Genomic DNA, 114,437 nt, shown 5'->3' with positions numbered 1-114,437 from the left:
GCCACGCCTGAACGCCGCCCGGTGCGGTGAAAGGCTTGATAATCGTAATGCCCTGTTTTTCCAGCTGCTTTACCGGCTCCGGTAAATCATCAGCCTGCGCGTGGAAAGCCGCGAGCAGCGCGCCCGCCATCAGCATCTTTTTCATTTTCTGTCCTTATTCATTGTCTGAGAGGTGGCCGCGCCAGCGTTATCCAGCGCGCTAAGCAGTTCCGTTTTATTGAGCAGCGAGGAGAGCACTTTGCCATCCGGTATAGCAGGGCCGAACACGGCGTTAAACGGAATGCCGCTTGCGCCGTGGCGGCGCAAAAATGCTTCAATTTCCGCAGATGGCTTGCTCCAGTTACCCTGTAACAGCACCACGTCACTCTGATGCAACGCGTCTACGACATCGGGGCGGTGCAGCACCAACACTTCATTGACCTTACAGTTCAGGCACCAGTCGGCGGTGATATCGACAAGCACCCGTTTATGCGCGGCAAGCGCGTTATCGAGCGCCGCCTGGCTGAAGGGCTGCCAGTGAAGCGGCCCTTCGCGGCGGCCGTCCGGTGCAGGTGCCAGAAACGCATATAACCCGGCACCGAACAGCACGCCGAACGCCAGCGTTCGCAGGTTTTCCCGATGGCGCGGCAGTTTTACTGCGCAGCGCCAGAGAAACAGCGCAATCATCAGACCGCCTGCGATAAGAACGTAGCGCGCCCCCCATTCCTTCGCCAGCAGCGACATCAGCCAGAGACTGGAGCCGAGCATCAGCAGCACCAGCACCAGGCGCAGCTTACTCATCCACGGGCCGGGCCGCGGCAGCCAGCGCGCCACGCCGGGCATCAGGCTGACGAGCAGCCACGGCAGGCTCATGCCGGTGCCGAGCGCGAGGAAAATCAACCACAGCTCCGGTAACGGCGCGGCCAGCGCAAAAGCGACGGCAGTGCCGAGAAAAGGCGCGGTGCAGGGCGTCGCCAGCAGCGTCGCGAAGGCGCCTTCCAGAAAACTGCTGCCAACGCCCTGACCGCCCGCCGTGGCGAGCCGGGTAGTGAGCGCGGCGGGCAGCCTGATCTCCATCACGCCCGCGAGGCTAAAACAGAAAGCCCAGGTCACGACCGCCATGGTGGCGATAAATCCGGCATGCTGGAACTGAAATCCCCAGCCCGTCCACGCGCCCGAGAGCCGCAGCGCGCTCATGATGGCCGCCAGCACCAGGAATGAGAAAATCATCCCGGCGCTGGTGGCGAGAAAGCGGATGCGGGTCTGGCGACGGTCCGCCTGCGCCAGCGTCATCAGCGAGGCGAGCTTCATTCCCATCACCGGCAACACGCAGGGCATCAGGTTCAGAATAAGCCCGCCGAGCAGCGCCGCCGCGGCGGCCTGCCAGAACAGCGGCGCGCCGTCCGGTTTTACCGTCATCTGCTGGCTGGTGGCTCCACTACTGAGCACCAGCGAAACCGCCTGAATACGGCTGGCGTCTGTAGGTTCGCCACGTTCGTTGAGGGCGGTGAAATGTGCTGTGAGCGTGTCGCCTGAAGGTTCCAGCACGGGCACCGAAAGCGACACGTTGTCAGGGTTATCGGCAAACAGCGCCGGTTGCGGCCAGCCATCGGGTGAGGTCGCCATCAGGCTGAGCGTTGAACCGTGCGCGGAAACATTCGTCACCGTAATATTACCGGTGTCTGGCGGAACGGTCGCCATTGCCGCGTTCCAGTCATCATCAAAACCAGGCGACGGACCATCGGCCAGATCGACATCCAGCGGGAAGGTGTTCGCCACGCAGAGGTTGCTGCACAGCGAAAGCGTCAGCGTGCCGCGCAGCCGCGCGGTTTCAGTGGTAGTGACTTCCAGCGGGAAGGTCACGCCGTCATGATAGCCGACCGAGCTGAACCCGGCGGCGTCGAAGCGCACCGGCTGCGGCCAGTGCCAGGTGGTCTGCGCTGGCACAGACCAGTCGATAACGGGCCGGAATCCGCCGTCGCCGGGTGTTCGCCAGTAGGTTTTCCAGCCTTTATCGAGCGTGATAGCCAGCAGCAGACGCACTTTGCCATCGGCGGGCGCGTCGCTGCGTACCTGAATATGGGCGTGGGAAGACTGCGCGGGTGGCAGCCAGCCGCTGTCCGCAGCCCAGGCCGCAGACATGCTGAGCGCCAGAAGCCACAGGCTTCTGAAAAGCATTTTCATCTATTTTCTCCATGAATAATTAACTGAACAGGACGAACCCGGTCAGTCATTCACGGAAGACGCAGTTTTTAAGGTGTATTCGTAATAGCGGAGGGCGCGGGATCGCATCCGGCAGGGCGCGGACGTTCACGGTGACCAGCACAGCAAGCAGGATAACCAGCAGGCCGGGCAAGAGAATGATGGTGTCGAAGTGGAGCGGCTGCGCGGCAAGGAGTGAGTGTGCGCTGAGTTCACACGGGGAGAGCGACGGCGTGGTCGCTTCATGACCACTGTTTTGCGTCGCGAGGCCGATCTCAGCCGCTTTGACCTGCATCTGATGCAGAATGCTGGCGCGCTGGGTCAGGCAAATCAGCATCACGCAACAGGCAATGACCAAAAGCAGTGTTGCTTTCAGTTGCCGGTTTTTTGTGTAAGCGGAGCCTGCGGTCGTCATCATCGGCAAAAGAATAGTGAGCGCCCGGTTATCGGGCAAGCGCTGTTTTGTAAAGTAATCATGACAATTCACGCAAAGCCATTCAGCGCGGCAATAAAACCCGCCCGAACGCAAACTCAGCCGCGATCGTCTTTCGGCCCCAGAAAATAGAACGCGAAGGGAAGCGAGATGATAAACGAGAACGGCACGCTGTAAATCAGCACCCACGCGCCCTGCATGATAAACATCGACGCACTCCAGTGCTCCATCGGCATGTTGTACTGTTCTTCCACGCCCTCAAACGTGACGCGGGAGACGACCGTCAGAACGGTGATGAAGACAATCACCAGCGCCGTCAGAAATTTTTTCCCGTCACGGGTACGCAGTTTTTCCAGCATGATCTCTCCGGTTTGTTTTCCCGCGGTATTTTGGCGTTTGTACCTGCTGGCGACGCCATGTAGTTGCATAAACAGCGAGAATGAAAAGTGGCGCAAGTGTATCGTAAATGGCAGACAAATGTTACGGTCTGGAGGCAGATGCCGCGGTGTCGATATCAAATTCCATAGTGCGCGCAATCTATCTTATGTTAAATAATCATATTATGGCCGATAATTTCCGGTTTTCAGTTGCCACTCTTCTCCGTGTCATGCTTACTATAAAACGGTTATCACAAAGCCGGATCCTGGGCTTATCAACAGCGTAAACGACAAAGAGAAAAGCATTTTATGACAGCTCCAGAACTGACGTTTTATGAGGATGATGAAGGAATTTCCGTTGACCTGGTGTTGTCGGCGTTTGGCGAAAACCCTGTCCAGTGCATAAATCTGGATGCTGATACAGTCGATAAAAAATATCAGGCTGATATTCATTTTCTTATTAAGAATCAAAATGCTTTTCTTGAGAAAATCACTGATGAAGCCAGCGAATACTGCCAGCGAGTGTATGGTTGCGCTGCAAAAAATCTTCTCCTGATAAAAATTTATCTTTCTCCTGAGACGGAAAAAAGTTTTGGATTTATGTTTTCTGTCGATGTGGATCCCGAACACGGATTGGGATTGAAATTCAATGGGTTGCAGTTGATGAAAACAGGCAGTAGCGAAGCGGCATTTTTATAGTATTTTAAAGCAATCTGGCATGAACTTATCTTTAACTGTCAAGATAATATCTCTACTGATAGATTGAAAGAGCCAGTCACCCTAACTCAGAGAAGGAAAAGTATGCCGGTTTCCTGTGGAAAAATGATTACAGAAGCGGATATCCAGCGGCTGGAAAAAACATACTGCATCAGCTTGCCTGAAGATTATAAAACGTTCCTTCTGTTAAATAATGGCTTTGTGGTTAAAAGCCCGGATTATTGTAATTTAGCGTATGGCGGTGTCGATGAGGGCGCCATTGCGTTCAATGCCCTGTTTGGGATGCAAACGAAAAACGATTATTATGATGTCATTTATAATAACGATGAGCTATTAAGCGAGCTGGATTTTATCGACAGCAAATTAATCATCGGCGATGATCCGGGCGGGAACTATTATTTGATGCTGAATGGGGAACACCAGAAAGGCCTGTTTTACTGGGACAGAACGCATCTGCATGCTGAAGATATCCTTCAACAGTTTGAGATACCTGAGCAAAATGAGTGCGGCAACCTTTACAGGTTGAGCGATACATTTACGCAATTCTATCAAAGCGTTATCGACAATACGCTTGCTCAGGGAATGCAGGTAACGCGTGATCTGTGATAGCCATTGCTGACGCCGCTTCACCATTTCCCGCGCCAGCGCGCAGCCAGAAATGGTACTATCTTACTCATAACGCCCTGTCCCGGCAGGCATAAACACCACCATCAGGAACGCCCTATGAGTAATGATATTCCTATCAAGTTTTATGACATCGCTGACGAGTACGCGACGGAAACAGAGTTGCCGGTAAGCGATGCGGAGCGCGACCGCCTGGCGCACTACTTCCAGCTGTTAATCACCCGTCTGATGAACAACGAAGAAATCACCGAAGAAGCGCAGCATGAGATGGCGCGCGAAGCGGGGATCCCTGAAGGGCGTATCGATGAAATCGCCAACTTCCTGAATCAGTGGGGCAATGAGTAACGCCTCTGCGCTACACAGCCTTTGCGAAAAAAAACGGCCCCTTTACGGGGCCGTTTTTACATTACCGTTTCTGATTACACAAAGTGGATGTGCTTCTTGCCATGATGGGGTGAAACCTCAATGCGCGCCTCCACCTTGAATACCTCGCGCAGCATCGCCTCCGTCAGCACCTCATCCGGCGTGCCGCTCGCCACCACCTGCCCGCCCTGCATCACAATCAGCGCATCGCAAAACATCGCGGCGTGGTTGAGATCGTGCAACGCCACAATGCTCGTCACCGGCAGCTCGCTGATGAGGCGCATCAGGTGCATCTGATGATGAATATCGAGATGGTTGGTCGGTTCATCCAGCAAAATCTCGCCGGGCGACTGCGCCAGCGCACGGGCGATATGCACGCGCTGCCGCTCGCCGCCGGAAAGATGCTGCCACCCGTCGTCGCGACGGTCGAACATATCCACGCGCTCCAGCGCCTGGCGCACGATCTCGTCATCCTGGTGCGTCCAGGACGAGAGCGGCGAATGGTGCGGAATGCGCCCGAGTTTCACCACGTCGCGCACGCGAATATTGGCATCGGTCATCGCGTGTTGTTCAACGAACGCCACGCGCTGCGCAAGCTTTTTCCTGGACAGCCGCGCGATATCGCCATCGTCCAGCAGCACCCTGCCTGAATCCGGGCGGCGAAGCCCGGCGAGAATGCGCAGCAGCGACGATTTCCCGGAGCCGTTCGGCCCGAGCAGGCCAAGCGTCTGTCCGGTTGGTACGCTCAGCGACACGTTATTCACGATGCGCTTTTTACCCGCCGACCAGCTGATGTTTTCCGCGCGGATGCTCATGAGAATCTCCTTGAGCGATACAGGATCACCGCAAAGAACGGTACGCCGACCAGCGCAGTCACCACGCCCACTGGCAGGCTCTGCGGCGCAATCAGCGTGCGCGAGGCGATGTCCGCCAGCACCATCAGAATAGCGCCCATCATCGCGCAGGCGATCAGCAACCGGCGATGCAGTGGCCCGAAGAAATAGCGCATCACGTGCGGCACCACCAGCCCGACAAAGCCAATTGAGCCCGCCATACTGACGATAGCCGCCGTCATCAGCGCCGTTACCGCAAAGAGGATCAGGCGCACGTAACCGACCGGAATGCCGAGTGAGGCCGCCGCGTCATCGCCAAAGGTAAAGGCGTCCAGCGCTTTGGCGTGCCACAGGCAGACCGCCAGCCCAATGACGACCACCGCCAGCACCAGCTGAAATTCCGGCCAGCGCACGCCGCTGAAGCTGCCGAGCAGCCAGAACATGACGTCGCGCGCCTGCTGGGCGCTGGCGGCGGTACTGATGGTATAGGCAGTGATGGCGTTGAAAAGCTGTGAGGCGGCGACGCCTGCGAGGATCGTGCGCTCATTGCCGCCGCGCGCGCCGTTGGTCAGCAGTGCGACGAACGCGAACGCGGCGAACGCGCCGGTAAACGCGCCCACAGAGAGCGACACCGCCCCGCTGCCGATGCCGAGTACGACGATCGACACCGCGCCGGTCGACGCCCCGGCGGAGACGCCGAGCACGTAAGGTTCCGCCAGCGCGTTTTTCAGCAGACTTTGCAGCACCGCGCCGCAGATGGCGAGGCCCGCGCCGCTGCACGCGGCCACCAGCGCCCGGCTGAGACGGAAATCCCAGATAACCGTTTCATGGATGCGGTTAAGCGGAACGGCGGTCAGCCCGAGCTTGTTAGTCACCGCCGCAAAGGTGGTTTGCAGCGGAATGGAGAGTTCGCCGATGCCCACGCTCAGCGCGATCACCAACGCGAGCACGACGACAGAGAGCGCCAGCAATATGAACGACGGCAGACGCCGGGTGACGGTTAAAGAGACGTCCGCCATTAGTTCAGCCCGAGCTTCTCAAGCTGCGCCGCCACCTGCTCCGCGCCGTAGAGGGTGCGGATGGTCGGGTTCATCGCCTGGCCATCCATCACCACGATATGGCCCTTTTTCACGGCGTCGAGCTGGCTGACCGCCGGATCGCTTTTCAGGAACTGGATTTTGGCGTCGGCGTTATCCAGCGCCCAGCGGTTGCGGTCAAGGCTTGAAACGACGATCACATCCGGGTTGGTGGCGATGATGCTCTCCCAGCTGAGCGTCGGCCACTCGCTTTCTGACGTGACGGCATTGTGGCCGCCGAGCAGATGCGCGATGTAACCCGAAGCGCCGTTTTTGCCGCCAACGTAGGCGTCAGAGGAAGGCGACGCGCTGGAGAACCAGAAGAGATACGAGAGGTTTTTATGGTTTTTGCCGAATTTTTCTTTCAGGGCTGCTTCGCGCGCTTTGAAATCTTTGGTGAGCGCCTCACCGCGTGCCTCAACGTTGAAAATCTTCGCCAGATCGTCGATTTCTTTATAAAGGTACGTCATATCCCACAGCTGGCTGCGGCTGCCGTAGATATCGCCGGTGTTTTTCTTCGTAACGCAGACACCAGGTGACAGATAGCTGTTAATACCCACCGCCGCGAAATCTTCACGCTTCGCCACTTTACTGTCCGGGCCTAACAGCAGCGGGATCTGCGCGGCGACAAAATCGGGGTTCTGCGCGAGGATTGACTCAAGCGTCGGGATCTCAACCGTCAGCAGTTTGACCTTTTCATTTTGCTTCGCGAGCTGCGGCAGCACTTTTGTCGGCCAGAAGGCGCTGGCGGCCATTTTGTCTTCAAGGCCCAGCAGCAGCATGATTTCGGCGGTGTTCTGCCCGAGCGCCACCATGCGCTCCGGTGCTTTGGTGAAGGTGACTTTCATGCCGCAGTTATCAAGGGTGAGCGGGTATTGTGTGGCAAGAACAGGTACCGAAGCGGCGCAGAGCAGGCAGAGCGCCAGCGCGTGTTTTACTAAAGCATTCATCAACATCAACCTTAACGTGTTTTATCGCCGCGTGCCGCACGGGAATGGTTACGGGCCGGACAAATTAGAATTTGTATTATGCAAATGAAAATCATTCTTAAGAGGAGGTCTTATACCGGGGCGCCTGCGGGAAGTCAATATCGGCTCGTTGACGGTTTTCGTCAGGCGAAAGTTGCCAGATATGGCGTAAATATGTTTTAAGAGAGCCCTCACTTTTTCTGAACAGTTATGCGGTTTTCATGTCCACTCATGCACCCCATGCCGCAAGGCATACTTCTCCTTATCTGCTCTCCGCCAGCCAGCTGGTATTTAACATCGGTTTTTACGCGGTGGTGCCGTTCCTGGCGATTTATCTGCGCGATGACATGCTGCTCTCCGGTGGGCTTATCGGCACTATCATCGGGCTGCGCACGTTTTCACAACAGGGCATGTTTCTGCTGGGCGGCGCGCTTTCCGACCGCTACGGCGCGCGCGCCATTATCCTGTGCGGCTGTGTGGTGCGTATTACGGGCTATCTGCTGCTGGCGATGGGCGGATCGCTGTGGGCGGTGGTACTCGGCGCGTGTCTGACGGGCGTTGGCGGCGCGCTGTTTTCGCCGTCGATTGAATCGCTGCTGGCGCAGGCCGGCACGCGCAGCGAAGCGGAAGGCAGGCGCAGCCGCGCCGAGTGGTTCGCGCTCTTTGCCGTCTGCGGCGAGCTGGGCGCGGTGCTCGGCCCGGTACTTGGCTCGCTGATGGCCGGGTTTGGTTTTAAAACGATGGCGCTCGCAGGCGCAGGCGTATTTATTGTCGCGCTGGTGGCGCTGTTTATACTGCTGCCGCGCACGCCGCATCGCGACGGCCCGCTGCAGATTGTTCCCTGGTGGCAGACCTTTCATCAGCCGCGCTTTGTCGCGTTTATCCTCGCCTACAGCGCGTATCTTTACAGTTATAACCAGCTTTATCTGGCGCTGCCGGTGGAGCTGCGCCGCTCCGGCAGCAGCGATGCCGCGCTCGGGCCGCTCTTTATTCTCGCCTCGCTGTTGATTATCACGTTGCAACTGCCGCTCGCGCGGATCTCGCGCCGTTTCGGGGCGGCGCGTATGTTACCGCTCGGTTTCGGGCTGCTGGCGGCCTCGTTTGTCAGCGTGGCGCTGTTTGCCCCGCTCCCGCCTTTCGCGGGCTGGCTGCGGCTGTTGCCTGCAGCATGTATGGTGACGCTCCTGACGCTGGGTCAGATGATTATCGTTCCGGTGGGGATGGATCTGGTTCCGCGTTTCGCGGCGGGCCGTAATCTCGGCGCGCACTACGGCGCGCTGGCCTCGATGGGCGGCGTGGCGGTGCTGACCGGGAATTTTCTGCTGGGCGACGCGCTGGATAACGCGCTGACGGCCGGCCCGCAGGCGGCGGTGCCGTGGCTGCTGCTGGCGGTCTTTCCGTTGTGCAGCGCGTTGGCGATGGCCGTGCTGTGTCGCTTCTACGCGCCGAAAGGCTAAGGCGCAGTCGAGAGAAGGAATATTACCCGCTGAGTGACATTGTCACGTTTTAAGCGGTTCCGTGGGCTGTTAACCCGCTATGGCGGCGGTGAAACCACACAACGGCTGGCTTCTTTAAAAACTATGTGTGCACTATGGTTACGCTTTAGCGGAACAGGTCAAACAGTAACTTATCTTTAACAAAATTAATCTTTCGCTGTACACGCCCGTGTCCAGCGTCGGCTGCCTGAAGAGAACGTTCAGGTGCAAATTATCAGGCCAGTTATCATCCACAAGGCGCGCCGGGATCCCAGGACGTGACTGTTGGCAGTGACGGATCGCAGCGCATAAACACACACCATGCCAGGCGTTGATGCCTGCCGTCTCCCTTTACTTTTTATGAATGGTTAAAAACAGCAGAATAATATTAGAAACGCTTAAGAATTTTCTTGGTTTCTGAAACCGGTCTCATCTTTAAATCCTCACATGTCTTTATTTTTGTGTTTTTTAATCAGACTTACCTTTAGTGATACTTTCCTGACAATATCTCGATGCTTTTTTAAATAAGACGGCAGGATATAACCTTTTCAATAAGTTCTAAAACTGTGTTTTAAATAAAGGGAATAATGGGTGAGGTAATAAAAGCCGTACGTTATTTCACCATGGTGACTAAAGAAGATACAGATAAGTGGATGAAAAAAGGAGATTTAATGAGAGAGCGGAAGCGTCATCAGCCATGATAACGCTTCCGGGAGAGTGTTTAACGGCGCTTGCCGCCGCGTGAAGGCAGCGTACGCGATTTCACCAGAACAGTATGCTTATAAAAAGCATAGCCGATGATGACAACCAAAAAGACGATCAATGCTATGGTCATTTTGACGATAACCTTCCTGATGGTGCGACTATTTTAATAATGACGGTATATCATACATGAATCTATATTACAGATGCATCTTTATTATTTTCATGGCTGTTTAGTCTGCGTTTAATAATATTCTGTGCCGCAATCCATTATCAATAGCACGTTAAACCGGCGCAGGTTTTATCCTGAGGTTATTTGTTATGCACGTCCATGTTGGTGAAAAAAACGCCTGCTGATTTACGCTACCATAACCCCTGCGTTCGGTTGTCATAGCAAAAATGGATGATCCGCTGTTTCCGCCCTTTCTGTTCTCCTCCACGATACCGCCTATGTAGATTACTACTTATTAAAATGTACCTTTGAAAAAGTAGCTTTACCGAAAAGCACGCTTAAGGGGATAATCCTGCTACTTTTTACGAGGCGCAACATCGCGGCTGCGTGCGTTTACGAGGGGATGATGACGGAACTGCCTGACGACAATCTACTGCCTGGCGCTTTTTCAGGTCTCGATCCCCATGCGCTGTCGGTGGGTGACGAGGCGCGGCCCCTCAACCCGGCGATGGCCTATCTTTTAAGCCTGCCTTCCGCCGCGAGCCGCCAGACCATGCGATCCTTCCTGCATATCGTCGCAGGCATGCTCGGTGCTCGCGCGTTGCAGCACTGCCCGTGGGGCAGCCTGCGTCGCCATCATGTGCAAGGACTGCTGGAGATGCTTTCGGCTTCCGGGCGCGCACCTGCCACCATCAATACCTATCTGTCTGCCCTGAAAGGCACCGCGCGCGAGGCATGGATGATGAAGCTGATGGACACCGACAGCTATCAGCAAATCCTTGCCGTGCGGGCGGTACGCGGTAGTCGTCTCACCCGCGGGCGTGCATTAACTCCGGAAGAAGTGCGCGCGCTGTTTTCGCTCTGCGAGCAGGACAAAAGCTGTAAAGGCCCGCGCGACGCGGCGATGCTGGCGGTAATGCTGGGCTGCGGACTGCGCCGTTCGGAAGTGGTCGGGCTGGATTATGCGAGCATTCTTGAGCAGGACCAGGCGCTGCGCGTGCTCGGCAAAGGAAACAAAGAGCGGCTGGCATTTATGCCGGGCACCGTCTGGCAGCGGCTCCGGCACTGGACTGACAGCGTACGCGGCGAACACCCCGGCCCGCTCTTCACCCGCATCCGCGCGGGTGACGATGTCACGTCTGAGCGCCTGACCCCACAGGCGGTGTACCATATTCTGAACGAACGCCGTATGCAGTGCGGCATTGATAACTGCGCACCGCACGATCTTCGCCGCACGTTCGCTTCCATGATGCTCGATAACGGCGAAGATCTGATAACGGTACGCGACGCAATGGGCCATGCCAGCGTCACGACAACACAAAAATATGACCGCCGTGGCGATGCCCGCCTGCGCCGCGCGGCAGGCAAAATTAAGCTTTAAAAAAGCGGTTAACGGCCCATTGCGTGGCCCGGCAAAATGTTACGCTCACCATCATCGTTCAACACTTTCTCAACTTCCAAAACCAGGGACAGGCATGGTTTCAACACTGACATGGATTGACCACGACAGCCGCGCGCGTGAACGCACACTTCGCATCCTCGCACAGTTCCAGGAAAAAGAGAGCCGGGATGAACTCGGCATCGGCACGGTGCGGGATAGCCTCGCGGACTTACTTTTTCCCGGCACCAGCACCATCCAGACACGGCTGCGTTACATGCTCTTCGTTCCCTGGATTTACCGGGCGCTGGAAGACAAAAACGTGTCTGCCGCGCAGTTTGCCGGCGCGGCGGATAAGCACGAAAGAGAACTGGTCAGACGGCTCCAGACGGCCGATGACCATCACGGGATGTTCGGTAAAAATGCCGGTGGAGATATTAAACGTCTGCCCAGCTCCGTTTACTGGGCTGGTCTTGGTGCCTGGCACATTCGGCTTACACCTTTTTCTCAGGGCCAGTATCACCAGCGGATCGATGAGACCTATCGCCAGAAGCGCCGCATTGCACGCCAGCAGCGTCACGCCCGCGATCGCGCGGATGATCCCGATACCGAACCCGGCAACGTGCATAACTGGCATCCGCGGTTACCGGCGACGCCTGCTGACTTTCCTGAAAAGGTGACGTTCCTGCTCACTCGCGATGAGGCTGAGTTCATCCGCGACCGTCTCCAGGCGGCATGTCCGCACAGTCTGCTGGCCTTTCTGGCCTTACAGGACGATAAGCCGACAGGCGCGTATCCCTGGGAGTATGCCAATAGCGGTCGCTTTTCCGCGACACATCAGACGATCCTTCACCACGCGCGGCTTTTCTCGGAAGTCATGCATGGCGCGGCGCTCTCCTATAACTACCAGCTTGCCGAAAAGATCGAGCGTGAGGGGCTGCGTGAGCTTCATGAAGAGAATTTCCAGGAATGGCGCAATGCTCTGCCGCTTGCGGAGATTGCGCGCTGGAACATAAACGAGTTGTGGGCGCTTACTCACCGGGAAGGCCATCAGATAGCTCCGCAGACACGCCATTTTATCGAATCCTGGGTGCGGTATCTTCGCACGACGCCAGACGCGCTTCTGAAGGGCGATGCCAGCGCGCTGATTCAGTATCGTGAACAAAAATTAAAAGGACCGCGCTCGCGGTTCACTAACAAGCGCGCGCAGGAGCAATGGCGCGGTCACTCGGGTACGAGACGGATCAATTATCGCTGGAATACCGTTAAAACGTTGCTCGCTGATTTGCACCAGGGGCTGTGTCAGGAGGCGGTATGCTGAGCCCGGATGCAAGAAGCCTCTATACCGCCGCGCTGACGCCACCGCCGGGTATGCGTTTTGATGAAGCGCTGGCCACGACATTTTCACTGGATCCTACCTGTCTGCTCGAAGCGCCGGTGCATCTTGCACTGATGTCCATGGAAAACCAGGCGGAACAGGACGGCCTTGCCATGCTTGAATCCCTGCGTCGTTATGCCGGACGCATGACGGTCTATGTTCAGCGCGGACGCATTCAGTTGCCTGCCATAGTGCGACCCAATCCGTTATTTAGTCTGCTTGAGCCGATGATTGTCGAAGTGAGCGCGCCCAACGGCGGTGTGTTTCACCCGAAAATCTGGGTGTTGCGTTTTGTCGCTCCCGGTCAGGACACGGTGATGTACCGCCTGTTGGTGCTGACCCGCAATATAACGACCGATCGCTCGTGGGATCTTTCGCTGCAGCTTGAAGGCGTCATGGGGCGCAAAAAAAGGCCGGTTAATAAGCCGCTGGCTTATCTGCTGCGCCTGCTGCCGGGTCTTGCAAGCAGAGGCATTGCAGATGAGAAAACGATGCAGGCGCAGCGAATTGCTGATGAGCTTTATCGCGTTGAATGGGAGTTACCGGCAGGTTTTCAGGAGATCGCGTTTTATCTGCCGGGTATTAAGGCATTTAACTGGATCCCGCCTGCCTCACTGCGCACGGCTGTCATTTCACCGTTTTGTTCCGATGAGGCGCTGAACGCGCTGGTACAAACGACACAGCGTGCCGAGGCGTTGATTTCCCGCCCGGAGGCGCTGGCAGCGTTAAAACCTGCCACGCGGGAGGCGTTCACGCAGTGCTTTCATTTAGACGATGCTGCGGAAACCGACGATGGTGAAGACACAGACGCTGTCGATATGGCGGCATCGCTCGCGACGGGCCTGCACGCCAAAGCGTATCTTTTTGAAACCCAATATTATTCTTTATATACGCACCTCGTAATGGGCTCTGCCAACGCGACTAATGCCGCGCTAAAAGCTGCCAGAAATATTGAGCTGCTGGTCGAGCTAAAGGGGCGCCAGCGCGATATCGGCGGAATTGATACGTTGCTTGGAAAAGAGGGAATGGGCGAATATCTGGTGGATTTTCAGGCAGATGAGTTACCGCCGGTGGATGCAAACGCCCAGGCTGCCGCGCAGGCGCTGGAACACGCCAGAGCACAACTGGCCGCGTTGCCGCTGTCGCTTATCTGCGATCCGGTGGACGATGAGCAGTGGCGGCTCACGCTGGAGGGCGTTTTGCCGAAGTTTAAAGGTGTTGCGACGCTCAAGGCGTGGCCGGTCACGCTCATTGGCGAACATGCGGTTTTATTGCCGACAGAAGGCGCTGACGGCCCTTTCCCCCTCGGGCAGTTTTCGCTGCGGGCTGTCACCGGGCTGACGGCGTTTGAGCTCACTACCCGCGAGCCCGCATTGTGCGTCCGGTTTGTGCTTAATCTGCCCGTGACGGGCATGCCTTCAGAGCGCAACGCGGCTATTCTGCAAAGCGTTATCAGCAACCCTGACGGCTTTCTGCGTTATCTGCTGTTATTGCTGGATCAGGATGACCCCGCACTGCCGCTACAGGAAAAGTACAGAGTCGCTGCCGGGTGGCTGGCCCGTCTTGCCGATGGCGAGGATTTTCCTCTGCTGGAAATGCTGACACGCGCCGCCAGCCGCACGCCAGAACGTTTAAAAGAAATCGCGTCGCTTATCGGTGAGCTGCGCCAGGGAAACCGGAACGCGGTGATCCCGGAGGATTTTCTGGCGCTCTGGACGGTATTTGAAGCCGCCATGGAGGACGCGAATGTCTGATAATCGATTTTCTGCGCAGGCAGCGCTGGCCACGCTGAAAGATTTTCAGCGTGATACGGTCGATTATGTGTTTGAGCGGCTGTTTGGCGAAAACAACACCACGCGGTTTCTTGTCGCCGATGAAGTCGGGCTTGGCAAAACATTGATTGCACGGGGTGTTATCGCCAGAACGCTGGAACATCTGCAGGATAAAAAAGATCGCGTCGATATCATCTATATCTGCTCCAGCGCGGCGATTGCTGGTCAGAATCAAAAACGTCTCAATCTCAGCGGCTCTGAAGGGTTCTCGCTCTCTACCCGGCTGACCTATCTGCCACGGCAGGTCAGCGAGCTGCGCAAAAATAAAGTCAACTTTATCAGCCTGACGTCAGGCACAACCTTCGATCATACCGTAAGCCGTGAAGGCCATGCGGGAGAGCGCGCCATTTTGTACCGGATTTTGTATGACCTCCCGCTGGGCCAGGGCGAGCGACGCGCCCGGCTGCGTACAGGGCTGTTAAATCTTCTACAGGCGCGAATGGGAAAAGCGAGCTGGCGCGCCACCGCGCAGGGCCTGCGGGCTGATGAACTGGATAATGACCTCTGCAGGATGTTCCGACGCGAAGTGCTCGACGATAAACCGCTTTACACGCAGCTTAAGCAGGGTTGCGAGCAGTTTATACGTTACCGTGACAGCAGCCGGATCCCGCCAGACGATACGCAGTTACGGCTTCGGCTTATCATGGCGCTGCGTCAGAAACTGGCTTTCGTTTGTCTGAAGGCCCTGAAGCCCGACCTGGTGATCCTCGATGAGTTTCAGCGGTTTAAGCATCTACTGGACGCTGAAGACGATACCGCGCGGCTCGCCACGGCCCTGTTTGAACAGAAGGAGGCGCGTGTTCTGCTGCTTTCCGCCACGCCTTATAAAATGTTCACGCTGGATAACGAAACCGGGGAAGACGATCATTACCCGGATTTTATCCGCACACTGTCATTTCTGATGCGCGATCCGGCGCAGGTCAACCACGTCAGCGCGCTGCTTTCCGCTCACCGGGCCGCACTGCATGCCGGTATGCCTGAAGGTGAAAAAGCACGTCTTCAGGATGCGCTTTTGCGTGTGATGTGCCGCACCGAAAGGATTTCTGATACCCGCGACCGTAACGCCATGCTCGTTGAAGTTCCCCGCATAGCGCCGCTGCAGGCCACGGATATCCGGCATATTCGTGCCGTTGATGCGGTTGCGGCCTGTGTGGACGCAGGCGATCTGGTGGAGTACTGGAAATCGACGCCCCATTTGCTCAACTTTCTGAAGCGCTATGCGCTGCGTAATAAACTTGATGCGGCTATCGATGCGCCGTCACCTGCGCTCTCTGCGGCGCTGAGAGCGGCCCGCGATGAGTGGCTGACGCCCGGTCAGCTGGATGATTACCAGCCGCTTGAACCCGGCAACGCGCGGATGCGGCTTCTTTTTGAAGACACCATCGATAACGGGCTCTGGCAACTGTTATGGATGCCGCCATCGCTCCCGTATTACACACCAGGCGGCGTCTGGCAGGGGAAAACCCATCTGACCAAGACGCTTATCTTCTCCTGCTGGAATGCGGTGCCGGATGCTATCGCCACGCTCTGCTCTTATGAGGCAGAGCGCCGGATGGTCAGCGGCGCGTCGGTTACGCATCGCGAGCTTTATCAGAAAATCAAACCGCTGTTGCGGTTTGCGAAAGCCAGCGCGGATGACCGTCTGACCGGTATGCCAGTCATGGCATGGCTGATGCCCTCGCCGGTCCTGGCGACGGCGATTGATCCACTCACGATGGCCTGTGCCGGGAATAACGGCCCGCTCCCGCTGGAAACCGTGCTGGAAGCCGCTCGTGACATCTGCGAGACGCTTGTCGCCGCTTTACCCTCCAGCCCGGCGGAGGGCAAAGCCGATCCGCGCTGGTACTGGGCTGCGCCGGTGCTGCTCGATGCGCAGGGCGGGCTACTGGCGTGGTGTAAAGATCCACAAGGCTGGCGGGCGCTGGTGACGCCTGATGCGGATGACAACTCCCACTTCATCGCGCATCTGGAACAGCTGACAGACGCCGCCGAGGGACGCCTTACGCTCGGGCCGAAGCCAGACGATCTGGTGGACGTGCTCGCGCTGTTCGCGCTTGGCGGGCCTGGTACCTGCGCATTGCGTGCGTTACAGAGGCTGGATCCGCAGACGGGGTGCGACAGCATGGCCCTTCTCACCGGTGCGGCGACCATCGCCTCGGGGTTCAGAACCCTGTTCAACATGCCGGAGACCATTGCGATGCTGCGTGGCGCAAGTGAGGAGACCTACTGGCGTTTAACGCTGAAATATGGCGTTGAGGGCAATCTGCAATCCATGCTGGATGAATATGTCCATACGCTACGGGAATCGCCTGGCGTGCAGGGATCTGGCATCGCGGCACAGGTGGCCACCCTGTCCGCGCATATCCAGTCTGTTCTATCGTTGCGTGTCTCCCGGCTGCATCTGGACGCGCTGGAGGCTAACGATGCGGGCTTTGAGCGTGTAGAGTTTTCGACCCGCTGCCGCTTTGCGCTGCGGTTTGGTGATCTCCGGGATGACAATAACGACGCGCTGGTACGGGCAGAAATCGTTCGCGATGCTTTCAATTCGCCGTTTCGCCCGTTTGTGCTGGCCTCCACGTCCATTGGCCAGGAAGGGCTCGATTTTCATACGTGGTGCCATGCGGTGATGCACTGGAATCTTCCCGCAAATCCTGTCGATTTAGAACAACGCGAGGGCCGGGTTCATCGCTACAAAGGGCATGCGGTGCGGAAAAATATCGCGCATGCTTATGGCATTGCGAGCCTTAAGGGCAACAACGCGGGCGACCCGTGGCAAACCCTTTTTGCGCGGGCAGCGCAGGACAGAGCGCCTGGGCAGTCCGAACTTATCCCTTACTGGATCTTTGAGAACGGCCCGGCGCGCGTGGAGCGCCGTATTCCCGTGCTGCCTTACAGCCGGGAAACCGGCAAGCTCAAACGACTGAAGCAGGGGCTCGCGTTGTATCGCCTGGCGTTCGGACAGCCGAGACAGGAGGACTTACTCTCAAGTCTCAGCCATAACGCCCCGATATCTGAAGACGCCCTTGCCGGGGGGCTGATATCACTTAAGCCGCCCGGCCGGTCCGGTAAAGCGTAACGCCGTTTACGGCGCAATCTCCTGCCCGCGATAATCGATAAACCGGCACTGCAGATTATCCAGCGCGGCGTTGATGACGTCTTTCAGCCCTGCCGCGCTCTCCTCCACCGTTAGCGGCGCACGCTCGCCGCCCATATCGGTCTGGACCCAGCCGGGATGCAGCAACAGCACGCTGCGTTTACCCGGCAGCGCCGATGTCACCGCGAATGAACGCGCCAGCGAATTCAGCGCGCTTTTACTGGCGCGATAGAGCGCCATGTCGCCGGTATCGTTATTCGTAAAGCTTGCGGTACTGGAAGACATAAACGCGATGACACCGCCTTCACGGACCTGCGAGAGCATCGTCTCCGCGAGTCGCACCGGCGCGATAGCGTTGGTCAGAAAGAGTGTGGCGATCTCCTGTTCGGTGGCCTGCGATACGCTCTGATGATCGGGGCCAAAAATACCGGCGTTGACGATGAGCGCGTCAAAGGTCACAGCGCTGAGGTGTTCTTTGAGGTGGACTACGCTTGCCGTGTCGGTCATATCGACGATTTGCGTTGTGATACGCGGATGGGTGTCTTTGTGCGTTGCGTCACGCACCGTCGCTATCACGTCGGCGCCCTCCTGCGCGAAAGCATTCGCCAGACCACGGCCAATCCCGCGTGATGCGCCGATAATCAGGATATGTTGTACAGTCATGATTTTTTAACCTGCAATAATAATGAACCCATACTGATGGGCTAAATCACTCCGCAAGGCGGTAGACCCCTGCTCCCCAGTAGCCTTTTTCCGGTTTACGGATTTCACGCCAGCCCTGACGAACAAGGCTGCGGGCAATCAAACGATTCATGATGCCATGCCCCATCAAAAGCACCGGACTTTGCGCGTTACCGGCAAGCGCAGCGAGATTTTGCGCAGCCATTGCCGCGCGTGCTTTTGCGGCATGCAGCGTTTCAGCATTGCCCGATAATCCGCACAGCCATAACATGCGGAAAATGCCACTCCAGGCCAGCGGCGACAAACGCAGCCTGTCAATACTGTGCACCGGCAGTTCTGCCTCCCGGTATAGCGCATCGGTTTGCACTGGATCACAACCCATTGTTTTTAGAGAAGAGAGGGCACGAGGTAAATCGCTGCTGATAACAATGCCCGCTCTGGCTGCTAACGCGCGGCTTGCCTCAGGCGGTAAGTCATTCCCCGTACCGGCCTCGTTATAACGGCTTATCCAGCCTGGCATATCGCGGGAGCCGATCGCGCCTGAATGCGCTATATCAGGGCTGCCGTGACGCATCAGAATAATTTCCATATCTTCCATTCCACGGGTGGTTTACCTGGCGTGAAAAAAATATCCCACCAGCGCCAGTACCACCACAATAACGCCTGAGAAAATCGCTCCGCTGGCCCATGCGAAGGGAGCGATCTCTTCTTCTTTTTTGATATCCGCGTAACGCTTTAGTGCCTGCTCTGCCAGGGGCGCGTCAATCTCTTCGAACTGCTTTTCATAGCCTTTGGCTTTAAGCCGCGAGGCTTTTTCGGTATCGGCTTTATCGAACGCAAACAGCTGAGTGCCTTTCTTATAGAAGACAAATGTGGTCATGGTGGACTCCTGTCGTGGTGACGCGCTATGCCTAACATACCGGAGCGGAATACATTTTGTACATGAATACCTTAAAGCGCTTTTAGCAGAAAAGCAGACCGTCGCTGATACATACAACCATGAATAAGTGTCCATCAGCCGGAATGGAAAAACAGAGGAAGTGGTGGCGGGGAATTATTCGCAGGGCGGTCGGGCATACAGGGAATGATCGGTAATCCGCCTGTAAAAACGCCCGGTACAGGTACCGGGCGTGGCATAAAAAATAACGTTTTTTATCTGCTAATCAGAAGCTCTGCCAGTCGTTATCTGATACCGCGGCGGCGGCGGGCACCGGGCGCAGCGTTTTGATTGGCGTCACCGGCGCGGCGACATGACGCGCCGCGCTTTTCGCATAACTGGCGGCGGCGATGGTAAATGCACCAACCAGCTGGTTCAGGGATGCGGCCTGCTCCATCAGCGACTGCGACGCCGCCGAAGCCTGCTCGACCAGCGCGGCGTTCTGCTGGGTTACATCGTCCATCTGGTTGACGGCCAGATGCACCTGATTGATGCCCTGCGCCTGCTCCTGCGCGGCGACCGAAATCTCATCAACAATATCCGTTACCTGACGCACCGCCTCGGTCATTTTGCCGATATTCTGGCCGACGCCTTCCGCCTGCGCGGAACCGGTTTCGACGTATTGCATTGAGTTCTCAATCAGTTCTTTGATTTCCCGCGCGGAGGAGGACGAACGCTGCGCCAGCGTGCGCACTTCACCGGCCACCACGGCAAACCCTCTGCCCTGCTCGCCCGCACGCGCGGCTTCCACCGCAGCGTTGAGCGCCAGGATGTTGGTCTGGAAGGCAATCCCCTCGATCATCGCGATAATGTCGGTGATTTTCGAGGAACTGTCGCGAATACTGCTCATGGTCGTCAGCATGGTATTAACGCGCGCTTGGCTGTCTTCCGAAATATCGCGCGCGTTTTTCGCAAGCTGGCTCGCAAGCTGGGTATTTTCCGCAGTCTGACGCACGGTTTCGCTCAGCTCTGACATGCTGGCGGCAGTCTGCTCCAGCGAAGCGGCCTGTTCTTCTGTGCGCGACGAGAGATCTTCGTTACCGGCGGAGATCTGCCCGGAGGCCGAGCTGACCGACTGCGCGGACGCTTCGACAGCGGCGAGTGATGAAGCCACATTGGCTGCCAGCGTATTGTACGCTTTGGCCGTCTGGCCTATCTCATCCTTACGGGAATCGTCAGCGCGCAGTGTCAGATCAAGATGCTCGCTCGCCGTTTCCAGCGTCTGGCGCATGCTGTTGAGCTGGTTGCGAATCGAGAAGATGGTCTTCAGCGTGAAAAAGCCGAGAATAAGGATGACCACTGCCGAGCCGCCAATCAGCGTCCAGAGCGTCTGGTAATAGGAGCTATCATTTTCCTTACGCAGCGTTTTGCCGACGTCAATGTTGACCCCCAGCTGTTTCTGATACAGCGCGATCAACTGACGCGCGGCACCGCCGACACCGTTGTCATCACGCAGTGCGGCGAGCGCGACAGCGTTGTTGTGCGCACGCGAGCTCTCTAAAAATGCCGGTAACCGGGACTGAACCGTCTGAATCAGCGTACCGGCGCTTTCAGAAATCTGCCGGTCTTCCTCGCTGGAGATTTCATTTTGCAGGTAAAACTGGTTCTGCGTGGTGATGCGGTTAATGACCGTATCGATCTCTTTTTCAATCTCGGCCTGACCTGATGCGTCAGCGGTATTCTGGTGGCGGTAGAGCCAGATAATCAACGTATTACTACCATCAATCATTTTGCCGATATCAAGCACCGACGGAAGTGTGTTTTCCTGGACGTACTGGAACCTTGCCTGAAAATTGCTGACGACCACCACCGACGTAATCACCATAGCGATCAGTGCGGCAGAAAGTAATGAAAACGTCAGCATAAGACGTTGTGTAATGGACATGGAGTGTTTCCTCGGTGATGCTTATTTTTGCTGTATGGAGCCAGTGCTTAAATCAAACCGGCACAACGAATATCGGCAGCCAGGCATGCAATAATTAGCCTCCGGCAGACGCTTTCTCGTATGCCCATGATTAACAAAACATTAAATTTCTTAAAGTAATGGCCTGGCAATTGTGTGGGAATTCGTTGCGGTGCTTTTTTAGGCTCGCCACGGCGCTTTGCTCTAAGGTTTATGTCAGTAAGCGAAAGCCTGTGCGCCGTTGCACTGGCGTCGCCACACCTCAGGAGGCCTTTGTGATCACACTGTGTAACGCCTGCGGCACGTCATATCAGGTGGACAATGCCCGGCCGCAACGCTGCAAAATTTGCGACGATGAGCGGCAGTTTGTTCCGGTAACGGGGCAGCAATGGGTGGACCATGATGCGCTGCTGGCGACCCATTCCAATAAATGGAAGCAGCATACCCCGGATCTTTTCAGCATCCGGACGGTGCCGGATTTTGCGATTGGCCAGCGTGCGTTTCTGCTGCGTACCCCGCAGGGAAATATTCTCTGGGACTGCGTCGCCACCCTGGATGACGCCACAAAAACCCTGATTGCCGCGCTGGGCGGTCTGATGGCCATTGCCATTTCGCATCCGCACTTTTACACCACCATGCAGGACTGGGCGGCCGCCTTTAACGCGCCGGTGTATCTGCATGCCAGCGACCGCGAATGGATAATGCGCGACAGCCCGTTTATCCGGCTCTGGGAGGGAGATGAACTGACGCTGGCTGAGGATATCCGCGTGATTCGCCTCGGCGGCCATTTTGCCGGTGGCTGCGTACTGCATGACGCGCGCGGCGACGGCCTGCTGCTGACCGGTGATATTTTGCAGGTGACGCCGGGCGCGGACAGCGTCTCATTTATGTGGAGTTACCCGAATATGCTGCCGCTACCGGCCGCCACCGTCAGCGCGATGACAGACCGGCTGCGAGGCGTGTCATTTTCGACGCTATGGGGCGCGTTTGAAGGCCGTGAAATCACTGCCGACGCCAGCGAGCGGGTGCGCCGTTCGGGGGAAAAATATGTGGCGTGTCTCAATCGCGCGGATTAACGCTTTTTTATTTCGTGACGCTCAGGCCCGTTCATACGCAACCCGACCATCAACATAGGTGCGGTATATCGCGCGATCGTCACCCAGCGTCATCATCACGAAAAGCTTATCTAACAGGCTCGCGGAATTGTCATAGCGGAGCTGCTGTAGCGGCGTTGAGGTCGGCTCCAGCACTACAAAATCGGCCTCTTTGCCGGGCATAAAGTTACCAATAAGATGATCAAGCCCCAGCGCTTTCGCGCCGCCGAGCGTGGCAAGATAGAACGCCTCGTCAGCGGATAACGGATAGCCCTGCAACTGCCCGACTTTGTATGCCTCGTTCAGCGTTTGCAGCATGTTGAACGTGGTTCCCGCGCCGATGTCCGTTCCCATTCCGACTTTCACTTTTTTCTGCCACGCTTTTGGCAGATTAAACAAACCGCTGCCGAGATAGAGATTGGAAGTAGGACAGAAAGCGATACTGGAGTCCGTGTCACGCAGGCGATCCCACTCGCGCTCTTCAAGATGAACACAGTGCGCGAAGATGCAGTTGTGCCCGGTCAGGCCATAGTGATGATACACATCCAGATAGTCGTCACGCTCCGGATACAGCGTTTTCACCCACTCGATTTCAGCCTGATGTTCAGACAAATGCGTCTGGAACCAGGTATCCGGATATTCTTCGCGCAGGCGCTGCGCCATTGCCAGTTGTTCCGGTGTCGACGTCGGGGCAAAACGCGGCGTGATGGCATACAGCAGCCGCCCTTTTTTATGCCAGCGTTCAATCAGCGCCTTGCTCTGTTCATAACTGCTTTGCGCATCATCCAGCAGCCAGTCCGGCGCGTTGCGATCCATCATCACCTTGCCGGCGATGAGACGCATATTGATTTGGCTGGCTTCCTCAAACAGCGCGTCCACCGACTGCGGATGCACTGAGCCAAAAACCAGCGCCGTCGTGGTGCCGTTTCGTAATAACTGCTTGATGAAAAAAGCGGACATTTCGCGCGCGTATTCCCGATCTTCATAGCGTCGCTCGGCGGGAAACGTATATTTATTGAGCCAGTCGAGGAGCTGTTCGCCGTACGCGCCGACCATTTCACTCTGTGGGTAATGAATATGCGTATCGATAAAGCCCGGCACCACCAGTTTTCCGCGGTAATCACGCACGCGGACCGTATCCGGAACCTGTTGTTTTCCTTTTTCCCACTCACCGAACCATTCAATTTTCCCGTGACGAATCAGCAGTAAGCCGTCTTCCATAAACCGCAGCGCCGGTGCTATCTCCTGAGGCGTTTCAGCGGTCCTTGTGAAATCAATAAAACTGCCGCGCACGGCTTTTAAGGTCTGTTCTGCTGACATCATCACCTCCTGCAATCTGTCTTTTTTCTTCTGCGACTCTCTGTTGATGGGTTTTAATGCACTTCTCGTAGTATAGGATTTTCTCTCTGAAGGGCATTGCGATGGCGCACGTCATGTCCGGCGCACAGGCTGAAACGGCGTGCCTCTACCCTGCTAAGCCAAAAACCGTGCAGCGGATTAATGGTTTCACTACACCTTCGGAGTGGGACTGACGGAGTCAGGCCGTATCTCCGGCCTGCGGGTCCGCAGGAGCCGCCTGGCGGTGTAGTTACAACATACATTCAAGCGAATCTGGTTTACCCGCCCTCCGGGCGGGCGCGGGCGGCCCGGCAATGGGCAATTGCGCACTCAAGGGTTCAGGAGTGAATCTGACGCCACAACCGTGGCCGGAAGCGACACGAAGGCTTCAGAACGGCGCCTACGGTTTCAGTAGCGGTCCAGCATGTTTGAATTGTATGTTGTAACTATCACCATGCCGTTTGTAGTGTGCTTTTACTGGTAATGGTGACTGACAACATCGATAGTGTATTGCCGTCAGTAAGCGTAAACGTTACGCAACTACGACGCTAACAGGAGACGTTCCATGATTGTTTATACTTATCCCAAGAGTCGCTCGCTCAGGGTACTCTGGACGCTTGAAGAACTGGGCATGCCGTATGAGTCCATCAAAACCGATATTCTTTGCGACGCCCCGGAAGTACCCTCGCCGCATCCGCGCGGTAAAGTCCCGTTTCTGACAGATGGCGACGTTTCCATCTGCGAGACCCTTGCCATCTGCACCTGGCTTTGCGAAAAACAGCTTGCCACCGCGCTTTTTCCCGCCGATCCCGTCCGACGCGCCGCGATAAACAGCTGGATCAGTTTCGCCTTAACGGATCTGGAATCGCCGGTATGGAATTTACTTAAACAGATGATTTTTGTGCCGGAAGCGCAGCGGTCCGCCGCACTGACACATTACTTCAAAACCGAAGCCGCAAAAGCCGTGGCGATGGTGGATTTGGCGGACAACGCGCCGTGGATAGCGGGCGATGATTTTACGCTGGCCGATATTTTTATGTCGCATACGCTTTTCTGGGCAAAACTGGGGGGTATTCCGCTTGGCGAGACGCTCGAAAATTACGTGAATCGCGCCTTTTCCCGTCCCGCGTTTATCCAGGCCCAGCAGCGAAATAACCAGTGATGACGGCCAGCCGGTATATTATCGCCACCGCGTATGCCCTCACCGGCCGTAAAAGCCGTCCAGATAGGTTTGCGCCAAATCGTCACCCAGCATCCGTTTTTCGCGCGGGCTGGTGTTGTCATCGAGAAACTGGCCGCGATGATTGGCAAATTCACTGGTGGTCTGCATACCGCAGGCATCGTCACGGTAAGCCTTCGCCTGACGCTCTGCCCAAGCGATGTCGCGCCCCTGTGCTTTATCCGTTTTGCCCTGATTGTAGACGCTGGTAAATGCCGGCAGAAACGCGGCGATGCTGCCTGCTTTATCGACCCTTAAATTCGCGTCGTGTGATTCCATACCCTGCAGCACATAGTGGCGCGCGTGCATTTCCGGCGACGTTCTGGCCGTGCATCCTGCTAACAGCGTAGCCACAGCCATGACTACCACTCCATAACGCCTCATATTTTCTTCCTGAAGTTGTCTGTTTATCGTGTTGAGGCACGGCGCATGTTGCTTTTGCGCGCTAACCCCATGTATCAAGCGATAAATATTACCGCGCTGAATACAGGGTTAATACATACCGAATCAGGGGATTGCGCGGACTCAAAAGACATGCATTTGTCCGATGCCCATAAAAAAGCCGCGCAGGGTGAGCCCTGCACGGCTTATCAGCAGTATTACGTCGTCAGCCCCTCTGCTGGCGGGTACTGAAGAATGCCAGCGCGGTCTCCAGCGCTTTCGCCTGCTCTTCAAGCGACATCGCCGCGGCCGACACCTGCTGCACCAGCGAGGCATTCTGCTGCGTCACGCTGTCCATCTGATTCACCGCCACGCTAATTTGATCCACGCCGCGGGTCTGTTCATCCAGCGCCCGCACGATTTCATTGATAGCCAGGTGAACGCTGGTCACGGCTTCGATTATCTGTTTCATCGTCGAGCCGGTTTCATTGACCAGCGTTACGCCCTGCCCGACGCGACCGGTCGATTCTGCGATGAGTTGCGAAATTTCCTTCGCCGCGTTGGCGCTGCGGCTCGCGAGCGTGCGGACTTCACCGGCCACGACGGCGAAACCGCGTCCCTGCTCACCGGCGCGTGCCGCTTCCACGGCCGCGTTCAACGCCAGAATGTTAGTCTGGAAGGCGATGCTGTCGATGATGCTGGTGATGTCGCTGATTTTCTGCGAACTCTCATCCACCTGTGACATCACATGCACCACGCGATCGACCAGCGCTTCGCCCGCACCGGCGATATCTTTCGCGTGCTCCGTCAGCACAATGGCGCGTGAAGCGCTTTCGGCGTTGTTTTTCACCGTCGCGGAAATTTCTTCCATGCTGGCCGCCGTCTCGACAATCGCCGCCGCCTGCTCCTCGGTGCGGGAGGCGAGATCGGTATTGCCTGCGGCGATTTCACTGCTGCCGGCGCGCACGGAATGACTGGCGTCGCTGATATCGCCGACAATCTCGCGCAGCCGCGACTGCATGGTGCTTAACGCATAAAAGATGCTCCGGGTATCGCCCTGCTGTACAGGAATCGCGTTATTCAGGTTGCCATGCGCGACAGAAAGCGCAATTTCGGACGCCTCCAGCGGCTCGCCGCCCACCGGGCGCGCCACTTTGCGGGTAAAGACCAGCGCCACCACAAGGCTCACAACCGCGATGCTCAGCACCATCAGAATGAGGGCATTGATAAGCCCCTGCCAGGCTTCGGCCATCACCACGCTCACCGGCGTGACCACGGCAAGCTTCCACGGCGTGCCGCTGTTGCCCACGGCAATGGTATTCCAGGTGATAAACGCCGGTTCGCCCAGCACCGGATCGTCATAGCGAATCACTTCGCGGCCCGTCACAGTGCCCTTATAAGGCTTGCCGATAGTCGCTTTATCCGGCGCGGAGATCACTTTATTGTCAGCCGAGAGGAGCAGCGCATAGCCCACGCCATCCCAGGGTTTGATCGCGCCCACCATTTTTTGCAGCGTTTCGAGAGAGAAATCGGACGTCACCGAGCCCTGGAATTTGCCGTCGCGCATTATCGGGGCGGCGATCGAGGTCAGCATCACATCCACGCCGTTGTACGGGTAAATGTACGGCTCGATGATGACATCTTTCTGGCGCTGGCGCGGGAGAACGTAATAGTCACCGCTACCGGGCGTTTCATAATCCACCAGGTTATGCAGCGCCGGGTTACCTGCACTGTCACGATCCACATAACGCGCATAGCGCCCTTTGGGATCCTGGCCCGCCTGCCCTGCAAAGGCAGCGTCGCTGGCATCAAACGCGTTGGGTTCAAAGGTCAGTGACATCGATAAAAAATCATCATGCGCACGCAGAAAGCTGACTAATAGCTGCTCCAGGCCTTTACGATCGTTAAGCCCGGACTCACGCAGCGACCATGCGCTGATACCCACATCGCGCGCGGCGGTTAACGCCGAATCCAGACGACGGCTCACCTCTAAGGTTTCCGTTTGCGCAATTTGTTGCAGGTGTTTTTTCGCGACATATTCCTGCTGCGACATAGATTGCCAGAGCAGTAAACCCATCGTGATACCAAAGCCTGCGGTTATCGTGACGAAAATCGATAACAGCATGAGGGTTTTGGTCTTAAGCCTTCTTTTCGAAGGATGCTGAGCGATCATTCTCTTCTCCCGGACGCCGCCAGAAAGGCGGGACATAATTACTCACTATCGGCAACTATCCAGGAAGCCTTATGCGTACAGGCCATTAAATTTTCTTAACGCAAACGGGTCGGAATAAGCGAAACGGGGAAACGTATTACGATCAACGAGAAGGGAAACAGACTGGATTCAGAAAAAAAAGCGGGCCGCCTGACATCGCAGCGGCCCGTAAACAGAATATTGGCTAAGGTGCCCCTTTTCCTGATGATGCTATCGTAGCGCCATAACCTTAAGGGAAACTTAAGGCATAAGTTAAATCTTAAATATTTACAAAGCGCGCGTTCCGCAGGCAATAAAACGATGGGCATCCGCGCCCGCACGATCAGGACTCAACAAACTCCAGTTTCGCTTTTACGCGTTCAAGCGACTGAAGATAATCGATATTCTCAATAAGCTGATGTAATTCCCGGGTTTCACCGCCCGACGCCGCCAGCGCATCTTCAATAAAAGGCGAATGGCCAAAACGATGTAAGATCACATTTTTCTTTTGTATTCCGTTCAGCGAACAGAGTGTGATATAGCGGAAGCGTTTTTTATACGTGGCGTCATTTTTCAGTTTTTCCGTCGCTTCACAGGGCGCGGAAATAATGCAGCGGAACGGCGTCATCAGATACGGCTTAAGCAAGTTCAGTAAGCGCATTCCCGGCGACATCTCGTCGTTTTCCGCCGTGAACGCGTGCGTGCCATCCAGATACAGTATGACCTTGTACCGCCCGGCAAGCGCCACGGCGAGTGCCAGCTTTTTCTCTATCTCTTCCTCACTGGCATTCCCGGCAAACAGCGACACCATATTTATTTCAGCCAGATGGCACCCTGGCTGGATCTGCAACAGGTAACGCGAGAGATTACGGACAAAACAGGATTTGCCAACCCCTTCATTTCCCGATACCACCAGACTGTTGGTATTACGGCATGACAGAATTGCCAGCGCCGAAAGAATTTCCGTTTCGCGATACATCACGTCAGGAATATTTCCGACCGCAAGCATAGCCATCAAATCGGTGGCGTGAATGCCGTTCTCTTCCAGCCCGGAATAAAACGCCTTCCTGTCATGTTGTGGCTCAATCGTGAACAAATTGTTAGGTGGTGTCATTTTATTTTCCTTAAGCGTGTAATTACAAATGTAATAATCCCGGCCTCATTCATTACGGAATAAGGCCTTTGATCGCGCTACGCTTTTATCTTTAAGAATAATGATGGCGCCAGTGAGCAGACACGGTTTATCCGACGCCAGAGTCATTTCTGCCTGCGTTTTTACGTGTCTTTTCTGCGCATTACGATGTTAAAAGCGTCCCGTTGAATACCCCATGTAGGTTTTGCATCTCCCGTCAGGCTTGCAGGTCATCAATACCCGACGAGATTGCATCAGGAAAACTTGATAATTAAGTATCACTAAAATTTGATTTAGCGTGAAGATAGGCAAAAATCTTAAAGCCGTCAACCGCCGAAATAATTATCGATAAATAAGTTATTCCTTATCCCGTGAATCGGCGAATTAAGATTTTCCTCAGTATTAATTCCGGAAATAAAGCGGTAATTTGTTCGGTTATTTTTTGACGCGGTTAAACACTGACGGCAACGAAATGGCCGCAACCTGCCATGCGTACACAGAAAAAACCCTGCCGGAGCAGGGTTTGTTGCGCAATAAGATGCAAATCGCGTATCAGAACGTACTGTAAAGCAGCGCGGACACCGTGAGCAGGCCGCCGGTGGCGACCATGACAGCCGTCGGGCCGCGCAGTGAACGCAGCGCATCGCGGGTGTAAATGAGGTACGTCGGGATCAGGAACAGAAAGATGGCGGTCAGCGGCCCGCAGACTGTCTCAATCAGCGTAATCACGTCCGGGTTAAGATCCACCACGCCGAATGTCGCGATAAACATCGCGAGGAACGCGAGCGTCTTCGCCTGTTTCTTCATGCCTGCGTGCCCGGCCACCAGCGCCGTAATGGTTTCCGCAACAGGCAGGCACACGCCAAGAAACGATTTGGTCATCCCGACGATGGCAATAAAAGGCGCGATCATAAACAGCAGATCCAGGCCGCCCTGGCTCTGCATCACCGAGAGCATATTGAGGTTTTCCGCTTTCGCCCGGGCGAAGGTGGCCGGAGGGTTCGCGAGAAGGCAGCTCAGCACAAAGAACACGATGCTGAAAATGATCAGCGCATAGGCCACACGCACAACCCGCACCGACTTCATCTCGCCGCCATGACCACTCTCGCGATAATACGACGCCAGCGGCGCAATCAGCGGCGCAGAGCAGAGCGCGAAAGAGATAAGCGGCAGCGTCAGCCAGATATTTTTAAACGCGTCACCCGCGCCTTCGCCCGCCGGGATGAGCGGCATACTGAAATTCGCCAGGCTCCAGGCGGGGATCTGGATAACCGCTATCAGCAGCAGCGACACCGCAAACGGCAGCGCCAGCGCGCCCATCATGCTCACCACTTTGTCACGGCCTTTACTGAGCGCCAGGAATAAAGCCGCAACGACAATAAACGCCAGCAGCGCGCGGTTCACCGGGGCAAAATGCAGACGATTAACCAGAAAATCTGAGAGCGCGTTAACCAGCGAGATGGCATAGACCAGGGTGACCGGGAAATGGGCGACGCAGAAGAAAACACGGATTGCCGTTCTCCCCTTAGCGCCGAAAAAGGCACCAAAAAGCGGTAACGTACCGTCATCGGGCTGGTTGTCGCGCATAAATACACGGCAGATAAGCACATGCGGCACCAGCGAGAGGGGAATGCCCAGCACCAGCAGTAAAAGAAAAACCAGCGGGCCGCGCGTGCCGATTTCGACAGGAAGGAACAGTGTCCCTGCGCCGACGGTGGCGCCGTAAACGCCCAGCATCCAGAGGGTATCTCTGAACGTCCAGCCGGTACGGGCAGGCAGGCTGCTGTCCGTAGTGGTTGATATTGTCATTGTCTCTGTTTCAGCTTGTAGATTAAGAATGTACCGATGCCGTTTTCACAGGCCGGTTAAGGAAAAACGCACAGGGCGCAAACAGGGGCTGAATGATATAGAAATCGGCCGCTGAATTCGAAGTTCACGGCGGATAAAACGTAAATAAACGCAACGACGCGCGTGGTAATAACAAAGGGGCGTCGGCACCTTTGTCACTGATTTACTCAGAACCACTGTCCGAATTTGCGGATGTACAGCCGTTTCATGCCCTGCACAACCACGCAATAGGTGAAAAGAATCCCCACCAGCCACGGGAAATAGCTCAACGGCAAGGGCACCAGTCCAATCATATGGCCGAGCGGCGAGAACGGAATAGCGATGCCGACTGCCATCACGATCCCTGTGGTTATCAGCACCGGCAGCGCGGCGCGGCTCTGAATAAACGGGATTTTCCGGGTACGCAGCATATGCACCACCAGCGTCTGTGACAGCAGCCCTTCCACGAACCACCCGGACTGAAAAAGCGACTGCGCCGCAGGTGAATTGGCGGCAAACACAAACCACATCACCGCAAAGGTCGCCATATCGAACAGTGACGATGTCGGCCCCATCCAGATCATAAAGCGCTTAATATTCTGCGCATCCCATTTACGCGGCTGACGCAGAAACGCCTTATCCATGCGATCCCACGGCAGCGAGAGCTGCGAAATGTCATACATCAGGTTCTGCACCAGCAGATGAATGGCCAGCATCGGCAGGAACGGCAGAAACGCGCTCGCCACCAGCACCGAAAAGACATTGCCGAAGTTAGAGCTGGCGGTCATGTTCAGGTATTTGATGATATTGCCGAAGGTCTCGCGCCCGGTCAGCACGCCCTGCTCCAGCACCATCAGATCTTTTTCCAGCAAAATGATGTCCGACGACTCTTTGGCGATATCCGCCGCGCTGTCGACCGAAATCCCGACATCCGCATCGCGCAGCGCAGGCGCATCATTAATGCCGTCGCCAAGGAACCCAACCGTGTGGCCGTTATTTTGCAGCGCCCGCAGAATGCGGGATTTCTGCAATGGCGTCAGCTTCGCGAAAATCGCACAGCGTTCAACCGCCGCAGCAAGCTGCGCCTCGTCCATGTCGTCAATGACATCGCCCGTCAGGATCTCGCGGCGGTCGATCCCTACCTGCTCGCAGATGCAGGCTGCCACCAGCGGGTTATCCCCGGTCAGCACCTTCACGGTAACGCCGTGCTCATGGAGCGCGGAAATCGCCTGCGCCGCGCTCGCTTTTGGCGGATCGAGAAACGTCAGCATCCCTTCGATAATCAGCCCGTTTTCATCTGCCACGCAGAGCGGATGATCAAGCCCGGTCTGTGGCAGTTCGCGTGTCGCCACCACCAGCACCCGGAAGCCCTGCGCGTTGTACTGGCGCGTTAAGCGCAGGTATGCGTCGCGGCGCGCGTCATCAAGCGCGTAAACCGTGTCGCCCTCGCGAATATGCGTCGAGACAGAGAGCATCTCTTCAACGGCACCCTTGCAGATAAGTGTCTGCTGATGCTCGCCATACCCTTCCACCACCACAGAAACGCGGCGGCGTACAAAATCAAACGGCAGCTCGTCAATTTTGAAATAGCCGGACTGCACCGACGCCGAAAGCGCGGCCTGCCCGGACGCCAGTACCGCCTTGTCCATCAGATTTTGCGAGCCGCTCAGGTTGACGCTGTTCAGCCAGGCAAGTGTGAGCACATGCAGGCTGTCGCGGCCGTGGCAGTCGAGATGCTTTTCAAGAACAATCGAGTCCTGGGTGAGCGTGCCGGTTTTATCGGTACAGAGCACATCCATCGCGCCAAAATTCTGTATGGCGTTCAGGCGCTTCACAATCACCTTGCGACGGGCCATGACAATCGCCCCCTTCGCCAGATTAGAGCTGACAATCATCGGCAGCATTTCTGGCGTCAGCCCCACCGCGACGGCCAGCGCGAAAAACGTGGCGTCCAGCCAGTCGCCTTTGGTGAAGCCGTTGATGAGCAGCACCACCGGCACCATCACCAGCATAAAGCGGATCAGCAGCCAGCTGACGCTGTTCACGCCTTTATCAAACGCCGTCTGGGTGCGGTTACCGACGAGCGATTTCGCAAGCGATCCGAAATACGTTTTCGCGCCGGTCGCCACCACCACGCCGCAGGCGGTGCCGCTCGCGACATTGGTGCCCATCAGACAGATATTGCCCCGCTCCAGCAGGCTGGCGCTGTCGTCAGGGATATCATCTGCGCTTACGCCTTTCCCCTGCACATGGCCGGTGACGTCATATTTTTCCACCGGCAGCGACTCGCCGCTCAGTATCGCCTGGCTGATAAACAGATCCCGTGAGGCAATGAGCCGTAAATCCGCCGGGATCAGATCGCCTGCCGAGAGGTACACGATATCGCCCGGCACCAGTTCCTTGACCGGGATTTCGCGTTTCTCGCCGTCACGGTTGCTGACGGTACGGCGCAGCACGGTCGCCGTCGTGCTTACCATCGATTTCAGCGCCTGCGCGGCTTTATTGGTGCGAAACTCCTGCCAGAAGCGCAATAAGCCGCTCAGCAACACCATTGTCACAATGATAATAACGCCGGTCAGATCGGTCTCCTGCCCTGCGCGCAGCGGATACCAGTAATCGGTAAAGAAACTGATCAGCGCCATCAGCACATAGATAAACGGGTTATTGAACGCCTGAACCAGTTGCACCAGCGCGGGCGGCGCGTTGTCATGCGCCACGGCATTCGGGCCGTAAGCGGCAAGGCGCGCCTGCGCCTCTTTTTCCAGCAGTCCTTTTTCGCTGCTTTCCAGCCGCGCTAATGTCTCCTGGTGGCGCTCTGCTGACGCCATTTCGATGCAAAACGTCGCCGCCTGTTTTTTTGCGGCATTATTCATTTTTCTGGAATTGTACTTTGCCATACCGGCACCTGTTATTCAGGGTGCAGCAAAACGCGCGGACGTCTTACCGCAGGTTTAAAACGCGCACGCCATTTCACCTTTAAAAAAGTAAAGGCGTGCTAAAGCATATTGTTAAAAACAGAAAGGAATTAACGCAGAGGCGGAGGGAACAGGGCTGTGTGAATAAAAAACATAGGTAAGCACTCCTTAATAAAACAAGGATTAACGCCCGGGGTGCAATAAGATGAAAACGTACATTGCTGCCCGCCATGAGAGGCAAACAGCGCAGGGATTGTCGCGAGTTTGCCCGTTAATAAATTCCGGTATCGCTGTTCAGAAGGGGAATCTCCATCAATAATTTTCCCGCAGTATAATGCGCGGCCCTGTAAAGTAAATGCCTAACGGCCTGAGGTTTACAGAGCGTTTAGATTTTTATTTCAACACGCGGCGTACTCAGTTTGAATTCACTGAGACGTATTATTTCCGGGGTGCGTAAAATCGCATAACGCTTTTTTTTAACGACTACCAGGTTATTTCATAAAAAGAAAACGGCCTTCATGAGAAATGAAGGCCGTGCGCCAGTCGTTTATTCGTCGAAGAACCAGTAGCCCTGATTTATCAGCGCGGTCAGTTCTTCAATAAATGCCGGGTGATGCAGCGCGTCACCAAATTCATGCTGGCTGAGAGCCGTATAACGGCACAGCGCATCTGCCGCGCGCGGGTCGGCGGTATCGTACGGCTCGCTGTTAATGAAAAAGCCGCCGTTGACGTTCAGCACCCGCAGGCCAGAGAGGCGCGTCAGCGTTTCGCCGCCCAGCAGCGCCTCGCGCACCTCTTCAGCCGTATACGGCGGTTCGGCAGGTGCAATATCCAGTTCGTGGCGCGGCGTGGTGACGAACGATCCAAACCAGCGGGTGAAATCTTCCGGCTGGTTCATCATCTCAATCATCATCTGGCGAATACGCGCAAGCTCATACGCCTCGATGCGGCCCGGATGGTCGCGGCAGGTCAGATCCGGGTCGCTGTAGTGCTCGCCGCCCAGATCGTTTTCCAGCGCGTAGTCCGCAAAGCTGCTGATTAAATCGCGCCCGTTCGGCCCACGGAAACCGACGGAGTAGTTCAGCGCCGTTTCATGGGTGAAGCCGTCATGTGGGAATCCGGGCGGAATATAGAGGATATCGCCCGGTTCAAGATCTTCATCGATAATTGGCTCGAACGGATCGACATGCAGCAGCGCCGGATGCGGGCAGAACTGACGCATCGGCAGCTTGTCGCCCACGCGCCAGCGGCGGCGGCCCATGCCCTGAATAATAAACACGTCGTACTGATCGATATGCGGGCCGACGCCGCCGCCCGGTACGGAATACGAAATCATTAAATCGTCCAGACGCCAGTCCGGCAGCACGCGAAACGGACGCACCAGCTCGGCGGAGGGCGCGTGCCAGTGGTTCACCGCCTGCGCCAGCAGCGACCAGCCGGTTTCACCCAGCCCGTCGAAATGTTCAAACGGGCCGTGACTGGCGTGCCATTTGCCGTTTTTATGGCTCACCAGGCGGCTGTCGACCTCCGGCTCCATCGCAAGCCCGGCCAGTTCGTCCGGCGTGATCGGGTCAATAAAATTCGCAAACGCCTGTTTCAGTACGACAGGTTTTTTCTGCCAGTAAGTTTCTAAAAATTCCGGCCAGTTCAGATTGAGTTGGTAAGCCATAGCATCACACCAGTGAAGGATTGAGGGCGCGATTATAAGAAGGCCGGGTGGTTCAGCGCCTTGTCATGGGTCAAGCGCTGACCCCGCGCATTATCAATGCGCCCTGTTTTTCGCTATGATGCGTACTGCTGTTTACCGCCGGAGGGCTTATGCATTATCTGCTGGAACTGATTTCCGATCTTATTTTGTACTGGCCAACCCGTAATCCGCCGCCGGAAGGAAGAAATGCCATTCCTTCGCTCAAACACAAGCCGCTGTTTCGTATGCCCGAGGGCGATCCGCTGAAAAAAGACGAACAGCCCAAAGAGCACGAATAAGCGCCTACGCCGCTAATTATCCCCGAAAACCCCGTTATATCGGTCCATCGCTGCCGCCTGCGCAATGTTACGCTGCGTGATAATCCAGTCATTTTAATAATTTCACGGCAGGTGATTGATGGCGCGTCACGTTTCCGGGCTGCTGAAAGCGGTCTGTTTCCTCTTTGTTTTTGCCGTGCTGTTTGCAGTGACGCTCTCCCCTGCCCGCGCGCTTTCCACCGCGTGCACGGCGCTGAACGCGGCAAGCCCGGTGAGTTCCGGCCTCAGCACGTACAACGCCAGCAGTTTCAGCGCAGATGAAACTCTCACCGTCTCGTTTACCGACAGTGGCGCGGGTACAGGCGGCCTGCCGATGAATGCGGATACCGTCATCATGCAATCCCGTGACTTCTCGCAGCATTATCTGATGCATTACAGCTCCGACGGCAATGCGGGGAGTTTCAGCACCACGCTGACCGGCGCACAGCTCACGGCGGGCGGACTCTGGTTAAAAGTCTCAACGGCCAACGGCTTTATCAGCCCGGTGACGGTTTCCTGTACCGCGGCGGCCACGCACTCCTCCGATGCCACGCTGAGCGGGCTCTCGTTTTCCGGCGGCGCGCTCTCGCCTGGCTTCTCAGCCAGCAACACCAGCTACCACGCGACGGTCGATTACGCGGTCTCCTCGGTGACGCTGACGCCGGTCACGACCCACAACGCCTCCACTGTCACCGTGAATGGCAACGTCGTGTCTTCCGGCTCCGCATCGCCCTCTGTCAACCTGAGCGTGGGTACCAATACCCTCACGATCGTCGTAACCGCCGAAGATGGCACCACCAAAAACTACAGCGTTGTTATCCAGCGCAACGAGCAGACGCCCGTGGCGGGTAACGTCAGCGCGCAGGTGGCGTCCAACAGTCAGAATAACCCCATTGCACTCGCGCTCTCCGGCGGCACCGCAACGGCGGTGAATCTGGTTAGCCCGCCGCAGCACGGCACGCTGATGATTTCCGGTACGACGGTTACGTACACGCCGCTGGCCGGGTATAGCGGCAGCGACAGTTTCACCTACAACGCCAGTAACAGCGCGGGCACCTCGGCGAACGCCACAGCATCGCTGACCATTACCGCGCCCGCGGCCGTGACGATATCGCCCGCCAGCGGCGCGCTTACGCCTGCCACCGTGGGCAGCGCCTGGTCGCAGAACGTTTCCGTCACCGGCGGCACAGCGCCTTATATCTGGACTGCGCATGGCCTGCCGGCAGGTATCACGCAGAACAGCGCGACCGGCGCGCTCTCCGGTACGCCCACCACGTCCGGCAGTTTCAGCATTTCGCTGACCGCGCAGGATGCCAGCGGCGTTTCCGGTACCGCAACCTATACGCTGGTGGTCTCGAACGGCGCACCGCCTGCCGCCACGCTCGTGGTGACGCCAGCGGCGGGCGCGCTCCCCTCCGGCACCGTTGGCACAGCCTTATCGCAGACGTTCGCGGTGAGCGGTGGCGCAGCGCCGTATCGCTGGCAGCTGAGCGGTTCGCTGCCCGCAGGGCTCACTTTCTCCGACGGCCTCCTGAAAGGCACGCCGGGCGTGGCAGGCGACAGCGCCTTTACGCTGTCAGCCACCGATGCGAACGGCGCCACGGTTCACGCGGCCTACACGCTGCACATTAACGCCGCGGCGGCACAGGCGGTGGATCAGAGCGCGTCGCTCTCTGCCGGGCGCGTTACCCGCGTGTCGCTCACGCGCGGTGCCACCGGCGGCCCGTTCACCGGCGCGCGTCTGCTGACAGCCCCGGATAAACGCCAGGGCACGGTCAGCATCCAGCCGCAGGGTAGCGATTACGAACTGACATTTACCGCCGCGCCGCAGGCCAGCGGCACCGTTGTACTGCGCTATGTGCTGTTAAGTGCTTCGGGCATCACGCCGCCTGCGACCATTACGTTCTCCATTGCTTCGCGCCCCGACCCGTCGAAAGACGCCAGCGTGACGGGCACCGTCAGCGCGCAGTACCAGGCGGCGCAAAACTTCGCCCGCGCGCAGATCCGTAACTTCAACGATCGCCTTGAACAGTTGCACGGCAGCGAAGACGTACCGTCCAGTCTGAACGGCGTACACTTTGCCCTGCCCACCTCGCCGGCAGAACGCGGTCTGGATACCGATCTCTGGAACGCCGCGCTTCAGCAGCAGGCGCAGCTGGATGCGCAGAACAGTCTGCCGCCTGCGCTGCCATTTGGCACGCAGACGCCTGGCCAGCGGCTCTCTTACTGGACGGGCGGCTATGTCGATTTCGGGCGCGATAAAGACGCGACGATGCGCCTGAGCCATACGCTGGTGGGCGTCAGCACCGGCGTGGATTACCGCTTCACGCCCACCGTGACGGCAGGTGTGGGAATGGGGTTCGGGCGCGACGTCAGCGATATCGGCGACACCGGTACCCGCAGCAATGGCCGCTCACTGAGCACCGCGCTGTATGCGAGCTATCACCCGGACGCGGTTTTCGTCGACGGGCTGTTGGGTTACAGCCGCCTCGATTTCGACAGCAAACGCCACGTGAGTGAAACAGATGTGTATGCGCGCGGCAGCCGCGCCGGCAGCCAGGTCTTTGGCGCGCTGACCTCCGGCTACGAATTCCGCCTGCCGCAGAGTCTCGTCTCGCCGTATGGCCGCATGCAGGTTTCACAGACGCATCTGGAGAGCTACAGCGAATCGGACGCGGGCATGTATAACCTGGCGTTCGCGCCGCAGCGTTTTTCACAGGTGACGGGCAGCGCGGGCCTGCGCGCCGAACACCGTGTACCGGTAAGCTGGGGCGATCTTCGTCTGCAAAGCCGCGTGGAGTATTCACGCCTGATGAATGACACCGGCAGCGCGCGCGTCGGGTATGCCGATACCGGCAATGACACCTGGCGCATGTCGCTGTATGAGCAAAACCGCCAGACGCTGGCGCTTGGCGTCGGGCTTGATATGGCGCTACCGAATGGCGTCACGCCTGGGCTTGCGTATCAGGGTACGCTGGGGCTGGATGACAGAGGTTCACGCGCCCAGACCATCCTGGCGCGCATGAACGTGGCGTTTTAATCTGCCATAAAAAAACGGCGCAGGAGGCAGCCCCTGCGCCGTTGGTTTTTATGGCATCGCCATTACGGACGTCTGAACAGCGCGATGCTGCGCCCTTCGAGCTCGAAATCCTTCTCTTTGGTAATAACCAGGCCGTGATTCGCGGTGTCGGAGGTGGTCAGCTCCAGCACCCAGCCGCCTTCGCCAAACTGCGGAATACGGAACGGCACGTTGCCTTCAAACGGGTTGAACAGCATCAGTACGTCGTGCCAGATACCTTCTTCGGTTTCCAGATCGGGCCTGCCGATGTACACCCCGAGCGTCGAGCCTTCGTCCCACTGCTCCGGTTGCTGATAGCCGCCACCCGCGTTGAACCACTCGATAACCATCCCGTCGCGCCAGTTTTCACGGCGCAGCAGCGGCTGTTCGGCGCGCAGCTTAATCACCTTACGGGTGAATTCGCGCAGCGCCTCGGCGCTTTCAGGCAGGTTCTCCCAGTGCACCCAGGAAATTTCGCTGTCCTGGCAGTAGCCGTTGTTATTCCCCATCTGGCTGCGGCCAAACTCGTCACCCGCCAGCAGCATCGGCGTACCGTGGGAGAACAACAGCGTGGCGAGGAAGTTACGTTTCTGGCGCTCACGCACCGCGTTGATGCCTTCATCGTCCGTCGGGCCTTCCGCGCCGTAGTTGTACGAGCGGTTGTCGTTATGGCCGTCGTTGTTATCCTCGCCGTTATCCTCGTTGTGCTTCTCGTTGTACGACACCAGGTCGTTGAGCGTGAAGCCGTCATGAGCGGTAATAAAGTTGACGCTCGCCCACGGACGGCGGCCGCGCTGATCGTAGAGATCGCCGGAGCCGAGCAGGCGCGCCGCGAAATCGGTCGAGACGTTATCGCCCTTCCAGTATTCACGCACCGTATCGCGGTATTTGTCGTTCCACTCCGCCCAGCCCGGCGGGAAGCCGCCCACCTGATAGCCGCCGGGGCCGATGTCCCACGGCTCGCCAATCAGTTTCACTTTCGAGAGCACCGGATCCTGCATGATGGCGTCAAAGAAGCCGCCGCGCTGGTTAAATCCTTCCGGTTCGCGGCCAAGAATGGTGCCAAGATCGAAACGGAAACCGTCGATATGCATCGATTCCGCCCAGTAACGCAGCGAATCCATCACCATCTGCAGCACGCGCGGGTGCGACGTATTCACCGTATTGCCGGTGCCGGTATCATTGATGTAATAGCGGTGCTGATCGGGCAGCGTGCGGTAATAAGAGAAGTTATCGATGCCCTTGAACGAGAGCGTCGGGCCAAGCTCGTTGCCTTCGGCGGTGTGGTTATAGACCACATCCAGAATCACCTCGATACCGGCGTCATGGTAGGCGCGCACCATATCGCGAAAACCCTGAATACCGCGCGGGCCGAAATAGCGCGAGGCGGGCGCGAAGAAGCCGAGCGAATTGTAGCCCCAGAAGTTTTTCAGCCCCTTATCCAGCAGGTGCTGATCGTCCGGGAACCAGTGCACCGGCAGCAGTTCAACAGAGGTAATGCCCAGGCTCTTGATGTAATCCACCGTCGCCTTATGCCCCATACCGTCGTAGGTGCCGCGCAGCTCCGGCGGCACCGCCGGGTTGAGCTGCGTGAAACCTTTGACATGAGTTTCATACACCACCGCGTGTGGCCAGGCGATGGATGGCCGGTTCTGATCCTGCCAGTCAAATTCGTTCGGATCGATGACGCGACACTTCGGCATATACGGCGCGCTGTCGCGCTCATCGAAGGTAAGGTCTTTATCTTCGTGCAGCAGATCGTAGGCAAAATGCGCCTCGTTCCATTCGATATTGCCGACGAGATCGCGTGCGTACGGGTCGACCAGCAGCTTGTTCGGGTTAAAGCGATGACCGTTTTCCGGATCGTACGGCCCGTGTACGCGGTAGCCATACAGCGCGCCAGGTTGCAGACCCGGCACATAGCCGTGCCAGACTTCATGCGTATATTCCGGCAGCGTCAGACGAGCGATTTCATTTTTGCCGCTCGGATCGTAGAGACACAGCTCCACGCGCTCGGCGTGTGCGGAGAAAATCGCGAAGTTCACCCCCTCGCCGTCGTAATTTGCGCCGAGGGGATAACTGCATCCCGCCGTGATTTCAAAAGCCTTACCGTTTGACATATCTCCCTCTCCCTCCGGACCATAAATGTTCAGGACTACCACGATTCATGATGTTTATTTGCATGGAATCAGTCGGTTATGAGTATCACGGACGAGCAGCCGTCGGCTGTCTCCAGGTTTATCCGATCGGCGAGCGTTACCGTCTCGCCGGTCAGCACGTTGCGCCAGCGACGCTGCGTGAGCGTCGGCGGCAGCACGATTTGGGTGTCGTGCCAGCCTGCACGGGCCGGTAGCGACGCGCTTTCATAAAGCGCGGTAAACATCAGCCGCGGCGCTATCACGATGATGGCGTCATCGCCGTGCGTGCGGGCGTAAGCAATCACGTTACTGTCGAACTCGCCTTCGGTGTGAAGCGGCAGATAGTCGCCGTGGCGGAACAGCGCTGGATTCTGCTGGCGCAGGTGCAGCACGCGGGCGATCAGGTGCTGCTTAAGCCGCCCGCTGATCCAGTCCTGCGAGGTGGCTGCAAGATTCGCCTGCGGCGCCAGCATACTGTCGAGCGCGATGAAATCCGGCTCGCGGCGGTTATCCGGGTCCACCAGGCTGAAGTTGAGCGCTTCGCTGCCCTGGTAGATATCCGGCACGCCAGGCGCGGTCAGCTTCAGCGCCGTCTGGGTCAGGCTGTTGACCAGCCCCGCGCGGATAAACGGCTGCAACGCCTCGTGGAAATCCTTCAGGAAATCCTGATTATCCGGCGAGAGCATATGGCGTGCGTAATCCAGCACCGCTTTTTCATAGGCGTCGTTGGTGTCCGCCCAGTCGGTGCGCAGCTTCGCTTCACGCAGCGCCTTTTCCACAAAGCCCAGGAAGCGTTCTTCCAGCGCCTTCAGGCCCTCGGCGTCATCCGGCTTCAGCGTGGCGGGCCAGACGCCCGCCAGCGCCTGATAGAGCATCCAGGTATCGGCGCCCTTCGGCGCGGTGCCGTCATTCAGAAATACCACTTTGGTCTGGTTGAGCTGACGCCAGCGCGCGACGCATTCGGCATAAAACAGCGGCGCTTCGGTGAGCGCATAGAGCCTGGCGCGGGCGTCTTCGCCGCGTTTGGTGTCATGCGTCGACGTGCTGGTAAGCGCGTCCGGCTGATGCGCCAGGCGCAGCTTCATCTCTTTATGGAAACGATCCGCCGAGTAGGTGCGCGGCAGCGGCTCGGCCCCCACTTCGTTGAGCGCAAGCTGCATGTTCTGGCGGAAAAACAGCGTATCTTCCACCGATTTGGCCATCAGCGGGCCGGTAAGCTGCTGAAAACGGGTGCGGAACGTGGCGGCGTCGGCGAGTGAGCCGCCGGAGAGGTTGCCGGCCAGCACATCGGCGAGAAACCCGAGCGCCTGCGCATCCGGGGCGTACTCGCTGGCCTGCACTTTCGCGACCACTTTCTGCAGCAGCGCGCTGTCGGCGGGCGTCAGCCCCTGCGCGGTGCCGTAGGTGCGATATACCGGGAACGCCACCAGTAATTCGCGCAGCGCGCCGCGAAGCACCGGCTCTTCCAGCGTCACGCCTTCCTGCTGTGCAATGCGGGTTGCGAGCCGCAGCAGCGTGGTGAATTCACCTTCAAAATTCCGGTCGGCCATCAGCAGCTTGGCATCACGCAGTTCGGCAGACATATCCACTTCCTGGCCGACCACGTCGTGATACGCCTTACTGAGATCGTCCAGCTTCGCGTCATCCACGAGCACATCCGAGAGCGCGGCGATAAATTCATAGCCCGTGGTGCCGGAAATCGGCCAGTCGTCGGGGATCTGCTCGCCCTTGCCGAGAATTTTTTCAACGGTGATGTAGCAATCCGGCCCGGCTTTTTCGCGCAGCCGCTCCAGATACGCTTTCGGATCGGCAAGGCCGTCGACGTGATCCACCCGCAGGCCATCCACCGCGCCGGCGTGCACCAGTTCGAGGATCAGCCGGTGGCTGTCGTCAAACACGGCGTCATCTTCAACGCGCACGCCCGCAAGCCCGGTTATCTCAAAAAAGCGGCGGTAGGAGAGCGAGCGCGGCGCGTCACGCCAGGAAATTAACTGGTACGGCTGGCGGTCATGCAGCGCCGCAATCGCCTGTTTATCGGTAATGGCCAGCACGTCCGCCTCACGCCCCTGCCAGGTCTCCGGGTTGAGCGGGTAGTAGCTGTCGTAATAGGCGAGCGCGGGTTTGCCGGTTTTCGGATCGGCTTTAACGCTGATTTCGCCGTTCTCCAGCACGTTCTCAAACGTATCGCCCAGGAACGGCAGCGTCAGGCGGCGCGTCCAGTCGATATCGAAATGGCGGGCGTAACGGCTTTTTTCGCCGTGTTCAATCACATCGCGCCACCAGGGGTTTTCCAGCGACGCCGCCATATGATTGGGCACGATATCAAGGATCAGCCCCAGCCCGGCGGCTTTGAGCGCCTGCACCATGCGGTCAAAGCCTTCGCGCCCGCCGATAGAAGGCTCGATTTCATTGGCGTCGGTCACGTCATAACCGTGGGTGGAGCCGGTGGTCGCGGTAAACACCGGCGACGCGTACAGATGGCTGATGCCAAGCCGCTTCAGATAAGGCACCAGGCCCGCCGCGCGGTCAAACGTCATACCGTTGCGAAACTGAATGCGGTACGTTGAAGAAGGAATACTCATTGCGCGTCTCCTTTCACCAGGCGAACGTGAATGCTGTTAGCAGGCAGTTCGTCGCCAGCCTGCGGCCAGGCGAACAGCGTATCGCCCGGCATTTCCGGCAGCGGTTGCGGGCGCTCGCCGATATTGAGCGCCAGCGACAGCGTGCCTTTCGGGAAGGTCCAGCTCACCGCCACAAAGCCCGGCGCGGTGTCGATAACGCGCCCGCTGTGGCCGCCCGCCGTGGACAGCAGCGGCACGATATGCTCACGGCGAAGCGTCAGCAGCTCGCGGGTGAGCGCAAGCCACGCCCTCCCCTCTTCGCTTTCCGGCTTCTGCCAGTCGAGTTTCGACATCTCAAAGGTTTGCTGCGCGTTCGGGTCCGGCACGCTGTCGCCGTCCCAGTCGCCGTGGCCTTCAAATTCACGCGCGCGGCCTTCGCGCACGGCTTTCGCCAGATCGCCATGGAAATCAGTAAAGAACAGGAACGGGTTGGTTTCGCCGTACTCTTCGCCCATAAACAGCAGCGGAATGTGCGGCGAGAGCAGCAGGGTGGCGAGCAACACTTTGGTACGGTCGCTTCCCGCGAGCTCAATCAGGCGCTCGCCCCAGGCGCGGTTGCCGACCTGGTCGTGGTTCTGGATAAAATCGACGAAGGCGACCGGCGGCTGGCCGGTGCTGTCCACGCCGCGCGGCTCACCGCTCTGCGGCGAGACTTCGCCCTGATAGGCAAAACCTTCCGTCAGTATGCGGGCGACGAGTTTTTCCGGCTGTTCGGCGAAGTCCTGGTAATAGGCGTGCGTTTCGCCGGTGGCGAACACATGGATGGCGTTATGGAAATCATCGTTCCATTCGCCGGTAAACAGCGGCGCGCTGCCGTCCGGGTTACGCGGGTGCAGGAAAATCACGTTGCGGCTGTCTTCGGTGGTGAGATGCGCCGGGCGGTCGGTGATTTCCGCACGGATGCGCTCGGCGATTTCAACCAGCGCATGTTTTGCTGAGGTGTCTTCAATCTGGTCGATGGCGTCAAAACGCAGGCCGTCGAGACGGTATTCTTTCAGCCAGTAGAGCGGCGCTTCGACGATGTAGCGACGCACCGCGTCGACGTCATAAGCGATGCCGTTGCCCCACGGCGTCATGCGCTCTTTGTGGAAGAAATCGGGTGCCAGCAGCGGCAGATAGTTGCCTTCCGGCCCGAAGTGGTTGAGCACGATATCCAGCACCACGGAAAGCCCGTGAGCGTGGGCGGCGTCGATAAACGCTTTGAAATCGTCCGGCGTACCGTAGGCGGAATGCGGCGCGTAAAGCAGCACGCCATCGTAACCCCAGCCGCGGTTACCGCCGAACTGCGACACCGGCAGCACTTCCAGCATCGTGACGCCAAGCTGCGCCAGATACGGCAGCTTTTCAATCGCCGCGCGGAAGGTGCCTTCCGGCGTGAATGTGCCGATGTGCATCTCATAGACGACCGTCTCTTCCCACGGGCGGCCGTGCCAGTCCGTGGTTTGCCACTGATACGCGGCGGGATCGACAACCAGCGACGGCCCGTTCACGTCCGCTTTCTGGGCGCGTGAAGCCGGGTCCGGCACGGTCATGCCGTCTTCCAGCACAAAACAGTATTCGGTTCCGGGTGCGACGCCCGGCACTTCCCGTTCAAACCAGCCATCGCCTGTCGGCGTCATGGGCAAATCCTGGCCCGCGAGGCGCAGCGTCACGCGCTTCTGTCCGGTCGCCCAGAGACGGAAGCGAGCGGCGCCGTCCGCCGCATATTCGCTACCCCAACTTTTCAGGAATGTTGACTCCATTCTGTTACCTCATTTAATCCAGAAGTGAGCAGTGGCGCGATCGCGCGATTTCCGCTCCTGTGGCGCGCCTCAGGAACGTGAATGTGAAAGCATGATCCGGGTGCCGCAGCGGGCCGGTAGCGCGCAGGCCGCCTGTGTGAAAGCGGTTTTCTGCCTGGGAGGTACAACGGATTACAGATTGTCCCGACCCTGGCGGCATACGTGAACAATCATAGACCATTACCGGAGAAGTGCCGGGACGCGCGGCGGGGCGTGTCAGAAGAAGAGGTATCCGCGCCGCGTGCGAAACGGCGCAGGAGGAGAAATTATGCGGCCGCGAGGCGCGCGCACTGCTGGCGCATGCCGTTAAAAATAACATCGGCCAGAGAGGCGGGGAAATCCACCGGGAGCGCGTCGGCCACGCGCGCGATCACCGCAGGCGCGCTGGCTGTCAGCGCATCAATCATGTCGTTGACCTGCGCCGCCGACAGCCCGGCAAGCTCGCCCTGGCGCAGCCAGTGACGGCGGCGGATCTGGCTCAGATGGTAATAGTTACTGCCGCCGCGCACCGCCATCGCCAGCTTGCACTTCTGCCACGCAATCTGGTTATTACCCGGCCCAATGACCGGCCAGGCGGAAAGGACGTCATAGAGCGGCGTCAGGTGGTAGCGGTTGCCGGGCAGATGCGCAATGCTGAAATTTTTGGCGTGGCCGTCGGTCGCGGCGAGGATCCAGAAGATAATCTGCGCGCGGAAGAAATTCGCGCGATCCGCCTGCGCATTTTCTGAACGGCTCAGAACCGTCATGATATCGCCGATGCCCGGCCCGCCGTCGGCCTGATATTTGCGCAGCGGCGAGACGCCCAGCGCCTGGCACATATCCTCCTGCGGCAGACGCAGCCACCACCGGCCATCACCGGACAGACGCCGGTCGAAGCGCTCGACAATCAGCACTTTTTGCTCTTCGAACTGCGCCATCTGCGTGTGCGCGACCGGAATATCCCAGGCCGCCAGCAGCTGCGCGCAGAGCCATTCGTTTTCAATGGAGGTGCGCATATCCGCCTGCATGTTGCCCACCAGCCCCAGCGGCAGTTTGAAAATATGCGTGGTGGGCGTGTTGCCCTCCGGCAGGCACCACTGGTCTTCGTGCCACAGCAGCGCGGTTTTCTCCTGCGCGCCCGCAATGGAGAGCCGCAGCTCCTCTTCGCCGCCATGCTGTCCGGGGAACGCCTCTGCGGTGTGGCGCAGCATCGCGGCAATATCCACTGTGGAGAGTGGACGGGCGCGGATGGTAAAAAGCCCCTCCGGCGCTTCACCGGCAGGCAGCAGCTGGATGGCCCCCACGCAGTCGCGCCCCAGCTCCGCCAGCAGATCGAACGGCTCCAGGCTCTGCGCCCGGTAGCGCATCGCCAGCCGCCGCCGGATGTTTTCGCTGTCCGGCAGCAGGTTGTCGAAATAATCGCGCACCCGCGCGCCGCGGTATGACTGATTACCGGGCGTGAACGGCAGCGACAGCGACAGCGGCCGCCCCTGCGGATCGGCAATCCATTCCGGCAGATAGGTCAGCCGGTCTTCGCCGTTGTGTTTATCCCAGTAACCAACCGGCAGGCCGTTCATCCAGAGCGCTAAACGCGACGTGCGGCGCATGATTACCACGCCTCGCGGTGGGCAGGCGAATCGTCACGCGCGGGCGCGTCAGCTTCTGCCGCCTGCGTTTCGCATAGCGTCATCTCAATGCCCAGCACGTTAAAGACGCGGAACAGGCGCTCAATGCTGGCCGTCTCGGGGTTCGCCTCCAGCCGCGCATAGGTTTGCTGCGTGACGCCAAGCCGCGCCGAAACCTCTTTCTGGGTCAGCCCCTGTTTTTTACGAAAGCCCACCAGCAGCGGGCGCAGCTGGCTGAGCGTTTTCAGTGGATACCGGGTGTTCATCTTGCTGGTCGCACCTTCAGATACATACGATAAGCTGTATTCTCTATTTTACACCCTTCAGGCTGTAGCATGCAATTACAGCGTAAAGGGTGTTAAACGCAGAATACAGCCTGAACGCTGTAAAACGGCATTATACGTGGCTTTTACCGCGCGACCAGTACGCCATAAAACACGCACGGGCGGGATCGAGCTGGCGCTCACGCGTCAGGTAGTGACGCAGCCGTTTCACCGCGCCGGATTCCGCGGCCACCCAGGCGCGAAACGCCCCTGCCCCGCCAGCACGCTGCCAGATGAGCGTTTCTTCGTCGTCATCTTCGGTCACCTGCGCCGACACCTGCCCGCTTACGGGTAACGTCGCGGCGTCTTTCACCGCTTCCAGCAGGCGCTCGCCATGCGCCGCGTTTTCATCACGCGCCAGCCAGTGAATATCGGCAAAGGGGTAACGCAGCGGCTGGATATCCTGCGCCAGCGGCACTTCCAGAAACGCCTGGACGCGCGGCGGCGCAGGCTGGCGCGCGAGCTGTTCAAGGATGCCGAGCGCGGCGGGCAGCGCGGTTTCATCGGCCACCAGCAGCGCCTGGCGAAGGGCGTCGTCAGTGCTCCATTCATAGCCGCCGCTGTCGCCAGGGAAATCACGATCCGGCGCGACGACTTGCAGCGTATCGCCTGGTGCTGCGTTCATCGCCCAGCGCGACGCCGGGCCGTTGTCGCCATGAAGGACGAACTCGACATCCAGCTCGCACGCCGCTCTGCGCAGCGCGCGCAGCGTGTAGGTACGCATAAAAGGCCGCCGCTCGCGCGGCAGCGCCAGATAATCCTGATACCAGCTGTCGCTCACCGGCAGCCGGGCGGTGTTGCCGTCGGGTCTGGCGAACATCAGTTTGATGCGCTGATCGGGCGCTTCATGTTTCATGTGCGCCACGTCCGGGCCGGTAAATACGCAGCGCAGCAGCGAAGGGGTGACAGCAATGCGACGGCGCAGCGTCACGTTAAAAATGCGGTAACTGGCGGTCATACGGTGGGCTCCTGCGGCGCGGCGTGACGCCAGACGCCGATGCTTAACAGTAAAAACAGCGCGGCAGTGATAAAAGCGGCGGCAATCAGCATGTGCTCGCCAAACCAGAGAGAAATTACCGGCACCAGCAGGGCGCTGGCACCGTAGCCGAGCGTGTGGCTGGTGGCGATAACGCCCGCGCCTTTGCCGGTGGTGAGACGGTCATTCAGCAACACCTGATAGCCAGGCGTCGCCATCGCCGCGCCGAAAGAGGTCACGGCGATACCGGCGTAAAAGGCAATAAGCCCCGGCAGGATCATCAACAGCAGACCGGCGGCCATCAGTACCGCCGCCGCCAGCAGCAGCGCGCGCGGCTGAAGGCGCTGTGGACGCACCACCACGAACTGCGCCAGCAGCGTACTCGCCGCCGCCAGGCTTAACAGCAGCGCCACGTGATGGCTGACGGCACGGAGATCGCCATGAAACAGCGACCTCAGATGCGGCGACAGGCCGAGCTGCATCAGGCTGATCGCGGCGGCCAGCAGTAACGCGAGCAAAAGGAAAGGCAGCATATCCGCACGCAGGCGCGCCGACTGGTGCGCCACGGGCGCGAGCGGCGGATCGTTATGCTGGCGCGCCACCAGCAGCAGCGCGATAAAGGGCGCGAGCGCCATCAGCCAGAGCGGCATCTGCGGGTGAACGCTTAACGCGGCGGCGGCCAGCGGCGGGCCGATAAGACGCCCGCAGCTCAGCCCGGAACTGATGGAAGCAAGCGCCGCGAGGCGGTGCTCCATGCCCGCCCGCTGCATGGCCCACGTCTGCGCGGCGGGCACCATGCCGGAAACCGTCAGACCGTAAAGCGCGCGGGAGACAATCAGCCCGGCAAGCCCTGAGGCAGCGCCGACCACACCGCGCGCCATCCCCCAGACCACCAGCGCCATCACGGCGAAACTCAGCAGATAGCCGCCGAGCGCCGCCACGACCACAAATTTACAGCCACGCACTTCCGTCTGGCGTCCCCACCAGGGCGATCCGGGCAGAAACAGCATCGAGCCGAACATTAGCAGGCCGGCCCAGACGGAGAGCGACAGTCCCGTCATCTGCACCAGTTGGGGTAACACCACCAGCAAACCATTCTGCCCGATCCCGAGCAGACCCGCGCACAGCGCCAGCGGCCAGAGCGATTGTCCTGTGCGGCGGGCGTGTACAGCGTGAGAAGAAGCATCCATAAGCAGGTAAATATATTGTCAATAAAGATGAGGGAATTATGAAATTAATGAAAACAAATATTGCAAAAATAGTTGCCACTGTAAATAGAATCCCTATCATAACGATAATCATTATCAACAAAGGATGTGTTTGTTATGGTTTCCCTGCCCCGCCCTGCCGCGACAGATGTCGCGGCTCAGTGTTTTCTTAACGCGCTGCTGCGTGAAACCCGGGACTGGCAACTGATCCCCGGCGCATTACCGCAGGAGCCGGCGCAGATCCATTTACCGCTCTCTGAGACGCAGGCAATCCGTATTACGCTGCGCTACTTCTCTCCGACGCAACATCATCAGTATCTGTTTCCGGCAATGCTGGTGGCAAGCGATAACGATAGCTGCGAAGCCGTTGATTTCACGCAGCTTGTCGACCTCATTCTGGCGAAGCCCTCTGTTAAAGGCGAACTGACCGATGACGTACTGGCCCGTTTTGCGCGCCGCGTTCAGGAGAGCCACCGCCATACCTGGCAGGCGATTGAACTGCGTCACGACTGGGCCACGCTTCGCGCGCAGCCGCTCAACTTTGCAGAGGCAGAACAGGCGCTGCTGGTCGGGCATGCGTTTCACCCGGCACCGAAATCGCACGAGCCGTTTAATGAGACCGAAGCCCGCCGCTATCTGCCCGATTTCGCGCCGCGCTTTCCGCTGCGCTGGTTTGCGGTGAATAAGGCGTATGTGGCGGGCGAGAGCCTGGGATTAGATCTGCGCACGCGTCTGCTGCGTTTCGCGGCCCAGAGCGCGCCTGCGCTGCTTGAGCTCTTTACCGATACCCGCTGGCTGGTACCGATGCACCCGTGGCAGGCCGAGTATCTGCTCGCGCAACCGTGGTGCCAGGCGCTGGTGGAGAAGGGCGAGCTTACCGATCTGGGCGAAGCGGGCGCGCCGTGGCTGCCGACCAGTTCATCGCGTTCGCTTTACAGCGAAACCAATAACGACATGATCAAATTCTCGCTCAGCGTGCGCCTCACCAACTCGGTGCGCACGCTGTCGGTAAAAGAAGTGAAACGCGGCATGCGTCTGGCGCGGATGGCGCAGACTCCCCGCTGGCAGGCGTTGCAGGCGCGCTACCCGACGATGCGCGTGATGCAGGAAGATGGCTGGGTGGGCCTGCGCGATGCGCAGGGGACTATTCAGGAAGAGAGCCTGATGGCGCTGCGCGTCAACCTGCTGTTCGACACGCCAGAAACCCAGACCAACGTGCTGGTGAGCCTGACCCAGGCCGCGCCGGACGGCGGCGACAGCCTGCTGGCCAGCGCGGTGCGCCGCCTCAGTGAACGCCTCAGCCTACCGCTCGCACAGGCGGCGCGCTGCTGGGTGCAGGCGTACTGCGAACGCATTCTGCTGCCGCTTTTCAGCGCCGAAGCCGATTACGGGCTGGTGCTGCTGGCGCATCAGCAAAATATTCTGGTGGAGATGCAGCAGGATCTGCCGGTCGGCCTGATTTATCGCGACTGTCAGGGCAGCGGGTTCACCGATGGCGCGCTGCTGTGGCTTGCGGAGGCCGGCGAGCCGGATGCGGAAAACCGCTTCAGCGAAGCCCAGCTGCTGCGCTACTTCCCGTATTACCTGCTGGTGAACTCCACGCTGGCGGTAACCGCCGCCCTCGGTGCCGCCGGGTTTGAGAGCGAAGAAAAGCTGATGGCGCTGGTGCGTGACGCGCTCGCGCAACTGCGCGCCACCGCGCGCGACACCCGCTGTCTCGATTATATGCTGGAGAGCCGCCACTGGAACTGCAAGGGCAACTTCTTCTGCTATCTGCACGATCACAACGAAAACACCATCGCCGACCCGGCGGTCATCTACTTTAACTTCGACAATCCGTTTGCAGGGAGCACGCATGATGCCTGAAGCGCACATTGTTCATGACGGTTACGGTTTCCGCTGCGCGACGCTCAATCTGGCGCTACCGCTGGCCCTCGGGCTTGACGGCAGCGCCGTACTGCATCATCCGGGCGTAATGCCGGAAGGGTGGCTCACTGCCGCGCTCGATCAGCTTTTTGTCGCGGCGCCTGCCCTCACGGGCATTACGCTGCCGTGGGCGCAGTGGCGCGATGAACCGCAGGCGCAGGCGCTGTTTGACGCCGTACAGTGCGATTATCTGGCGCGCGACACGTTCTGGCAGCTGCCGCTGTGGCTGCGCGGCGAACGCATCGCCGCACGTGCGGGAATACAGTTTGACGAGACGCGCCAGCTCGCGTTTCCGGCGCGTCCGCCACGCCCGCAAGGCGAGGTCTATCGCCGCTACGATCCGCAAATCAAACGCATGCTCACTTTCCGCGTGGCGGATGTGGCGCTGGATGCGGAGCGCTTTACCCGCTGGATGAACGCGCCGCGCGTGAATGCCTTCTGGGAGATGGCCGGGCCACAGGCGGAGCAGGAGAATTACCTGCGTAAGCAGCTCGACGCCACCTGCTGCTACCCGCTGATCGGCTGCTTCGACGACGAACCTTTCGGCTATTTTGAAATTTACTGGGCAGCGGAAGACCGTATCGGCCGCCACTACCGCTGGCAGCCGTTCGATCGCGGGCTGCATATGCTGGTGGGCGAAGAGCAGTGGCGCGGCGCGCAGTACATCCGCAGCTGGCTGCGCGGGCTCAGCCACTATCTGTGGCTGGACGAGCCGCGCACGCAGCGTCTGGTGGCGGAACCGCGCTTTGATAACCAGCGCCTGTTTCGTCATCTGCCGGTCGCCGGTTTTGAGACCGTGAAAGAGTTCGACTTTCCGCACAAGCGCTCGCGGCTGGTGATGAGCCAGCGCAGCCGTTTCTTCAGCGAGGTGGGATTATGACCACAGCGTTGTGGGAGCGCGTGAACCGCGACATGGTGGCGAAAATGCTCGCCGAGCTGGAGTATGAGCGCACGCTGACGGCGCAGGAAACGCAGGCCAACCGCTGGACGATGGCGCTCGGCGATGAGACCTGGACGTTTGACGCGAAGCGCGGCATCTGGGGCTGGCTGCATATCAACCCGGCGACGCTCGCGAACGAGAGCGGCAACGCCATTGAGGCCGAAAGCGCCCTGCGCCAGCTGGCCGTGGTACTGAAGATGAGCGACGCGCAGACGGCGGAGCATCTCGAAGATCTCTACGCGACGCTCAGGGGCGATATGCAGTTGCTGGACGCGCGCAAGGAACTTAACGCCGACGCGCTCATTGATATGGATCCGGATGAACTGCAGTGCCTGATGTCAGGGCATCCGAAATTTATCTTTAACAAAGGGCGTCGCGGCTGGGGGCTGGATGCGCTGAAGGCTTACGCGCCGGAATACCGTGGCCGTTTTCGCCTGCACTGGGTGGCGGTCCGCCGTGACCTGATGGTCTGGAGCAGCGACGCCGACTGCGACATCAATAACCTGCTGGCAAGCGCGATGGACGACAGCGAACGCCAGCGTTTTACCCGTTACTGGCAGGCGCTCACTCTGGATGACCACTGGCTGCCGGTGCCGCTGCATCCGTGGCAGTGGCAGCAGAAAATCGCCCTGCATTTCCTGCCGCAGCTGGCGCGTGGTGAAATTATCGATCTCGGCGTGTTTGGCGATGAATACATCGCCCAGCAGTCGCTGCGCACGCTGACCAACGTCAGTCGCCGCTCGGCGTTCGATATCAAACTGCCGCTCACCATTTACAACACCTCCTGCTATCGCGGCATTCCCGGCAAATACATCGCCGCCGGGCCGCTCGCCTCGCGCTGGCTACAACAGCAGTTCGCCGCTGATAAAACGCTGCTGGCGCTGGGCGCGCAGATCCTCGGCGAGCCTGCGGCAGGTTACGTGACGCACACCGGTTACGCCGCGCTGAAAACCGCGCCCTATCGCTATCAGGAGATGTTTGGCGTCATCTGGCGCGAAAACCCGTCCTGCTGGCTGCGCCCCGGCGAACAGGCCGTGCTGATGGCCGCGCTGATGGAAACCGACAACGCGGGACGCCCGCTGGTTGACGCGTGGATCGCCCGCTCTGGCCTGAGCGCTGAAGCGTGGCTTGCACAGCTCTTCCGCGTGGTTGTTATTCCGTTTTATCACCTGCTGTGCCGCTACGGCGTGGCGCTGATCGCCCACGGTCAGAACGTGACGCTGGTGATGAAAGACCATGTGCCGCAGCGCATTCTGCTGAAGGATTTCCAGGGCGATATGCGTCTTGTGGATGAAACGTTCCCGGAGATGGAGAGCCTGCCGGAGCCGGTCAAAGCCGTCACGGCGCGCCTTTCTGCTGATTACATTATTCACGATCTACAGACCGGGCATTTTGTTACGGTGCTGCGTTTCGTCTCGCGCCTGACTGAACAGTGCGGCGTCAGCGAAACCCGGTTCTATCGCCTGCTCGCGGACGTGCTGCAGGACTATATGGACGCGCACCCGGAGATGGCGGCGCGCTTCGCGCTGTTTGATCTCTTTAAACCGCAGATCATTCGCGTGGTGCTCAACCCGGTCAAACTCACTTTCTCAGAGCATGACGGCGGCAGCCGCATGTTGCCCAATTACCTCACCGACCTTGATAACCCGCTGTATCTGGTCACCAGGGAGACCGCATCATGAAAACGTACGATTTCATCGGCATTGGCATCGGCCCGTTCAATCTCAGCATCGCCGCGCTCGCCGAAGGGCTTGACGGCTTCAGCTCGCTGTTCCTTGAACGCAAACCGCATTTCTCCTGGCATCCGGGAATGATGGTGCCGGACTGCCATATGCAGACCAGTTTCCTGAAAGATCTGGTCAGCGCGGTGGAGCCAACCAACCGTTACAGTTTTCTGAACTACCTGGTGCAGCGTAAAAAGTTTTACCGTTTCCTGACCACCGAACAGCGCACGGTGTCCCGCGAAGAGTTCGCCGATTACCTCTGCTGGGCGGCGGATAACCTGAGCAATCTGTCGTTCAGTCAGCAGGTGCAGCAGGTGAGTTTTAACGAGGCCAGCGGGCTGTTTGAAGTGGTGACCCAGCGCGATCGTTTCTTCGCACGCCACGTCTGCATGGGCATCGGCAAACAGATTAACCTGCCCGACTGTGTGCCGGCGCAGAACGACAGTTGCTTCCACGCCAGCGAAATGATGCTGCGCACGCCGTCGCTTGCCGGTAAGCGGGTGACGGTTGTTGGCGGTGGCCAGAGCGGTGCCGATCTGTTCCTGAATATTTTCCGCGGTGAGTGGGGCCAGCCTGCGGCGCTGAACTGGGTGTCGCGCCGCAACAACTACAACGCGCTCGATGAAGCCGCGTTCGCGAACGAATATTTCACGCCGGAATACCTTGAGAGCTTTGCCACGCTTGATGAGAAAACGCGCTGCGATCTGCTCGCCGAGCAGAAGATGACGTCTGACGGCGTGACCTGCGAATCGCTGCTCGCTATCTACCGAGCCATGTACCATCGCTTTGAAGTGCTGCGCGAAAAACCCTGGGCGCAGCTGCTGCCGTCGCGCTCGGTCACTCGCGTGACGCCACAGGCGCAGGGCCAGCGTCTGTCGCTGCGCCATCATCTGGACGGCGGCCAGGAAACGCTGGATACCGATGTGGTGATTTTCGCGACCGGCTATCGCCCTGCCCGTCCGGCGTTCCTCGCCCCGCTGGCGCATCGTCTGGAGCTGGACGAACGCGAAGGCTTCCGGGTTAATACCGATTTCACGCTGGCGTGGAACGGCCCCGGCGCAAACCATCTTTTTGCCGTCAATGCCGGGATGCACAGCCTCGGCATTGCGGAACCCCAGCTCAGCCTGATGGCCTGGCGGGCCGCGCGCATTCTTAATGTCGCGCATCCTGACATGCCGTTTGAACTGAGCACCACCCCTGGCGTGATCCAGTGGCTTTCCCGGCCAGAAACGGTCACCCGCCAGGTTTCTCAACCTGTAAACAGCACTGACTACTAACAGACTCACAGGAACACCATAACAATGAAGCGTCATCATCTTTGGGTATTGAATCCTTGTTTACTTGCCATGATTTCTGCCTCCGCCTGGGGGGCACCGCAGAAAGAAGAGACGCTGGTGGTTGCCGCCAGCCGTACCGGACACAGCGCGGTGGATATGGCACAGACCACGTGGGTTATCGAACAGGCTGACATTGAACAGCAGGTTCAGGGCGGTAAAGAGTTAAAAGAAGTGCTGGCACAGCTGATCCCCGGCATGGATGTCAGCAGTCAGGGGCGCACCAATTACGGCATGAACATGCGTGGCCGCTCCATGATGGTGATGGTCGACGGCGTGCGTCTGAACTCCTCACGCAGCGACAGCCGCCAGCTGGATTCCATCGATCCGTTTAACATTGAGCGCATCGAAGTTATCTCCGGTGCGACCTCGCTGTACGGCGGTGGCAGCACCGGCGGTCTTATCAATATCGTGACCAAAAAAGGCCAGCCGGAGACGCAGGTTGAGTTCCAGACCGGGATGAAAACCGGCTTTAACAGCCATAACGATCATGACGAAAATATGGCGGCAGCGGTGAGCGGCGGCAATGACAATGCTTCCGGGCGTCTGTCCGTCGCCTATCAGCGCTACGGCGGCTGGTACGACGGTAACGGTGATGAATCCATTATCGATAACACCCAGACCGGCCTTCAGTATTCTGACCGTCTGGACGTGATGGGCACCGGCACGCTGAATATTGATGATCACCAGCAGCTGCAGCTCACCACGCAATACTACAAAAGCCAGTCCGACGGTAAACACGGGCTGTTCCTCGGCGAGAATTTCTCAGCGGTTACCGGCAACGGCACCGCCTACAACAAAGGTAATCTGGATTCAGACCGTCTGCCCGGCACTGAACGCCACCTGATTAATCTCCAGTATTCAAATTCTGATGCCTGGGGCCAGGATCTGGTCGCGCAGATTTACTACCGCGATGAGAGCCTGACCTATTACCCGTTCCCGACGCTGAACGGCGATAAAACGCGGGTAACCAGCATTGGTGCCTCACAGCAGAAAACGGATTTCTGGGGCGGCAAACTCACAGTCAACAGCAAGCCGCTGGATTCCCTTTCTCTGACCTATGGTGTGGATGCCGAGCATGAAACCTTTAATGCCAACCAGCAGTTTTTCGATCTGAATAAAGCGGCCGCCAGCGGCGGCATGAAGCTTGATAACGCGTATAACGTCGGGCGCTACCCGGATTACAGCATTACGAACCTGGCTCCGTTCCTGCAGGCAAGTTATGACATCGATGCGATCACGTTAAGCGGCGGTGTGCGCTATCAGTACACCGAGAATAAGGTCGATGATTTTGTCGGTTATACCCAGCAGCAGGGCATCGCCACCGGTAAAGCGACGTCTGCGGATGCCGTGCCGGGCGGCAAAACGGATTACAACAATCTGCTCTTTAACGCCGGTATTCTCGGCCACCTGAGTGAACGTCAGCAGCTGTGGTTTAACTTCTCGCAGGGGTTCGAACTGCCGGATCTCGCCAAATATTACGGCTCCGGCACCTATCGTCTTGAGAATGGCCACTACCGTTTGCTCAAAAGCGTTAACGTAAATGACTCGCGTCTGGACGGTATTAAAGTCGACAGCTATGAACTCGGCTGGCGTTACACCGGCGATAATCTGCGTACCCAACTCGCGGCGTACTACTCGGTTTCTGACAAGACCATCAACATTAACAAGACTGACATGACCATCACCCTCGATGACGACAAACGTCGTATCTATGGTGTGGAAGGTCAGGTGGATTACTTCTTCAGCGACAGCGACTGGAGCACCGGCGCGAACTTTAACGCCATCAAATCAGAAACCCGTGTGGACGGCGACTGGAAAAAGCTGACGGTCGACAGCGCCAGCCCGTCTAAAGTCAGCGCCTGGGTTAACTGGGCACCGGATAACTGGACCCTGCGCCTGCAGAGCACCCAGACGTTCGATGTGTCTGATGATGCCGGTAAGAAAATCGACGGCTATAACACGATGGACTTTATCGGCACCTATGCACTTCCGGTCGGTAAAATCGCGTTCAGTGTCGAAAACCTGCTGGATAAGGATTACACCACCGTCTGGGGTCAGCGCGCGCCAGGATTGTACAGTCCGACTTATGGCTCACCGGATCTCTATACCTACAAAGGCCGCGGTCGTACGTTTGGCCTGAATTACTCCGTTCTTTTCTGATTGCCGCCACATAACACAGGCCGCCTGAGCGCGGCCTTTTTTATTGCCGCTTTCTGAAGATGTCTCGCAAAAACGCGCTCGCCGGCAGGGCTCACCGTAGTGGTTATTGATTTCCGTTCTTTCCGTGTTGTGTGATTTAGCTTTTGGCTGATAACTCTTCCCAAACTACCTGAAATGATCTTCTTTTCCCGTCATTTGGGCTTTTCTGCCTTCGCCGTCCGCTGAAATTTCTGGCAGGAAAGGCGTCATAAGCATGGCGATTTCACCGTGAAATAATTCATAAATACCATTTAAAATCAAACACTTAACATCATAACCAGCGTGGCGAAATGCGTGAAATTTCAGTACGCGCGCCAGCAGCAGACGGTAAAACATCCACTGTAGAGAGCAGGCGAACAAGTCAGAGGCGATGCTGTGGAATAAAGAAAGGCGAGGCGAATAGTGGCGATTTCACCGTGAAATCCGTTCAGGAAAAAACGGTATTTCAGGGAGTTAACGGTGAAATCACCATGGCGAGCACGCCGCCAGCTCAGGAGAGATGTTTCTTCAGAACGCTTTCAATGGCCCGGTCGAGCTCATCCTGTACGTCACGCGACAGGCGGTTGAATTCGTAGCTGAAGAGTCGTCCTTTAGTGCGCTTACGGGCGAAACGGTCTTTATCAGAGAAACGCCAGAGCGGGGAAATAACCGCTTTGTCTTTCGGGCCCGGTGACGTGAGCAGCTCCCCTTCACGCGCGATAATGCGCATGATGCGGTTCTTCACTTCATCTTCCGCCAGATCGGTGTCTGACAGCACGATATCCACTTCACTGGCAATGGAATCGGTCAGTGTTTTCAGTGCGATGTCATTTTTCAGCAGCGTTTCTTCGACAGCGCTCAGCGTTTTATAGTCGCTGAATGTCAGCTCGGACTGCACCGGGAAGAAGGCCAGCAATTCAGCACAGACCGACGCCGCCTGCAACGCACGGGTGACTTTTGCCTGCGACAGCCCTTCCTGCTCGGCTATCTCTTTCTGACTGAGACCTGCGTTTTTCAGCGCCATCAGCCGCAATCCGATTTCACGGATGTTGTGCTCTTTTGCCGTCTGGATATCTTTGGCGAGCTTGCGCGCCTCTTCTGACGTCAGCGCCGCTTCCGTCACCAGTACAGTCAGACCAGTATGACAGATGAGTGCCGCTGCACGACGGCGGGAGCCGTCCAGAATTTCAATACGGTCACCGGCTTTCACGCCAATCGCCGGGAAGAACTGCTGGAATTTCAGCGTGCGGGTGATATCGCGCAGCGATTCCGGCGTCAGCGCTGACTGCTCGCGCCCGTTGGTTTCCTGACGAACAAACGTTTTTTCCGCCACATCTGCAGGCGCGACGCTTTCCAGCCGGAAGGTGGCTTTACGCCCGGAACTGAGTACAAACACTGACGTGAAAGTTTCAGCGTCCGTGCTCTCTTTAAACGGGGAGTGGGTGAGTGTACGGCCAATCGTGACTCTTTTTGTGCTCATAGTATTCTCAGCTCATACGAATAAATTCAATGCGGTCAAAAACCGCTTTGGCGAAATCTTCAGCCGCGGCACGCGCATTTTTCAGCGCCTCGCTGCTGCCGATGTAAGTGGCGGGGTTTGCGGAAATCACCGTATCAAATGACTCTCCGCAGCGCTCAAAGCCGTCCAGGCGGGGCAGGGCGACATCCAGCATATCGCCGCCGAAAATCTCTTTGGCGAGGCTGTGACAGAGCTTGTGATCTGCCTTATTGAGCAGCTTCGACATAAAGCCGATGTTTTTCTGCAGTCTCACCCGACAGCCGGACTCTTCGATCAGCGCGATGAGCTCCGGCAGACGCGTCAGGTATTTGAGCGTCGAGTGGAAATCTACCTGCGCAGGTGGCACCGGTGTAAACAGAACGTCCGAGGCGGCAATCGCGTTCATCAGGAACGCATCCAGATGCGGGCCGCTGTCGACAAAAATAAAATCGTAGTCTCTGGCAATCTTATCGATGATGTTCTGGCGCAGGACACCATAAATACTGGTGCCCGGCAGATGCTCCGCACAGAGCTCTTCCCAGCGCGAGGCGATAAAGGCGTCTTCAATCGAAGCCGGCATCACGTCCACGCCCGGCACAATCGACGGCACAATGAACTCTTCCAGCAACTCTTCGCGAGACACATTCTGCAGCATGGCCTGCGCGCTGGTGGTATCGACCGTGCCCACGGCGCGGGTGTGATTAAGGAACATGGTCGCGGAAGACTGCGGATCGAGATCGATCACCAGAATGCGCAGATCTTCAAACAGCAGGTGAGGATGCACACGGAGCGCATGGGCAAGGGAAACCGTGGAAACCGTTTTGGAGACGCCGCCTTTCAGATTACCAACAAAAATGGTGAACGCTTCATCATGACGGTCGCGGTATTTAGGCACGCCACGGTGATGGTAGAGATCGATAATATTCTGAACGGACATCGCATACTTGGTGGAAGAGCCCGCCGCGCGTTTATCAAAGACGTATCCGTTTGCTTCCATCTCACTGACGGCGTAATCAACGCTGGCGCGGGTCAGTCGCGGAAGTTTGGCCAGTGCCGCTTTGGCGTAGACCTGATAGAAGGTGTTTTCCTGAAGCTCATCTTTCTGATGCTGGATCTGCTCGGTCAGCCCGAGAAGCATTCTTTCTGAACGTTCGGCAACTTTCGTTAACTGCTGCTCATTATCCATCATAACACTCACTGTATGCAGGATTTATTAATTTAAACGAAAATACAGCATAAAAGTCAGGTGGTAAACATAAATGTTGTACTTGTGTGCGCGTGTTCAAATCGCTGACGTCATAAGAGGTTAGTGCCAGAATCAGCAGCGCTCACCGCAAAAACGAACGTGCGTCAGCCGTTCGTTTGAGGAAGCGCAAAAGAGCGGAGGTTAAATGGGGCGTGGGATGCATATGACCTGATTTTATCCACAGGCCAGATCTAAGTTTTCGATCCAGATAAGATCCCTTATATGATCCTTAAAGATCCCTTTTCTGAATTTCTTAATACGATCAGAAGGTTGCGGCAGTTTCTAACCACTATAGCGAGCAGAACATCCACTGAAGCGAGCCGGATAACCACTGTAGCGAGGAGAGTAACGGCTGAAGAGAGTGCCTGGCATCCACTGTAGCGAGTAAAACGCAGGACTTTTCCATGACGGCCCTCTCTTTATAACTGACTGTATTAAAAAGGGTTTCACCTTCTTCTTGTCAAGTTACTCCTGCGCATCAACATGTTTATTCACAGCGTCAGTACGTCTTTTATGTCTGGCTGCGGGTGACTGTAACAGACTGACATGCTCCTGTATGCGTTCGGGCTATCCACTATAGCGAGTAAATGACTGGATCCTGTCACGCTATCAACTAAAACAACCACTACGGAGAGTAAATAACCACTGTAGTGAGCAAACATCCACTGTGGAGAGTAAACAGCGCGGATAAGCATGTGACATATCCACTATGGTGAGTGATACTCTCACTGGCGAAGATAATAACCACTATGGTGAGTAAGCACCGGCATTCAGGACAGGAGACCCCGCACGTGGCTGATGAAGAGAACATCAATATCAACGATGCCTTCAGTGAACTGGATCGTAAAACCGGCGAAGTGGTCACGCTGATGCCGAACCGTAACAACACGGTACAGCCGGTCGCGCTGATGCGCCTTGGCCTGTTTGTCCCGACGCTGAAATCCACCGCCCGTGGCCGTAAAGGCCAGATGTCCTCGATGGATGTGACAGAAGAGCTGAAACAGCTCTCGCTCGTTAAATCCGAAGGCTACGAAAATATCAAAATCACCGGTGCCCGCCTGGACATGGATAACGACTTCAAAACCTGGGTCGGGATCATCCATGCTTTCGCCAAATACAACGTGCTTGGCGACAGCGTGACGCTGCCGTTTGTGGAGTTCGTGAAGCTGTGTGGTATTCCTTCGGCGCGTTCGTCGGCAAAGCTGCGTAAACGTCTTGATGCCTCGCTGACCCGTATCGCCACTAATACCATCTCCTTCAGCAATAAAGAAGGGGAGTATTACGTCACGCACCTGGTGCAGTCCGCCAAGTACAGTGCCAAAAAGGATGAAGTGACGCTGCAGGCCGATCCGAAAATCTTTGAGCTGTACCAGTTCGATAAAAAAGTTCTGCTGCAGCTGCGGGCCATAAATGAGCTTTCGCGTAAGGAATCTGCTCAGGCGCTGTATACGTTTATTGAGAGCCTGCCGCCTAACCCGGCGCCGGTCTCGCTTGCACGTCTGCGCGCGCGCCTGAATCTCACCTCCCGCACCATCACGCAGAACTCCACCGTGCGTAAGGCGATGGAGCAGCTCAAGGAGATTGGCTATCTCGATTACACCGAGATCAAGCGCGGGCGGGTAGTCTACTTTCATATCCACTACAGAAGGCCAAAACTTCGCCCACAAAGCCTGCCAGGCGCGCTGCCTGTCGGTGATGAGTTGCCGGTAGAAAACAGCGCTGTACCGGAGGAGCAGGGCGAGATGGTAATGCTGACCAAAGAAGAACTGGCGCTGCTGGAAAAAATCCGTAAAGGCCAGATCTGAATATCCACTGTAGTGAGTACGGCATGTGGAGGTTTTACTCTTATGCTCGCTACAGTGGATTTTGCTATCTATAGTGGATGTTACTCTCCTTAGTGGATGTTTCATGCCTGCATACTCTCTACAGTGGATACAAAGCTCATGTGCCACATTGGATCCTGAAACACCGTGAATGGTCTGGCGATTTCAGCGTGAAACTCTGATTCTTAATTCTGTAAAAACAGCGAGTTAGAGGTAAAAGAGCGTGGCGAGTGATTACCTTCATAATTTTCCGCGAGTCTTCTGTCTTTTCCATAACGGAAACAGGGTGCCTTTACCGTTTTAGCATGGCGGTCTGTGACCGGAACCGCTTTTTTGCAGGGAATGACGTTATGAACCTTCTCCTTATCCGTCATGCTGAAACAGAATGGAACCGCGGCGGGCTCATTCAGGGGCATCATGACAGCGCGCTGACGGCGCGTGGCTTGCAGGAAACCACAGCGCTCCTGACTGCTCTGGCGCACGAATTCCCCTCTGTTGACGCGGTGTACACATCTCCCGCGGGCCGCGCGCGCCATATGGGTGACGCCACCGCGAGCCATTTTCGCTGCTCACTCTCTGTTGAGCCTCTATTACGTGAGCAGGCGTTTGGTGATTACGAAGGCCTGTCGCGGGTGCAGTTGCAGCGTGATTACCCTCTCAGCGCAGAAGCGCTGTTTTCAACCGATGCGTTATTTACGCCGCCCGGCGGTGAATCGCTCGCGTATGCCGCGCAGCGTCTGCTGACTTTTATCCAGAATGAGCTTGCAGCAACCTCATACGCAACCTGCTGCGTCGTGACGCACGGGCATATCCTTCAGGGCGCGCTGGCTGTTCTTAAAGAAGGCGTGCCGGATAACTTCCCGCGCTATGCGCAGCCGAATGCGAGCTATACGCTTTTAAGGGGCGTTCCCGGCCGCTGCGACGTCATTCAGTGGGGCATCGCGACCCATCTGCGACACCTGTCACAAACGTAAAAAACCTTCCCGTCCTTAAGTCTTCCTTAAGATTAATCCTATAACTTCACTCTGGATCCTGCCCCTGTCGGGCCGTACCGGAGCACACTTTATGCAAAACAATACCTCTGCGCTCAGCAAAGTTCCTGCCGTCACCGCCGCGTTCTGGCTGACGAAAATCGCCGCGACCACGCTGGGTGAAACCGGCGGCGACGCGGTCACGATGTCGATGGATCTCGGTTATCTCACCGGCACGCTCATCTTCGCGGCGATCTTCCTCGCGGCGGTGTTCGTGCAAATCCGCCATCACAGCTTTAATAAGTGGATCTACTGGTTCACGGTGGTCGCCACCACGACGGTCGGCACCACGCTTGCGGATTTCGCCGACCGCTCATTAGGTATCGGTTATCTCGGCGGTACGGTGCTGTTGAGTAGTCTGCTGGTGCTTTCGCTTCTGGTCTGGCGGGTAACATGCGGCACCATTGCCGTGGATTCGGTAAACAGCGTGCGTACCGAAAGCTTCTACTGGGTGACGATTATGTTCTCCCAGACGCTCGGCACGGCGCTCGGCGACTGGACCGCAGACAGCGAAGGCTTCGGTTATGACGGCGGCATCCTGCTGTTCGTCGGCGCACTGGCGGTTATCTGGCTGGCGAGCCGCTTTACCTCGATTTCGCGCACCGTGTTGTTCTGGGCCGCGTTTATCCTCACCCGACCGCTCGGCGCGGTGGTGGGCGATTTCCTCGATAAACCCATCACCAAAGGCGGCCTTGAGCTCAGCCGTTACGGCGCATCCCTTACACTGATTGGTCTTATCCTGGTCTGCCTGTGGGTGTTCCCGCATCGAGCGGCGCTGAAAAAACGCGCGCCGGTATTTTGAATTTTTCCTTCTCACCCGCGGTACCCGCCGCGGGTTCTCCTCTCTGCATTTCCCTTCATAACGGTTGCCCTGTGCCGTACACTGTCTGTTAGTACACACGCAGGGAGCTTGCATGACACATTACTGGTGGAAAGATTTACACGATCGTAGCGACGCCTGGCTGGGGCTTGCGCTGACGGTAAAGGGCGAAACGCCCTCAGGCCTGGCGCTGGAGATGCTGAGCGGACATCACGGACGCATGGCGTTGCAGCTGCGCGGCGAAACGCTTTTCTGGGCCTCAATGCTGAAAGACTATTCCGGCGTCTGGCTCGTTACCAACCGTGAACATCCCGATCAACTCAATCTGCTGCCGCCGGTGCGCTCCGAAGACATTGAAGCCATAAAACGTAAGGGCGACGCCGCCTGGACGGGCGAGTGGTGCCGCTATTTCGCGCGGCAATTGATGGATTCTCCCGCGCCGCTGCTGGCGCCGCGCGACTGGCTGTTGCGCCCGATGCTGCCCGCAAAACGCCAGTCGTCATACCTGCGCAACACCACGCCCGACATCGACCAGTGGTATTTCAAAACGCCCCCCAGCGCAGGCGACTGGGGTGTGGACTGGGCGCTTTACGGCGAAGATTTTCGCTCGCTCACTGATCCGGAGCACGTCCGGCTGGTGGACTGGTGGTGGGGCGGTCATCTGCTGATGGGCCGTTATCCGGTTGATCCGTACGCCGGGCGTCTTAAGTGGTGGCGTAAAAAATGCCGCGAGGGCGCGCTGCCGCCGGTGCTTGTCTGGTATGTCGCCGGGCTGGCGTCTTATATCGTGCTGGATGGCCATTATCGCCTGCACGCCGCGATGGAAGAAGGCATCCCGCCGTCATTCCTGGTGCTGAGCGAATATGCCGAGCGGGAGTTCCCGGCGGACGAGGCGCAGCGCGAGCGGGTGCAGCGGGCGCTGGCGTTACAGCAGGCGAACAATCCGGGCTGCAATATTGATGGCATTAATCAGACGTTAATTAATCTGTGGGACCGGCGTTACCTTTACGCCGAAACGCACAGCCGCGCCACGCTAGGCAACGGCGAAGGCTGGGCGCGTGAGGTCACGGCTTACCTGCGGCGCCATGGGCAGACGACGTATCTTGAGAATGTCCTTAACGGCACGGAAAACCCGGTCGACGACGCCGGGTGAAGGCTTACAAAGCGCGCCACTCGTCGCGAGCCAGAGTGTACAGCAGGCTCGGCGGCGCGTTATCGACATCATGGATCTCACGCACGTAGCGCAATCCTGCGTGCGTCAGCACTTTGCGAGACGCCAGATGATTGCTGCGCACTACCGCAGAGACTGCCTCAAGCGCCAGATCTTCAAACCCATAGCGAACGGCGAAGCGGGCGAACTCTGTCGCCAGCCCCTGTCCCCACGCCTGCGTCGCAAAACGGTAACCGAGATTATTCATTTCCATGTCCGCATAGCGGCGGATGCTCAGCCCGCCAAAACCGATGGTCTCATCGGGCGCGGTGGTTAACGCGATGCGCCAGTTCCTAAAACCATAAGCCTGCCAGTGCGTCAGCCAGCGATCCATCACACCTTCCGCGTGCGCGCGGTTGGGGTACGGCCCCGCCGGGTTAAAGATATTGGTCGCCGGAGAGCCGTAAATCCGGAATAAATCGTCCACATCTGTCTCTGTGACCGGCCGCAGCCGCAGACGCGCCGTCTCTGCAAACATACGTATTTCCTCAAAATTGCGCCGCCTCTGTTATAGCGCAGATGCGGATACAGAACGACTCACCGTCTGGTCATAAGGAAAAAGATAACGCCTAAGGAGAGTTGACCAGTCGAATAATCCGCCGGTCTGGTTTTCTGGAGATTTTTCGGCGGCTCGTGTTAAGTGACTGAACGGCCTTCAAAAAATAGTTTATGGTTAAAGTGTAAAGATATATCGGGCGAAGCAGGGACGGGCCGCTACCGGTTCCCTGTCATCATGCGTGTCGCCTCGCGACCACGACGAAAGGAGTAGTAATGCGTGCGGAAGTTACCCTGCCTGTCGGGCAGCAGAACAGGAATATTTTTCGGCTGGCGACGGCCCAGGCGCTCGCGGGCGCAAATTCGGTGGTGTTTTACGCGACCGGGGCGATTGTCGGTGACGTGATGGCACCCGATAAGGCGCTGGCGACGCTGCCGCTGACGATTTTCGTTGTCGGGATGGCTGCGCTGATCCTGCCTTTTGGCGCGCTTGCCCGCCGTTATGGCCGCCGCGCGGCGTTTATGGCAGGTACCAGTACGGGCGTGCTGACCGGGCTGACCGCAGCCTTTGCTGTGGTGACCGGCTCCTTCTGGCTCTTTTGCATCGCCGGGTTTATGAGTGGCGCGTATGCCGCCGTCGCGGTGTCATTTCGCTTCGCGGCCACCGATGGCGTGGCGCGCGAACGGCGGGCGAGGGCGCTGTCGCTGGTGATGGGCGGCGGCGTGGCGGCAGGCATTGTCGGCCCGATGCTGGTCAACGGTACGATGGATCTCTGGCCGCCCTATACCTTTGCCGCCACATACCTTGCGCAGGCGCTGGTGGCGGCGGTGTCCGCGGTGGTGCTCTGGGGCGTCAAAGCGCCCGATCCGGTCGCGCCGGAACATCAGGTACGCGGACGACCGCTTCGTGACATCGTGCGCCAGCCGGGCTTCAGCCGCACCGTATTCAGCGGCGCGGTGGCGTATATGGTGATGAACTTTCTGATGACCGCCACGCCGCTGTCGATGCATATGCATGGTCTTTCATTACAGGATGCGAATCTGGGCATTCAGTGGCATGTCATTACGATGTACGCGCCGGGTTTCTTTACCGGCAAGCTGATTACCCGTTTTGGTGCCACGCGCATCGCCGCACTGGGGCTTGCAATCTCGGCGCTTTCTGTCGCGGCGGGCCTTGCCGGAACGGCGGTCGGGCATTACTGGCTGTTGCTCATTTTGCTGGGTGTTGGCTGGAATTTCGGTTTTACCGGCGCGTCGGCCCAAATCCTTGACTATCACCGCCCGGAGGAGAAAAACCGTGTGCAGTCGCTGAATGATTTTGTGGTATTTGGCGTGATGATCGTGGGCTCGTTTTCTTCTGGTGCCCTGCTGACGCTGGTTGGCTGGAACGCCGTGCTGTGGTGCTCGCTGGTGCCGCTGGTCGTCGCCATGATAGCGCTGCTGGCTGAAAAGCGGCGAGCGGCGGCGTCATTAAACCGTTATTAGCCTATATTGCGCCAGGCGATCGGCGCTGGCGCAATATAACATCACGCGATTTTATTAGCCCGCGAATAATAAAGCCACAAAATAAAATGAAACGCCTGAAGCGTAGCGGTAGCGGGTAAGCGCTATAAGCAAATTCTTTACAGGCAGAAATATTGCAAACTTACTACTATCGTCAGCTATTCTAAAAACTTGAGAGATTTTTTGCCGAACCTGCCATATTTCAGAGTCATCTGCAGCGTCGGTTGAATACCTATATCTACAGGGATATTCTTTACGCGCATTTTTAATGTGCGTAAAAATTTAATGGATTAATATATGAATAAGAAACTTATTGTCGTGGCGATGATAGCTGCTTCCGGCTCGGCGAATGCCGCTTCTTCTGTAACACTGATGCCGGATTTTTCTGCGCAAAGCGTGGCTGTCTCCACATCACTGGGGATGCTGGCAGGGGAGTCGAAAGAATTTGTATATGACTCCAGTACAGGTCGTAAAATCAGTCAGCTGAACTGGAAAATTAAAAATAATCTCATCCTTAAAGGCGATGTTTCCTGGGATGCATGGCCTTTCCTGACCCTGAATGCGCGCGGCTGGACAACCCTGAGTTCTGGTAACGGGCATATGGAAGATTATGACTGGCAAAAAGAAGATCAGTCTCACTGGACCGATCGTTCGCGCCATCCTGATACCGATCTGAATTATGCCAATGAATATGATTTAAACCTGAAAGGCTGGGTACTGAAAGGGGATGATTATAAAGTCGGCGTTATGGCCGGTTATCAACAAACCCGTTTCAGCTGGACCGCCTATGGCGGCTCCTTTAACTATGCGAATGGCAATGATGTTGGCAGCTTCCCGAACGGTGCCCGCGGTATCGGTTACCAGCAGAAATACAGCATGCCGTATATTGGCCTGACCGGTCAGTATCGTTATCAGGACTTTGAAGTGAACGCGCAGTTTAAATTCAGCGACTGGGTGACCGCGAAGGATAACGACGAGCATTATATGCGCGATCTGACGTTCCGTGAAAAAGCTAACGACTCCCGTTACTATGGCCTCGCCGTTGATGCCGGTTATTATGTGCTCCCGAATACGAAACTTTTCGCTGAGTTCAGCTATAACCGCTATGAGGAAGGGAAAAGCGGTACGCAGATGATTAATAACGCGACCGGAACGTCTTTTTCGGATAATGGCGATGCCGCCGGCCTGCAAAACAAAAACTATACAATTACCGCAGGTCTTCAGTACCGTTTCTGATGCCGTTAAAAAACCCGCTGCCGGCGGGTTTTTTTCACACATAACCTGTACCGATAACCTCGTCAACATTTCTTAATCCCTTTCCTCGTGGCTGTTCCCCGCTAAAACTGCACGCTTCTGAAGAATATCCTCAATCGATATGTGGATCAGAAAGCGAACTTCCATCATGCTATATTTCGTCAGGCGACTGGCGCTGGCGAAAGGCGATTTTTCTGCCGACAATACTTATTTCAAAAGGATCCATTGAGATGAAACTGAGCGCGCTGTTTATCGCCTCTCTGCTCATGGCGGGCTATGTCTGTGCCGGCCAGGCTGTTCCCGTGGCGCTGAAAGATGGCCCGAACACGCTGGATATCAATCAGGATGGCGCGAACGATCTGATTTTCAGCGCCACCTATGACAATAATACCTCCCACCCCAGCAGCACGCTGACGGTTTATATTCAGAAAGACCACGCCTGGCTGATTGTTCCGGTGCCGGATGACGATGGCTTTACGTGGAGCGATTTTCGGCTTTCCGCCTCAACCACGAAAATCAGCGGCTATGAACCGTATCAGGTTAATCATATTTTTTATCTGGTCCGGGCGGTGAAAATGGCAGAGTCTTCAGAAAGTACTGATTTAACCGATGCCACGAAAGTGAAGTTCACGCGCTACCGGATAGCCAGTAATACCGCCGATCCGGGCGTCGCGGCCTTTTTCTGGCAGCCGTCCGGCAGTTACGTGACGGACGCCGCTTACAGCGATGTGGACGAGGCTTTTCGCACACTGAATATGGATAAATTTCTTTGAAGCGGCGGGCGGCGCTGGCCATGCTCCTCATCAGTACGAACAGTATGGCGCAGCAGGCCGCGCCTTATCGTGCGCTGCTACAGCAGGCGCTCAACGCCCGGTCGCTGTGTCTTGGCGAAACGGCCTGGCCGGTAACAAGCCGCGCGGGCGCTGATGCCTGGCTGCACGCCCGGATGGCAGCGCTGGTGGATGCCGGGCTTGTCGTGAGCAGGCGCGAAGGCTCTCAAAAAACCTGGGCGCTGACGCCCAAAGGGCGCGCGGAATTTCACCGGCATCATGATTTCTGCTACGGAAAAATGCGCGTCAAAATGCTGGAGGTTAAGCCGCAGCGCGATGGCATCCAGGCGACCTTCACGTATGATATTCCAGCGCTGCCGCAATGGGCTAAGACGCCCGCTCTGCGTATGGCGGATTCAGAGCTGGATAATCTCATCAGCGGTATCGATAAGGTGCATTATCAGGCCATTTTTATTCGCGGGGATAATGGCAAATTCCGGCTCGACCGCGGGCCAGAACCGCTGGATTTACTTTACTGATCGCATAACACGTACTGCACCCGAGACCCGACATGACCCGGACACAACGGCTTTTAGAACTGCTCCAGCTTTTGCGATCCCACCGTTACCCGGTGACGGCGATGACGCTCGCGGAACGGCTTAATATCAGCGTGCGCAGTATTTATCGCGATATCGAGACGCTGAAAATGCAGGGTGTGGATATCGAAGGCAGCGCGGGGATTGGTTATGTCCTGCAATCCGATTACCACCTACCGCCGCTGATGTTTGATGCGCATGAAGTTGACGCGCTGATACTCGGCCTGCACTGGGTGATGCGCCATACCGACCCGCAACTGGAAGCCGCGGCCCGTAACGCGGTGGCGAAAATTCACGCCATTCTTCCGGAGAATCTCGCGCAGCAGATAAATTCCCCGTCGCTGATGGTGGCACCGACCGGCAATGAAGGTAGCCTTCGGTTTCTGACGGATATTCGCAGCGCAATCCATCAGCGCAGAAAGCTTGAGCTGGTCTATACCGATAAAGACGGCACGGCGTCATCGCGTCTCGTGTGGCCGATTGCGCTGGGTTTTTTTGACGCGGTCAGGGTACTGGCGTGCTGGTGCGAGCTGCGCCAGGCGTTCCGCCATTTTCGTATCGACCGGATGCAACAGGTGGCCATTAGTGAGCAGTTGTGTCCGCAATCGCGCTATAAATTGCTGAAAGAGTGGAAGAGCGCGGAAGGGATTGAGCAGGCAAAAACCTACTGACAAAAACTGTCACACCCCGCTGTTACTGTCATGGCTCACCACACAAGGAGAGCCAAATGATCACTGCCGATATGTCTATTCTCTATGTTGAGAACGTCCTTAAGAGCGCTGAGTTTTATTCCACGCTGCTCGGCTGCGAGCCGGTTGAGAAACAACCTACGTTCGCGTTATTCGTGCTGGAGAACGGTTTTAAGCTGGGGCTGTGGTCATGCTATACGGTTGAGCCGGTCGTGAATCAGCGTGCGCTAGTGCCATCGGGTGAAATCGTCTTTAAGGTGCAGGCGCGGGACGAGGTCGAACATTTCTATACGCTGTGGTGCATGGAGCGTCACGCGACGGTGATCCAGAGCCCGGTCGAGCTTGATTTCGGTTACACCTTCGCGGCGATGGACCCGGACGGCCACCGTTTGCGCGTCTGTTATCTCAATCCGGAAATGTGACCAGCAGTGAGGAAAACTGGTCAGCGCCAGTTTTCCTGCATTCACGCCCCTAGTCAGAAAAAAGTTCTGCCGAGCGGGATAATATCGCACCACTGTTTTTTATAGCTCCAGAACGCTTTATAGATCCCGAGCGAAAAACGCATCGTCTTATTTTCTCTGGCGCATAGTGCACGGGCGTTGCTTGTATTCAGCCATAACAAAATGCTGCCCAGATTGAGGGTGGTGTACTGCGGATCGTAGCCGCCATTGATATCATCGAAATAGATCCACTCAGGGTTGTTGCACATAAAAATAATATCGAACGCGCAGGGCCTGTCATGCAGAAACAGTATGCTGCCAAAAATCAGGTGCCGCAGCGCATCAAAGGTGCGCACCAGATCTTCATATTTAAAGCAGTAAATTTTTCCCTGCCAGCGCAGGGTGAAAAGCTCGATATATATCGCGGCTAACTCTTCTGAGGAAAAATGGCTCGCGTCACGCACCACACCACCCATGGCGCAGAATTTCTCAAACTCCTTGCGGCGCTTTTTCTCCGACGTTTTCGAGATGCTCTCTTTGATATACGCAACCTTATGCTTAAGTCGCCCGGAGAAAAGCGCATTCACAAACGCGCCTTTATGGTGGGGTGAAAGGCGTTTATTGGTGACCGGCAGATAGCCGCGTTTATTGGCGCGCAGGGGGAATAACACATCATCAAAGACAACAGGATAATGCCGGTTCTGCAGGCTGCACTTTCCATTGACGGAAAAGCAGGCACCTGTATCTTCATTACCATCTCTGAGCGCGAAATAACGGAGCGTCAGATTTTGCTCACGACTTAAGAAATGCAGCACATCAGGATGACAGCAAATCGAACCGCCGAACTGATGGTATATCCGCGCGTAATGGGCCGCGTCACAGGGTTGCCAGCCTGTCAGGTTTCCGATGACGTTTTTGAACTGCATAGTGCTGCACCTGTATAAAATTGCTGTGAAAATGCGTTAAACGTGACTTTAAATAGACAGTCAGGCAGAAAATATCCGCCATTGTCCTCTCGCCAGGTTAAGAGAACATTAAGCACACGCGCAGCGTCACCTTTGTCTGGTGTGTGGTTGTGCACGCGCCCTCAGAAGGTGTATGTCACTGCCAGCGCGGTGGTCGTCTGGTTACGTGTATGCACAATCGGGCTGTTGTCGGCTTTATCAGCAAGCCATGTGTAACCGGCGCTGAGGGTCGCGCCCCAGTGCGCATCAAACTGGTGGCTCCAGCTCAGGTTATTGCTGACGCCATAAAACCCGCCGCTGGTGCGGTAAGGCGTATAACCAGAGCGTGCGCTTTGCTGCGCATCGACCCCGTAAAAAGTATTGAGGTAGCGGCTGTCGCCGAAGAGGGCTGCCGACTCCAGTGCCAGCGTGTCAGCCTTGCTCTGGAAGGGCACCAGTGTGAACGATGTCTGATACTGCATGCCCTGGCTGTCGGTGAGCGGCAGTGTTGCCTGGCCTTCCAGCGTCAGCCACGGCGTGACCGACCAGCCGAGCGCGAGGCGGGTATTCAGCGCGGTTTTGATGTTGCCCATGCCTTTAAGCGAATCCGCTCCCTCGCGCCAGGCGCTGTTTTTCTCCCCGCGCCCCAGGCTCACGCCCAGCGAATGTTCAAACCACAGCCCGTTGTCGGTTTGCAGATCGTATCCGAGCCCCTTTTCCGTATCGAAAAAGAACGCGCCGTGCCTCGCCTGCACGACGGGAACTCCAGACCACGTATTATGATTGTCACCGCTGTAGCGGGGCGCATACTCCGCGGCTGCGCCCACCGTCAGGCTGTCCGGCGGAGGCTCCTGTGCGATGGCAATACCTGGCAACAGGATGAGCATGGACAGCGCCCGGTTTCGTATTATCATCGTGTCTCCTTTTGGACGAGAGAATGTATGGCTGAACGGCTGGCTACCGTGTTCGACGCGCATTCTGGGCCACTCATATCAATGAACGGTCAGGAAACTGTTAAGAAACTGTCAAGGTGAACAGATGACAACCAAAAGGGTACTTGTGATTGAGGATGACGCCGATGCGGCCAGCGTACTGGAGGCCTATCTACGGCGTGAAAATTACGACGTGGCGATCGCGGGAGATGGCCGCAGCGGGCTTGAAAAAGCGCAACGCTGGAAACCGGATCTGGTGCTGCTGGATGTGATGCTGCCTGTCATGAACGGCACCGAAGTGCTGGCGACCCTGCGGCGCAGCAGCGATGTTCCGGTGATCATGGTGACGGCCATGGGCGATACGCCCGATCGCATCGGCGCGCTGCGCTACGGGGCCGATGATTATGTGGTGAAGCCTTATCATCCTGGCGAAGTGGTCGCGCGCGTGCAGGCGGTGCTGCGTCGGAGTTGCAAAGCACCTGTGCAGGACGAAATACTGCGCTGGGAAACGCTCACCGTGGATACAGTCGCTATCACCGCGACGACAGACCGGGACGGCGTGACCACATACCTTGAGCTCACTCCCACCGAATTTTCTTTGCTTACCGAGCTAATGCGCCATCCCACGCGTCCTTTTTCCCGTCAGTACCTGCTTGAGCGCTGCCTGCCGGAGAGCGAGGCGCTGGAGCGCGTTGTCGACACGCACATCTATAACCTGCGCAGAAAGCTTGAGAATAGCGGCCTGCGCGGGGTGCTGGTCAATGTGCGCGGCATCGGTTACCGGTTTCGCCAGCCATGAATAACCATCATCAGTCTCTCTGGCGCTGGATCTGCGGGCGCATAATTTCGCTCGCCGTCGGGACAGTTATCGTTATCGCCGTCTGCATGTGGCTGCGCTTCGCGGTGCAGAATTACTGGAATCTGCACAGGATGCCGCCCGCGCTGCGTGACGAATTTCTCCGGCTGGTGGATAACCCGCAGGCCGATCCTGCGCGTTTTCATTACATCGTGGATACCTGGTGGGGGCTGAATTACTCCACGCCCTCCATTGCTTCCGGCGACTGGCTCCTGCTTAGCGTGCTGGTGCTGGTCATGATCCCATTTATCGTTTTTATGGGTCTGAAATATGCCCGCCCGCTGTCGGCTCAGTTCAGTCAGTTGCGGGAGGCGGCAGAAGAGGTGACGCAGGGCGAATTCGGTCGTCAGGCGGAGCTGGTCAGGGAAGCGCCTGCGGAAATGGTGCGTTTTGCGAGTGATTTCAATGCCATGACCCGCCAGCTCGCGCGGTATGAAAAAGAGCTGCGCGCCTCCCACGTGGCAATGGCCCATGAGCTGCGCTCGCCGCTTACCGCCGCAATGGGCCGCCTGCAGGGAATGCTGGACGGCGTTTTTCCGTCCGATCCGCAGCAGCTGGCGATGGTGATGAAGCAGCTTCAGTTGCTGAACCGTCTGACGGATGAGCTGCATCTCTTGTCGCTCGCCGACGCAGGGCAGTTGATCCTCGAACGTGAAGCCATAAGCCTTGATGAACTGTTGCGCGAGCGCGCCGCCTGGCTGAAGCCGCAGGCTGACGCGGCAGGCATCAGCGTGATTATCCATGCCGCACCGGCGTCGCCGCTGTACGCCGATCCGCTGCGTCTCGGGCAGGTCTTTACGGTATTGATGGAAAACACGCTGCGCTATGGCAAACCTGGCGGGCGGCTCGATATTCGGCTGCACGCTACGGCAGAAGGCTACCGGATCGATTTTCAGGATGACGGGCCCGGCGTTGCGGAAAGTTTTCTGCCGGTAATGTTTGAGCGTTTTACCCGCGCGGAGACCTCTCGCGCCCGCCATTCTGGCGGCAGCGGGCTGGGGCTTTCTATCGCACGTGCAATCTGCCAGGCCCACGGCGGCGATATCCAGGCGGCACTGCCGGAAGGGGGCGGCTTATGGATCGGCGTGACGCTGCCCACTGTCGATGCCAGCCAATAAAAATTGCTGGCTTGATGGTTTCTTGACGCAAAAACGAACGAATCTCGACGCAACCACGCTGAAATGACGCTGATTTCCTGAAGGAGCGGCGTCATGTCCGAAGCATTCACCGATTATTTTCGTCATTGCGTGCAGCATCTTTTCCATGCGGCGCGTGCTTTTTCTTTCTTTGCCCTGCTACCCATTGTGGTACTGGCTGCGATCCTGCCACTCTTAACAGGCTGTGGCGACAATCATCAGACCGACCGGCCCGCGCCGCCACGTCCGGTGCGGTATCTGGTTATCACAGCTTCCTCGCCTGCGCACGCTGACCTGCGCACAGGCGAGATCCGCGCCCATGACGAAACCACCCTGAGCTTTCGTACCGATGGCAGACTCGCCAGCCGTGAAGTGGACATGGGTGCCACGGTTCACGCGGGGCAGTTGCTTGCCACGCTTGAGCGCGCCACCGGCGAAAACCAGCAGGCCAGCGCTGAGGCGGAGCGCCAGGGCGCGCAGGCGGCGGAGCGGGTGGCAGCGCTTAATCTTAAGCGTATGCAGAAGCTAATGCCGTCCGGCGCTATCGCCCAAAGCCAGCTCGACAGCGCGAGGGCGGACTGGCAGAGCGCCGTTGCGCGGCTGAAAAGCAGCGAGGCCGCCTTGCGTAACGCGCGTGAGAGCCTTGACTGGACGCAACTGGCGGCGCCAGCCGACGGCGTGATTACCAGCGTCAGCGCGTCGGCAGGGCAGGTGGTAAGCGCCGGGCAGAGCATCTTCACACTCGCTACCAGCCACGCGCGCGACGTCGTGCTGGATGTCAGCGATCCGCAGCGGTTTTCGCGCACGATGCAGGCCCGGTGGCAAGTCGCCTCACTCACGGAGCCCGCCATCACCGCGACCGCCGTGCTGCGGGACATCAGTCCGCAGGCCGACCCGCAGACCCGCACCTGGCGAGTGCGGCTGATGTTAACGGATCCCCCTGACGCCATGGCGCTCGGCGCGAGCGTCACGGTAGCGCTCCCGCAAACGCAGACGCCGGGTTTTACCGTGCCCGCTTGCGCGCTCACCCGCCAGAATGGTCATCCGACGCTCTTTATCATCGATGCGCAACAGCGGGCGCAGCCGCGGCCAGTGACTATCGCGCAGTACACCTCAGAAAGCGTCATCATCGCAGGCGGCGTGCGTCCTGGGGATAAAGTGATTGTGGCGGGCGTCAGCAAATTGCGCGCCGGTGAAAAGGTCATCCCTGGCGAGGCGATGTAAATGAAACCGACCTTTAATCTCTCGGCGTGGGCGCTGGCGCACCAGCAACTGGTGAGTTTTTTTATGCTGCTGATTATCGCGACAGGCGTGCTCTGTTACGAACAACTGCCGCGTAATGAAGATCCGGCTTTTACCATTAAAACCGCGGTTGTCTCGGCACGCTGGCCTGGCGCGTCGGTGACTGACACGACAAATCTGGTCACGGATGTGCTGGAGAAAAAGCTTCAGGAGATCCCCTGGCTTGATAACCTCGAAAGTGAAACCCGCGCCGGTACCGCTGTTATCAATGTCAACCTGCGCGACGACACGCCGCCGCAGGCGGTGCCGGGCATATGGAACACGCTTCGCAACCGCATGCAGGATATCGCTTCGTCGCTGCCGCAAGGCGTGCAGGGGCCCGTGGTGAATGATGAGTTTGACGACACCTTCGGCACGATTTATGGCTTTACCGCCGAAGGCTATTCCATGCAGGCGTTGCGCGAGCGGGTGGAGGCTATCCGGCGTGGGCTGATGTTGTTAAATGACGTGGGCAAAATTACGCTGCTCGGCGAGCCGCAGGAGCAGATAGTTATCGCCTTTTCTCCCCGTAAGCTCGCCGGGATGGGGCTTGATATAACACAGGTGAGTGACGCCCTGAAGGCGCAGAATGCCGTCGAGCCCGCCGGAACGCTGCGCGCCGCAGGAGATAACATCGCGATCCGCGTCAGCGGCGCGCTCACCTCGGAGCAGAGCCTGCGCGCCGTGACGCTGCATATCAGTGGCCGCTACATTCCGCTGACCGATATCGCCACCGTGAGCCGCCAGCCTGCCGAGCCGCCTGTGCCGCAGTTTCGTGTGAACGGACAGCCTGCCATCGGGCTTGCGATTTCGATGGCACCCACTGGCAATATGCTGGATTTTGGCCAGGCGCTGAACGCGCGCATGGTGCAGAGCGCGGCGCAATTGCCGCACGGCATCGAGATGGTAAAAGTGGCCGATCAGTCCACTGTCGTGAGCGAGGCGGTAAGCGGATTTGTCCATGTGCTGGTGGAGGCAGTGCTGATTGTTCTCGCGGTGTCATTTGTGTCGCTCGGCATGCGCGCCGGTCTGGTGGTGGCCGCCGCCATTCCGCTGGTGCTGGCGATGACGTTCGCAGGCATGATGCTGGCGGGCATCGGGCTACAGCGCATTTCACTCGGCGCGCTGATTATCGCCCTCGGTCTGCTGGTGGATGACGCCATGATCGCTGTCGAAACCATGGTGGCGCGGCTGGAGGCGGGCGATTCTCGTCAACGCGCGGCGACCTGGGCTTTCAAAACCACGGCGTTTCCGATGCTCACCGGCACGCTGGTGATGATTGCCGGATTTATTCCGGTTGGTTTTGCCGCCTCCAGCGCCGGGGAATATTGTTACTCGCTGTTCGTCGTGGTGACAATCTCGCTGCTCTGTTCATGGGTGGTGGCGATCCTGTTTTCGCCACTGACCGGCACCTGGCTGCTGCCCGCGCAGATCAAACGTCATCACAACGAACCGGGCTGGCTGGCGCGCGGTTATCACAGCATTCTGCAACAGGCGTTGCGCCATCGGCTTGTGACGATAGGCGGCGCGCTGTTCGCGCTGGGGTTGTCGGTCTGGGGCACCACATTTATGCAGGGGGAGTTTTTCCCGGCCTCCGATCGCCCGGAACTCCTGGTGACCCTTTCGCTGCCCGCCAGCGCTTCACAGACGCAGACGCAAAACCAGGTGGAACGCCTGGAGCGTGCGCTACGCGGCAACACGAATATCGATCGCTATTCGGCGTATGTGGGCACCGGCGCGGTGCGCTTTTATCTGCCGATGGAGATCCTTCAGGACAATGAAAACACGGCGCAGCTGGTCGTTGTGGCAAAAGATCTTCAGGCGCGCGATCGCCTGCGTCGCCAGCTCGACACTCTGATGGCGACGCAGTTCAGCGATATCACCACCCGCGTATCGCCGCTGGAGCTAGGGCCACCGGTCGGCTGGCCGCTGAAATATCGCGTCAGTGGGCCGGACTATGCGCAGGTACAACGCCTCGCGCGGGCGCTTGCTGGTACGCTTGGCACATCGCCGCTGACGCGTGACGTGAACCTGACGGCGGGCGAGCCGGAGAGGGTCATTACGCTTGAGGTCAACCAGACGGCGGCGCGCGCCGTGGGCGTCTCCTCGCAGAGCCTGGCACAGTTACTGAACACGGTCTGGTCCGGCGCGACGGTCACCACAGTGCGCGATAACGACCGGCTGGTGGATGTTGTGCTGCGCGGCAACAATGCGGAACGGCGCGACATTGCCACGCTTTCTGCGCTGAGGGTGCCGACCGCGAGCGGCAGTAAAGTGCCGCTCAGCGAGGTGGCAACCCCCGTCTGGGGGCTGGACGATCCGGTTATCTGGCGTCATCAGCAGCTGCCGTTTATCACCGTGCAGACCGATCTCGCACCGGGGCTTCGCGCTGAAGCTACGGCTCTGGGACTGCGGCCTGCCATTGACGCATTCCGCGCGCGGGTGCCTGCGGGTTATCGCATCGAAGAGGCGGGCGCGGTGGCGGAATCAGATAAGGGCAACCGCTCGGTGTATCGCATGTTGCCGGTAACGCTTATCGTCATGCTGATGCTACTGATGATTCAGCTACGCCGCTTTTCACGCATGTTGCTGGCGCTGCTGATGGCTCCGTTCGGGCTACCGGGCGTGGTACTGGCGATGCTGCCCACCGGCACGCCGCTGGGGTTTGTCGCGCTGCTTGGGATTATCGCGCTGGCCGGAATGATCATCCGCAATGCGGTTATCCTGATAACGGAGGTTGACGGCAATCTGCAACAGGGTATAGACGTCAACGCGGCGATTACCACCGCCGCACAGCACCGCGCCCGGCCCATTATGCTGACGGCCTGTGCGGCGATCCTCGGCATGATCCCGATTTCGCATCAGGTATTCTGGGGGCCGATGGCATTCGCCATTATCGGTGGGCTTATCGTCGCGACGGTGGTGACGCTGACCGTCCTGCCCGCGGCGTTCAGCCTGCTGCTTCAGCCGCGCCGGGGGCGCGCGTCAGAGTAGCGTGGTTTTTAAACCGAGAACCTGCCAGTCACCGTGGCGTTTAACCCAGGTGCGAAAGTGGTGAAAACGACCATTCAGCGGCTCACCGGCGTAAGTGCCGGTGATGACCACGCAGGTATCGATAATAATACAGTGCTCATCTTGCCGGGATTCAAAGGATTCACGCTCGATAGCCTGGATAGCAATGGCACCGCTGCTATGCAGGCCGATATCCTGCGCTTTGGTGACGCGCTGTCCGGCGTGATTGATAAAGAGCAGATCGTCGGCGATTAACGCCGTAAGGGCCGTCACGTCAGAGTTTTTCATGGCGGTAAAGAGCGTATCTTCGAGTTGCAGCGGCAGGTTCATGGCATTTTCCCTCGGGTCAGAAGTTACACTAACAGCCTGAGCCTGGCTGTAAACCCGTGGAAATTTGTAGGTATCTGCCTTCAGTGCGCCGCCATTACCTCCAGCAGCAGTTCCCGCGGGTAGATGGTGTCGGTCGTGTTAGTGAGGGCTTTTGCCGACCACCAGCGGTTATCGTGAATGACGCGCTTTTCGCTGGCGGTCCAGCCTGAAAAGTCGGTCTCTTCATGGTCAACGTGAATGATAAAAAAGCGCTCGTCGGCCAGTACCGTTTCGCCATTCGGCAACAGCATCGTAAAGGTGCGCTGCGCCACTTCCGGGCCGGAGGATGTGCGCACAATACCGGTTTCTTCCCGTAATTCACGTATCGCCGCCTCCTGGAAGGACTCTCCGTCTTCGACGCCGCCGCCCGGCGTCGCCCAGTAGGTGCGCCCGGCAAGCGCGTCGTCGCGGTGGGTAAAGCGAAACAGCAATAACCGGTGATCGGGGCTCATAATCAGCAGCCGTGAGGCGGGACGTGTACGCATGACAGGGCCTTATCCTGGAGAATAATCAACGCCGTTGCATATGCAGAAGCGGGTAAGGTTGTCCTTCGCCATCCAGCGGTGAGCGACCCGTATGGACAAACCCCATATGTTCATAGAAAGCGATGGCTGACGGGTTTTGCTCATTGACATCCACGAAGCGTGCACCCTGCTGCTCGCAGGCGAAGGTCAGTAACGCTTTTCCGATGCCACGACCAAACACCTGCGGTTCGACAAACAGCATCTCGATTTTTTCATCCAGCACGCCGACAAAACCAGCGCATTTACCGTTTTCCTTCTGCCAGCACCAGACAGGTAGCGCAGGCAAATACATTTCCTGAACGCAGACTCTGAGACGCGCTATTTCCGCCTCGCAAAGAAAGGTGTGGGTGTGGCGCACGGCGCGTTCCCAGATATCTGCTAACGCCGGGAAGTGTCGTGCGTGGGCGCGGGTAATCATCTTGTCATCCTTTTCGTTTACTGTGCCGGGCCGAGTATACCGAAAAGCGCGCCTGAATTTTCCTGAACCCTTAATATTGGCAGCCACAGGCGCTACACCTATCACCGGGGCGCGGTCGGCTGGCTCGTCGCGGAGTGCGGCGGCGTCGCGTTTAAGGATGTGCTGACGGTCTTCCTGCGCGATCATGCGTAATCTCAGGCCGCCCAACGGAGCGGCCACAGACTTACCGATGTTATTCAGCAGCCGCGGTTTCCGCCTCTGTCGTCACGCGTTTACCGATATCTTTCAGCTGTGAATACTTTTCCAGCAGTTGCGGCGCATCATCCAGACTCGTGACAAACATCCACATATACGTCATGACCGAATAGATATGCCCGGCGTTGATCGCGGCTGAGTGCGTCATCATCACCACCGTAAAGCTGAACAGCAGCGCGGCCAGCACGCCAATGGTGAAATATCCCATCGCTTCACGATCCGAAAGCGTGATGCGAAGCCTAGCCAGCAGCTGATAATGCCGCTGCAGGGCGCGCGGCGCGGCGTGCGTCACCATATCGATCTCTTTTTCAAGCCGGTTATTGAGCCTGCCGTAAAGCGCCTCATTGCGGCGGGTGAACCGCGTCAGAAAGCAGGCCAGCACGGCCAGGATGCCGAGACACGCCATCCCCGTCCAGAACTCAATCAGCAGCAGCATCACGGCGGCACCGGCCATGGACGCCACAGAGGTTATCAGCGTCGGCAGATGCAGCTCGAAGAAATCGACAAACTCTCTGGAGAGCGCGACCCGCGCCGCAATCGTCGAATGGTTAAGGCTTTTCTGCCGCTGCGCCAGCACCACCGAGACGGCGAGGCCCGCATAAATACGGGCGAACGTGCGCGTATCGACACTGCGCCGCGTCGCGCCCAGCAGCCAGATAAACAGCACCATCAGGCCGTAGAGCATCGCGTTCCAGGCGTTGCCCGCCAGAATCGCGTTGATGCAGATCCCCGCCAGCACCGGGTAGAGCAGGTACGTGACGTTCTCGGCGATCACCAGAAAGAAGGTAAAACATAGCTTCTTGCGGTGGCGTCGCGCCAGCGTTTTCAGCGTGCCGGCGGCGCTGGCGCTGGCGGTGGCAGGTGAGGTCGGGATATTTACGCTGTGCGTCTTCATGATTTCTGTTAATCTTCAGTTAGAGCATTTGCTCAAGTGGGGTGGGATGCTATTTGAGCAACTGCTCAAAGTCAACCAGAGAAAAGCAGAGCGGGCCTTTGTGAAAGAGAAAATCATTAATGCGGCGATCGCCTTGTTCATTGAACAGGGCATTGAAAATGTCAAAACGCGCGATCTGACGGAGCACCTGGGGATTTCGCGCAGCCATATCTATCACTATTTCAAAAACTGGCAGGCGCTGTGCGTGGAGTCGATTTCCACGTTTCTTGAGAATGAACTGAACGAATTTGTCTTGCGGACGGCATCGTTGCCCGCCCGCGAAAGGCTGAAAGCGTTTATCGAAGGGGTGATTTCCACCACGCCGGACCCGACCGCGAAGCTGTACGGCTCGCTGTGGCAGCTCGCGGCCCATAATGCTGAGTATGCGCAGTTAATGGAATCGATACTCGCGCGCTGGCATGACGCGCTGGTAGATATTCTCGCGGCGGGCGCGCAGGAAGGCGTGTTTCGCCCTGTCAACACAGCGCGTTTCGCAAGACAACTCGACGCCATGCTGTTCGGCTACAGCGATCATCTCTACACGCTGCCTTCTGATGACGCGCTCCGCCAGGCACAGGACGATATCGACGATTTTATCGGACAGAATTTGCTGGTGTAACGGTGCCGGTCGCTTTCCATAAGCGGGTCTGAGGGTTGTGAAAATTCGGTAAACATGCCCGTTCACACTCAGGCCTTTGTCACAAAACGGAAAACTGACATTTTTTCATCCGGGCCTGTCCTCGTCCTGGGCGTGATTGTTAAATCTTTGTATATAAAAGCGCTATGGCTAACCGGTAAGCGATTGATGCATAAAACGCATCGGACGATGCGTTTATTACGCTTATTACCTCGATATTTCTGTTCCAGTCTTGAGTAAGAGACGCAACCACAAGCGTTAATGACAACTGGAGACATCAATGCATTCCGCTACCTCACCTGTAAACACCCGTTCCCGGATCGGCGCTATTTTGCGCGTCACGTCCGGCAACTTTCTGGAGCAGTTTGATTTTTTCCTGTTTGGCTTTTATGCCACCTACATCGCGCACACGTTCTTTCCGGCGAGCAGTGAGTTCGCCTCGCTGATGATGACGTTTGCGGTGTTTGGCGCGGGCTTTCTGATGCGCCCCATCGGCGCGATAGTGCTGGGCGCGTACATCGATAAAGTGGGCCGCCGCAAAGGGCTTATCATGACGCTCTCCATTATGGCGGCGGGCACCTTTCTGATTGTGCTGATCCCGTCTTATGAGGCCATCGGGCTGTGGGCGCCGCTGTTCGTGCTGATTGGCCGCCTGTTACAGGGCTTTTCGGCCGGTGCGGAGCTCGGCGGCGTGTCGGTGTATCTCGCCGAAATCGCGACGCCGGGCCGCAAAGGCTTTTACACCAGCTGGCAGTCGGGCAGCCAGCAGGTCGCCATTATGGTGGCAGCGGCAATGGGTTTTGCCCTCAACGCGGCGCTGGATCAGTCGGCCATCAGCAGCTGGGGCTGGCGACTCCCGTTCCTCTTCGGTTGCCTGATTGTGCCGTTTATTTTCGTGCTGCGTCGCAAGCTTGAAGAGACGCAGGAGTTCAGCGCGCGCCGTCACCATCTCGACATGAAACAGGTGTTCCGCATGCTGCTGACCCACTGGCCGGTGGTTGTCGCGGGCATGATGATGGTGGCGATGACCACCACGGCGTTCTATCTCATTACCGTGTATGCGCCCACCTTCGGCAAAAAAGTGCTGATGCTGAGCGCCTCCGACAGCCTGCTGGTGACGCTGCTGGTGGCGATTTCCAACTTCTTCTGGCTGCCGGTGGGCGGCGCGCTTTCTGACCGTTTCGGGCGTAAACCGGTGCTGATTGCCATGACGCTGCTGGCGCTGGCCACCGCGTATCCGGCGCTAATGATGCTGGCGGCGGCACCGGGCTTTTCCATGATGCTGGGCGTACTGCTGTGGCTCTCCTTCCTGTATGGCCTGTACAACGGTGCGATGATCCCGGCGCTCACTGAAATCATGCCCGCCGAGGTGCGTGTCGCTGGTTTCTCGCTCGCCTACAGCCTCGCGACGGCGATTTTCGGCGGCTTTACGCCGGTGATATCGACGGCGCTGATTGAGTACACCGGCGACAAAGCCTCGCCCGGCTACTGGATGAGCTTTGCTGCGCTCTGCGCGCTGCTGGCGACGCTCTACCTTTACCGCCGCAGTACCATGACATTACAGACCGCAGGACGCCGCCATGCATAAGAGAATGACGACATGGATAGCCGCGCTGGCGCTCTCGTCGTTAAGCAGCGTGGCGCTGGCACAGGAAATTACGGTGATGATTTCAGGCGGCTTTAAGGCGGCGCTGGAACAGCTCCGCCCAGGATATGAAAAGCAGAGCGGTAACCAGATTGTGATCGTTCCCGGCCCGTCGATGGGCAAAACACCGCAGGCGATCCCGAACCGGCTGGCGCGCGGCGAAAAGGCGGATGTGGTGATCATGGTGGGCGATGCCCTGACGAGCCTTGAAAAAGCGGGGCGTACCGCGCCGGGGTCGCGCACGGAGCTTGCGGATTCGCCCATTGGCATGGTGGTAAAGCAGGGCGCGCCGGTGCCCGCAATAAACACCCCGGACGCGCTGCGCCAGACGCTGCTGCAGGCCCGTTCGATTGCCTATTCCGACAGCGCCAGCGGTCGCTATGTCTGTACGACGTTGTTTAAAAAACTGGGGATAGAGGCGCAGGTGGAGACCCGCGCGCGGATGGTGGAGCGCATTCCGGTGGCATCAGAAGTGGCGAAAGGGAAGTATGCCGTGGGGTTTCAGCAGGTCAGCGAACTGCTGCCGGAGCCCGGCGTGACGTTTGTCGGCGAGTTGCCTGACAGCGTGCAGTACATCACCCGTTTTGCGGGCGCGGTAACGAACAACGCGGCGCATGCCGCCGAAGGCCACGCGCTGCTGGCGTTTCTGGCGTCACCCGACGCGCAAAAGGTGGTACGCGCCACCGGCATGCGGTCGGTCGCGCAAAAAGCGCCGGTCAGGCTGGCGGATACTGTTCAGTGATGAGCTTTTCGAGTTCCGCCGCCACGTAAGACTGAATACGCCCGCTGCGGCGTATCAGCCCCACGCTGCGTGTGACGACCGGATCGACAAGCCGCAGTGGCACCAGAACGGAGTGCCCCGCCACAGGCATTGACATTGCTGGTACCGCGGCGATGCCAATGCCGGCTTCCACCATGCCAAGCACCGTTGTGACATGGCGTGTTTCACAGATACTTGGACGCGCGGGCGTAATGTGCCCCAGCGCCTGATCGAGCAGGGTACGGTTCCCGGAGACTTTATCCAGACTGATATAATCCTGCTCAAAATAGGCCTTCCAGGTGAGCTGCCCTTTTTTCGCGAGCGGATGATCGCGCCGACAGGCTGCCACGTAGACATCCTCCACCAGCGGCACAAACTCAATGTGCGGCGGCAGGTTTCTGCCAAAACAGATGCCGAAATCGGCCTGACCGCTGCTGACGGCGTCGATAACATTGCCGACGCTGCTGTCGATGAGTTTGATGCGCACGCGCGGGTAACGCGCCTGAAACTGACGGATAATGTCCGGCATAAAGTAATACGCGCCCGACGGCACCGTCGCGACGGTGACAAGCCCCGTGCGTTCCTGGCTTGCCTGCTGGATATCCGCCAGCACCGCTTCGACATTCGCCAGCAGCTGTTCTGAGCGCTCGGCAAAACTCTGCCCATAGAGCGTTAGCGCCACGCGCCGGGTGGTGCGGTCAAAGAGCCGCGCGCCGAGCGCTGTCTCCAGCTTTTCAATGCGGCGGCTGAGCGCCGATTGCGACAGGCAGATGGACTCCGCCGCGAGCCGGAAACTGCCGTACTCCATTAATGCGCGAAACGCATAGATATCGTTCAGGTCAAAGTTTACAGGCATGGCAGCGGCATCCTTTCAGCGTCTCACAGCGACATTATAAAGCGGCGTTTATCATTCACGCCTTTTATCATAGATGACGCGCGGGCGTTTCTGAAAGCCGATACCGTGAGGTGAGCCGCCTCAGCAGGCCATCGCTTACAGATGCTGCGCCTCGACGCCCTGGAGAATTTCTTTGATCTCAAAGAAATCATTCCAGAACGGCGTATCGCGCAGCGCTTCGGTAAAGCCCTGCCAGACGGCATGGTTTGCGGCCTCCCAGATCCAGATATCGGAAATCCGCGCGGAGTAAAATTCGGTATCGAAATAGCGCAGCCTGAGCGCGCCCTCATATTGCGTGAGTAAAGGCGCAAGGTGCGTGGCGATATTACGCTGGCGTTCGTCGGCGCTGGCATCAAGCCAGCTACGGTTGGCTTTCACCAGCATAAACAGCGTGACGGTCTCTGTTGCGGTATTCATAACGCTCTCCCTGAAAACTATTAATGCTTGTAGATGTTGTGTGAAGACGACGCCGTTATGATATCGGGACACGTTATATTCAGGGACTCGCGTTTATGTATGCCATTCAGCCGCCGCTGACACCGCGTAAAGCGCCGCGCCAGGCGCGTTCACGCGCGCTGGTGGAGGCGATTATCGAGGCGACGGCTCGCATTTTCGAGCGCGAGGGCGCGGCGGCCTGCACGACGAATGCCGTCGCGGAAACCGCAGGCGTCAGCATCGGCTCGCTGTATCAGTATTTCCCGAACCGTCACGCCTTAACGGCGGCGCTGGTGGCGCGCGAGCATGAATCGCTGCTTTCGGCCATGCAGCACGCAGCGGCGCGTCCCGATCCGGCGGATCGTCTTTCAGGCATGGTTGACGCAGCTGTGGATTATGAGTTTGCACGGCCCGCGCTTGCACGCACGCTGGATTTGCGGGAGGCAGCGCCGGAATTTCAGGCGCATCAGCAGGCGATGCTGACAGCACTTCACCGCTGTGTTGCAACGGCGCTTGAAGAGAGTGAGACCACGGCATGGGATGTCATCGCGCTGGTGCAGGGCATGATCGCGATGGCCATCGCGCGAGGCGAGAGCTCGCCGGCTGCGCTGAAGCGCCGCATTCACCGCGCCGCCTTTGGTTATCTCGGCTGGGCTGCGCCTGATTAAGCACTTAATAAAGGAGAAAACATGATAGTCAGAACCTGGCATGGCTGCGTGCCGCTGGAACACGCCGACGGCTTTGCCGCGCATTTACAGAAAACCGGCGTGGAGCATTCGCAGCGCACCGCCGGTAACCGTGGCGCGTTTGTCCGTCAGGAAATACAGGGCGACCGGGCGCATTTTTTCCTGGCAACCTACTGGGAAGATCTGAACGCCGTTAAGGCGTTTGCAGGTGAGGATTATCAGGTGGCGGTGACCTACCCTGACGATGAACAGTTTGAGCTGCTCTCCGATCCGTGGGTGTTTCAGCATGAAGTTGAGACCATTGCGGCGCTGTAATCCATTCTTTTCGCCGCGTTGTACTGATAAGCGGTCAGCGGCCATTCACCGGTGAGACCGCCATAAAATGGCTGGCGAGTGTGCCATTCTCAAGCCGGTGCACCATCAGCGCGGGCGGATCGAAGACCGCAGGCACGTGCGAGCCACCCAGCCATAACGGGTTCGCCGGGCAGACCGAACCGCAGATGTAAGCCGGAATACCGGCCAGCATTCCCGCTGCCGGACGGTGAACGTGCCCTGTGGCAATCGCGAGCGGCTTTGCCGGGTGATGGCGCAGCACTCCGCCGAGCGCCTGCGCGTTGCGGCACGCCGCCGCATCCATCGACGGAATGCCGCTCATAAATACATGATGATGCAGAAACAGCAGCGTCTGTCGCCCGTCAGCTTCATCCAACTGACGCGCCAGCCAGTCGAGATGCGCGGCCACGCTGCCCGCTGCACTTCCATCCACGGTAGAATCCAGTCCAATCACGCGAAGCGCAGGCGTATCCACAACCGCATGCAGCGGCCCTTCCTGCGCCAGCGAAGGCCAGACGGCGCGCATGGCGGCGCAGTCATCAGAATTTCCCGGCAGGATAAGCGTCCGGCAGGGCACTGTTTCCAGCCGCGCCGCAATGGCGCTATAACCGTCGCGCCAGTGGTCGTCGGTGAGATCGCCGCTTATCACCAGCACATCGGGTTCGAGCGGCGTAAGCCACGCCAGGGCGTTGTCAAAACGCGCCAGATTATCGTTATCCGGTGCGGCGTGAATATCTGAAAGCTGCGCGATTATCAAGAATTGCTCTTCTGTCTTATCGGTTTGGCCGTGAAATGATGATAGAAGAGGGAGGGGAAAGGTGTCACAAAGAAAAAAGCCAGCCGAAGTGAGAGACGGGCTGGCTTTTAAAAGAAGGAATACAACGTCAGAATCAGATGTCGTCTACCGTATGGTCGACAACGATTTCCAGCGTTTTGCGCACGACGTCAGCCATCACCACGTCATCCGTGGTTTCCAGCACGCCAATGAGCTGCAGAATAATCGCTTTATGGGTCAGGTGACCGTCGGTCGCAAGAATGTTGCTCACAACCGCGCCCAGCAGTGCGGCTTCCTGCGCCAGCATATCGCCGGCGTTACGAAAGTATTCAGACAGTGCCGTGTCGGGCAGATCTGCCTGTAAATCAATGGGGTTAAGCATCACCTGGCTCATGTACTGGCACCGTTTTAATTGAAAGTTGCTGATGTAGTCAGTGTTTTTTACTGCTGTCCGGCGACGCACTCTCGCCAAACAGCGAATGGACGTTATCGCCGCTCCATTCTTTACGCTCACGCGTGCCGTTACGCCGTCCGGAAACCGCCGTCGCGCTGATTTCGGTGATGACACGGGCAATGGCCTCACGTCGACCGGGATCAGACTCGCTGGTTTCCATCGAGCGCAAACGCGCAATCAGTACCCGCATATTGATCGGGCCTTTTTCTCTCAGCAGAGACAGTACTGCCTCTCCGATGATTTCATCTGTCAGTTGATCTTTTTCACTTCTGTTCATAAATGCGTCTCTGAATGCCGCATGTCCCGCGCCACACGCGCGGGATACAACTTCTTTCCGGTGGCGTCCTGCCACTGAAAATTGTCAGGCTGTGCTAAGGCCTGCAATATCCCTCCGCCACAATTGTCTTAATCATCAGGAAACAGTTCGGTGAAAGAACGCCCTGGTGTTAGCGATCAAAAAGCAGACCGATCAGCGTTTGATAGTGACTTTCTTCTTCAACGCTGGACGCCATTTCAAGACGACTAAGCAATTTGGTGCAAATACTTTTTTTATTCAGGAGACGACCATCGCGCAGGATCTCTACGACGATTTGCCCTAATGTTTCTTGCTGAGTCGGCAGAGCCGCTTTATCAAAGTATCGGGCAATGGCATTAGCTGTATCCGGAATGTAACCGTTCTGACGCATATGTCACTCCTGTTAAAATTTCGTAACTACGCAAGGAATAGTTAGCAGTATACTAATTACGTGAATCTTGTACACCGTTATTGTATAAGTTCGCGATCTTTTTTTGCGCAAATAATAACTAGTTCATTAATTTCATGGGGTTACAGTAAAATTTATTTTTAGCTTTTGGTCTGAATTTGTACTGATTATGCTTCCTGGCGTGCAAAATATGCCGTTTTGCCTTGTACAAGGCGGGAGGAACGTAACCATTTTGTAAAAACCTGTACAGAAACCCACCTGAGCCTCAGTCGCTAAAATCCTTACCTGACTCATTATTTGTCTCTTTATAGACATCACTGCAAGACGCCCGGCAGGTCATCTGTTAAGGTGGCTGCTTATTCACCTATTCACAGGATGCATGATGCTCACAACCATAATTTATCGCAGCCATATCTGCGACGACGTTCCGGTCACCGTGCTGGAAGAGATGGTGGATGCAGCGAATAACAAAAACGGCCAGGCCGACGTGACCGGCATTCTGCTCTTTAACGGCCGCCACTTTTTCCAGCTACTGGAAGGCCCGGAAGAAGGAGTGAAAGCTATCTATCGCGCCATTTGCGCGGATACGCGTCATTACAATCTGGTGGAGCTGCTGTGCGACTACGCGCCGTCGCGTCGCTTCGGTAAATCGGGTATGGAACTCTTTGATTTACGAGATTATGAGCGTGACGAAGTGCTCCAGCATGTGCTGGATAAAGGCACGTCGAAATATCAGCTGGTGTACGGCGACCGCGCGCTGCAGTTCTTCCAGACGTTTGTCGAAGCCACTGAAAAAGAAAACTATTTTGAGATCCCGCCGGGTGACAGCTGGGATTTCATCATCGAAGACGACGGCGTTCAGGCGCCCGCGTCTGTCAGCGCGCGTACCGATTGTACCTTCGCGTTTCAGCCGATTATCGACCCGCTCTCCCGCGAAGTGGTCTCGCTGGAGGCGCTGCTGCGTACCCCTGACGGCGCGCCGCCGCAGACGTTTTTTGAAGGTCTGGAAGGCGAAGCGCTGTATGAGGCCGATCTAGAGAGCAAGAAAACGGCGTTTGAAATCGCCGGCGCGCTGAATATTGGCCAGCAGACGCTGTGCGTAAACCTGCAGCCGATGACCCTGGTGAAAATCCCTGGCGCGGTGGAGTTTCTGGTACAGGAGATCCACGCCAACGGGCTGGTGCCGGATCAGGTGATTGTTGAGTTTACCGAAAGCGAAGTGATTTCCCGTCTCGATGAGTTTACCGGTGCGATTCGCCAGCTCAAAGCGGCGGGGCTGCGCGTGGCGATTGACCACTTTGGTGCCGGTTTCGCCGGGCTGTTACTGCTGGCGCAGTTCCAGCCAGACCGCATCAAAATCAACCGCGAGCTTATTCGCGATGTGCATAAGAGCGGCCCGCGACAGGCCATTGTGCAGGCGCTGATCAAATGCTGCGCGTCGCTGGAAATCGCGATTTCTGCCGTGGGCGTGGAGAAAGCCGAAGAGTGGATGTGGCTCGAATCCGCAGGCATTACGCTCTTCCAGGGGCATCTTTTCGCAAAACCAGCGCTCGGTGGCATTCCTGCCGTCGCCTGGCCTGAAAAAAAGTTCGGCTTGTAACGGTTTGACCTTCTCTCTGGCGCATGTCAAAGCCGCATGCGCCATCTCTCTGTGATTTAATGCATTTTATGTACACTTTTTTGTTGCCCGCAGCATGTTGAATTCATACCCTTATCAACCAGACGGCTCTTAAATTAACTTCACGGTTGTACAATTATTAAAAATTGTACAAGCTAAGGGGAGTTAACTTTTTGAGAGATTCCTGTGTCGGTTTTGATCGTGAGTGAAGATCCTATGGCGTTTTACAGCATTGGCGAGATAGCAGAACGGTGCGGGATCAACCCCGTGACGCTACGCGCCTGGCAGCGGCGCTATGGCCTGCTAAAACCTCAACGCAGCGAAGGTGGCCACCGCCAGTTTGATGAAGATGACATTCAGCGTATCGAAGAGATTAAACGCTGGATCAAAAGCGGCGTGCCGGTCGGCAAAGTGAAAGCGCTGCTGGATAAAGATGTCGTGGTGGGGCCGGAAGCGTGGAATGTGGTGCAGGAAGAGATGATGGGCGTGGTGCGCCAGGCGCGACCGGCGACGCTGCGTGCCAAAATTACCGCGCTGGTGCGTGAAAACGCCGTGGACGGGCTTATCGATAACGTCTTTCTGCCGGTACGCCATCGGTTAAGCCTCGATCAATACACCGCGCCGTCGATGCGCAGCATGATGGACGGCGCGCTTATCGAATACGCCACGCTGTTTCTTGCCGAAGCGCGCAAAAAAACCACCAAAGAAGCGCTGCTGATGGGCTGGGGCAATGTGGATCGCGCCCGCCTGTGGCTGGAAGCCTGCCGTCTGGCGCACCAGGGCTGGCATATTGATTTACTCGCCGAGCCGCTCGATTTGCCGCACCCGGAGCTCTTTCCCAATCAGCACTTTTTCGTCTGGACTGACGAGCCGCTGAACGCTGAGCAGCAGGAGCGCGCCGCGCACTGGAAGGCGCAGGGTTACGCCATTACTTTCCTGACCGGGAATAAATCCGCGTAACGGTAAACATGTCGGTCATTCACTGAACCGCAAAAAGCCCGGCACTGGCCGGGCTTTTTGATGGCGGGTCGAAGTCACTCAGAACGTTTCCCAGCTTCCCGCGCCATCGGCAGCCAGCGTCCTTGAAGGAACCATCGCCGGTCGCGCGACTGGTTTTTTCACAATGGCGTCGCCCAGTTTGAAGCGCGAGATAAGCTGCGACAGTTCGCCCGCCTGCTGTTCGAGCGACGCGGCGGCGGCAGAAGATTCCTGTACCAGCGCGGCGTTCTGCTGCGTGGTGGAATCCAGTTCGCTGACGGCCTTGCTTATCTGGTCGATACCGCGGCTCTGCTCATCCGAGGCGTGAGAGATTTCCGTCATGATCCCGCTGACGCCCTCGACGGAGGAGACGATATCCTTCATGGTGGCACCCGCTTTGTTGGCCATTGCGGAGCCAGAACTGACGCGGTCTACCGATTCCTGAATCAGGCTTTCAATCTCTTTCGCCGCCTGCGCGCTGCGGCTCGCCAGCGTTCTGACTTCACCGGCGACTACCGCGAACCCGCGCCCCTGTTCGCCCGCCCGGGCGGCTTCCACAGCGGCATTCAGCGCCAGAATATTGGTCTGGAAGGAGATGCCATTGATGACGGTGATGATATCTTTGATCTTGTTCGAGCTGTCGGTAATGGTCTGCATGGTTTCAACCACATCCCAGACAATTTGCCCGCCGCTGCGCGCATTCTGCGCGGCGGTGTTCGCCAGCGTGCTGGCCTCGCGGGCGTTATCGGCATTACGTTTCACGGTTGAGGTTAACTCTTCCATGCTGGCCGCAGTTTCCACGACGGCTGCCGACTGCTCTTCGGTACGCGACGCCAGATCGGTGTTGCCGATGGAAATCTGTGAAGACGCCGAGGCGACATACACCACTGACTCTTTAATCTGGGTAATCAGCTCACGCAGTCTCAGGTTCATGGTCGCCATCGCGGCGCTCAGACGGCCCAGTTCATCGGTGGAGCTCGCTTCAATCTCCGCCGTCAGATCGCCTGCGGCGATTCGCTCGGCAACGCTCAGGTTATAGCGGATTTGCGACGTCATCTGACGCGTAATCAGCCAGGCGATGAACAGGCCGATAACCACCGAGCAGAGTGCGACAATCAGCACGATATAGATAACATGGGCGATTTTAGCACTGCTTTTATCCGCCTGAAGCTGCGCCAGCTCTGCGGTGGCGCTATTGAGCTTGTCGGCAACAAGCGTCATGTTATCCGCGCCGCCTTTCGCGTTTTTCAGCGCGAGGCTGTAGGCATTGACCGCGCTGTCGAGTGTACTGAACGCTGACTGCAACGCGGTAACGGAACCCGCGAGAGGGGAAGCGGCGTCACTGTTGATGCTGGCGAGTAAAGCAAGCGCCTGCTGTGTGTCAGCCGTAAATTGCTGCTGCCCGCTGACGCCGCGTGATGAAACGACAACGCCCGCGTCTGAGCGAATTTTCTCAATAAAATAGAGCAGATTAGCGCTGCTTTTCGACAGTGACTCGCTGTTACGCAAGGTTTTCGTGACTTCATCAAAAACGGGCTGTTGGGCCGCGGCCAGCACGTTTTTGCTCTGCTCAATGCTGGCGCTTTCAAGGCTGATAAAATTGCTGCGCGCCTCGCTGTACTCTTTTACCCGTGAGCCCAGCGCCTCAAATAACACACCAGCGTCTCGTTCCCAGGTAAATTTATCGCCTTCTTTGATTTTTTCCGCCATTTTATTAATGGCAGCCAGATTGGCCTGAGCCGCTTTATCGTCATGGGTTAACTGATAAGTGAGGCGGTTGCGTCTGGCGGTATTGAGATCGTTATTAATCTGATTAACCAGTTGCTCTTTATCAGAATGCTCGCTGATAGCCGAAAGCTGTTTAATATTAATAGCAGAGGAGATGATGATAACGCCAACTAATACTGAAAAACCGCCAAATAATTTCGCTGCTACGGAAAGATTTTTAAAAATGCCGGGTTTGCCTGTCATTGTTGATTCCTCAGCTGCTCATCATTCTGATATCACCCGTTCCGACGCCGCCTTTGGGCGCGCCGCAAGCGTGCGCGTGCTTTTAACGCGTCGGGCCAGTTATGGTCTGTTTAATCCATAAGAGTTATCGGCAGGTTATTAATGTTTATGCAGGATATATCTTTAATCTTTTTTACGTTTCAGATAAATCAATGGGTTGGTTATTTTTCTTATTCTTTTTTTGTGACGAAACTAACAATTTGAGAACGCTGTGGCGTTATTTTTAATGCTTTTCATAATAACCATAAGCCTGCTCAGAATATTACCTTGTGGCGGATTTATTAGCAGGCTAATTCAGCGCAGAAAACATCCGATAAAAAGCTTTTGAGGACAAATGGCGCTGCGCCTGACGGGTAAACTGGAGACGCATTCATTATTCATTCGAGGTGGATATGTCTTTTACTCATATGCGTATCGCAAGGCCAGTCACCAGCCTGGAAACTTCTTTCCGGCTCTGGTCGCAGGGGCTCGGCCTTGTACGACTGGGAGAATTTACCGATCACGCAGGCTTCAGCGGCGTGATGCTGGGGCGCAAGGATTTGCCCTGGCACCTGGAATTTACGGTATGCCTCGATAGTCCTGTTAGACCGTCGCCCGGCCATGAAGATCTGCTGGTGCTCTATTACCCTGAGCACGACGAATGGCAGCGCGTATGCCGCTCGCTTGAAGAGGTTGGGTTTATCCGCACGCCCTCTTTTAACCCTTACTGGGATATCAACGGGCAAACCTGGATGGACCATGATGGTTACCGGGTGGTGGTGCAAAATCAGGCGTGGTAAGCGTTCTGCACTGTCGCATCAGTAATCAGTCACACACTAAAGCGATGACCTCATGGCGCACCGGCTGTCACGCGCAAAGCCGTGCGCGGCTTCTTCATCAAGCAGACGTGCCAGCGCGTCCCGCATATCTGCTTCTGAAATCACGCTAAACCCCAGACGCGCATAAAACGGCTGATTCCACGGCACGTTTCGGAAGGTGGTAAGCGTCAGCGCGGTGAGCTGTTTTTCCCGTGCATGGCGAATGGCGTCGGCCATCAGCATTTTCCCAAGCCCCATTCCCTGACAGTCTCGCATCACCGCCACGCCCAGAATATGCAGCGCATCGTCAATATAGTCACCGTTGATAAACCCGACGGGAGCGTCATTCGCATTGACCACTACTGCGGAATAGCCGCGCTCACACAACCGGCGATGTAAATCGTCGGGCTGAACGCCATCGGTCGCCACCCAGGCGAGCGTCGGGATGGTCTCAAAGGCGCTGTCTGCCGAGCGCTCGATGGCCGCCAGGCTTGCGATATCGTTGATTGCGGTCTTTCTGATTCGAAATGTCATTTCGGGCTCCCTGTTATGCCGTATCCATATTTCGCCCGCGCGCGAAGCATCGTTTCTTCATCACTTTACACTGCAACAACATTCCGTGATGGAGAAAGCCCATGATGGCCGTTTTATTTGAAGCGCAGGCGCTGCCGGAGGCGCAGCAACGTTATTTTGAACTCGCCGCCGCCCTGAAGCCGCTGCTGGCGGATGCGCCAGGTTTTATCGACCTTGAGCGCTTTCAGAGTCTTACCGCGCCCGAGAGAATTCTCTCGCTCTCCTGGTGGGAAAGCGAAGCGGCGGTGCGGGCGTGGAAAGGCAACCTGATGCATCAGGCCGCGCAGCAGGAAGGACGGGAACATATTTTTGCCCATTATCGTATCCGCGTGGCGCAGGTGCTCCGCGACTATTCCTCTGAGACAAAGGATAACTCACATGTATGATATCCACGTGATCATCAGTAACACGCCGGGCGTGCTGGCGACGCTCGGGACGCTGCTTGGTAAAAATGGCGTCGGCCTTGAAGGCGGCGGCGTGTTTTCACTGGCGCAGGAAAGCCATGCGCATTTTCTGGTGGAAGAGGGCGAAACGGCACGGCGCGTGTTGCAGGACGCCGGGTTTACGGTGCAAAACGTCACCCGTCCGCTTATCCGTAAACTGTCGCAGGCACGACCGGGCGAACTTGGCGAGATAGCCCGCGCGCTCGCCGACGGCGGCGTGAATATTCTTGTGCAGTACAGCGATCACGCGAACCGGTTGATTCTTGTCACCGATAATCCTGAACAGGCAGAAAAGGTAACCAGACCATGGGCAATCCCGGACGACACCCCCTGACAGACGCCGACACCGCGCCGGGGCTTGGACAGGCGATGTCGGGTGTCGCGGCGGCGATGGCCGATCCGTCGCGCATCGCGATGTTGTGCGCGCTGATGGATGGCCGGGCGTGGACGGCGACAGAGCTTAGCGCGGTGGCGGATATCGCGCCGTCCACCGCGAGCGCGCATCTCGCCCGGCTGCTCAGCCACGGTCTGGTGGTTTGCCTTTCTCAGGGGCGGCACCGCTACTACCGGCTCGCGGGGCATGAGATCGCCGGGCTGCTGGAGACGCTGATGGGCGTTTCCATGAATCCAAATCGCCAGCCTGCGACCAGCACGCCCGGGCATTTACGTCATGCGCGCACCTGCTATGACCATCTGGCGGGCGAACTCGCCGTGCAGCTCTACGCGTTTATGCTGGAGGAAAAATGGCTGACGCCGGATAGCGACGCGCTCACGCCGTTCGGGCGCGAGCGCTTTGCGGCGCTTGGCGTACCGCTTAATCCGAAACCCAGGCGCAAAGCGTGTTGCCCGTGTCTTGACTGGAGCGAGCGGCGCTACCACCTGGGCGGCGATGCCGGTGCGGCGCTACTGACGCTCTTTTTACAGGAAGGCTGGCTTCTGAGAACGCCAGGCTACCTGGAAGTGACCGTCACTGCCGTCGGGCGCGCTGCGCTGCAACGCGTCTTCGCTGTTAATGGCGCGGTAACAGTCTGAAAACCGCACGATAATTCATCGTCCCGTCATGCAAACACTATACTTATCAGCCCTGGACCATCGCTAAATGAGGAACCACTGATGAGCACGATCAAGACGCAGGACGGCACGCAGATCTATTACAAAGACTGGGGCGCAGGCAAACCGGTGCTGTTCAGCCACGGCTGGCCGCTGGATGCGGATATGTGGGACAGCCAGATGAATTTCCTGGCGGAGCGCGGCTACCGCGTGATTGCGTTTGACCGTCGCGGCTTCGGGCGTTCCGATCAGCCGTGGAACGGTTATGACTACGACACTTTTGCGTCTGACATCAATGACCTCATTGAGGCGCTGGATCTTCACGATGTCACGCTGGTGGGCTTCTCCATGGGCGGCGGCGATGTGGCGCGCTATATCGGCAACTACGGCACGTCGCGCATTGCGGCGCTGGTGCTGCTGGGCGCGGTGACGCCGGTGTTCGGTAAAATCGGCGATTACAGCCAGGGCGTGGATCTCTCTGTTTTTGAAGGTATTCGCGACGGCCTGCGCAAAGACCGCGCGCAGTTTATCAGCGATTTCGCCGCGACATTCTATGGCACTAACGCGGGCCAGACGGTGTCGGAAGGCGTGCTGACCCAGACGCTGAATATCGCGCTGCTGGCCTCGCTGAAAGGGACTATCGACTGCGTGACCGCGTTCTCGGAAACCGACTTCCGCGGCGACCTGCAAAAAGTGGATGTGCCGACGCTGGTTATTCACGGCAGCAACGACCAGGTCGTGCCGTTTGAATCCACCGGTAAAGTGGCGGCGGAAATGATTGAGAACGCGGAACTGAAAGTATACGACAACGGCCCGCACGGCTTTGCCGTGACCCATCAGGACCAGCTGAACGACGATCTGCTGGCGTTCCTGAAATCCCTGTAAGACAGCTCTGGCTGGCCGGTTTTCCGGCCAGCGTATCACTGCGGCGTTACGCCTCCCCGGAGGCCTCTTTTCCCACCAGCAGCGTGGTTAACACGAACGATATCACCAGCGCCATAACGACGCCCGCCAGCGCAAAGATAAAATACGGGCCGATATAGGCGGGCAGGCTGAAAATACTCGACAAAATGTAACCGTACAGCCGTACGCCAAAGAAGGCGATAAACGCCGAGGCGAGCGAGCTGGCGATCGTTGCTGAGATAAAGGCTTTTTTGTAGCGCGTCAGTACGCCAAACAGCGCAGGTTCAGTAATGCCCAGCAGAGCGGAGATGGCCGCGGACAACGTGACGGTTTTCTCGTGGCGTTCTTTATTCAGGCGCCAGATGGCAAATGTCGAGCCAGCAATGGCCATGTTCGCCATAAACATCATCGGCATCAGCATGTCATAGCCGCGATCGCTGAAGTTTTGCAGCGCAATCGGCGTCATGGCGTGGTGCATCCCGGTCAGGACGGCCACCGGGCGGATCGCGCCCACAATGAGCCCGGCAAAGCTCGCCGAGACGCTAAAGAGCCCTTCGATAAACAGCGCCAGCCCTTTGCCAAGCCAGATACCAATCGGGCCTATCACCACCAGCGCCGCCAGCGCGCCGATAAACAGGGTTAACGTGGGCGTAAACACGGTTTTCAGCACGTCAGGCATGATGCGGTCGACCCAGCGGTAGATGTAGCTCAACGCCAGGACAGAGAAAATCACCGGAATGACGCTTGCCGAATAGTTAAACACCGAGACCGGAATGGCATTGAGCAGCCAGAGCGCGCTGACCGCGCCTTCCTGGTGCGTCGCCAGCGCTTTGGCGGCATCAATCAGCGACGGATACATCAGGCACGCGGCGACAGCAGCCGCCAGATACTCATTGACCTTAAAGATTCTGGCGGCAGAGACTGCAAGGAAAAAGGGCAGAAAGTAAAAGACGCCGCTGGCGATAAGATCGATGATCACGACCGTATCGCTTTTGGCGGAAACCACTTTCAGGGCGACTAAGCCTGCCAGCAAGCCCTTGATCATCCCGGCCCCGGCAATTGCCGGCACAATCGGGCCGAACACGCCAGAGACCGTATCCATAAAGAGCGATACCAGGCCTTTGCGTCCTTTGGCGGGCGTCGTGGCGGCTGCGGGTTTATCGCCCAGCGCGCTGAGCATCTGTTCGTACCAGCTAGTGACCTTCGGCCCGATGATGACCTGAAACTGATCGCTCTGAAGCTGTGCGCCCAGCACACCGGGGAGCTTTTTAATCGCAGTCTGATCGACTTTTGCATCATCAACTAAATCGAAACGCAGTCGCGTCATACAGTGCCAGACTTTATTAATATTCCCCTGGCCGCCGACCAGACGAATAATATTATTAATGGCTTCTTGCGTCCCCATAATGACTCCTGCCGAATGTTGTTGTCGTTTTAATGGTCCTGTGAAGGATAATTAAACCTTTTTGACAAAACAAACCAATAAAAGTTGATTCTGCTCACATCTTTGCTTCTGGTGTGGATTGAAAGCAGTGTAATGGTAAAATTGGTATGGTTTATTGATGCTTTTAAAAAGAAATTACTGACCAAAATAAATAGTCAAAAAAAGGGTTTACCCGCCATTATTTTTAAGGTCATGATATTGACATTCCGTATTTCCACAGCGCTGCAAAGGAGTGATTTCGTGACGCCTGTGAACATCAAAAATATCGAATGTTTTATCACCCGCCCGGACAGGCATAACCTGGTGACGGTTCGCGTGACGACCGACCAGGGCGTGACGGGGCACGGCTGCGCCACGTTCCAGCAGCGCCCGCTCGCTGTTAAAACGCTGGTGGAGGAGTATTTACAGCCGCTGCTGACGGGCCGTGATGCGAACAATATCGAAGATCTGTGGCAGATGATGAACGTCAACGCCTACTGGCGTAACGGCCCGGTGATGAACAACGCAATATCGGGCGTGGATATGGCGCTGTGGGATATTAAAAGCCAGCTCGCCGGTATGCCGTTGTATCAGCTTTTCGGCGGTAAATCCCGTGACGCGATCCCGGCCTATAGCCACGCCAGCGGCGACACGCTGGACGCGCTTTTTGCGTCCGTGGATGCGCTCATCGAACAGGGATATCGCCATATCCGCTGCCAGCTCGGTTTTTATGGCGGTACGCCTTCCGGCCTGCACGCGCCGGAAAACCCGACGCCCGGCGCGTGGTTCGATCAGCAGGAATATATGCGTAATACCGTCGATATGTTCCGCGCGCTGCGTGAGAAATATGGCTGGAGCCTGCATTTTTTGCATGATGTTCACGAGCGTCTGTTCCCGCAGCAGGCGGTGCAGCTTGCGAAACAACTGGAGCCTTACCAGCCCTATTTTATTGAAGATATTCTGCCGCCCCAGCAGAGCGCCTGGCTTGAACAGGTACGCCAGCATAGCTGCGTGCCGCTGGCGATGGGCGAGCTCTTTAATAACCCAAGCGAATGGCACGATCTGATCGTCAACCGCCGTATCGATTTTATCCGCTGTCACGTTTCGCAAATCGGCGGGATCACCCCGGCACTGAAGCTTGCGCATCTTTGCCAGGCGTTCGGTGTGCGTCTCGCGTGGCATGGCCCGGGCGATATGACCCCGATTGGCGTGGCGGTGAACACGCATTTAAACATTCATCTGCATAACGCGGCGATTCAGGAATTTATTCCGCGCTCTGTGATGACCGATCGGGTTTTCCCCGGCGCGCCGGAGGTGAAAGACGGGTTTATCTATCCGCCGGTCAATGCCGGCATCGGCGTCGGGTTTAACGAGGCGCTGGCGCAGGCGCATCCGGTGACGTATCGCCCGCATGAATGGACACAAAGCCGCCTGCCGGACGGCACGCTTCACACGCCCTGATGCTGGCGGCGGGTCAGCGTGTCGCGGTTATACGGAATGACATAGGTGCAGGTATAGTTGATATCAATAATATCGCTGACCTCAAACACGCGCCCGCCCTCCAGAATGCCGCGATTGTTAATATGCATCGCCGGGCTGCCTTTCTTGCAGCCCAGCAGTATCGCCTGTTCGCGGCCCACGCTCACGGCGCGGTAGGTGGTCAGCAGGTGCGAAATCGTCAGCCCTTTACTCAGCACATATTGCTGAATGGAATGCTCAATCACCTGTTGGTTAAGGTCAGGAAAATCCGCCGCCGGCATGCTGGAGATTTCCAGCTGAACCGGCGCGTCGTCGACATAGCGCAGGCGGCAAAAATGCCAGATAAAGCTCTCCTCACCAATGCCGAAAATCTGCTGCGCCGCTTTGTCCGGGCGCTTTTTATGCAGGCTAATCATCCGGTAGCGAATTTGATCGAAGCGTTTTTCGGTAATCGAGTTATACACCAGCGGATTATTGCGCGCCTGCTCGTTGATCCAGGCGCCTGAGCCCTGAACAATCCGCACCACGCCGATGCTCACCAGCTTTTCCAGCGCCTGGCGGATGGTAAACCGCGAGACGCCATATTCTTCCGCTAACTGCCGTTCCGGCGACAGCTTCCGCGGGCCAGTCGTAGTGTCCTGGTAAATTTTGCTGAGCAGATCCTGAGTCACAAACTCTGTTTTATTCATTATCTTTACCTGCATAACGTCGGCGGGGCGCGGGGTCAAGCGTATCATTTAGCGGCGTTTTTTTCAGTCTGCCGGAAGGAAAGCTGTGTGGTGAATCGCTGCGGGTAAGCGTGAGGCAGGGGCTGCCTGGAAGCAAAAAACAGAAAAGTCATTCCACATGAGCGGCATGCGGAATGACTTTAACATCAGGACTTATCAGCCATATTTACGCGCAAAGTTTTCATCGGTATCACACAGGTAAATGATGAACTCGACAAACGCGATAATCGAAGGAATAAAGGTCCAGCAGAAGATGAGATAAAGTAAGCCCTGGCCGATTTTACCTAAATAGAATTTATGTGCTCCGAAACCGCCCAGGAAAAATGCGAGTAACGCGGCGCTGATTCTGTTTTTATTCCCGCCAGTGAACTGCGTCGCACCGCACTGCGGGCAGGCTCTGGCCGATTCATGAATTTCTTTCCCGCACCCGCGGCAAAACACCATCGACATTTTGGTATCCTTATTGTCGTTATTGATTTCTACGAAACGATTGCTGTTCAGCGCAATAATACGCTTTTAGTACATTAAGAGATAACCCTAAATAACGGGCTGAACGGCACTTATTCAGTGCGATCGAAAAGAGGCACCATGTTACTGGAAAGGCTCACTACGCTCGAACAAAGCCTGCATGGCGACCAGCGCCGCGACCGCGCCTGGCTTGAATACCTGCTTCACCCGCAGTTTTGCGAGGTGACACGCTCCGGTGTTCTGGTCAATCGGGATGAAACAATTGATGCGCTGACACAGGAAACCGGCACCGCGTTTATTGTGAGCGATGGTTTTACGCTGCTGTCGGTAAACGCCGGTAGCGCTATTCTGCGCTACCGCACGTATACGCCGGAAGGCCAGCGTCCGGCATGGCGCGCGTCACATTGGGTGCGTGTGGATGAAACGCGCTGGCAGCTTATTTTTCATCAGGGCACGCCTGCCGTCTGACCATTATCCGTCATGTTACCGTTAACGGTGTGAGCCTGTACTCCGCACGGTTAAATTATTGTCACCAGACGGGCGTAAGCCCCTCCAGAAACGGCCGCCGATACCGATAACCCCTGAAGCCATGTTGGTGATTTCCGGGGAACCGTGTCGTGACTCTCAGACAGTTTATTTCCTACCGACTTGGGTTGAGCACGTCGCTTGGCCGAAGTCTGGCTGTCTTACTTCTGTTCCTCCTGGTGGGCGGGATCGGCACGAACGTACTGGTGTTTATGCACTCCTGGGATGATGAGATAGCACAGGCCGCCAATAAGGCAGTCAACCTCTCTGTCGCCCAGGTGCGTCAGGCGGAGGATACCTTTATGGCAGTCGGCCAGACGCTTGATGACGTGCGCGCGGCGGTCAGTGCCGGGCAGGCCGCAACGTACCATAGCTATCTGGTGCGCCTGAAAGCGCGTCAGCCGCTGCTCGACGGGCTCTATTTCTACAACGCGCAGGGCGTTATCAAAGGTTCCTCATCCGGCATCAGCGGCATTCCGGGCGATATTACGCATCAGGACTATTTCCAGTTCCATTATGAGAACCGCCAGACCGGTATTCATATCGGGCGCGTGATTAAAAGCCTGGCGTCCGGTGAGCTTGTGATCCCGGTATCGGTGAGAGTTAACGATCTCAGCGGTGGCTTCGCGGGCGTGGTGCTCGCTACCGTTAAGCTTGACTATTTCCGCCGCTTTTACAGCTATTTCGAGCTCGGCCCGCGCGACATGCTGGCACTGCTGCTGACCGACGGTTCGGTGCTCTGTGTGCGACCCTACGATGAAGCGAAAATTGACATGAATATTGCCGGCAGTCCGCTGTTTACCCGCGAGCTGATTCGCGCTGACCGCGGCACCGGCACCTGGGTGGCGTCGCTTGACCATATCGAAAGGGTGTTCGGCTTTGCGCGCACAGAAAAACTGCCGCTGGTGGTGGTCGCCGGTTACGATCGCGCCGAAGTGCGTATGCACTGGCTGCGTAATAATCTGCCGGGGCTGCTCTCTAACTTTATGCTGCTGCTCGGGTTTCTGCTGTTCAGTTCTGTGGTGTTTCGCAAAGTGCGGGGCAGCATTCGCGATCAGCAGGAGCTCAAACAACTGCGCGACGAGCTTCTCAAAGCAAACCAGACGTTTAAATCGATGGCGATGGCCGACAGCCTGACGGGGCTTGCCAACCGCCGCAAGTTTGATACCACCCTCGCGAAAGTGCTGGCGGACGCCGCGGCTACAGGAAGCCCGGTGTCGCTGATTATGCTCGATATCGATTTCTTCAAGCGCTACAACGACAGCCGCGGCCATGCCGCCGGGGACGCCTGTCTGCGGCTTATCAGCAATACGTTGCAGATGGTGACGCTGCGCACCAGCGATCTGGTGGCGCGTTACGGTGGAGAAGAGTTCGCGATCGTGCTGCCGGATACCACCGGCGAAGAAGCGCTGGCGCTGGCGCAGCGGGCTGTCTGTATGGTCAGGGAAAAACATCTGCCGCACCCGTCGACGGATCTGCCGGAGCAGATCGTCACCATCAGCGCCGGTTGCCATACGGTGCGGGGCAACGGGCGCGAGGACGCATTCAGCGTACTCATTCGTGGTGCCGATACTGCGCTTTATCTTGCGAAAAACCACGGGCGTAATCAGGCATACCGGTTCTCAAATACCATTGCGACCGGCAATGATAAGTCGATTTACGCGGCTTAGGGGGCGATGCCTGTTTTGTAAAGCAATGATGTGGCCGCAGAAGGGCAGGAGAGGTTCACCGTCAGTACAACCCTCTCTGACGGTGCAAGGGTTTAATGCTTACTGACACGCGCCAGGAACGTGTCCCACTGCGCTTTCAGGGCATCGACATGCGCTTTTTCGAGCTGTTTTACTGGCGTGGGGTCCCGGCTCTCATTCACTTTGCTCATAAAGCCAGAAAACCACTGCGGTGCGCTGGAAGAGCCTGCCGTCACGGCAAGTATATCGTTGCGCGCTTTCTGGGATTCCCCTTTACCGGCCTCCAGCAGGCTGAGCTGATTTTCGTACTGCTTCACGCTCGCCATATCGCCGCTCTGTTTGGCGATGTCGATAAACGCCTGCGTCATCGTTTTCATCTCGTCGTCCCGCGCGGCGGTTTTCTTTGTCATCCATGCGGTGACAATGTCCTGCGCTTTGGCCTGATTCTCCTGCGGCACATACTTCGCCACAAGATAGTTCAGTTTGGCCTGCTGCATGGCGAGATCCATATCGCTGGTCGTTGAGTTGGACGTGCTGGCGGCAGGTGTGTTCAGCGCTTCGGAGAGCAGGCTGCCCATATCCAGAGACGAGAGCGTGGAGAGTTTAGAAAAGTCCGCAAAGTTATCGTTGATTTCACTGTGCAGGACAAGGCCCGGCACACTGCTGTTCGCCTGCTGCTCCAGCACGGCGCGACGCTGTGCCAGCATGTTTTGCAGGCTTTTTTCACGCTCTTCTTTGCTTTGCCCGGCATTGACGGGCGTGTCACTGCCGGACTGCACGGCGCTGGCTTTGTCGGCTGATACAGCGACCGTTTCCGGGGCTTTTTTACGGGTGTAATAATCACTGCTTACGGCGTAGCTGTCCTGCATGGCGGGTACGATGGTGGTCACTTTCCGAACTCCTTCCGGTTGAAATAGCATCAAGGAGCTTATCGGCGGGTGGTTTCATCCCTTTAGATGTGTTTGGTGTGCCCCACCTGTTCTGGGAGGGCGGCCTGTGTTTGAGAGGGTTGAATAAGCGCTGAGGTATTTTTCCAGGAAATTAATTACATTATTAATACTTCATTTTCTATCGAATAAAGGAATTTAAGATAAATCGCAGGTGCGGTTTTGCAATGGCAGGAAAGCAATCATAAAAGCGGATTGTTTTATAACGTATTCTTACCGTCACCCTTCATCGGAAGCGATGGTGATAATTTTTCATTATTCAAATTTAAAAATGTCATCATGATGGCTTTGATAAACTGGAAGCCATTTTTTGTGATCCCCGCCACAATTATTTTCCGTAAAGGATTAATACTCCGGCAATAAAAGTGAAACAAATGCAGGATATACGCAGAAATAATTCGAATGAGATTCGTCTTAATTTCCGGGGCGGTATTGTTTAGCCTTTTGAATAAACTTACAGTGAAACCGAATTATTTGCCTGCGGGCTCTGCTTATTCTCACCTGCTATCTGATAACACGGAGTATTACATGGCTATTGATATGTTCCTGAAAGTGGAAGGCGTGACTGGCGAATCGAAAGATGCTAACCATTCCAGCTGGATCGATGTGCTTTCTTTTAACTGGGGCGCAGCGCAGCCGGGCAATATGGCGGTCGGCGGTGGCGGCGGTGCCGGTAAAGTTAACTTTCAGGATTTAGCCGTTCAGGCCATTGTGGATAAAGGTACGCCCGCCATTCTTAAATTCTGCGCCAGCGGTAAACATGTCAATAAGGTTGAGCTTTCTGTCTGTAAAGCCGGTGGTCAGCAGGTGGAATATTCGAAAATTGTTCTTGAAGATGTGCTGGTAACCCGCACGGAATTTACCGGCGTTGGTCAGACGGATACGGTTCTTGTCAGTTATTACTTCCAGGCCGCGAAAGTGAATTTCCATTACTGGGAACAGGCCAATCAGGGTACCAAAGGCGCGGAAACCAAAGCCGGATGGGATATTAAACAAAATAAAGAAATTTGATAAGAAAGGAGTGGCAAGATGGCAGAAATTAACTCCATGATAAATGCCCTTCTTTCCGATCGTTCTCATTTTAATGAACAAGAAATACATACCATTATCGAATTCGTCAATGAACTTGATGATGACCTGCTGTATCAGTTTGAAAATGCTGAAGAACGCAGTGTGATGTATAGCTATGAGCAATTGCTGGCAAGTTCCCGGCCCGTTGGCGTTAATAATGGCGGGCGTGATATCGAAATGGGGTTACTTAATTCCGGCAATTCCGGTGCGAATACGACTATGCAGAATAATAGTCAGTTTTTCGGCCGTTATAATACTCGTGTACCGGGTTTTGGCCGCCGCGCGGGTAATATTTACAATGAAGCTACCAAAGCCTCCTATGATTTCGCTGGCAAAATTATCACCGGGATCGGCGGCGTCTTCGGCGCGTCCGCCGGGGTAACCGCCACAGTGACAGCAGGCACCGCTGCGGCTAACGCGGCTTCCTCTATAGGCGTGCGTACCGCTTTTCTTGCTGCCGGCGGGGTTTGTGGTGTTGTGGGCGGAGTACTGGTGCTGCTGCGTAACACGTTGTCGGACAGACAGACGGCGAATAACAAACGCTTTCTGGAAACCGTTAAAAATGCCGTAAAAGTGCGTAATAAGGTGAATAAGTTTTTCGAAGAGACCAATAACAAGGTGGTGAAAGATCCGGCGAAGGCGAAAACACAGCTTGAATCCGGTCTTGCCTCACACCCGGCCCGCTTCGCGGCAGGGCCTGGCGGCTCAACGGTCTACGCCGATTTGTCGCCGGTTGAAAAACTCATTACCGAGGATTTCGCGACACAGCACTATGATATCCGCTCAAAAGTGGTTATCAGCCGTGGAAACCCCTGGTACATTTCGCTGGATACACTGCGCGGCGGCAGCAGGCAGTTTTCACAGGAAGAGATGACCGTTCTGCAGAATATCGCGAGCCGGTTGTAGCGTTCCCGCATGCGGCGGGCAACCGTCGCTTTGCTCTTCCTTCTCCGGCGGCGGCGTTAGCCCCGCCCGCATCTTTTCTCTCCGGCGCTGGTCATGGTTATGACCGCGGGCAATGCTGAGCGCTTTTTTATACAGATTATTCATAACCGACCCAAAACATGGCGCAGTCGAATCCTGCCTGACACACTTTTTCTGTGTTTAACCGCTACAGGAGAAACCGAATGACGCTACGTTATGCGGAATGTATTGAGGCGTGTTACGCCTGCGCGACGGCGTGCGATCGCTGCGCGGCGGCCTGTCTGAAAGAAGACGATCTGGATATGATGCGAGAATGCATACGACTGGATATGCAGTGCGCCAGTCTGTGTCGTCTGGCCGCGCAATTCATGGCACAGGAGAGTGAATTAGCGCACCAGGTATGTCAGCTCTGCGCGCAAATATGCCGCCAATGCGGCGAAGCGTGCGGCAAACACGAGGCTGACCATTGCCAGCAGTGCTCGCAGGCGTGTCTGCGCTGCGCTGAGGCCTGCCATAACATGCGCGCCTGATGGTCTCTGTACAGGGATGTATGGCCGCGCTGCTGCGGTCTGTGCCACTTTTTTTACAACATTTTTATACGCAGGGCAGTTTAATAAGCAGATCTGTCAGTCGATTGTTTTGAGGCCTGGTTTTGCTACAGCTCGCTCCTGCAACGTCTTCGCGTCCCGCCATTGTCATTCATCTGTGTGGTTTTCTGGTATTGCTCTACAGCTTTTCGATGCTGCCCCCGATGCTCGTTGCGCTGTTTTGCAAGGATCGCAGTTACTTTTCTTTTCTGGTGACGTTTGTCATTTTTTTTGTGCCGGGCTGTGCTGCATGGCTTGCCACACGCCGCCACATCGCGCCGCTTAAAACCCGTGACGGTTTTCTGATAATCGTGCTGTTCTGGATCCTGTTTTCTCTTATCAGCGCGATGCCGTTCTGGCTCGATAGCGCGCTCGGCCTGAACGCCGCGCAGGCGCTTTTTGAAGGTGTATCCGGCATAACGACAACGGGGGCCACCATCATTAACGATGTGAGCGGGCTTCCGAAGGCTTACCTTTACTACCGGGCGCAGCTTAATTTTATCGGTGGTCTTGGCGTTATTGTTCTCGCGGTTGCCGTGCTGCCGCTACTTGGGATCGGCGGTATGAAACTGTATCAGTCTGAGATGCCCGGGCCTTTTAAGGAAGAGCGCTTAACGCCGCGTCTGGCTGATACGTCGCGCACGCTCTGGTTCACTTATGTTTTGCTGGGCGCAGCCTGCGCCGTGGCTTACCGTATAGCGGGCATGCCGTGGTTTGACGCGCTGTGCCACGGGCTTTCAACGGTTTCTCTTGGCGGGTTTTCCACGCGTAATGAAAGCATCGGCTTTTATGACAGTTATCCGGTCGAGCTGGTGGCGGGGCTGTTTTCACTGTTATCCGCCGTGAATTTTACCGTCTGGTTTGTCGCTTTCACCCGGCGAACCCTGAAGCCATTTCGCCGCAACGCGGAGCTGCACTTTTTTCTTCTGGTCACGCTGATTATCGTGCTGCTGACCGCCTGGCAGGTCTGGCATGAAGGGATGTACGATCTGACGGGCAGCCTGGTTCACGCCTTCTTTCTGGCAAGCTCAATGATTACCGATAATGGCCTTGCGACGTCAGACTATGCGAGCTGGCCTGCGCATACTATCGTCATGCTGTTGTTGGCGAGCTTTTTTGGCGGGTGCGTGGGGTCAACCTGCGGGGGGATTAAAGCGCTGCGCTTTCTGATCCTGTTTAAACAAAGCCGTAATGAGGTGCATCAGCTGGCACATCCGAGGGCAATTTTAAGCCTGCATGTCGGACAGAGTGTGGTCAATGAGCGTGTGCTGCGCTCGGTATGCAGCTTTTTCTTCCTCTACATGCTGGTCAGTATTTTGTTTATCTGGGCGCTAACCTTAATGGGCTATGATCTGCTGAGCGCTTTCGGCACGGTGGCCGCCTGCATCAACAATATGGGGCTTGGGTTCGGTGTGACGGCGGCGAGTTTTGACACGCTTAGTGACGGCGCAAAATATCTAATGTGCCTGGCGATGATTCTGGGACGCCTTGAGATCTATCCATTTCTGATCCTGCTGTCGCGGTTTTTCTGGCGTGCGTGAGTCTGGCGGTAAACGGCCCCCTGAACGCGAGCCGTTGCCTGCGCTTTACGCATTACCGACCTTGCGGAATCACAACCTCGCCATCTTCTTTTGTAAACGGGCCTTGCTGCGGATCGGGCAGAATAGCCAGGACCTCTTCTGAGGGACGGCACAGGCGGGTGCCGAGCGGCGTTACCACAATCGGGCGATTAATAAGAATCGGGTGCGCCAGCATCGCGTCCAGCAGCGCCTCATCACCGATTTTCTCATCGTCCAGCCCGAGCGCCTGATATGGCTCGACATTTTTGCGCAGCAGCGCCCGCACGCTAATGCCCATATCGCTAATCAGCGTTTTCAGCGCGTCGCGCGTCGGCGGCGTTTCCAGATAAAGAATAATGGCCGGCTCCACGCCGCTGTTGCGGATAAGGCCAAGCGTATTGCGTGAGGTGCCGCAGGCCGGGTTATGGTAAATCGTAATCGGGGTCATCAAAATCCTCCGTCAGGGCGAGTGAGACATGCCCTGGTAAAAGTTAAAAAGAGAGACGCAGGGCGAGAGCCGCAAGCGTTACCAGCAGCACCGGCAGGGTCATCACAATGCCTGCCCGGAAGTAATACCCCCAGCTAATCGCAATATTTTTCTGCGCCAGCACATGCAGCCAGAGTAGCGTGGCGAGGCTGCCGATTGGCGTGATTTTTGGGCCCAGATCGCAGCCGATGATATTCGCGTAAATCATGGCGTCCTTAACGAGGCCCGTGGCGGCGCTGCCGTCGATGGAGAGCGCGCCAACCAGCACCGTCGGCATATTATTCATCACCGAGGAGAGCGCGGCGGTCAGAACGCCCGTACCGAGTGTCGCGCTCCAGATCCCGTGTTGTGCAAAGACGTTAAGCAGGGTAGAGAGATAACCGGTCAGCCCGGCGTTGCGCAGGCCATACACCACGAGATACATGCCCAGCGAAAAAATAACGATTTGCCACGGCGCGCCTTTCAGCACTTTGCGCGTATCGATAACGTGTCCCTGGCGTGCTACCAGCCAGAGCAATGCCGCTGCCACGGCGGCGACCAGACTCACCGGCACGCCGAGCGGCTCCAGCGCGAAAAAGCCCACCAGCAGCAACACCAGCACCAGCCAGCCGGTCATGAAGGTGCGCCGATCGCGGATTGCCGTCTGCGGTGCGCTGATTTTTTCACGATCGAATGTCGCCGGGATTGCTTTGCGGAAAAAGAGATGCAGCATCACCAGTGAAGCCGCTACCGAGGCGAGGTTTACCGGCACCATCACAGCGGCATAATCGCTGAAGCCGAGCGAGAAAAAATCCGCGGTCACGATATTCACCAGATTCGAGACCATCAACGGCAGGCTGGCGGTATCGGCGATAAAACCTGCCGCCATGACAAACGCCAGTGTGGCCCCGCGGCTGAAGCCGAGCGCCAGCAGCATTGCGATAACAATCGGTGTGAGGATCAGCGCCGCGCCGTCATTGGCAAACAGCGCCGCGACCATGGCACCCAGTAAAATTATGCAGGTAAACAGCCGGGCCCCTTTACCGTTGCCCCAGCGTGCCACGTGCAGCGCCGCCCAGCGGAAGAAACCGCACTCATCCAGCAGCAGGCTGATGATAATCACGGCGATAAACGTCGCGGTGGCGTTCCAGACAATATTCCACACCACCGGAATATCGCTGAGGTGTACCACGCCGGTGAGTAGCGCAAGTGCTGCGCCTGCCGACGCGCTCCAGCCGATGCCGAGCCCTTTCGGCTGCCAGATAACCAGAACCAGGGTCAGGATGAAAATCACACCCGCCAGAAACATAACGCTCTCCTTGATTGAATTTCATGGCTTTGACGCCAGTGAACGACGTAACAAATATGATTATTCATATATGTATTAACAAAATTTTTAGCCGCAGCGTCTGGTGTTTGCCGCGTTTTGCGTGGCCAGCGACGCAATCGCTTCACGTTCGCATAAAAACGCCTGCTCAATCACCGCAGCAGCCCAGGCGGGTATATGAGGCGAAAGCCGGTAGTGGATCCACTTACCGTCGCGGCGATCGCTGAGCAGGCCGCTGTCGCGCAGCAATGCCAGGTGGCGGGAGATCTTGGGCTGGGAGAGGTTTAACGTGGCCGAAAGCTCGCAAACGCACAGCTCGCCCTGGGCACGCAGCAGAAGTGCGAGGCGCAACCGAGTGTCATCAGCCAGTAATTTAAACAGCTGTAGCGGCGTGAGAGACATCATTCACCCTCCATAAAACAGTGGAGGGTAGTGTGGAGCGCTCAAACACTGACGTCAACAACATATTCGTATTTCCGAATATGTTTAGTGGATTAGTGATATTCCTGTTGTGATAGCACCGCCTGCAACTGTGCGCGCGCTTCGCCCTGCAGACTCAGCAGCGGCTCCGGCAGACAGGGCGCCGCGACGCGTCCGCAGATTTCCGCAGCGGCCGCAATCACCCGCAAACTGCCGTGGCGGCGAAATAATTCCCACAGCGGTTCAAACTTCTCGTTCAGCGCCGCGGCCTGCGCCTCGTCGCCCTTCAGCGCGGCGTCGGTCAGCGCCCGGATGTCGCGTGGCCATAATCCGGCGACGACAGAATAGAACACGTCGGCCCCGGCCAGCAGAGCACTGGCGGCCTGCGGATCGCCACTGGTGCCAAGGGTGACGGTGGCGGGGATCTCGCGGCGCAGGGCGGAGATTTTCGCGGCCGCCTGGGCGGTATCGCGGAACGGGCTGAGCTTAATCGAGCCGATATTGGGCAGGCGCGCCACGGCGCACAGTAATTCCTGCGTAAAGGTAAAGCCCGTCGTGGCCGGATTATCATAAATGCACAGCGGTACCGAAACCGCATGCGCGACACGCTCATAAAGCCGGTATGCCTCTTCGTGGCTGAGCGGCTGATAGGAGAGCGGCGAAAGCAGCAGGCCGCGCACGCCCGCACTCTGGGCGTCATCGGCGAGTTGCAGGATATCGTCCAGACGCAGCGCGCCGATGCTCGTTATTACCGGAATATCCTCTGCGGCCCCGATCGTCAGCGCCGTGATGCGCGCGCGTTGCTCCCGGGAGAGGTAAGCGTAGCTGCCGGTGGAGCCGAGCGGGGCAATAATATCCACCCGCGCAGCCGACAGATTTTCAATCAGCGACACAAAGGTTTTTTCATCCACCCTGCCGTTAATAAGCGGCGTCAGCGGGAAAGCGGCGAGACCTTTAAACATGGTATTTCCTTATTAAATGGCCTGTCAGCGTGCAAATTTCTTCGAGCCTGCCACGCAGAGGATCACCCCCAGCGTCACGGCCAGCATCAGCGCGCTAACGTGTTCACTGAGCAGCGTCGCGGCGAGCGCGAGGCCGAGAAACGGCTGTAACAGCTGAAGCTGGCCGACGGCGGCGATCCCGCCTGCGGCAAGCCCACGGTACCAGAAGATAAAGCCGACCAGCATACTGAACAGCGATACATACCCGAGAGACACCCAGGCGGCAGGCGCCACCGCGCTGAACGAGGCGGGCCGTGTCAGCCAGGCGGCGCACAGCATCAGCGGCAGCGCGAGGATCAGCGCCCAGCCAATTGTCTGCCAGCCACCGAGCTGGCGCGACAGCGCCGCGCCCTCCGCATAACCTAAACCACAGAGCACTACGGCGGTTAGCATCAACAGATCGCCCTGTAGCGAGATCCGCACATTACCGGTGAGAGCAAACCCTGCCACCAGCATGCTTCCCATTAATGAGAAGATCCAGAAGGCCGGGCGGGGGCGCTCGCCGCCGCGCAACATGCCAAAGAGCGCCGTCGCGAGCGGCAGCAGGCCGATAAACACCATCGAATGGGCGGACGTCACATGCTGAAGCGCCAGCGCGGTCAGCAGCGGAAAACCCACCACCACGCCTGCGCAGACGATAGCAAGCGACGCCGCCTGCCGCCGCGTTGGCCGCGTTTCCCGTCGCAGCAGAATCAGCAGCAGCGCCAGCCCTCCGGCGATGGAGGCGCGGGCGAACGTCAGAAAAAAGGGTGAGAAATCGCCAACGGCGACACGCGTGGCAGGCAGCGAACCGCTGAAAATAACCACGCCCAGCAGGCCATTTAGCCAGCCTGCCCATGGGCCCGGACGGGACGGATTTTCCATAACACTCTCCTGATAAATTGCGGCCATTGACGCCCGCCATCGTAGAGCGCTAGATTCATGACAATCAAAAAATTGTCATGGATACATTGCCGTGAAAGCGCGCTACAAAACGCTGGTCGATCGTTATGCATCGGCCATCCGCAGCGGTGAGTTAACCGCAGGCGTTCAGTTACCCACGCACCGGCGGCTGGCGGCAGAACACCATGTCTCGCTTGCCACGGCGACGCGCGTTTACGCCGAGCTGGAGGCGATGGGGCTGGTGAGCGGTGAAACAGGGCGGGGAACCTTTGTAAGGGATATCGCGCTGCCGCCGGGGCTGGGCATTGATCAACATGCCGTGGCGGCCGATGCGCTGGATCTGAGTTTTAACTATCCCGCCCTGCCAGGGCAGGCAGAGCGGTTGCGCGACGCGTTGCGCCAGCTTGCTTCGGCCGGGGATATCGAGGCGCTGTTACGTTATCAGCCGCACGCCGGACGCGCGAAAGACAGAGAGGCTATCGCCGCGTATCTGGCGGGCGCAGGGTTGAATACCGCGCCGGAGAACGTGCTGGTGGTGAGCGGCGCGCAGCATGGCCTCGCGGTGTCGGTGATGAGCCTGCTGCGCCCCGGCGATGTCGTGGCGGTGGACGCGCTGACTTACCCCGGGTTTAAAGTGGCGGCACAGCTTTGTCATGTTGAGCTGGTGGCGGTGCCGTTTACCCCGCAGGGGCCGGATCTCGTGGCGTTGCAGGCGCTCTGCGAAAAACGACGTGTGCGGGCGGTTTACACGATGCCGACGCTGCACAACCCGATCGGTTGGGTCATGACGCTGCGCCAGCGACGTGCGCTGGTGGCGATTGCCCGGCAATACGATCTGCTACTTATTGAAGACGCGCCATACGCCTGGCTGGTGAAACCCGCGCCCGTGCCGCTCGCGGCGCTGGCACCGGAAAGAACGGTGTATGTGACGGGGTTTTCCAAGAATATCGCGACGGGCCTGCGCGTGGGGGCGATTGTCTGCCCGCCGCGTTTTCGCAGCGCGTTCGAACGAACCATCCGCGCCACCGCCTGGAATACGCCTGCGCTGATGACCACGCTGGTCTGCAACTGGCTGCGTGACGGCACGGTAAACCGGTTTGAGGTGCTGAAGCGCCGCGACGCGCGGGTGCGCCAGCGTCTTGCCAGGCAGGCGCTGGCTCGATGGGCAATCCGTCATCCTATTTCCTCTGGCTGCCGCTGCGGGAAGGCGTCCGGGCCGAGCAAGTGGCGCAAAAACTGCTGCATAAAAAGATTTCGGTTTCGACCGCAGAGCCGTTCAGCGCATCACTTCATACACCCCACGCGATACGGCTCGCACTCGGCTCTTTACCGCTGGAGACACTACGGCAGGCGCTTGAAACGATCCGGGAAACGATACTGTATGAGGAAAATCTTTAGAAGCCCGGCGAGGCGGCCTGCTGCCAACATCCTTGTTGCTCAGGCCGTGGCTTCGATAATACGCTTCCGGACGGTGTTGTCGTATATTTCGTATCCTTATGATTAATGCTCTCCAGTATATAAATTATTAATTATTCAGCGCTGGCATTTTCCCGAAATAATTCTCGATAATTAAGAAGGGGATTGTTGTTGTCTGGCAGGAAGAAAAATAACGTTACTGAAAGATAAATGGATTTATTCGTGAGGCTGGTGTGGATTTAATATTTTTTATGCCAATTGTTTTCGCGGATTCATTCCTTGGATACATGATATTAGTCCATTTTCTTTGCCTTTTTTAAGGAAAGGCTGATAAATTCCAGCGCAATTGTTACGCGCTGGAAATAATATTTTTTTTAATTAAGATATGAACGCTTTCGGACACGGGGGTACGTCCTGATATCGCTAATGACGAAAATAATTTGCCATTAATACAGGTTCGAAAATGGATAGGTTGTCATTTTTTTAGCAAAATTCATTTACATTTGCCGCTGTTCATTGTCTTGTGAATAACCACGATGCGCGTAGCATTTGTCAATGTAACTCTCTGTTTTAAAGCTTTTTGTTCATTGCCGTAAGCGCAGTGAGATGTGGTGGCGGAGTCTCACGGCTTCCGGTTCTCCACAACCTGAAACCTTATTGTGAAGGAACACGTCATGTCTGGTTCATTTCAGGAAGAAATTCCTAAAGCCCGTATTAACCTGAAGTTAAATCTGCACACCGGTGGCGCGCAGAAA

102 protein-coding genes and 3 pseudogenes (1 of these 105 running past the window's edge) are annotated in these 114,437 nt (G+C 57.2%); 53 read left to right on the top strand and 52 right to left on the bottom strand.

Features of this window, described 5'->3' with window-relative positions:
- The 4 genes in view from dsbG to ACUW6V_RS17455 are tightly spaced (at most 46 nt apart) and all read right to left on the bottom strand, a layout consistent with a single transcriptional unit that may run on beyond the window.
- Positions 1-145, bottom strand: the beginning of a protein-coding gene (gene dsbG, locus ACUW6V_RS17470) for a thiol:disulfide interchange protein DsbG (RefSeq protein WP_011998990.1). The gene continues 605 nt to the left of window position 1, outside the view; 145 of the gene's 750 nt are visible here — the first part of the coding sequence; the start codon lies at positions 143-145; its stop codon lies off the left edge, out of view.
- Positions 142-2,163: a protein-disulfide reductase DsbD family protein gene (locus tag ACUW6V_RS17465; protein ID WP_454038706.1), complete on the bottom strand. Its 2,022-nt coding sequence runs from the start codon at positions 2,161-2,163 to the stop codon at positions 142-144. The genes dsbG and ACUW6V_RS17465 overlap by 4 nt, the downstream gene beginning before the upstream one ends.
- A gap of 46 nt (positions 2,164-2,209) precedes the next feature.
- Complete coding sequence (locus ACUW6V_RS17460; protein WP_105580277.1) at positions 2,210-2,668, bottom strand: copper-binding protein; 459 nt, start codon at positions 2,666-2,668, stop codon at positions 2,210-2,212.
- A gap of 44 nt (positions 2,669-2,712) precedes the next feature.
- Positions 2,713-2,973 carry a DUF2534 family protein gene (locus ACUW6V_RS17455; RefSeq protein WP_007780653.1) on the bottom strand — a complete coding sequence of 87 codons (261 nt, stop codon included), beginning with the start codon at positions 2,971-2,973 and terminating at the stop codon, positions 2,713-2,715.
- A gap of 327 nt (positions 2,974-3,300) precedes the next feature.
- Between ACUW6V_RS17455 and ACUW6V_RS17450 the strand changes: the two genes are divergently transcribed.
- From ACUW6V_RS17450 to ACUW6V_RS17440, 3 genes are all read left to right on the top strand, one after another.
- Positions 3,301-3,690 (top strand): hypothetical protein, encoded by a 390-nt coding sequence (locus ACUW6V_RS17450; protein ID WP_088277508.1) that lies wholly within the window; start codon positions 3,301-3,303, stop codon positions 3,688-3,690.
- 102 nt (positions 3,691-3,792) lie between these two features.
- A complete protein-coding gene (locus ACUW6V_RS17445; RefSeq protein ID WP_088277510.1) occupies positions 3,793-4,314 on the top strand; it encodes an SMI1/KNR4 family protein in 522 nt (173 codons plus the stop codon).
- Between the two features lie 117 nt (positions 4,315-4,431).
- Positions 4,432-4,677: a YmjA family protein gene (locus ACUW6V_RS17440; protein WP_104658407.1), complete on the top strand. Its 246-nt coding sequence runs from the start codon at positions 4,432-4,434 to the stop codon at positions 4,675-4,677.
- Positions 4,678-4,751: 74 nt separating this feature from the next.
- On the opposite strand, the gene ACUW6V_RS17435 is transcribed toward ACUW6V_RS17440, so the two are convergent.
- From ACUW6V_RS17435 to ACUW6V_RS17425, 3 genes are read right to left on the bottom strand one after another with little or no spacing between them, the layout of a single operon-like run.
- Positions 4,752-5,510 (bottom strand): siderophore ABC transporter ATP-binding protein EitC, encoded by a 759-nt coding sequence (locus ACUW6V_RS17435; RefSeq protein ID WP_104658408.1) that lies wholly within the window; start codon positions 5,508-5,510, stop codon positions 4,752-4,754.
- Positions 5,507-6,547: a FecCD family ABC transporter permease gene (locus ACUW6V_RS17430; protein WP_007775694.1), complete on the bottom strand. Its 1,041-nt coding sequence runs from the start codon at positions 6,545-6,547 to the stop codon at positions 5,507-5,509. Before ACUW6V_RS17430 ends, ACUW6V_RS17435 begins: the two co-directional genes overlap by 4 nt.
- Positions 6,547-7,554, bottom strand: a complete 1,008-nt coding sequence (locus ACUW6V_RS17425) for a siderophore ABC transporter substrate-binding protein EitA (RefSeq protein ID WP_007873268.1) — start codon at positions 7,552-7,554, stop codon at positions 6,547-6,549. The genes ACUW6V_RS17430 and ACUW6V_RS17425 overlap by 1 nt, the downstream gene beginning before the upstream one ends.
- A gap of 239 nt (positions 7,555-7,793) precedes the next feature.
- On the opposite strand from ACUW6V_RS17425, the gene ACUW6V_RS17420 reads away from it, so the two are divergent.
- The 5 genes from ACUW6V_RS17420 to ACUW6V_RS17400 all read left to right on the top strand — a co-directional run bounded on the left by ACUW6V_RS17420 (position 7,794) and on the right by ACUW6V_RS17400 (position 17,585).
- Positions 7,794-9,029 carry an MDR family MFS transporter gene (locus tag ACUW6V_RS17420; RefSeq protein ID WP_142408014.1) on the top strand — a complete coding sequence of 412 codons (1,236 nt, stop codon included), beginning with the start codon at positions 7,794-7,796 and terminating at the stop codon, positions 9,027-9,029.
- Between the two features lie 1,298 nt (positions 9,030-10,327).
- Positions 10,328-11,302: a tyrosine-type recombinase/integrase gene (locus ACUW6V_RS17415; RefSeq protein ID WP_454038719.1), complete on the top strand. Its 975-nt coding sequence runs from the start codon at positions 10,328-10,330 to the stop codon at positions 11,300-11,302.
- 94 nt (positions 11,303-11,396) lie between these two features.
- A complete protein-coding gene (locus ACUW6V_RS17410) occupies positions 11,397-12,620 on the top strand; it encodes a DUF6361 family protein (protein WP_454038705.1) in 1,224 nt (407 codons plus the stop codon).
- Positions 12,614-14,431, top strand: a complete 1,818-nt coding sequence (locus ACUW6V_RS17405) for a phospholipase D family protein (RefSeq protein ID WP_454038704.1) — start codon at positions 12,614-12,616, stop codon at positions 14,429-14,431. The genes ACUW6V_RS17410 and ACUW6V_RS17405 overlap by 7 nt, the downstream gene beginning before the upstream one ends.
- Entirely contained in the window at positions 14,424-17,585 is a 3,162-nt protein-coding gene (locus ACUW6V_RS17400) for a helicase-related protein (protein ID WP_454038703.1), read from the top strand. Before ACUW6V_RS17405 ends, ACUW6V_RS17400 begins: the two co-directional genes overlap by 8 nt.
- 6 nt (positions 17,586-17,591) lie before the next feature.
- Here ACUW6V_RS17400 and ACUW6V_RS17395 read toward each other — a convergent pair whose 3' ends face one another.
- From ACUW6V_RS17395 to ACUW6V_RS17380, 4 genes are all read right to left on the bottom strand, one after another.
- Positions 17,592-18,266, bottom strand: coding sequence for an SDR family oxidoreductase (locus ACUW6V_RS17395; protein ID WP_454038702.1), 675 nt, complete (start codon positions 18,264-18,266; stop codon positions 17,592-17,594).
- Between the two features lie 46 nt (positions 18,267-18,312).
- Complete coding sequence (locus ACUW6V_RS17390; RefSeq protein WP_105622955.1) at positions 18,313-18,882, bottom strand: histidine phosphatase family protein; 570 nt, start codon at positions 18,880-18,882, stop codon at positions 18,313-18,315.
- Positions 18,883-18,894: 12 nt separating this feature from the next.
- Entirely contained in the window at positions 18,895-19,164 is a 270-nt protein-coding gene (locus ACUW6V_RS17385) for a hypothetical protein (RefSeq protein WP_007873284.1), read from the bottom strand.
- Between the two features lie 283 nt (positions 19,165-19,447).
- Positions 19,448-21,106 (bottom strand): methyl-accepting chemotaxis protein, encoded by a 1,659-nt coding sequence (locus tag ACUW6V_RS17380; RefSeq protein WP_454038701.1) that lies wholly within the window; start codon positions 21,104-21,106, stop codon positions 19,448-19,450.
- Between the two features lie 293 nt (positions 21,107-21,399).
- Between ACUW6V_RS17380 and ACUW6V_RS17375 the strand changes: the two genes are divergently transcribed.
- Complete coding sequence (locus tag ACUW6V_RS17375) at positions 21,400-22,200, top strand: MBL fold metallo-hydrolase (RefSeq protein ID WP_454038700.1); 801 nt, start codon at positions 21,400-21,402, stop codon at positions 22,198-22,200.
- Positions 22,201-22,221: 21 nt separating this feature from the next.
- On the opposite strand, the gene guaD is transcribed toward ACUW6V_RS17375, so the two are convergent.
- Complete coding sequence (gene guaD / locus ACUW6V_RS17370; protein ID WP_454038699.1) at positions 22,222-23,538, bottom strand: guanine deaminase; 1,317 nt, start codon at positions 23,536-23,538, stop codon at positions 22,222-22,224.
- A 583-nt stretch (positions 23,539-24,121) separates the two neighbouring features.
- Between guaD and ACUW6V_RS17365 the strand changes: the two genes are divergently transcribed.
- Positions 24,122-24,718, top strand: a complete 597-nt coding sequence (locus ACUW6V_RS17365) for a glutathione S-transferase family protein (RefSeq protein ID WP_454038698.1) — start codon at positions 24,122-24,124, stop codon at positions 24,716-24,718.
- Between the two features lie 39 nt (positions 24,719-24,757).
- On the opposite strand, the gene ACUW6V_RS17360 is transcribed toward ACUW6V_RS17365, so the two are convergent.
- The 6 genes from ACUW6V_RS17360 to ACUW6V_RS17335 form a co-directional block, all read right to left on the bottom strand.
- A complete protein-coding gene (locus tag ACUW6V_RS17360) occupies positions 24,758-25,159 on the bottom strand; it encodes an Exc2 family lipoprotein (RefSeq protein ID WP_454038697.1) in 402 nt (133 codons plus the stop codon).
- Between the two features lie 223 nt (positions 25,160-25,382).
- Positions 25,383-27,329 carry a methyl-accepting chemotaxis protein gene (locus ACUW6V_RS17355; RefSeq protein WP_454038696.1) on the bottom strand — a complete coding sequence of 649 codons (1,947 nt, stop codon included), beginning with the start codon at positions 27,327-27,329 and terminating at the stop codon, positions 25,383-25,385.
- A 361-nt stretch (positions 27,330-27,690) separates the two neighbouring features.
- Positions 27,691-28,461 (bottom strand): AAA family ATPase, encoded by a 771-nt coding sequence (locus ACUW6V_RS17350; protein ID WP_015387267.1) that lies wholly within the window; start codon positions 28,459-28,461, stop codon positions 27,691-27,693.
- 570 nt (positions 28,462-29,031) lie between these two features.
- Positions 29,032-30,288 (bottom strand): SLC5/6 family protein, encoded by a 1,257-nt coding sequence (locus tag ACUW6V_RS17345; RefSeq protein ID WP_174263431.1) that lies wholly within the window; start codon positions 30,286-30,288, stop codon positions 29,032-29,034.
- A gap of 206 nt (positions 30,289-30,494) precedes the next feature.
- Positions 30,495-33,203 (bottom strand): magnesium-translocating P-type ATPase, encoded by a 2,709-nt coding sequence (mgtA, locus tag ACUW6V_RS17340; protein ID WP_454038695.1) that lies wholly within the window; start codon positions 33,201-33,203, stop codon positions 30,495-30,497.
- 565 nt (positions 33,204-33,768) lie between these two features.
- Complete coding sequence (locus ACUW6V_RS17335; RefSeq protein WP_454038694.1) at positions 33,769-34,890, bottom strand: ribosomal protein uL16 3-hydroxylase; 1,122 nt, start codon at positions 34,888-34,890, stop codon at positions 33,769-33,771.
- Between the two features lie 149 nt (positions 34,891-35,039).
- Between ACUW6V_RS17335 and ACUW6V_RS17330 the strand changes: the two genes are divergently transcribed.
- Together ACUW6V_RS17330 and ACUW6V_RS17325 are read left to right on the top strand one after the other, a co-directional pair.
- Positions 35,040-35,207, top strand: a complete 168-nt coding sequence (locus ACUW6V_RS17330) for a hypothetical protein (protein ID WP_007854613.1) — start codon at positions 35,040-35,042, stop codon at positions 35,205-35,207.
- A 118-nt stretch (positions 35,208-35,325) separates the two neighbouring features.
- The gene (locus ACUW6V_RS17325) at positions 35,326-38,265 is read left to right on the top strand and encodes an autotransporter domain-containing protein (protein WP_454038693.1); all 2,940 of its coding nucleotides are present in this window, start codon (positions 35,326-35,328) and stop codon (positions 38,263-38,265) included.
- Positions 38,266-38,327: 62 nt separating this feature from the next.
- Here ACUW6V_RS17325 and glgX read toward each other — a convergent pair whose 3' ends face one another.
- The 7 genes from glgX to ACUW6V_RS17290 form a co-directional block, all read right to left on the bottom strand.
- Positions 38,328-40,403 (bottom strand): glycogen debranching protein GlgX, encoded by a 2,076-nt coding sequence (gene glgX, locus ACUW6V_RS17320; protein ID WP_454038692.1) that lies wholly within the window; start codon positions 40,401-40,403, stop codon positions 38,328-38,330.
- Between the two features lie 68 nt (positions 40,404-40,471).
- Positions 40,472-43,003 carry a malto-oligosyltrehalose synthase gene (gene treY, locus ACUW6V_RS17315; protein WP_454038691.1) on the bottom strand — a complete coding sequence of 844 codons (2,532 nt, stop codon included), beginning with the start codon at positions 43,001-43,003 and terminating at the stop codon, positions 40,472-40,474.
- Positions 43,000-44,784, bottom strand: coding sequence for a malto-oligosyltrehalose trehalohydrolase (gene treZ, locus ACUW6V_RS17310; protein WP_454038690.1), 1,785 nt, complete (start codon positions 44,782-44,784; stop codon positions 43,000-43,002). Before treZ ends, treY begins: the two co-directional genes overlap by 4 nt.
- 305 nt (positions 44,785-45,089) lie before the next feature.
- Positions 45,090-46,409 carry a type II toxin-antitoxin system HipA family toxin gene (locus tag ACUW6V_RS17305; protein ID WP_454038689.1) on the bottom strand — a complete coding sequence of 440 codons (1,320 nt, stop codon included), beginning with the start codon at positions 46,407-46,409 and terminating at the stop codon, positions 45,090-45,092.
- Between the two features lie 2 nt (positions 46,410-46,411).
- Positions 46,412-46,693, bottom strand: a complete 282-nt coding sequence (locus ACUW6V_RS17300) for a helix-turn-helix domain-containing protein (RefSeq protein WP_097650170.1) — start codon at positions 46,691-46,693, stop codon at positions 46,412-46,414.
- Positions 46,694-46,823: 130 nt separating this feature from the next.
- A complete protein-coding gene (locus ACUW6V_RS17295) occupies positions 46,824-47,708 on the bottom strand; it encodes a siderophore-interacting protein (protein ID WP_454038688.1) in 885 nt (294 codons plus the stop codon).
- The gene (locus tag ACUW6V_RS17290) at positions 47,705-48,916 is read right to left on the bottom strand and encodes an MFS transporter (RefSeq protein ID WP_454038687.1); all 1,212 of its coding nucleotides are present in this window, start codon (positions 48,914-48,916) and stop codon (positions 47,705-47,707) included. Before ACUW6V_RS17290 ends, ACUW6V_RS17295 begins: the two co-directional genes overlap by 4 nt.
- Before the next feature lie 135 nt (positions 48,917-49,051).
- On the opposite strand from ACUW6V_RS17290, the gene ACUW6V_RS17285 reads away from it, so the two are divergent.
- The 5 genes from ACUW6V_RS17285 to ACUW6V_RS17265 are packed head-to-tail and all read left to right on the top strand — an operon-like array spanning position 49,052 to position 57,021.
- On the top strand, positions 49,052-50,800 hold the full coding sequence (locus ACUW6V_RS17285; protein WP_454038686.1) for an IucA/IucC family protein: 1,749 nt from the start codon (positions 49,052-49,054) through the stop codon (positions 50,798-50,800).
- Complete coding sequence (locus ACUW6V_RS17280; protein ID WP_454038718.1) at positions 50,793-51,740, top strand: GNAT family N-acetyltransferase; 948 nt, start codon at positions 50,793-50,795, stop codon at positions 51,738-51,740. Before ACUW6V_RS17285 ends, ACUW6V_RS17280 begins: the two co-directional genes overlap by 8 nt.
- Positions 51,737-53,482, top strand: a complete 1,746-nt coding sequence (gene iucC, locus ACUW6V_RS17275) for an aerobactin synthase IucC (protein ID WP_454038685.1) — start codon at positions 51,737-51,739, stop codon at positions 53,480-53,482. The genes ACUW6V_RS17280 and iucC overlap by 4 nt, the downstream gene beginning before the upstream one ends.
- Positions 53,479-54,801, top strand: a complete 1,323-nt coding sequence (locus tag ACUW6V_RS17270; RefSeq protein ID WP_454038684.1) for a lysine N(6)-hydroxylase/L-ornithine N(5)-oxygenase family protein — start codon at positions 53,479-53,481, stop codon at positions 54,799-54,801. Before iucC ends, ACUW6V_RS17270 begins: the two co-directional genes overlap by 4 nt.
- Before the next feature lie 24 nt (positions 54,802-54,825).
- Complete coding sequence (locus tag ACUW6V_RS17265; RefSeq protein ID WP_454038683.1) at positions 54,826-57,021, top strand: TonB-dependent siderophore receptor; 2,196 nt, start codon at positions 54,826-54,828, stop codon at positions 57,019-57,021.
- A gap of 165 nt (positions 57,022-57,186) precedes the next feature.
- On the opposite strand, the gene ACUW6V_RS17260 is transcribed toward ACUW6V_RS17265, so the two are convergent.
- From ACUW6V_RS17260 to ACUW6V_RS17250, 3 genes are all read right to left on the bottom strand, one after another.
- Positions 57,187-57,396, bottom strand: a complete 210-nt coding sequence (locus tag ACUW6V_RS17260) for a hypothetical protein (protein WP_097650174.1) — start codon at positions 57,394-57,396, stop codon at positions 57,187-57,189.
- A 154-nt stretch (positions 57,397-57,550) separates the two neighbouring features.
- The gene (locus ACUW6V_RS17255; protein ID WP_105568488.1) at positions 57,551-58,519 is read right to left on the bottom strand and encodes a ParB family protein; all 969 of its coding nucleotides are present in this window, start codon (positions 58,517-58,519) and stop codon (positions 57,551-57,553) included.
- 7 nt (positions 58,520-58,526) lie between these two features.
- Positions 58,527-59,723, bottom strand: coding sequence for an AAA family ATPase (locus ACUW6V_RS17250; protein WP_007887690.1), 1,197 nt, complete (start codon positions 59,721-59,723; stop codon positions 58,527-58,529).
- Positions 59,724-60,574: 851 nt separating this feature from the next.
- Here ACUW6V_RS17250 and ACUW6V_RS17245 point away from each other — a divergent pair.
- The 4 genes from ACUW6V_RS17245 (at position 60,575) to ACUW6V_RS17230 (ending at position 64,610) form a co-directional block, all read left to right on the top strand.
- A complete protein-coding gene (locus ACUW6V_RS17245; protein WP_454038682.1) occupies positions 60,575-61,588 on the top strand; it encodes a RepB family plasmid replication initiator protein in 1,014 nt (337 codons plus the stop codon).
- Positions 61,589-61,956: 368 nt separating this feature from the next.
- Positions 61,957-62,580 (top strand): histidine phosphatase family protein, encoded by a 624-nt coding sequence (locus ACUW6V_RS17240; RefSeq protein WP_454038681.1) that lies wholly within the window; start codon positions 61,957-61,959, stop codon positions 62,578-62,580.
- 91 nt (positions 62,581-62,671) lie between these two features.
- Positions 62,672-63,439, top strand: coding sequence for a COG4705 family protein (locus ACUW6V_RS17235; RefSeq protein ID WP_454038680.1), 768 nt, complete (start codon positions 62,672-62,674; stop codon positions 63,437-63,439).
- Between the two features lie 112 nt (positions 63,440-63,551).
- A complete protein-coding gene (locus tag ACUW6V_RS17230; protein WP_454038679.1) occupies positions 63,552-64,610 on the top strand; it encodes a ParB/Srx family N-terminal domain-containing protein in 1,059 nt (352 codons plus the stop codon).
- Positions 64,611-64,614: 4 nt separating this feature from the next.
- Here the strand turns inward: ACUW6V_RS17230 and ACUW6V_RS17225 are convergent, their stop codons facing one another.
- Positions 64,615-65,145, bottom strand: a complete 531-nt coding sequence (locus ACUW6V_RS17225; protein ID WP_454038678.1) for a GNAT family N-acetyltransferase — start codon at positions 65,143-65,145, stop codon at positions 64,615-64,617.
- A 293-nt stretch (positions 65,146-65,438) separates the two neighbouring features.
- Here ACUW6V_RS17225 and ACUW6V_RS17220 point away from each other — a divergent pair, with 293 nt between their 5' ends.
- The 6 genes from ACUW6V_RS17220 to ACUW6V_RS17195 all read left to right on the top strand — a co-directional run bounded on the left by ACUW6V_RS17220 (position 65,439) and on the right by ACUW6V_RS17195 (position 70,396).
- Positions 65,439-66,647: an MFS transporter gene (locus ACUW6V_RS17220; RefSeq protein WP_105622975.1), complete on the top strand. Its 1,209-nt coding sequence runs from the start codon at positions 65,439-65,441 to the stop codon at positions 66,645-66,647.
- Between the two features lie 315 nt (positions 66,648-66,962).
- A complete protein-coding gene (gene cpa / locus ACUW6V_RS17215; protein ID WP_032989735.1) occupies positions 66,963-67,901 on the top strand; it encodes an omptin family outer membrane protease Cpa in 939 nt (312 codons plus the stop codon).
- Between the two features lie 248 nt (positions 67,902-68,149).
- On the top strand, positions 68,150-68,692 hold the full coding sequence (locus ACUW6V_RS17210) for a carbapenem self-resistance protein CarG family protein (RefSeq protein ID WP_011998928.1): 543 nt from the start codon (positions 68,150-68,152) through the stop codon (positions 68,690-68,692).
- Positions 68,689-69,228: a CpmK protein gene (locus ACUW6V_RS17205; protein WP_181035588.1), complete on the top strand. Its 540-nt coding sequence runs from the start codon at positions 68,689-68,691 to the stop codon at positions 69,226-69,228. The genes ACUW6V_RS17210 and ACUW6V_RS17205 overlap by 4 nt, the downstream gene beginning before the upstream one ends.
- Positions 69,229-69,260: 32 nt before the next feature.
- A complete protein-coding gene (locus ACUW6V_RS17200) occupies positions 69,261-69,956 on the top strand; it encodes a helix-turn-helix transcriptional regulator (RefSeq protein WP_097566395.1) in 696 nt (231 codons plus the stop codon).
- Between the two features lie 56 nt (positions 69,957-70,012).
- Positions 70,013-70,396, top strand: coding sequence for a VOC family protein (locus tag ACUW6V_RS17195; RefSeq protein ID WP_097566396.1), 384 nt, complete (start codon positions 70,013-70,015; stop codon positions 70,394-70,396).
- Between the two features lie 53 nt (positions 70,397-70,449).
- Here the strand turns inward: ACUW6V_RS17195 and ACUW6V_RS17190 are convergent, their stop codons facing one another.
- Positions 70,450-71,340 (bottom strand): GNAT family protein, encoded by an 891-nt coding sequence (locus ACUW6V_RS17190; protein WP_011998932.1) that lies wholly within the window; start codon positions 71,338-71,340, stop codon positions 70,450-70,452.
- Positions 71,341-71,501: 161 nt separating this feature from the next.
- Positions 71,502-72,272 carry a MipA/OmpV family protein gene (locus ACUW6V_RS17185; protein ID WP_011998933.1) on the bottom strand — a complete coding sequence of 257 codons (771 nt, stop codon included), beginning with the start codon at positions 72,270-72,272 and terminating at the stop codon, positions 71,502-71,504.
- A 124-nt stretch (positions 72,273-72,396) separates the two neighbouring features.
- On the opposite strand from ACUW6V_RS17185, the gene ACUW6V_RS17180 reads away from it, so the two are divergent.
- The 4 genes from ACUW6V_RS17180 (at position 72,397) to ACUW6V_RS17165 (ending at position 78,557) form a co-directional block, all read left to right on the top strand.
- A complete protein-coding gene (locus ACUW6V_RS17180; RefSeq protein WP_007854387.1) occupies positions 72,397-73,089 on the top strand; it encodes a response regulator in 693 nt (230 codons plus the stop codon).
- Positions 73,086-74,264 carry a sensor histidine kinase gene (locus tag ACUW6V_RS17175; RefSeq protein ID WP_015387228.1) on the top strand — a complete coding sequence of 393 codons (1,179 nt, stop codon included), beginning with the start codon at positions 73,086-73,088 and terminating at the stop codon, positions 74,262-74,264. The genes ACUW6V_RS17180 and ACUW6V_RS17175 overlap by 4 nt, the downstream gene beginning before the upstream one ends.
- A 93-nt stretch (positions 74,265-74,357) precedes the next feature.
- On the top strand, positions 74,358-75,506 hold the full coding sequence (locus ACUW6V_RS17170) for an efflux RND transporter periplasmic adaptor subunit (RefSeq protein WP_454038677.1): 1,149 nt from the start codon (positions 74,358-74,360) through the stop codon (positions 75,504-75,506).
- A complete protein-coding gene (locus tag ACUW6V_RS17165) occupies positions 75,507-78,557 on the top strand; it encodes an efflux RND transporter permease subunit (RefSeq protein WP_454038676.1) in 3,051 nt (1,016 codons plus the stop codon).
- Here ACUW6V_RS17165 and ACUW6V_RS17160 read toward each other — a convergent pair.
- From ACUW6V_RS17160 to ACUW6V_RS17150, 3 genes are all read right to left on the bottom strand, one after another.
- Positions 78,549-78,905, bottom strand: a complete 357-nt coding sequence (locus ACUW6V_RS17160; protein WP_054623920.1) for a nuclear transport factor 2 family protein — start codon at positions 78,903-78,905, stop codon at positions 78,549-78,551. The genes ACUW6V_RS17165 and ACUW6V_RS17160 overlap by 9 nt on opposite strands.
- 80 nt (positions 78,906-78,985) lie before the next feature.
- Positions 78,986-79,429 carry an NUDIX hydrolase gene (locus tag ACUW6V_RS17155; RefSeq protein WP_072186285.1) on the bottom strand — a complete coding sequence of 148 codons (444 nt, stop codon included), beginning with the start codon at positions 79,427-79,429 and terminating at the stop codon, positions 78,986-78,988.
- A gap of 25 nt (positions 79,430-79,454) precedes the next feature.
- Positions 79,455-79,886, bottom strand: a complete 432-nt coding sequence (locus ACUW6V_RS17150) for a GNAT family N-acetyltransferase (protein WP_007854406.1) — start codon at positions 79,884-79,886, stop codon at positions 79,455-79,457.
- A 96-nt stretch (positions 79,887-79,982) separates the two neighbouring features.
- Between ACUW6V_RS17150 and ACUW6V_RS17145 the strand changes: the two are divergent.
- Positions 79,983-80,078: pseudogene (locus tag ACUW6V_RS17145) on the top strand (DinB family protein); the annotation flags it as partial.
- A gap of 40 nt (positions 80,079-80,118) precedes the next feature.
- Here ACUW6V_RS17145 and ACUW6V_RS17140 read toward each other — a convergent pair.
- A complete protein-coding gene (locus ACUW6V_RS17140) occupies positions 80,119-81,036 on the bottom strand; it encodes an ABC transporter six-transmembrane domain-containing protein (RefSeq protein ID WP_054623918.1) in 918 nt (305 codons plus the stop codon).
- Between the two features lie 100 nt (positions 81,037-81,136).
- On the opposite strand from ACUW6V_RS17140, the gene ACUW6V_RS17135 reads away from it, so the two are divergent.
- From ACUW6V_RS17135 to ACUW6V_RS17125, 3 genes are all read left to right on the top strand, one after another.
- Positions 81,137-81,694 carry a TetR/AcrR family transcriptional regulator gene (locus ACUW6V_RS17135; RefSeq protein WP_007854412.1) on the top strand — a complete coding sequence of 186 codons (558 nt, stop codon included), beginning with the start codon at positions 81,137-81,139 and terminating at the stop codon, positions 81,692-81,694.
- Between the two features lie 298 nt (positions 81,695-81,992).
- The gene (gene tcuC, locus ACUW6V_RS17130) at positions 81,993-83,300 is read left to right on the top strand and encodes an MFS transporter (RefSeq protein ID WP_007873133.1); all 1,308 of its coding nucleotides are present in this window, start codon (positions 81,993-81,995) and stop codon (positions 83,298-83,300) included.
- Entirely contained in the window at positions 83,293-84,099 is an 807-nt protein-coding gene (locus tag ACUW6V_RS17125) for a substrate-binding domain-containing protein (RefSeq protein WP_454038675.1), read from the top strand. The genes tcuC and ACUW6V_RS17125 overlap by 8 nt, the downstream gene beginning before the upstream one ends.
- Here the strand turns inward: ACUW6V_RS17125 and ACUW6V_RS17120 are convergent.
- On the bottom strand, positions 84,074-84,973 hold the full coding sequence (locus ACUW6V_RS17120) for a LysR family transcriptional regulator (protein ID WP_063265865.1): 900 nt from the start codon (positions 84,971-84,973) through the stop codon (positions 84,074-84,076). The two genes, ACUW6V_RS17125 and ACUW6V_RS17120, sit on opposite strands and share 26 nt — an antisense overlap.
- A 135-nt stretch (positions 84,974-85,108) precedes the next feature.
- Positions 85,109-85,429 carry a darcynin family protein gene (locus tag ACUW6V_RS17115; RefSeq protein ID WP_032989724.1) on the bottom strand — a complete coding sequence of 107 codons (321 nt, stop codon included), beginning with the start codon at positions 85,427-85,429 and terminating at the stop codon, positions 85,109-85,111.
- Between the two features lie 95 nt (positions 85,430-85,524).
- Between ACUW6V_RS17115 and ACUW6V_RS17110 the strand changes: the two genes are divergently transcribed.
- Entirely contained in the window at positions 85,525-86,115 is a 591-nt protein-coding gene (locus ACUW6V_RS17110; protein WP_454038674.1) for a TetR/AcrR family transcriptional regulator, read from the top strand.
- Between the two features lie 21 nt (positions 86,116-86,136).
- Entirely contained in the window at positions 86,137-86,448 is a 312-nt protein-coding gene (locus ACUW6V_RS17105; protein WP_007854431.1) for a hypothetical protein, read from the top strand.
- A gap of 34 nt (positions 86,449-86,482) precedes the next feature.
- On the opposite strand, the gene ACUW6V_RS17100 is transcribed toward ACUW6V_RS17105, so the two are convergent.
- The 4 genes from ACUW6V_RS17100 to ycgZ all read right to left on the bottom strand — a co-directional run bounded on the left by ACUW6V_RS17100 (position 86,483) and on the right by ycgZ (position 88,381).
- Positions 86,483-87,223 (bottom strand): metallophosphoesterase, encoded by a 741-nt coding sequence (locus ACUW6V_RS17100; protein WP_105606608.1) that lies wholly within the window; start codon positions 87,221-87,223, stop codon positions 86,483-86,485.
- A 133-nt stretch (positions 87,224-87,356) separates the two neighbouring features.
- Entirely contained in the window at positions 87,357-87,635 is a 279-nt protein-coding gene (locus ACUW6V_RS17095; protein ID WP_007854451.1) for a biofilm development regulator YmgB/AriR family protein, read from the bottom strand.
- Positions 87,636-87,672: 37 nt separating this feature from the next.
- Complete coding sequence (locus tag ACUW6V_RS17090) at positions 87,673-87,972, bottom strand: hypothetical protein (RefSeq protein ID WP_007873152.1); 300 nt, start codon at positions 87,970-87,972, stop codon at positions 87,673-87,675.
- A 169-nt stretch (positions 87,973-88,141) separates the two neighbouring features.
- A complete protein-coding gene (gene ycgZ / locus ACUW6V_RS17085; protein WP_007670514.1) occupies positions 88,142-88,381 on the bottom strand; it encodes a regulatory protein YcgZ in 240 nt (79 codons plus the stop codon).
- Positions 88,382-88,781: 400 nt separating this feature from the next.
- Here ycgZ and ACUW6V_RS17080 point away from each other — a divergent pair, with 400 nt between their 5' ends.
- Complete coding sequence (locus ACUW6V_RS17080) at positions 88,782-89,999, top strand: diguanylate phosphodiesterase (RefSeq protein ID WP_454038673.1); 1,218 nt, start codon at positions 88,782-88,784, stop codon at positions 89,997-89,999.
- Positions 90,000-90,233: 234 nt separating this feature from the next.
- Entirely contained in the window at positions 90,234-90,977 is a 744-nt protein-coding gene (locus tag ACUW6V_RS17075; RefSeq protein WP_007873161.1) for a MerR family transcriptional regulator, read from the top strand.
- 78 nt (positions 90,978-91,055) lie between these two features.
- Here ACUW6V_RS17075 and ACUW6V_RS17070 read toward each other — a convergent pair whose 3' ends face one another.
- Entirely contained in the window at positions 91,056-92,966 is a 1,911-nt protein-coding gene (locus tag ACUW6V_RS17070; RefSeq protein WP_454038672.1) for a methyl-accepting chemotaxis protein, read from the bottom strand.
- 431 nt (positions 92,967-93,397) lie between these two features.
- On the opposite strand from ACUW6V_RS17070, the gene ACUW6V_RS17065 reads away from it, so the two are divergent.
- On the top strand, positions 93,398-93,784 hold the full coding sequence (locus tag ACUW6V_RS17065; RefSeq protein WP_088277456.1) for a glyoxalase: 387 nt from the start codon (positions 93,398-93,400) through the stop codon (positions 93,782-93,784).
- Between the two features lie 36 nt (positions 93,785-93,820).
- On the opposite strand, the gene ACUW6V_RS17060 is transcribed toward ACUW6V_RS17065, so the two are convergent.
- Positions 93,821-94,336, bottom strand: a complete 516-nt coding sequence (locus ACUW6V_RS17060) for a GNAT family N-acetyltransferase (RefSeq protein ID WP_454038671.1) — start codon at positions 94,334-94,336, stop codon at positions 93,821-93,823.
- A 101-nt stretch (positions 94,337-94,437) separates the two neighbouring features.
- Here ACUW6V_RS17060 and ACUW6V_RS17055 point away from each other — a divergent pair, with 101 nt between their 5' ends.
- The 4 genes from ACUW6V_RS17055 (at position 94,438) to ACUW6V_RS17040 (ending at position 96,753) form a co-directional block, all read left to right on the top strand.
- Positions 94,438-94,761 carry an antibiotic biosynthesis monooxygenase family protein gene (locus tag ACUW6V_RS17055; RefSeq protein ID WP_454038670.1) on the top strand — a complete coding sequence of 108 codons (324 nt, stop codon included), beginning with the start codon at positions 94,438-94,440 and terminating at the stop codon, positions 94,759-94,761.
- Entirely contained in the window at positions 94,754-95,152 is a 399-nt protein-coding gene (locus tag ACUW6V_RS17050) for an amino acid-binding protein (RefSeq protein ID WP_454038669.1), read from the top strand. The genes ACUW6V_RS17055 and ACUW6V_RS17050 overlap by 8 nt, the downstream gene beginning before the upstream one ends.
- A complete protein-coding gene (locus tag ACUW6V_RS17045; RefSeq protein ID WP_454038668.1) occupies positions 95,125-95,850 on the top strand; it encodes an ArsR/SmtB family transcription factor in 726 nt (241 codons plus the stop codon). Before ACUW6V_RS17050 ends, ACUW6V_RS17045 begins: the two co-directional genes overlap by 28 nt.
- An 81-nt stretch (positions 95,851-95,931) precedes the next feature.
- Positions 95,932-96,753 carry an alpha/beta fold hydrolase gene (locus tag ACUW6V_RS17040; protein ID WP_007780704.1) on the top strand — a complete coding sequence of 274 codons (822 nt, stop codon included), beginning with the start codon at positions 95,932-95,934 and terminating at the stop codon, positions 96,751-96,753.
- A gap of 46 nt (positions 96,754-96,799) precedes the next feature.
- On the opposite strand, the gene ACUW6V_RS17035 is transcribed toward ACUW6V_RS17040, so the two are convergent.
- Complete coding sequence (locus ACUW6V_RS17035; RefSeq protein WP_032989709.1) at positions 96,800-98,176, bottom strand: PTS transporter subunit EIIC; 1,377 nt, start codon at positions 98,174-98,176, stop codon at positions 96,800-96,802.
- Between the two features lie 279 nt (positions 98,177-98,455).
- On the opposite strand from ACUW6V_RS17035, the gene ACUW6V_RS17030 reads away from it, so the two are divergent.
- On the top strand, positions 98,456-99,655 hold the full coding sequence (locus ACUW6V_RS17030; protein ID WP_319704726.1) for an enolase C-terminal domain-like protein: 1,200 nt from the start codon (positions 98,456-98,458) through the stop codon (positions 99,653-99,655).
- On the opposite strand, the gene ACUW6V_RS17025 is transcribed toward ACUW6V_RS17030, so the two are convergent.
- Both ACUW6V_RS17025 and ACUW6V_RS17020 read right to left on the bottom strand, forming a co-directional pair.
- Positions 99,643-100,362: a GntR family transcriptional regulator gene (locus tag ACUW6V_RS17025; RefSeq protein ID WP_007854485.1), complete on the bottom strand. Its 720-nt coding sequence runs from the start codon at positions 100,360-100,362 to the stop codon at positions 99,643-99,645. The two genes, ACUW6V_RS17030 and ACUW6V_RS17025, sit on opposite strands and share 13 nt — an antisense overlap.
- A gap of 195 nt (positions 100,363-100,557) precedes the next feature.
- Positions 100,558-100,851 carry a TM2 domain-containing protein gene (locus ACUW6V_RS17020; RefSeq protein WP_007780690.1) on the bottom strand — a complete coding sequence of 98 codons (294 nt, stop codon included), beginning with the start codon at positions 100,849-100,851 and terminating at the stop codon, positions 100,558-100,560.
- Positions 100,852-100,989: 138 nt separating this feature from the next.
- Between ACUW6V_RS17020 and ACUW6V_RS17015 the strand changes: the two genes are divergently transcribed.
- Positions 100,990-101,337 (top strand): nuclear transport factor 2 family protein, encoded by a 348-nt coding sequence (locus tag ACUW6V_RS17015; protein WP_097650196.1) that lies wholly within the window; start codon positions 100,990-100,992, stop codon positions 101,335-101,337.
- Between the two features lie 149 nt (positions 101,338-101,486).
- Positions 101,487-103,064 (top strand): GGDEF domain-containing protein, encoded by a 1,578-nt coding sequence (locus tag ACUW6V_RS17010; RefSeq protein ID WP_011998962.1) that lies wholly within the window; start codon positions 101,487-101,489, stop codon positions 103,062-103,064.
- 92 nt (positions 103,065-103,156) lie between these two features.
- Here the strand turns inward: ACUW6V_RS17010 and ACUW6V_RS17005 are convergent, their stop codons facing one another.
- Entirely contained in the window at positions 103,157-103,972 is an 816-nt protein-coding gene (locus tag ACUW6V_RS17005) for a hypothetical protein (protein WP_069683257.1), read from the bottom strand.
- Positions 103,973-104,557: 585 nt separating this feature from the next.
- Here ACUW6V_RS17005 and ACUW6V_RS17000 point away from each other — a divergent pair.
- The 4 genes from ACUW6V_RS17000 (at position 104,558) to ACUW6V_RS16985 (ending at position 108,152) form a co-directional block, all read left to right on the top strand.
- Positions 104,558-105,040, top strand: a complete 483-nt coding sequence (locus ACUW6V_RS17000) for an Hcp family type VI secretion system effector (RefSeq protein ID WP_032989701.1) — start codon at positions 104,558-104,560, stop codon at positions 105,038-105,040.
- Positions 105,041-105,058: 18 nt separating this feature from the next.
- Complete coding sequence (locus ACUW6V_RS16995) at positions 105,059-106,006, top strand: hypothetical protein (protein WP_063265849.1); 948 nt, start codon at positions 105,059-105,061, stop codon at positions 106,004-106,006.
- Positions 106,007-106,227: 221 nt separating this feature from the next.
- Positions 106,228-106,554: a four-helix bundle copper-binding protein gene (locus tag ACUW6V_RS16990; protein WP_097650198.1), complete on the top strand. Its 327-nt coding sequence runs from the start codon at positions 106,228-106,230 to the stop codon at positions 106,552-106,554.
- Between the two features lie 122 nt (positions 106,555-106,676).
- A complete protein-coding gene (locus tag ACUW6V_RS16985; protein ID WP_454038667.1) occupies positions 106,677-108,152 on the top strand; it encodes a TrkH family potassium uptake protein in 1,476 nt (491 codons plus the stop codon).
- Between the two features lie 52 nt (positions 108,153-108,204).
- Here the strand turns inward: ACUW6V_RS16985 and arsC are convergent, their stop codons facing one another.
- The 5 genes from arsC to ACUW6V_RS16960 form a co-directional block, all read right to left on the bottom strand.
- The gene (gene arsC / locus ACUW6V_RS16980) at positions 108,205-108,618 is read right to left on the bottom strand and encodes an arsenate reductase (glutaredoxin) (RefSeq protein WP_105606612.1); all 414 of its coding nucleotides are present in this window, start codon (positions 108,616-108,618) and stop codon (positions 108,205-108,207) included.
- Between the two features lie 43 nt (positions 108,619-108,661).
- The gene (locus ACUW6V_RS16975) at positions 108,662-109,945 is read right to left on the bottom strand and encodes an arsenic transporter (RefSeq protein ID WP_454038666.1); all 1,284 of its coding nucleotides are present in this window, start codon (positions 109,943-109,945) and stop codon (positions 108,662-108,664) included.
- Positions 109,946-110,032: 87 nt separating this feature from the next.
- Complete coding sequence (locus tag ACUW6V_RS16970; RefSeq protein ID WP_454038665.1) at positions 110,033-110,368, bottom strand: metalloregulator ArsR/SmtB family transcription factor; 336 nt, start codon at positions 110,366-110,368, stop codon at positions 110,033-110,035.
- 89 nt (positions 110,369-110,457) lie between these two features.
- The gene (locus ACUW6V_RS16965) at positions 110,458-111,345 is read right to left on the bottom strand and encodes a dihydrodipicolinate synthase family protein (RefSeq protein WP_454038664.1); all 888 of its coding nucleotides are present in this window, start codon (positions 111,343-111,345) and stop codon (positions 110,458-110,460) included.
- A 24-nt stretch (positions 111,346-111,369) separates the two neighbouring features.
- Positions 111,370-112,248 carry a DMT family transporter gene (locus ACUW6V_RS16960; protein ID WP_454038663.1) on the bottom strand — a complete coding sequence of 293 codons (879 nt, stop codon included), beginning with the start codon at positions 112,246-112,248 and terminating at the stop codon, positions 111,370-111,372.
- 91 nt (positions 112,249-112,339) lie between these two features.
- Between ACUW6V_RS16960 and ACUW6V_RS16955 the strand changes: the two are divergent.
- Together ACUW6V_RS16955 and ACUW6V_RS16950 are read left to right on the top strand one after the other, a co-directional pair.
- Positions 112,340-113,664 (top strand): annotated as a pseudogene (locus ACUW6V_RS16955) (aminotransferase-like domain-containing protein).
- Positions 113,665-114,356: 692 nt separating this feature from the next.
- A pseudogene (locus ACUW6V_RS16950) lies at positions 114,357-114,437 on the top strand (type VI secretion system contractile sheath small subunit); the annotation flags it as partial.

This window comes from Cronobacter sp. 153480017-3 (assembly GCF_053627815.1).
The sequence above is the reverse complement of the archived record's forward strand: the minus strand, read 5'-3'. Positions and strand labels throughout refer to the sequence as shown.

Excerpts from the sequence above, each read along its gene's own strand:
- ACUW6V_RS17110 (WP_454038674.1), top strand. The coding sequence starts at position 85,525 with ATGTATGCCATTCAGCCGCCGCTGACACCGCGTAAAGCGCCGCGCCAG.
- ACUW6V_RS17105 (WP_007854431.1), top strand. The coding sequence starts at position 86,137 with ATGATAGTCAGAACCTGGCATGGCTGCGTGCCGCTGGAACACGCCGAC.
- ACUW6V_RS17185 (WP_011998933.1), bottom strand. The coding sequence starts at position 72,272 with ATGATAATACGAAACCGGGCGCTGTCCATGCTCATCCTGTTGCCAGGT.
- ACUW6V_RS17355 (WP_454038696.1), bottom strand. The coding sequence starts at position 27,329 with ATGATCGCTCAGCATCCTTCGAAAAGAAGGCTTAAGACCAAAACCCTC.
- ACUW6V_RS16960 (WP_454038663.1), bottom strand. The coding sequence starts at position 112,248 with ATGGAAAATCCGTCCCGTCCGGGCCCATGGGCAGGCTGGCTAAATGGC.
- ACUW6V_RS17425 (WP_007873268.1), bottom strand. The coding sequence starts at position 7,554 with ATGAATGCTTTAGTAAAACACGCGCTGGCGCTCTGCCTGCTCTGCGCC.
- ACUW6V_RS17445 (WP_088277510.1), top strand. The coding sequence starts at position 3,793 with ATGCCGGTTTCCTGTGGAAAAATGATTACAGAAGCGGATATCCAGCGG.
- ACUW6V_RS17190 (WP_011998932.1), bottom strand. The coding sequence starts at position 71,340 with ATGCAGTTCAAAAACGTCATCGGAAACCTGACAGGCTGGCAACCCTGT.
- ACUW6V_RS17400 (WP_454038703.1), top strand. The coding sequence starts at position 14,424 with ATGTCTGATAATCGATTTTCTGCGCAGGCAGCGCTGGCCACGCTGAAA.
- ACUW6V_RS17330 (WP_007854613.1), top strand. The coding sequence starts at position 35,040 with ATGCATTATCTGCTGGAACTGATTTCCGATCTTATTTTGTACTGGCCA.
- ACUW6V_RS17360 (WP_454038697.1), bottom strand. The coding sequence starts at position 25,159 with ATGAGGCGTTATGGAGTGGTAGTCATGGCTGTGGCTACGCTGTTAGCA.
- ACUW6V_RS17235 (WP_454038680.1), top strand. The coding sequence starts at position 62,672 with ATGCAAAACAATACCTCTGCGCTCAGCAAAGTTCCTGCCGTCACCGCC.
- ACUW6V_RS17240 (WP_454038681.1), top strand. The coding sequence starts at position 61,957 with ATGAACCTTCTCCTTATCCGTCATGCTGAAACAGAATGGAACCGCGGC.
- ACUW6V_RS17140 (WP_054623918.1), bottom strand. The coding sequence starts at position 81,036 with ATGAAGACGCACAGCGTAAATATCCCGACCTCACCTGCCACCGCCAGC.
- treZ (WP_454038690.1), bottom strand. The coding sequence starts at position 44,784 with ATGGAGTCAACATTCCTGAAAAGTTGGGGTAGCGAATATGCGGCGGAC.
- glgX (WP_454038692.1), bottom strand. The coding sequence starts at position 40,403 with ATGTCAAACGGTAAGGCTTTTGAAATCACGGCGGGATGCAGTTATCCC.
- ACUW6V_RS17150 (WP_007854406.1), bottom strand. The coding sequence starts at position 79,886 with ATGATTACCCGCGCCCACGCACGACACTTCCCGGCGTTAGCAGATATC.
- ACUW6V_RS17335 (WP_454038694.1), bottom strand. The coding sequence starts at position 34,890 with ATGGCTTACCAACTCAATCTGAACTGGCCGGAATTTTTAGAAACTTAC.
- ACUW6V_RS17125 (WP_454038675.1), top strand. The coding sequence starts at position 83,293 with ATGCATAAGAGAATGACGACATGGATAGCCGCGCTGGCGCTCTCGTCG.
- ACUW6V_RS17020 (WP_007780690.1), bottom strand. The coding sequence starts at position 100,851 with ATGTCGATGGTGTTTTGCCGCGGGTGCGGGAAAGAAATTCATGAATCG.
- ACUW6V_RS17035 (WP_032989709.1), bottom strand. The coding sequence starts at position 98,176 with ATGGGGACGCAAGAAGCCATTAATAATATTATTCGTCTGGTCGGCGGC.
- ACUW6V_RS17415 (WP_454038719.1), top strand. The coding sequence starts at position 10,328 with ATGACGGAACTGCCTGACGACAATCTACTGCCTGGCGCTTTTTCAGGT.
- guaD (WP_454038699.1), bottom strand. The coding sequence starts at position 23,538 with ATGTCAGCAGAACAGACCTTAAAAGCCGTGCGCGGCAGTTTTATTGAT.
- ACUW6V_RS17295 (WP_454038688.1), bottom strand. The coding sequence starts at position 47,708 with ATGACCGCCAGTTACCGCATTTTTAACGTGACGCTGCGCCGTCGCATT.
- ACUW6V_RS17395 (WP_454038702.1), bottom strand. The coding sequence starts at position 18,266 with ATGACTGTACAACATATCCTGATTATCGGCGCATCACGCGGGATTGGC.
- ACUW6V_RS16995 (WP_063265849.1), top strand. The coding sequence starts at position 105,059 with ATGGCAGAAATTAACTCCATGATAAATGCCCTTCTTTCCGATCGTTCT.
- treY (WP_454038691.1), bottom strand. The coding sequence starts at position 43,003 with ATGAGTATTCCTTCTTCAACGTACCGCATTCAGTTTCGCAACGGTATG.
- ACUW6V_RS17015 (WP_097650196.1), top strand. The coding sequence starts at position 100,990 with ATGTTACTGGAAAGGCTCACTACGCTCGAACAAAGCCTGCATGGCGAC.
- ACUW6V_RS17255 (WP_105568488.1), bottom strand. The coding sequence starts at position 58,519 with ATGAGCACAAAAAGAGTCACGATTGGCCGTACACTCACCCACTCCCCG.
- ACUW6V_RS17455 (WP_007780653.1), bottom strand. The coding sequence starts at position 2,973 with ATGCTGGAAAAACTGCGTACCCGTGACGGGAAAAAATTTCTGACGGCG.
- ACUW6V_RS17075 (WP_007873161.1), top strand. The coding sequence starts at position 90,234 with ATGGCGTTTTACAGCATTGGCGAGATAGCAGAACGGTGCGGGATCAAC.
- mgtA (WP_454038695.1), bottom strand. The coding sequence starts at position 33,203 with ATGGCAAAGTACAATTCCAGAAAAATGAATAATGCCGCAAAAAAACAG.
- ACUW6V_RS17420 (WP_142408014.1), top strand. The coding sequence starts at position 7,794 with ATGTCCACTCATGCACCCCATGCCGCAAGGCATACTTCTCCTTATCTG.
- ACUW6V_RS17405 (WP_454038704.1), top strand. The coding sequence starts at position 12,614 with ATGCTGAGCCCGGATGCAAGAAGCCTCTATACCGCCGCGCTGACGCCA.
- ACUW6V_RS17180 (WP_007854387.1), top strand. The coding sequence starts at position 72,397 with ATGACAACCAAAAGGGTACTTGTGATTGAGGATGACGCCGATGCGGCC.
- ACUW6V_RS17300 (WP_097650170.1), bottom strand. The coding sequence starts at position 46,693 with ATGAACACCCGGTATCCACTGAAAACGCTCAGCCAGCTGCGCCCGCTG.
- ACUW6V_RS17280 (WP_454038718.1), top strand. The coding sequence starts at position 50,793 with ATGCCTGAAGCGCACATTGTTCATGACGGTTACGGTTTCCGCTGCGCG.
- ACUW6V_RS17435 (WP_104658408.1), bottom strand. The coding sequence starts at position 5,510 with ATGAGCATCCGCGCGGAAAACATCAGCTGGTCGGCGGGTAAAAAGCGC.
- ACUW6V_RS17120 (WP_063265865.1), bottom strand. The coding sequence starts at position 84,973 with ATGCCTGTAAACTTTGACCTGAACGATATCTATGCGTTTCGCGCATTA.
- ACUW6V_RS17025 (WP_007854485.1), bottom strand. The coding sequence starts at position 100,362 with ATGAATAAAACAGAGTTTGTGACTCAGGATCTGCTCAGCAAAATTTAC.
- ACUW6V_RS16990 (WP_097650198.1), top strand. The coding sequence starts at position 106,228 with ATGACGCTACGTTATGCGGAATGTATTGAGGCGTGTTACGCCTGCGCG.
- ACUW6V_RS17195 (WP_097566396.1), top strand. The coding sequence starts at position 70,013 with ATGATCACTGCCGATATGTCTATTCTCTATGTTGAGAACGTCCTTAAG.
- arsC (WP_105606612.1), bottom strand. The coding sequence starts at position 108,618 with ATGACCCCGATTACGATTTACCATAACCCGGCCTGCGGCACCTCACGC.
- ACUW6V_RS17225 (WP_454038678.1), bottom strand. The coding sequence starts at position 65,145 with ATGTTTGCAGAGACGGCGCGTCTGCGGCTGCGGCCGGTCACAGAGACA.
- ACUW6V_RS17385 (WP_007873284.1), bottom strand. The coding sequence starts at position 19,164 with ATGACCACATTTGTCTTCTATAAGAAAGGCACTCAGCTGTTTGCGTTC.
- ACUW6V_RS17210 (WP_011998928.1), top strand. The coding sequence starts at position 68,150 with ATGAAACTGAGCGCGCTGTTTATCGCCTCTCTGCTCATGGCGGGCTAT.
- ACUW6V_RS17115 (WP_032989724.1), bottom strand. The coding sequence starts at position 85,429 with ATGAATACCGCAACAGAGACCGTCACGCTGTTTATGCTGGTGAAAGCC.
- ACUW6V_RS17270 (WP_454038684.1), top strand. The coding sequence starts at position 53,479 with ATGAAAACGTACGATTTCATCGGCATTGGCATCGGCCCGTTCAATCTC.
- ACUW6V_RS17090 (WP_007873152.1), bottom strand. The coding sequence starts at position 87,972 with ATGAACAGAAGTGAAAAAGATCAACTGACAGATGAAATCATCGGAGAG.
- ACUW6V_RS17080 (WP_454038673.1), top strand. The coding sequence starts at position 88,782 with ATGCTCACAACCATAATTTATCGCAGCCATATCTGCGACGACGTTCCG.
- ACUW6V_RS17045 (WP_454038668.1), top strand. The coding sequence starts at position 95,125 with ATGGGCAATCCCGGACGACACCCCCTGACAGACGCCGACACCGCGCCG.
- ACUW6V_RS17155 (WP_072186285.1), bottom strand. The coding sequence starts at position 79,429 with ATGCGTACACGTCCCGCCTCACGGCTGCTGATTATGAGCCCCGATCAC.
- ACUW6V_RS17430 (WP_007775694.1), bottom strand. The coding sequence starts at position 6,547 with ATGGCGGACGTCTCTTTAACCGTCACCCGGCGTCTGCCGTCGTTCATA.
- ACUW6V_RS17380 (WP_454038701.1), bottom strand. The coding sequence starts at position 21,106 with ATGTCCATTACACAACGTCTTATGCTGACGTTTTCATTACTTTCTGCC.
- ACUW6V_RS17170 (WP_454038677.1), top strand. The coding sequence starts at position 74,358 with ATGTCCGAAGCATTCACCGATTATTTTCGTCATTGCGTGCAGCATCTT.
- ACUW6V_RS17200 (WP_097566395.1), top strand. The coding sequence starts at position 69,261 with ATGACCCGGACACAACGGCTTTTAGAACTGCTCCAGCTTTTGCGATCC.
- ACUW6V_RS17055 (WP_454038670.1), top strand. The coding sequence starts at position 94,438 with ATGATGGCCGTTTTATTTGAAGCGCAGGCGCTGCCGGAGGCGCAGCAA.
- ACUW6V_RS17450 (WP_088277508.1), top strand. The coding sequence starts at position 3,301 with ATGACAGCTCCAGAACTGACGTTTTATGAGGATGATGAAGGAATTTCC.
- ACUW6V_RS17465 (WP_454038706.1), bottom strand. The coding sequence starts at position 2,163 with ATGAAAATGCTTTTCAGAAGCCTGTGGCTTCTGGCGCTCAGCATGTCT.
- ACUW6V_RS17265 (WP_454038683.1), top strand. The coding sequence starts at position 54,826 with ATGAAGCGTCATCATCTTTGGGTATTGAATCCTTGTTTACTTGCCATG.
- ACUW6V_RS17325 (WP_454038693.1), top strand. The coding sequence starts at position 35,326 with ATGGCGCGTCACGTTTCCGGGCTGCTGAAAGCGGTCTGTTTCCTCTTT.
- ACUW6V_RS17095 (WP_007854451.1), bottom strand. The coding sequence starts at position 87,635 with ATGAGCCAGGTGATGCTTAACCCCATTGATTTACAGGCAGATCTGCCC.
- ACUW6V_RS17050 (WP_454038669.1), top strand. The coding sequence starts at position 94,754 with ATGTATGATATCCACGTGATCATCAGTAACACGCCGGGCGTGCTGGCG.
- ACUW6V_RS17250 (WP_007887690.1), bottom strand. The coding sequence starts at position 59,723 with ATGGATAATGAGCAGCAGTTAACGAAAGTTGCCGAACGTTCAGAAAGA.
- ycgZ (WP_007670514.1), bottom strand. The coding sequence starts at position 88,381 with ATGCGTCAGAACGGTTACATTCCGGATACAGCTAATGCCATTGCCCGA.
- ACUW6V_RS17290 (WP_454038687.1), bottom strand. The coding sequence starts at position 48,916 with ATGGATGCTTCTTCTCACGCTGTACACGCCCGCCGCACAGGACAATCG.
- ACUW6V_RS17285 (WP_454038686.1), top strand. The coding sequence starts at position 49,052 with ATGGTTTCCCTGCCCCGCCCTGCCGCGACAGATGTCGCGGCTCAGTGT.
- ACUW6V_RS17365 (WP_454038698.1), top strand. The coding sequence starts at position 24,122 with ATGATTGTTTATACTTATCCCAAGAGTCGCTCGCTCAGGGTACTCTGG.
- ACUW6V_RS17175 (WP_015387228.1), top strand. The coding sequence starts at position 73,086 with ATGAATAACCATCATCAGTCTCTCTGGCGCTGGATCTGCGGGCGCATA.
- ACUW6V_RS17070 (WP_454038672.1), bottom strand. The coding sequence starts at position 92,966 with ATGACAGGCAAACCCGGCATTTTTAAAAATCTTTCCGTAGCAGCGAAA.
- ACUW6V_RS17345 (WP_174263431.1), bottom strand. The coding sequence starts at position 30,288 with ATGACAATATCAACCACTACGGACAGCAGCCTGCCTGCCCGTACCGGC.
- ACUW6V_RS17220 (WP_105622975.1), top strand. The coding sequence starts at position 65,439 with ATGCGTGCGGAAGTTACCCTGCCTGTCGGGCAGCAGAACAGGAATATT.
- ACUW6V_RS17440 (WP_104658407.1), top strand. The coding sequence starts at position 4,432 with ATGAGTAATGATATTCCTATCAAGTTTTATGACATCGCTGACGAGTAC.
- ACUW6V_RS16975 (WP_454038666.1), bottom strand. The coding sequence starts at position 109,945 with ATGTTTCTGGCGGGTGTGATTTTCATCCTGACCCTGGTTCTGGTTATC.
- ACUW6V_RS17390 (WP_105622955.1), bottom strand. The coding sequence starts at position 18,882 with ATGGAAGATATGGAAATTATTCTGATGCGTCACGGCAGCCCTGATATA.
- ACUW6V_RS17060 (WP_454038671.1), bottom strand. The coding sequence starts at position 94,336 with ATGACATTTCGAATCAGAAAGACCGCAATCAACGATATCGCAAGCCTG.
- ACUW6V_RS16965 (WP_454038664.1), bottom strand. The coding sequence starts at position 111,345 with ATGTTTAAAGGTCTCGCCGCTTTCCCGCTGACGCCGCTTATTAACGGC.
- ACUW6V_RS16970 (WP_454038665.1), bottom strand. The coding sequence starts at position 110,368 with ATGATGTCTCTCACGCCGCTACAGCTGTTTAAATTACTGGCTGATGAC.
- ACUW6V_RS17165 (WP_454038676.1), top strand. The coding sequence starts at position 75,507 with ATGAAACCGACCTTTAATCTCTCGGCGTGGGCGCTGGCGCACCAGCAA.
- iucC (WP_454038685.1), top strand. The coding sequence starts at position 51,737 with ATGACCACAGCGTTGTGGGAGCGCGTGAACCGCGACATGGTGGCGAAA.
- ACUW6V_RS17160 (WP_054623920.1), bottom strand. The coding sequence starts at position 78,905 with ATGAACCTGCCGCTGCAACTCGAAGATACGCTCTTTACCGCCATGAAA.
- ACUW6V_RS17350 (WP_015387267.1), bottom strand. The coding sequence starts at position 28,461 with ATGACACCACCTAACAATTTGTTCACGATTGAGCCACAACATGACAGG.
- ACUW6V_RS17065 (WP_088277456.1), top strand. The coding sequence starts at position 93,398 with ATGTCTTTTACTCATATGCGTATCGCAAGGCCAGTCACCAGCCTGGAA.
- ACUW6V_RS17305 (WP_454038689.1), bottom strand. The coding sequence starts at position 46,409 with ATGCGCCGCACGTCGCGTTTAGCGCTCTGGATGAACGGCCTGCCGGTT.
- ACUW6V_RS17000 (WP_032989701.1), top strand. The coding sequence starts at position 104,558 with ATGGCTATTGATATGTTCCTGAAAGTGGAAGGCGTGACTGGCGAATCG.
- ACUW6V_RS17230 (WP_454038679.1), top strand. The coding sequence starts at position 63,552 with ATGACACATTACTGGTGGAAAGATTTACACGATCGTAGCGACGCCTGG.
- ACUW6V_RS17260 (WP_097650174.1), bottom strand. The coding sequence starts at position 57,396 with ATGTTTTACCGTCTGCTGCTGGCGCGCGTACTGAAATTTCACGCATTT.
- cpa (WP_032989735.1), top strand. The coding sequence starts at position 66,963 with ATGAATAAGAAACTTATTGTCGTGGCGATGATAGCTGCTTCCGGCTCG.
- tcuC (WP_007873133.1), top strand. The coding sequence starts at position 81,993 with ATGCATTCCGCTACCTCACCTGTAAACACCCGTTCCCGGATCGGCGCT.
- ACUW6V_RS17410 (WP_454038705.1), top strand. The coding sequence starts at position 11,397 with ATGGTTTCAACACTGACATGGATTGACCACGACAGCCGCGCGCGTGAA.
- ACUW6V_RS17040 (WP_007780704.1), top strand. The coding sequence starts at position 95,932 with ATGAGCACGATCAAGACGCAGGACGGCACGCAGATCTATTACAAAGAC.